General features: G+C 72.6%; 107 protein-coding genes, 1 tRNA gene and 2 pseudogenes (2 of these 110 cut by a window edge). 49 read left to right on the forward strand and 61 right to left on the reverse strand.

Features of this window, described 5'->3' with window-relative positions; translation table 11 throughout:
* The 5 genes from hemA to FQY79_RS02055 form a co-directional block, all read left to right on the forward strand.
* Positions 1-1,016, forward strand: the 3' portion of a protein-coding gene (gene hemA, locus FQY79_RS02035; protein WP_146310257.1) for a glutamyl-tRNA reductase. Its footprint begins 259 nt before the window's first position; only the last 1,016 of its 1,275 coding nucleotides appear in the window; the start codon falls outside the window, past its left edge; the stop codon is at positions 1,014-1,016.
* Complete coding sequence (prfA, locus tag FQY79_RS02040; protein ID WP_146310259.1) at positions 994-2,079, forward strand: peptide chain release factor 1; 1,086 nt, start codon at positions 994-996, stop codon at positions 2,077-2,079. Before hemA ends, prfA begins: the two co-directional genes overlap by 23 nt.
* Positions 2,080-2,081: 2 nt before the next feature.
* Positions 2,082-2,528, forward strand: coding sequence for a GNAT family N-acetyltransferase (locus tag FQY79_RS02045; RefSeq protein ID WP_146310261.1), 447 nt, complete (start codon positions 2,082-2,084; stop codon positions 2,526-2,528).
* A 34-nt stretch (positions 2,529-2,562) separates the two neighbouring features.
* Positions 2,563-3,087, forward strand: a complete 525-nt coding sequence (gene moaB / locus FQY79_RS02050) for a molybdenum cofactor biosynthesis protein B (protein WP_146310263.1) — start codon at positions 2,563-2,565, stop codon at positions 3,085-3,087.
* Positions 3,088-3,428: 341 nt separating this feature from the next.
* Positions 3,429-3,695 (forward strand): hypothetical protein, encoded by a 267-nt coding sequence (locus FQY79_RS02055; RefSeq protein WP_146310265.1) that lies wholly within the window; start codon positions 3,429-3,431, stop codon positions 3,693-3,695.
* A 19-nt stretch (positions 3,696-3,714) separates the two neighbouring features.
* Here FQY79_RS02055 and FQY79_RS02060 read toward each other — a convergent pair whose 3' ends face one another.
* Genes FQY79_RS02060 through FQY79_RS02070 form a run of 3 tightly spaced genes read right to left on the reverse strand, consistent with a single transcriptional unit; the run spans position 3,715 to position 5,887 of the window.
* Positions 3,715-3,996: an acylphosphatase gene (locus FQY79_RS02060; protein WP_146310267.1), complete on the reverse strand. Its 282-nt coding sequence runs from the start codon at positions 3,994-3,996 to the stop codon at positions 3,715-3,717.
* Positions 3,996-4,616 carry a TlpA family protein disulfide reductase gene (locus FQY79_RS02065; protein ID WP_146310269.1) on the reverse strand — a complete coding sequence of 207 codons (621 nt, stop codon included), beginning with the start codon at positions 4,614-4,616 and terminating at the stop codon, positions 3,996-3,998. The genes FQY79_RS02060 and FQY79_RS02065 overlap by 1 nt, the downstream gene beginning before the upstream one ends.
* On the reverse strand, positions 4,613-5,887 hold the full coding sequence (locus tag FQY79_RS02070; protein WP_146310271.1) for a YihY family inner membrane protein: 1,275 nt from the start codon (positions 5,885-5,887) through the stop codon (positions 4,613-4,615). The genes FQY79_RS02065 and FQY79_RS02070 overlap by 4 nt, the downstream gene beginning before the upstream one ends.
* A gap of 88 nt (positions 5,888-5,975) precedes the next feature.
* On the opposite strand from FQY79_RS02070, the gene wrbA reads away from it, so the two are divergent.
* Genes wrbA through FQY79_RS02085 form a run of 3 tightly spaced genes read left to right on the forward strand, consistent with a single transcriptional unit; the run spans position 5,976 to position 7,428 of the window.
* Positions 5,976-6,566: an NAD(P)H:quinone oxidoreductase gene (wrbA, locus tag FQY79_RS02075; RefSeq protein ID WP_146310273.1), complete on the forward strand. Its 591-nt coding sequence runs from the start codon at positions 5,976-5,978 to the stop codon at positions 6,564-6,566.
* Positions 6,566-6,904, forward strand: a complete 339-nt coding sequence (locus tag FQY79_RS02080) for a DUF2069 domain-containing protein (protein WP_146310274.1) — start codon at positions 6,566-6,568, stop codon at positions 6,902-6,904. The genes wrbA and FQY79_RS02080 overlap by 1 nt, the downstream gene beginning before the upstream one ends.
* Before the next feature lie 35 nt (positions 6,905-6,939).
* Positions 6,940-7,428, forward strand: a complete 489-nt coding sequence (locus tag FQY79_RS02085; RefSeq protein ID WP_146310276.1) for an asparaginase domain-containing protein — start codon at positions 6,940-6,942, stop codon at positions 7,426-7,428.
* Positions 7,429-7,473: 45 nt separating this feature from the next.
* On the opposite strand, the gene sufT is transcribed toward FQY79_RS02085, so the two are convergent.
* Positions 7,474-8,025, reverse strand: a complete 552-nt coding sequence (gene sufT / locus FQY79_RS02090) for a putative Fe-S cluster assembly protein SufT (protein ID WP_146310278.1) — start codon at positions 8,023-8,025, stop codon at positions 7,474-7,476.
* A 98-nt stretch (positions 8,026-8,123) separates the two neighbouring features.
* Here sufT and FQY79_RS02095 point away from each other — a divergent pair, with 98 nt between their 5' ends.
* Positions 8,124-8,534, forward strand: coding sequence for a hypothetical protein (locus tag FQY79_RS02095; RefSeq protein ID WP_146310280.1), 411 nt, complete (start codon positions 8,124-8,126; stop codon positions 8,532-8,534).
* 15 nt (positions 8,535-8,549) lie between these two features.
* Here the strand turns inward: FQY79_RS02095 and FQY79_RS02100 are convergent, their stop codons facing one another.
* A complete protein-coding gene (locus FQY79_RS02100; RefSeq protein WP_146310282.1) occupies positions 8,550-9,950 on the reverse strand; it encodes an NAD(P)(+) transhydrogenase (Re/Si-specific) subunit beta in 1,401 nt (466 codons plus the stop codon).
* Entirely contained in the window at positions 9,947-10,246 is a 300-nt protein-coding gene (locus FQY79_RS02105; protein ID WP_146310284.1) for an NAD(P) transhydrogenase subunit alpha part 2, read from the reverse strand. Before FQY79_RS02105 ends, FQY79_RS02100 begins: the two co-directional genes overlap by 4 nt.
* Before the next feature lie 212 nt (positions 10,247-10,458).
* Here FQY79_RS02105 and FQY79_RS02110 point away from each other — a divergent pair, with 212 nt between their 5' ends.
* Genes FQY79_RS02110 through FQY79_RS02120 form a run of 3 tightly spaced genes read left to right on the forward strand, consistent with a single transcriptional unit; the run spans position 10,459 to position 11,810 of the window.
* Positions 10,459-10,992: an RNA polymerase sigma factor gene (locus FQY79_RS02110; protein WP_186759689.1), complete on the forward strand. Its 534-nt coding sequence runs from the start codon at positions 10,459-10,461 to the stop codon at positions 10,990-10,992.
* Positions 10,989-11,360: a hypothetical protein gene (locus FQY79_RS02115; protein WP_146310288.1), complete on the forward strand. Its 372-nt coding sequence runs from the start codon at positions 10,989-10,991 to the stop codon at positions 11,358-11,360. The genes FQY79_RS02110 and FQY79_RS02115 overlap by 4 nt, the downstream gene beginning before the upstream one ends.
* A gap of 3 nt (positions 11,361-11,363) precedes the next feature.
* A complete protein-coding gene (locus tag FQY79_RS02120; protein WP_146310290.1) occupies positions 11,364-11,810 on the forward strand; it encodes a DUF3106 domain-containing protein in 447 nt (148 codons plus the stop codon).
* Positions 11,811-11,817: 7 nt separating this feature from the next.
* Here the strand turns inward: FQY79_RS02120 and FQY79_RS02125 are convergent, their stop codons facing one another.
* Complete coding sequence (locus FQY79_RS02125; protein WP_146310292.1) at positions 11,818-12,918, reverse strand: NAD(P) transhydrogenase subunit alpha; 1,101 nt, start codon at positions 12,916-12,918, stop codon at positions 11,818-11,820.
* A gap of 116 nt (positions 12,919-13,034) precedes the next feature.
* Entirely contained in the window at positions 13,035-15,500 is a 2,466-nt protein-coding gene (locus FQY79_RS02130; protein WP_146310294.1) for a DUF1631 family protein, read from the reverse strand.
* A gap of 27 nt (positions 15,501-15,527) precedes the next feature.
* On the opposite strand from FQY79_RS02130, the gene FQY79_RS02135 reads away from it, so the two are divergent.
* Genes FQY79_RS02135 through FQY79_RS02150 form a run of 4 tightly spaced genes read left to right on the forward strand, consistent with a single transcriptional unit; the run spans position 15,528 to position 18,453 of the window.
* Positions 15,528-16,154: a nitroreductase family protein gene (locus FQY79_RS02135; RefSeq protein ID WP_186759695.1), complete on the forward strand. Its 627-nt coding sequence runs from the start codon at positions 15,528-15,530 to the stop codon at positions 16,152-16,154.
* On the forward strand, positions 16,151-17,086 hold the full coding sequence (locus FQY79_RS02140) for a 5'-3' exonuclease (protein ID WP_246122969.1): 936 nt from the start codon (positions 16,151-16,153) through the stop codon (positions 17,084-17,086). Before FQY79_RS02135 ends, FQY79_RS02140 begins: the two co-directional genes overlap by 4 nt.
* Before the next feature lie 30 nt (positions 17,087-17,116).
* Positions 17,117-17,671, forward strand: coding sequence for an NUDIX hydrolase (locus FQY79_RS02145; protein ID WP_146310298.1), 555 nt, complete (start codon positions 17,117-17,119; stop codon positions 17,669-17,671).
* On the forward strand, positions 17,668-18,453 hold the full coding sequence (locus tag FQY79_RS02150) for an N-formylglutamate amidohydrolase (RefSeq protein ID WP_146310300.1): 786 nt from the start codon (positions 17,668-17,670) through the stop codon (positions 18,451-18,453). Before FQY79_RS02145 ends, FQY79_RS02150 begins: the two co-directional genes overlap by 4 nt.
* 23 nt (positions 18,454-18,476) lie before the next feature.
* Here FQY79_RS02150 and pip read toward each other — a convergent pair whose 3' ends face one another.
* Both pip and prmC read right to left on the reverse strand, forming a co-directional pair.
* Positions 18,477-19,418, reverse strand: a complete 942-nt coding sequence (pip, locus tag FQY79_RS02155; RefSeq protein WP_146310302.1) for a prolyl aminopeptidase — start codon at positions 19,416-19,418, stop codon at positions 18,477-18,479.
* Positions 19,419-19,469: 51 nt separating this feature from the next.
* On the reverse strand, positions 19,470-20,312 hold the full coding sequence (prmC, locus tag FQY79_RS02160; protein ID WP_146310303.1) for a peptide chain release factor N(5)-glutamine methyltransferase: 843 nt from the start codon (positions 20,310-20,312) through the stop codon (positions 19,470-19,472).
* A gap of 463 nt (positions 20,313-20,775) precedes the next feature.
* Here prmC and ahpC point away from each other — a divergent pair, with 463 nt between their 5' ends.
* From ahpC to FQY79_RS02185, 5 genes are all read left to right on the forward strand, one after another.
* Entirely contained in the window at positions 20,776-21,339 is a 564-nt protein-coding gene (ahpC, locus tag FQY79_RS02165; RefSeq protein WP_146310305.1) for an alkyl hydroperoxide reductase subunit C, read from the forward strand.
* Between the two features lie 189 nt (positions 21,340-21,528).
* Positions 21,529-23,118 carry an alkyl hydroperoxide reductase subunit F gene (gene ahpF, locus FQY79_RS02170; RefSeq protein ID WP_146310307.1) on the forward strand — a complete coding sequence of 530 codons (1,590 nt, stop codon included), beginning with the start codon at positions 21,529-21,531 and terminating at the stop codon, positions 23,116-23,118.
* 4 nt (positions 23,119-23,122) lie between these two features.
* Entirely contained in the window at positions 23,123-24,076 is a 954-nt protein-coding gene (locus tag FQY79_RS02175) for a LysR substrate-binding domain-containing protein (protein WP_146310308.1), read from the forward strand.
* Positions 24,077-24,220: 144 nt separating this feature from the next.
* Complete coding sequence (gene rnk / locus FQY79_RS02180; RefSeq protein ID WP_146310310.1) at positions 24,221-24,634, forward strand: nucleoside diphosphate kinase regulator; 414 nt, start codon at positions 24,221-24,223, stop codon at positions 24,632-24,634.
* 6 nt (positions 24,635-24,640) lie between these two features.
* Positions 24,641-25,291 carry a hypothetical protein gene (locus FQY79_RS02185; RefSeq protein ID WP_146310312.1) on the forward strand — a complete coding sequence of 217 codons (651 nt, stop codon included), beginning with the start codon at positions 24,641-24,643 and terminating at the stop codon, positions 25,289-25,291.
* Positions 25,292-25,417: 126 nt separating this feature from the next.
* On the opposite strand, the gene msrA is transcribed toward FQY79_RS02185, so the two are convergent.
* Together msrA and FQY79_RS02195 are read right to left on the reverse strand one after the other, a co-directional pair.
* Positions 25,418-26,068, reverse strand: a complete 651-nt coding sequence (msrA, locus tag FQY79_RS02190; protein WP_146310314.1) for a peptide-methionine (S)-S-oxide reductase MsrA — start codon at positions 26,066-26,068, stop codon at positions 25,418-25,420.
* A gap of 73 nt (positions 26,069-26,141) precedes the next feature.
* On the reverse strand, positions 26,142-28,268 hold the full coding sequence (locus FQY79_RS02195; protein WP_146310316.1) for a GGDEF domain-containing protein: 2,127 nt from the start codon (positions 28,266-28,268) through the stop codon (positions 26,142-26,144).
* A gap of 297 nt (positions 28,269-28,565) precedes the next feature.
* On the opposite strand from FQY79_RS02195, the gene FQY79_RS02200 reads away from it, so the two are divergent.
* The 6 genes from FQY79_RS02200 to FQY79_RS02225 all read left to right on the forward strand — a co-directional run bounded on the left by FQY79_RS02200 (position 28,566) and on the right by FQY79_RS02225 (position 33,774).
* Positions 28,566-30,323 carry a glutamine--tRNA ligase/YqeY domain fusion protein gene (locus tag FQY79_RS02200; RefSeq protein ID WP_146310317.1) on the forward strand — a complete coding sequence of 586 codons (1,758 nt, stop codon included), beginning with the start codon at positions 28,566-28,568 and terminating at the stop codon, positions 30,321-30,323.
* A gap of 3 nt (positions 30,324-30,326) precedes the next feature.
* Complete coding sequence (locus tag FQY79_RS02205; protein ID WP_146310319.1) at positions 30,327-30,698, forward strand: hypothetical protein; 372 nt, start codon at positions 30,327-30,329, stop codon at positions 30,696-30,698.
* Positions 30,698-31,276, forward strand: coding sequence for a nucleoside deaminase (locus tag FQY79_RS02210; RefSeq protein ID WP_146310321.1), 579 nt, complete (start codon positions 30,698-30,700; stop codon positions 31,274-31,276). The genes FQY79_RS02205 and FQY79_RS02210 overlap by 1 nt, the downstream gene beginning before the upstream one ends.
* 10 nt (positions 31,277-31,286) lie before the next feature.
* On the forward strand, positions 31,287-32,342 hold the full coding sequence (rlmM, locus tag FQY79_RS02215; RefSeq protein WP_146310817.1) for a 23S rRNA (cytidine(2498)-2'-O)-methyltransferase RlmM: 1,056 nt from the start codon (positions 31,287-31,289) through the stop codon (positions 32,340-32,342).
* Between the two features lie 87 nt (positions 32,343-32,429).
* Positions 32,430-32,768 (forward strand): EF-hand domain-containing protein, encoded by a 339-nt coding sequence (locus FQY79_RS15850; RefSeq protein WP_425463164.1) that lies wholly within the window; start codon positions 32,430-32,432, stop codon positions 32,766-32,768.
* A gap of 58 nt (positions 32,769-32,826) precedes the next feature.
* Positions 32,827-33,774, forward strand: a complete 948-nt coding sequence (locus FQY79_RS02225) for a DUF808 domain-containing protein (protein WP_146310323.1) — start codon at positions 32,827-32,829, stop codon at positions 33,772-33,774.
* Here FQY79_RS02225 and FQY79_RS02230 read toward each other — a convergent pair.
* Both FQY79_RS02230 and ubiH read right to left on the reverse strand, forming a co-directional pair.
* Complete coding sequence (locus tag FQY79_RS02230; RefSeq protein ID WP_146310325.1) at positions 33,771-34,949, reverse strand: FAD-dependent oxidoreductase; 1,179 nt, start codon at positions 34,947-34,949, stop codon at positions 33,771-33,773. The genes FQY79_RS02225 and FQY79_RS02230 overlap by 4 nt on opposite strands.
* Positions 34,946-36,148 carry a 2-octaprenyl-6-methoxyphenyl hydroxylase gene (gene ubiH, locus FQY79_RS02235; RefSeq protein ID WP_146310327.1) on the reverse strand — a complete coding sequence of 401 codons (1,203 nt, stop codon included), beginning with the start codon at positions 36,146-36,148 and terminating at the stop codon, positions 34,946-34,948. The genes FQY79_RS02230 and ubiH overlap by 4 nt, the downstream gene beginning before the upstream one ends.
* A gap of 84 nt (positions 36,149-36,232) precedes the next feature.
* Here ubiH and FQY79_RS02240 point away from each other — a divergent pair, with 84 nt between their 5' ends.
* The 10 genes from FQY79_RS02240 to FQY79_RS02285 all read left to right on the forward strand — a co-directional run bounded on the left by FQY79_RS02240 (position 36,233) and on the right by FQY79_RS02285 (position 45,587).
* Positions 36,233-36,829 (forward strand): hypothetical protein, encoded by a 597-nt coding sequence (locus tag FQY79_RS02240; RefSeq protein WP_146310329.1) that lies wholly within the window; start codon positions 36,233-36,235, stop codon positions 36,827-36,829.
* A 15-nt stretch (positions 36,830-36,844) separates the two neighbouring features.
* On the forward strand, positions 36,845-37,393 hold the full coding sequence (locus FQY79_RS02245) for a cob(I)yrinic acid a,c-diamide adenosyltransferase (protein ID WP_146310331.1): 549 nt from the start codon (positions 36,845-36,847) through the stop codon (positions 37,391-37,393).
* Between the two features lie 12 nt (positions 37,394-37,405).
* The gene (locus FQY79_RS02250; protein ID WP_146310821.1) at positions 37,406-38,338 is read left to right on the forward strand and encodes a histone deacetylase family protein; all 933 of its coding nucleotides are present in this window, start codon (positions 37,406-37,408) and stop codon (positions 38,336-38,338) included.
* A gap of 111 nt (positions 38,339-38,449) precedes the next feature.
* Entirely contained in the window at positions 38,450-40,870 is a 2,421-nt protein-coding gene (gene lptD / locus FQY79_RS02255) for an LPS-assembly protein LptD (protein WP_146310333.1), read from the forward strand.
* On the forward strand, positions 40,867-42,168 hold the full coding sequence (locus FQY79_RS02260; protein WP_146310335.1) for a peptidylprolyl isomerase: 1,302 nt from the start codon (positions 40,867-40,869) through the stop codon (positions 42,166-42,168). Before lptD ends, FQY79_RS02260 begins: the two co-directional genes overlap by 4 nt.
* A gap of 1 nt (position 42,169) precedes the next feature.
* Positions 42,170-43,153 (forward strand): 4-hydroxythreonine-4-phosphate dehydrogenase PdxA, encoded by a 984-nt coding sequence (pdxA, locus tag FQY79_RS02265; protein WP_146310337.1) that lies wholly within the window; start codon positions 42,170-42,172, stop codon positions 43,151-43,153.
* On the forward strand, positions 43,150-43,497 hold the full coding sequence (locus tag FQY79_RS02270; protein WP_222434230.1) for a tRNA-binding protein: 348 nt from the start codon (positions 43,150-43,152) through the stop codon (positions 43,495-43,497). Before pdxA ends, FQY79_RS02270 begins: the two co-directional genes overlap by 4 nt.
* The gene (gene rsmA, locus FQY79_RS02275) at positions 43,494-44,294 is read left to right on the forward strand and encodes a 16S rRNA (adenine(1518)-N(6)/adenine(1519)-N(6))-dimethyltransferase RsmA (RefSeq protein WP_146310339.1); all 801 of its coding nucleotides are present in this window, start codon (positions 43,494-43,496) and stop codon (positions 44,292-44,294) included. The genes FQY79_RS02270 and rsmA overlap by 4 nt, the downstream gene beginning before the upstream one ends.
* Positions 44,295-44,357: 63 nt before the next feature.
* A complete protein-coding gene (gene apaG, locus FQY79_RS02280) occupies positions 44,358-44,741 on the forward strand; it encodes a Co2+/Mg2+ efflux protein ApaG (RefSeq protein ID WP_146310341.1) in 384 nt (127 codons plus the stop codon).
* Positions 44,742-44,753: 12 nt separating this feature from the next.
* Complete coding sequence (locus tag FQY79_RS02285) at positions 44,754-45,587, forward strand: symmetrical bis(5'-nucleosyl)-tetraphosphatase (RefSeq protein ID WP_146310343.1); 834 nt, start codon at positions 44,754-44,756, stop codon at positions 45,585-45,587.
* Positions 45,588-45,591: 4 nt separating this feature from the next.
* On the opposite strand, the gene FQY79_RS02290 is transcribed toward FQY79_RS02285, so the two are convergent.
* From FQY79_RS02290 to FQY79_RS02335, 10 genes are all read right to left on the reverse strand, one after another.
* The gene (locus FQY79_RS02290) at positions 45,592-46,122 is read right to left on the reverse strand and encodes a dihydrofolate reductase (RefSeq protein WP_146310345.1); all 531 of its coding nucleotides are present in this window, start codon (positions 46,120-46,122) and stop codon (positions 45,592-45,594) included.
* Between the two features lie 4 nt (positions 46,123-46,126).
* Positions 46,127-46,921: a thymidylate synthase gene (locus FQY79_RS02295; protein ID WP_146310347.1), complete on the reverse strand. Its 795-nt coding sequence runs from the start codon at positions 46,919-46,921 to the stop codon at positions 46,127-46,129.
* Positions 46,918-47,820, reverse strand: a complete 903-nt coding sequence (lgt, locus tag FQY79_RS02300) for a prolipoprotein diacylglyceryl transferase (protein ID WP_027072985.1) — start codon at positions 47,818-47,820, stop codon at positions 46,918-46,920. Before lgt ends, FQY79_RS02295 begins: the two co-directional genes overlap by 4 nt.
* Positions 47,821-47,914: 94 nt before the next feature.
* Positions 47,915-48,652, reverse strand: a complete 738-nt coding sequence (locus FQY79_RS02305; protein ID WP_146310349.1) for a TerC family protein — start codon at positions 48,650-48,652, stop codon at positions 47,915-47,917.
* A gap of 21 nt (positions 48,653-48,673) precedes the next feature.
* Positions 48,674-49,054 carry a diacylglycerol kinase gene (locus tag FQY79_RS02310; RefSeq protein ID WP_146310825.1) on the reverse strand — a complete coding sequence of 127 codons (381 nt, stop codon included), beginning with the start codon at positions 49,052-49,054 and terminating at the stop codon, positions 48,674-48,676.
* A 412-nt stretch (positions 49,055-49,466) separates the two neighbouring features.
* Entirely contained in the window at positions 49,467-50,696 is a 1,230-nt protein-coding gene (locus FQY79_RS02315; RefSeq protein ID WP_146310351.1) for an ABC transporter permease, read from the reverse strand.
* Positions 50,693-51,391, reverse strand: coding sequence for an ABC transporter ATP-binding protein (locus FQY79_RS02320; RefSeq protein ID WP_146310353.1), 699 nt, complete (start codon positions 51,389-51,391; stop codon positions 50,693-50,695). Before FQY79_RS02320 ends, FQY79_RS02315 begins: the two co-directional genes overlap by 4 nt.
* The gene (locus FQY79_RS02325; protein ID WP_146310355.1) at positions 51,388-52,896 is read right to left on the reverse strand and encodes an efflux RND transporter periplasmic adaptor subunit; all 1,509 of its coding nucleotides are present in this window, start codon (positions 52,894-52,896) and stop codon (positions 51,388-51,390) included. Before FQY79_RS02325 ends, FQY79_RS02320 begins: the two co-directional genes overlap by 4 nt.
* Positions 52,897-52,986: 90 nt before the next feature.
* Positions 52,987-54,276 (reverse strand): sensor histidine kinase, encoded by a 1,290-nt coding sequence (locus tag FQY79_RS02330; RefSeq protein ID WP_146310357.1) that lies wholly within the window; start codon positions 54,274-54,276, stop codon positions 52,987-52,989.
* Positions 54,277-54,297: 21 nt separating this feature from the next.
* Positions 54,298-55,011 (reverse strand): response regulator transcription factor, encoded by a 714-nt coding sequence (locus FQY79_RS02335; protein ID WP_146310359.1) that lies wholly within the window; start codon positions 55,009-55,011, stop codon positions 54,298-54,300.
* A gap of 122 nt (positions 55,012-55,133) precedes the next feature.
* Between FQY79_RS02335 and FQY79_RS02340 the strand changes: the two genes are divergently transcribed.
* Positions 55,134-55,478 (forward strand): DMT family protein, encoded by a 345-nt coding sequence (locus tag FQY79_RS02340; RefSeq protein ID WP_146310361.1) that lies wholly within the window; start codon positions 55,134-55,136, stop codon positions 55,476-55,478.
* A gap of 22 nt (positions 55,479-55,500) precedes the next feature.
* Here the strand turns inward: FQY79_RS02340 and FQY79_RS02345 are convergent, their stop codons facing one another.
* The 4 genes from FQY79_RS02345 to nudE form a co-directional block, all read right to left on the reverse strand.
* Entirely contained in the window at positions 55,501-55,803 is a 303-nt protein-coding gene (locus FQY79_RS02345) for an Mpo1-like protein (protein ID WP_146310363.1), read from the reverse strand.
* A gap of 91 nt (positions 55,804-55,894) precedes the next feature.
* On the reverse strand, positions 55,895-56,713 hold the full coding sequence (gene mazG, locus FQY79_RS02350) for a nucleoside triphosphate pyrophosphohydrolase (protein ID WP_146310365.1): 819 nt from the start codon (positions 56,711-56,713) through the stop codon (positions 55,895-55,897).
* A gap of 3 nt (positions 56,714-56,716) precedes the next feature.
* Complete coding sequence (cysQ, locus tag FQY79_RS02355) at positions 56,717-57,535, reverse strand: 3'(2'),5'-bisphosphate nucleotidase CysQ (protein WP_146310367.1); 819 nt, start codon at positions 57,533-57,535, stop codon at positions 56,717-56,719.
* A complete protein-coding gene (gene nudE / locus FQY79_RS02360; RefSeq protein WP_146310369.1) occupies positions 57,532-58,089 on the reverse strand; it encodes an ADP compounds hydrolase NudE in 558 nt (185 codons plus the stop codon). Before nudE ends, cysQ begins: the two co-directional genes overlap by 4 nt.
* A gap of 38 nt (positions 58,090-58,127) precedes the next feature.
* Between nudE and FQY79_RS02365 the strand changes: the two genes are divergently transcribed.
* A complete protein-coding gene (locus FQY79_RS02365; protein ID WP_146310371.1) occupies positions 58,128-59,519 on the forward strand; it encodes an adenosylmethionine--8-amino-7-oxononanoate transaminase in 1,392 nt (463 codons plus the stop codon).
* Complete coding sequence (locus FQY79_RS02370; RefSeq protein WP_425463165.1) at positions 59,516-60,271, forward strand: 16S rRNA (uracil(1498)-N(3))-methyltransferase; 756 nt, start codon at positions 59,516-59,518, stop codon at positions 60,269-60,271. The genes FQY79_RS02365 and FQY79_RS02370 overlap by 4 nt, the downstream gene beginning before the upstream one ends.
* Positions 60,272-60,298: 27 nt before the next feature.
* Here FQY79_RS02370 and FQY79_RS02375 read toward each other — a convergent pair whose 3' ends face one another.
* From FQY79_RS02375 to FQY79_RS15855, 3 genes are read right to left on the reverse strand one after another with little or no spacing between them, the layout of a single operon-like run.
* A complete protein-coding gene (locus FQY79_RS02375) occupies positions 60,299-60,769 on the reverse strand; it encodes a chemotaxis protein CheW (RefSeq protein WP_146310373.1) in 471 nt (156 codons plus the stop codon).
* A complete protein-coding gene (locus FQY79_RS02380; protein WP_146310375.1) occupies positions 60,766-62,361 on the reverse strand; it encodes a chemotaxis protein CheB in 1,596 nt (531 codons plus the stop codon). The genes FQY79_RS02375 and FQY79_RS02380 overlap by 4 nt, the downstream gene beginning before the upstream one ends.
* Entirely contained in the window at positions 62,345-64,717 is a 2,373-nt protein-coding gene (locus tag FQY79_RS15855) for a response regulator (protein ID WP_425463172.1), read from the reverse strand. Before FQY79_RS15855 ends, FQY79_RS02380 begins: the two co-directional genes overlap by 17 nt.
* Before the next feature lie 155 nt (positions 64,718-64,872).
* Between FQY79_RS15855 and FQY79_RS15860 the strand changes: the two are divergent.
* A pseudogene (locus FQY79_RS15860) lies at positions 64,873-65,736 on the forward strand (pentapeptide repeat-containing protein); the annotation flags it as partial.
* Positions 65,737-66,142: 406 nt separating this feature from the next.
* On the opposite strand, the pseudogene FQY79_RS15865 reads toward FQY79_RS15860, so the two are convergent.
* The 5 genes and pseudogenes from FQY79_RS15865 to pilG form a co-directional block, all read right to left on the reverse strand.
* Positions 66,143-68,401 (reverse strand): annotated as a pseudogene (locus FQY79_RS15865) (FimL-related protein); the annotation flags it as partial.
* A 78-nt stretch (positions 68,402-68,479) separates the two neighbouring features.
* The gene (locus FQY79_RS02390) at positions 68,480-70,501 is read right to left on the reverse strand and encodes a methyl-accepting chemotaxis protein (protein WP_146310379.1); all 2,022 of its coding nucleotides are present in this window, start codon (positions 70,499-70,501) and stop codon (positions 68,480-68,482) included.
* A gap of 37 nt (positions 70,502-70,538) precedes the next feature.
* Entirely contained in the window at positions 70,539-71,069 is a 531-nt protein-coding gene (locus FQY79_RS02395; protein ID WP_146310829.1) for a chemotaxis protein CheW, read from the reverse strand.
* A 5-nt stretch (positions 71,070-71,074) separates the two neighbouring features.
* Complete coding sequence (locus FQY79_RS02400; protein ID WP_146310381.1) at positions 71,075-71,446, reverse strand: response regulator; 372 nt, start codon at positions 71,444-71,446, stop codon at positions 71,075-71,077.
* A gap of 14 nt (positions 71,447-71,460) precedes the next feature.
* Positions 71,461-71,862 carry a twitching motility response regulator PilG gene (gene pilG, locus FQY79_RS02405; protein WP_146310383.1) on the reverse strand — a complete coding sequence of 134 codons (402 nt, stop codon included), beginning with the start codon at positions 71,860-71,862 and terminating at the stop codon, positions 71,461-71,463.
* A gap of 184 nt (positions 71,863-72,046) precedes the next feature.
* Here pilG and gshB point away from each other — a divergent pair, with 184 nt between their 5' ends.
* Both gshB and FQY79_RS02415 read left to right on the forward strand, forming a co-directional pair.
* On the forward strand, positions 72,047-73,018 hold the full coding sequence (gene gshB, locus FQY79_RS02410) for a glutathione synthase (RefSeq protein ID WP_146310384.1): 972 nt from the start codon (positions 72,047-72,049) through the stop codon (positions 73,016-73,018).
* An 80-nt stretch (positions 73,019-73,098) separates the two neighbouring features.
* Entirely contained in the window at positions 73,099-73,977 is an 879-nt protein-coding gene (locus FQY79_RS02415; RefSeq protein WP_146310387.1) for an energy transducer TonB, read from the forward strand.
* Positions 73,978-74,023: 46 nt separating this feature from the next.
* On the opposite strand, the gene tsaB is transcribed toward FQY79_RS02415, so the two are convergent.
* Genes tsaB through mrcB form a run of 4 tightly spaced genes read right to left on the reverse strand, consistent with a single transcriptional unit; the run spans position 74,024 to position 79,803 of the window.
* Positions 74,024-74,719, reverse strand: a complete 696-nt coding sequence (gene tsaB, locus FQY79_RS02420) for a tRNA (adenosine(37)-N6)-threonylcarbamoyltransferase complex dimerization subunit type 1 TsaB (RefSeq protein WP_146310389.1) — start codon at positions 74,717-74,719, stop codon at positions 74,024-74,026.
* A gap of 49 nt (positions 74,720-74,768) precedes the next feature.
* A complete protein-coding gene (gene yoaA, locus FQY79_RS02425; protein ID WP_146310391.1) occupies positions 74,769-76,823 on the reverse strand; it encodes a DNA repair helicase YoaA in 2,055 nt (684 codons plus the stop codon).
* A 2-nt stretch (positions 76,824-76,825) separates the two neighbouring features.
* Positions 76,826-77,350: a tetratricopeptide repeat protein gene (locus tag FQY79_RS02430; RefSeq protein WP_146310393.1), complete on the reverse strand. Its 525-nt coding sequence runs from the start codon at positions 77,348-77,350 to the stop codon at positions 76,826-76,828.
* The gene (mrcB, locus tag FQY79_RS02435) at positions 77,347-79,803 is read right to left on the reverse strand and encodes a penicillin-binding protein 1B (RefSeq protein ID WP_146310395.1); all 2,457 of its coding nucleotides are present in this window, start codon (positions 79,801-79,803) and stop codon (positions 77,347-77,349) included. Before mrcB ends, FQY79_RS02430 begins: the two co-directional genes overlap by 4 nt.
* Before the next feature lie 129 nt (positions 79,804-79,932).
* Between mrcB and FQY79_RS02440 the strand changes: the two genes are divergently transcribed.
* Positions 79,933-82,038 carry a glycosyltransferase gene (locus FQY79_RS02440; RefSeq protein WP_146310397.1) on the forward strand — a complete coding sequence of 702 codons (2,106 nt, stop codon included), beginning with the start codon at positions 79,933-79,935 and terminating at the stop codon, positions 82,036-82,038.
* 37 nt (positions 82,039-82,075) lie between these two features.
* Here the strand turns inward: FQY79_RS02440 and FQY79_RS02445 are convergent, their stop codons facing one another.
* The 3 genes from FQY79_RS02445 to FQY79_RS02455 all read right to left on the reverse strand — a co-directional run bounded on the left by FQY79_RS02445 (position 82,076) and on the right by FQY79_RS02455 (position 90,132).
* Complete coding sequence (locus FQY79_RS02445; protein WP_146310399.1) at positions 82,076-83,686, reverse strand: hypothetical protein; 1,611 nt, start codon at positions 83,684-83,686, stop codon at positions 82,076-82,078.
* Positions 83,687-83,744: 58 nt separating this feature from the next.
* Positions 83,745-85,877: a RelA/SpoT family protein gene (locus FQY79_RS02450; RefSeq protein WP_146310831.1), complete on the reverse strand. Its 2,133-nt coding sequence runs from the start codon at positions 85,875-85,877 to the stop codon at positions 83,745-83,747.
* A 151-nt stretch (positions 85,878-86,028) separates the two neighbouring features.
* Entirely contained in the window at positions 86,029-90,132 is a 4,104-nt protein-coding gene (locus tag FQY79_RS02455; protein WP_146310401.1) for a DUF3418 domain-containing protein, read from the reverse strand.
* An 86-nt stretch (positions 90,133-90,218) separates the two neighbouring features.
* Between FQY79_RS02455 and FQY79_RS02460 the strand changes: the two genes are divergently transcribed.
* Both FQY79_RS02460 and recQ read left to right on the forward strand, forming a co-directional pair.
* Positions 90,219-90,833 carry a Dps family protein gene (locus tag FQY79_RS02460; RefSeq protein ID WP_146310403.1) on the forward strand — a complete coding sequence of 205 codons (615 nt, stop codon included), beginning with the start codon at positions 90,219-90,221 and terminating at the stop codon, positions 90,831-90,833.
* Positions 90,834-90,994: 161 nt separating this feature from the next.
* Complete coding sequence (gene recQ / locus FQY79_RS02465; protein WP_146310405.1) at positions 90,995-92,818, forward strand: DNA helicase RecQ; 1,824 nt, start codon at positions 90,995-90,997, stop codon at positions 92,816-92,818.
* Positions 92,819-93,068: 250 nt separating this feature from the next.
* Here the strand turns inward: recQ and FQY79_RS02470 are convergent.
* A tRNA-Lys gene (locus tag FQY79_RS02470) sits at positions 93,069-93,144 on the reverse strand.
* Positions 93,145-93,239: 95 nt separating this feature from the next.
* Between FQY79_RS02470 and FQY79_RS02475 the strand changes: the two genes are divergently transcribed.
* A complete protein-coding gene (locus FQY79_RS02475) occupies positions 93,240-93,707 on the forward strand; it encodes a group III truncated hemoglobin (protein ID WP_186759699.1) in 468 nt (155 codons plus the stop codon).
* Here FQY79_RS02475 and queC read toward each other — a convergent pair.
* The 16 genes from queC to FQY79_RS02555 form a co-directional block, all read right to left on the reverse strand.
* Positions 93,695-94,366, reverse strand: a complete 672-nt coding sequence (gene queC / locus FQY79_RS02480; protein WP_146310407.1) for a 7-cyano-7-deazaguanine synthase QueC — start codon at positions 94,364-94,366, stop codon at positions 93,695-93,697. The two genes, FQY79_RS02475 and queC, sit on opposite strands and share 13 nt — an antisense overlap.
* Before the next feature lie 72 nt (positions 94,367-94,438).
* Positions 94,439-95,116 (reverse strand): 7-carboxy-7-deazaguanine synthase QueE, encoded by a 678-nt coding sequence (gene queE / locus FQY79_RS02485; protein WP_146310409.1) that lies wholly within the window; start codon positions 95,114-95,116, stop codon positions 94,439-94,441.
* A gap of 7 nt (positions 95,117-95,123) precedes the next feature.
* Entirely contained in the window at positions 95,124-95,924 is an 801-nt protein-coding gene (ybgF, locus tag FQY79_RS02490) for a tol-pal system protein YbgF (RefSeq protein WP_146310411.1), read from the reverse strand.
* A gap of 9 nt (positions 95,925-95,933) precedes the next feature.
* Positions 95,934-96,455: a peptidoglycan-associated lipoprotein Pal gene (pal, locus tag FQY79_RS02495; RefSeq protein WP_146310413.1), complete on the reverse strand. Its 522-nt coding sequence runs from the start codon at positions 96,453-96,455 to the stop codon at positions 95,934-95,936.
* A 62-nt stretch (positions 96,456-96,517) separates the two neighbouring features.
* The gene (tolB, locus tag FQY79_RS02500; RefSeq protein ID WP_146310415.1) at positions 96,518-97,837 is read right to left on the reverse strand and encodes a Tol-Pal system beta propeller repeat protein TolB; all 1,320 of its coding nucleotides are present in this window, start codon (positions 97,835-97,837) and stop codon (positions 96,518-96,520) included.
* Between the two features lie 270 nt (positions 97,838-98,107).
* Positions 98,108-99,091 (reverse strand): TonB C-terminal domain-containing protein, encoded by a 984-nt coding sequence (locus tag FQY79_RS02505; RefSeq protein ID WP_146310417.1) that lies wholly within the window; start codon positions 99,089-99,091, stop codon positions 98,108-98,110.
* Positions 99,081-99,524: an ExbD/TolR family protein gene (locus FQY79_RS02510; RefSeq protein WP_146310419.1), complete on the reverse strand. Its 444-nt coding sequence runs from the start codon at positions 99,522-99,524 to the stop codon at positions 99,081-99,083. Before FQY79_RS02510 ends, FQY79_RS02505 begins: the two co-directional genes overlap by 11 nt.
* Positions 99,525-99,533: 9 nt before the next feature.
* Positions 99,534-100,328, reverse strand: coding sequence for a protein TolQ (tolQ, locus tag FQY79_RS02515; RefSeq protein ID WP_146310421.1), 795 nt, complete (start codon positions 100,326-100,328; stop codon positions 99,534-99,536).
* On the reverse strand, positions 100,325-100,783 hold the full coding sequence (gene ybgC / locus FQY79_RS02520) for a tol-pal system-associated acyl-CoA thioesterase (protein WP_146310423.1): 459 nt from the start codon (positions 100,781-100,783) through the stop codon (positions 100,325-100,327). The genes tolQ and ybgC overlap by 4 nt, the downstream gene beginning before the upstream one ends.
* Before the next feature lie 43 nt (positions 100,784-100,826).
* Positions 100,827-101,864, reverse strand: a complete 1,038-nt coding sequence (ruvB, locus tag FQY79_RS02525) for a Holliday junction branch migration DNA helicase RuvB (RefSeq protein WP_146310425.1) — start codon at positions 101,862-101,864, stop codon at positions 100,827-100,829.
* 118 nt (positions 101,865-101,982) lie between these two features.
* A complete protein-coding gene (locus FQY79_RS02530) occupies positions 101,983-102,633 on the reverse strand; it encodes a NapC/NirT family cytochrome c (RefSeq protein ID WP_281289277.1) in 651 nt (216 codons plus the stop codon).
* Positions 102,630-103,169 carry a nitrate reductase cytochrome c-type subunit gene (locus FQY79_RS02535; protein ID WP_146310427.1) on the reverse strand — a complete coding sequence of 180 codons (540 nt, stop codon included), beginning with the start codon at positions 103,167-103,169 and terminating at the stop codon, positions 102,630-102,632. Before FQY79_RS02535 ends, FQY79_RS02530 begins: the two co-directional genes overlap by 4 nt.
* A gap of 1 nt (position 103,170) precedes the next feature.
* The gene (gene napA, locus FQY79_RS02540; protein ID WP_146310429.1) at positions 103,171-105,672 is read right to left on the reverse strand and encodes a periplasmic nitrate reductase subunit alpha; all 2,502 of its coding nucleotides are present in this window, start codon (positions 105,670-105,672) and stop codon (positions 103,171-103,173) included.
* Positions 105,669-105,971, reverse strand: a complete 303-nt coding sequence (locus FQY79_RS02545; RefSeq protein WP_186759702.1) for a chaperone NapD — start codon at positions 105,969-105,971, stop codon at positions 105,669-105,671. Before FQY79_RS02545 ends, napA begins: the two co-directional genes overlap by 4 nt.
* Before the next feature lie 99 nt (positions 105,972-106,070).
* The gene (gene napE / locus FQY79_RS02550; protein WP_146310433.1) at positions 106,071-106,238 is read right to left on the reverse strand and encodes a periplasmic nitrate reductase, NapE protein; all 168 of its coding nucleotides are present in this window, start codon (positions 106,236-106,238) and stop codon (positions 106,071-106,073) included.
* A gap of 125 nt (positions 106,239-106,363) precedes the next feature.
* Positions 106,364-107,371 (reverse strand): LLM class flavin-dependent oxidoreductase, encoded by a 1,008-nt coding sequence (locus FQY79_RS02555; protein WP_146310435.1) that lies wholly within the window; start codon positions 107,369-107,371, stop codon positions 106,364-106,366.
* Between the two features lie 123 nt (positions 107,372-107,494).
* Between FQY79_RS02555 and FQY79_RS02560 the strand changes: the two genes are divergently transcribed.
* Positions 107,495-107,935: a hypothetical protein gene (locus tag FQY79_RS02560; protein ID WP_146310437.1), complete on the forward strand. Its 441-nt coding sequence runs from the start codon at positions 107,495-107,497 to the stop codon at positions 107,933-107,935.
* A 76-nt stretch (positions 107,936-108,011) separates the two neighbouring features.
* On the forward strand, positions 108,012-109,199 hold the full coding sequence (locus FQY79_RS02565) for a peptidoglycan-binding protein (protein ID WP_146310439.1): 1,188 nt from the start codon (positions 108,012-108,014) through the stop codon (positions 109,197-109,199).
* Between the two features lie 92 nt (positions 109,200-109,291).
* Here FQY79_RS02565 and FQY79_RS02570 read toward each other — a convergent pair whose 3' ends face one another.
* Positions 109,292-109,407 carry the 3' end of a diguanylate cyclase gene (locus FQY79_RS02570; protein ID WP_146310441.1) on the reverse strand. Its footprint extends 1,174 nt past the window's final position, so 116 of the gene's 1,290 nt are visible here — the last part of the coding sequence; the start codon falls outside the window, past its right edge; its stop codon occupies positions 109,292-109,294.

The following is a 109,407-nucleotide window of genomic DNA, read 5'->3' on the forward strand; positions in this document are numbered from 1 at the left end:
CGGGAGACGGCGCGGCGCGGCACCTGTTCCGCGTCGCCTGCGGCCTCGACTCGATGGTGCTGGGCGAGCCGCAGATCCTCGGCCAGGTCAAGCAGGCCTGGTCGATGGCGCGCGAGGCCGGCGCGCTCGGCAGCGAACTCGACCGCCTGTTCCAGCACGCCTTCGTCACCGCCAAGCGCGTGCGCACCGAAACCCGGATCGGCTCCAGCCCGGTCTCGGTGGCGTCGCTGGCGGTGCGGCTGGCGCAGGAATCGTTCGCCCGCCCGGACGACTCGGTGGCGCTGCTGGTCGGCGCCGGCGAGACCATCGAGCTGGCCGCGCGCCACCTCGCGCAGTCGCGGGTCAAGCGTCTGCTGATCGCCAACCGGACCTACCGCCACGCGCAGGACCTCGCCGAGCGCCACGGCGCGGTGGCACTGCCGCTGGAGGAACTCGAACACCATCTGTTCATGGCCGACGTGGTGTTCTCGGCCACCGCCAGCCAGATCCCGGTGCTCACCCGCGCGCAGGTCGAACGCGCGCTGTCGCTGCGCAAGCGCAAGCCGATGATGCTGATGGACCTGGCGGTGCCGCGCGACATCGAACCCGCGGTCGCCGAGCTCGAGGACGCCTACCTCTACACCGTCGACGACCTCGACCGGGTGGTCGAGCAGAACCGCCGCAGCCGCGGCGACGCCGCCCAGGAAGCGGAGACCATCGTCGACCTGCAGGTGGCGCGCTACGGCCAGGCGCTGGCGCTGGGCGCCCGCAACGAGCCGCTCAAGCGCCTGCGCGCCCATGGCGAGGCCGCGCGCGCCGAGCTGGCCGCGCGCGCGCGCCAGCAGCTGGCCCTCGGCCACGATCCGGCCGCGGTGGTCGAACAGCTCGCCCACAGCCTCACCAACCGGCTGCTGCACGTGCCCACCGCCGCCCTGCGCGACGCCGCGGCGCAAGGCAACCTCGACCTGCTGCGGGCCTTCGAGCCGCTGCTGCCCCCGCTCCAGAACCGCGACGATGCTGCCGACCCTGCGCCGTAAGCTGGAGGCGCTGGCCGACCGCCGCGACGAACTCGAACGACTGCTCGCCGATCCGGCGGTGGCGGGCGACCAGGACCGTTTCCGCGCGCTGTCGCGCGAATTCTCCCGGCTCGAGCCGCTGGCGACGGCGATGGCGGACCAGGCCCGCGCCCGCGCCGACCTCGAGGCGGCGCAGGAGATGCGCAACGACCCCGAGCTGCGCGACCTGGCCGAGGAGGAGATCGCCGCGGCTCAGGCCCGCCTGGACGCGCTCGAGGAACAGCTCATGGCGCTGCTGGTACCGCGCGATGCGCGCGACGACGGCGGCCTGTACCTGGAGATCCGCGCCGGCACCGGCGGCGACGAGGCCGCGATCTTCGCCGGCGACCTGCTGCGCATGTACACCCGCTACGCCGAGCGCCAGGGCTGGCGGGTGGAGATCGAGTCGGCCAATCCCGGCGAACACGGCGGATTCCGCGAGGTGATCGCGCGGATCGAGGGCGAAGGCGCCTACGCGCGCCTGAAGTTCGAATCCGGCACCCACCGCGTGCAGCGCGTGCCCGAGACCGAATCGCAGGGCCGGATCCACACCTCGGCCGCGACGGTAGCGATCATTCCGATCGAGGAGGAAGGCGAGCCGGTCGAGATCAACCCGACCGACCTGCGGGTCGACACCTTCCGCTCCTCCGGCGCGGGCGGCCAGCACGTCAACAAGACCGACTCGGCCGTGCGCATCACCCACCTGCCGACCGGCATCGTGGTCGAGTCGCAGACCGAGCGCAGCCAGCACGCCAACCGCGACAAGGCGATGAAGCGCCTGCGCGCCACCATCGCCGGGATGGAGGCCGAACGCCGCGCCGCCGCCACCGCCGCCAGCCGCAAGCTGCAGGTCGGCAGTGGCGACCGCAGCCAGCGCATCCGCACCTACAACTACCCCCAGGGCCGGATCACCGACCACCGCGTGGAAGGGCTGACCCTCTACGACCTGCCCAACGTGCTCGAGGGCAACATCGACCCGCTCGTCGACCGGCTCTCGCGCGAGCACCAGGCCGACACGCTCGCGCAGCTCACCCGGGACTCCTGAAGATGACCGTCACCGTGGCCCACGCCCTTCCGGCCGACCTCGACGCGCTGGCCGCACTGTTCGATGCCTACCGCCAGTTCTACGGCCAGCCGGCCGACCCCGGGGCGGCGCGCGACTGGCTGCGGCAGCGCCTGCGCTTCGGCGAGTCGCGCGCGCTGCTGGCGCGCCTGGACGGCGAGCCGGCGGGGTTCGCCCAGCTCTACCCGATGTTCTCCTCGGTACGGCTGGCGCGGGTGTGGATCCTCAACGACCTGTTCGTGCTGCCGGCGATGCGGCGCCGGGGCGTGGCCCGGCGACTGCTCGACGCGGCCGCCGGCTTCGCCCGCGAGGATGGCGCCGCCGCGATCCAGCTCGAAACCACCCGTGACAACGCCGCCGCACGGGCCACCTACCGCGCCGCCGGCTGGCACGAGGACGCGACCCAGTGGTACTCGCTGCCACTGTGCTGACCGCGCCACCGCGCGCCTGCGGTACGCTGCCGCCATGACCGCCACCCGCGACCCGATCCCGCTCGCCCTGTGCGTGCTCACCGTCTCGGACTCGCGCACGCTGGCCGAGGACGGTTCCGGCGACTACCTCGCCGCCGCGCTGCAGGCCGAAGGCCACCGGCTGGCCGAGCGCGCGCTGCTGCCCGACGACCGCTACGCCATGCGCGCGCTGGTGTCGAAATGGATCGCCGACCCGGCGGTCGACGGCATCCTGGTCACCGGCGGCACCGGCTTCACCGGACGCGACTCCACCCCCGAGGCGCTACTGCCGCTGCTGGACAAGCAGATGCCCGGCTTCGGCGAGCTGTTCCGGGCGCTGTCGTTCGAGGAGATCGGCACGTCCGCGCTGCAGTCGCGCGCCTTCGCCGGCCTCGCCAACGGCACCTTCCTGTTCGCCCTGCCCGGTTCGACCTCGGCCTGCCGCACCGCGTGGGAGCGGATCATCCGCGAGCAGCTCGACGCGCGCACCCGGCCCTGCAACCTCGCCACCCTGCGGCCGCGCCTGAACGAATCGCGCTGACGGCACGCGCCCCGCTTCACGGTGCCTGCCGCAACCGGCACCATGGCGCGCGATCCGGCCGGGAGGGCATGCCGATGCGCGCAGCCGCGCACCGCGTGCGGGGCATGGAGGCGGCAGCACCACGCACAGCGCCCCACGTGCAGGCGGCCCCGCGCGCGCGACCGCGGGGAACCGGGCCACGGCGATGGCGCCCGGCCCTGGCCCTGGCCATCGCCTGCGGTACGGCGTTCCTGGCCTTCGCCCGGGACACGCCGCCGGCCCCGCCGGACGCGCCGGGGGTCGACGTCGAGCTTGCGCCGGTGCGGGTCCTCGGCCACCGCCCGCCACCCGACCCCTTCACCTTGCGCAATCCGGTGGAGGTCGAGGACACCGTGTTCTCGCAGCGGTGGGACGAGGCGCCAAGCCTGGAGGAAGTGGGTCTGCGCGGCGGATACGTGCAGATCGCGATCAACGAGGGTCTGGGCGCGCTCGCCAGGGGCGTGCGCAAGCTGCCCGGCTGGCGGCCCCAGGGCGTGCCGGCGGAGGCCCGTCCGCCACCGCTCGATGCCGGGCAGGCCGAACGCGCGCGCGCCCTGTACGAAGGCCCCGGTGCGGCGCCCCCGCACTGACACCGTGGCCTCCCCGGGTTCAGCCGTCTTCCAGGATGTCGAACCCCGGGCCCAGTCCGGGCGCGTGCGCCGGGTCGGTACGGGCCAGGTGCGCGACCCGTGCGGTGGGCGGGCCGTCCTCGAGCCACTGCGCCAGCGCTTCGAGCGCCTGCTGCGGTCCCACCGCCAACACCTCCACCCCGCCATCGGCGAGGTTGCGCACGTGGCCGCGCAGGCCCAGGGACAGCGCCTGGGCACGGGTGGCGGCGCGGAACCCCACGCCCTGCACCCGTCCGTCGACGCGGAACCGGGCCGCGCGCATCACGCGCCCCCGGGGCCCGGGGCGGCCGAAAGCGACTCGAGCGATGGCCCTCCGCTGCTGGCGATCGCCGCCTCGATGTCCCTCGCCGTGACTGGGCCGAGGAACTGCCGGGCCACGGCGCCATCCGGCGCGATCAGGTAGGTCATCGGCAGCCCGCGCGGGGTGTCGAAATCGGCCGGCGGGTCGTACACGTCGATGATCGCGACCGGATACGCCACCGGGTGCGCCTCAAGGAACGACCGCATCGCCGGCACCTCGATCTCCTCGTAGGCCAGGCCCACCACGCTGATGTGCTCGCGCATGGTGTGCAGCGCCGAGAGTTCCGGCATCTCCTTCAGGCAGGGCGAGCACCAGGTCGCCCAGAAGTTCACGACCACCCATTCCCCGCGGTGCTCGGCCAGGTCGTAGCGGCCACCGTCGATGGTGGCCACCTCCAGGGTGGGCAGGTCCGGCCGCGCCGGCTCCTCCTCCGCGGCATCCGGGGCATCCTCCTCCTGCACCGCCACCGCCGGCGCGCCGGGCTGCGCCGCGCCGGCCTGGTCCTCGGCCGGCGTGGGGGCCTGGCGGCACGCGGCCAGCAGCAGCAGGGTGGACACGATGGCGAGAATCCTCGGGTTCATGCTGTTTCACCTGAGCGGGGGTAGAGGTCGGCCACGTTGCGCTTGAGCAGGTCGCGCAGCGGCAGGCGCAGTTCGTCGAGCGCGGCCACCGCGTCGGCGCCCAGCGGATCGTCCCGGCACGGCAGCCAGGCCTCCGAGACCGGGATGCGCAACCCGGACGCTTCGTAGAGGTCGGCCAGGCTGAGGGTATCCAGATCGCGCGCCAGCAGCCACTGGCCATCCTCGGCGCGCTTGAGCAAGTCGATCCCCGCCAGCTGGGCGAGGAAGCCCTTGAGCTGGGAATCGGTGAGCATCGGCTCAATGTCGAGGATCTCCTCGGTATGCAGCCCGCGCCCCTGGCGCCGCGCCTGCACGAAGCGGCCCAGCAGCCGCAGCAGCCCGTACAGCTCGAAGCCTTCGGGCAGCCGCATCGCCGCCGGCTGGTAGCGGAACGCCGATACCGCCGAGGCGAACGACGCCCCCAGCAGCACCGACACCCAGCCCAGGTAGATCCAGATCATCAGGATCGGCAGCGCCGCCAGCGCGCCGTAGATGCGCTGGTAGGTGGTGAACGTGCCCAGGTACACGCCCAGGCCCCACTTCACGATCTCGAGCAGCACGGTCGCGATCAGCGCGCCGGCGAAGGCGTGGCGCAGCGCTACCGTGCGGTGCGGAACCACCCGGTACAGCGCCGTGATGAGCAGCAGTTCGATCAGCACCGGCGCCGCCCGCAGGGCGAACCCCGACAGCACCCTGCCCTCGCTGGTGGAGAACACCGGCAGCGCGAACAGCCACGCCGACAGCGCCAGCGAGGCCGCGGCCAGCATCGCGCCCAGGGTGAGCACGGTCCAGTACACCAGGAACCGCCCCAGCCGCGGCCGCGACGACGGCACCCGCCAGATCTGGTTGAAGGTGGCCTCGATGCTGTTGAGGGTGATCAGCAGCGAAACGATCAGGCCGATCGCGCCCGCCACGGTGATCGTGGTCGCATCGCCCACCAGGCGCAGCAGGGTTTCCTTGACCGCACTGGCCGCGCTGGGCACGAAGTTGGAGAAGATGTACTCGGTGAGCTGGTCGCGCCATTCGCCGAACACCGGGAACGCCGACAGCACGCCCAGCACCACGATCGCCAGCGGCACCAGGGCGAAGATCGTGGTGTAGGCCAGCGCCGCGGCGGCCTGGAACAGGCGGTCGTCGAGGAAGCGGCGGGCGAGGAAGCGGGCGAAGGTGCCGGCCCGCTCGCGATCGCGGATCCGTTCCATCCACAGGTTGAGCGTCGCCAGCGGCTGCATCGCCCGCAGCGTAGCAAAGCGCCGCCGCCGGCGCGGTGAGCTGGCCCGCAAAGCCTGTCAGAATGTCCTCCGGTCGACGGAGGCTGGCATGCCCGACATCCTGGTCCTGTACTACAGCCGCAACGGTTCGGTGGCGCAGCTCGCGCGCCAGGTGGCGCGCGGCATCGGCGAGGTGCCGGGCATGAACGCGCGCCTGCGCACCGTGCCGCCGGTGGCCCCGGTGACCCGCGTGGCCGAGCCGCCGGTGCCCGGATCGGGCGCGCCCTACGTCGAGCGCGCCGACCTGGAGGAATGCGCCGGCCTGCTGCTGGGCAGCCCCACCCGGTTCGGCAACATGGCGGCGCCGCTCAAGCACTTCCTCGACGGGCTGGGCGCCGAATGGGCCAGCGGCACCCTGGTCGGCAAGCCCGCCGGCGTGTTCACCTCCACCGCCAGCATGCACGGCGGCCAGGAATCGACCCTGCTGAGCATGATGCTGCCGCTGCTGCACCACGGCTGCGTGGTCGCCGGCATCCCCTTCACCGAGCCGCGGCTGTCCTCCACGCGCGGCGGCGGCACCCCGTACGGCGCCAGCCACGTGGCCGGCCCCGGCGACGACCCCGAACCGAGCGAGGACGAGGCGGTGCTGGCACGCGCGCTCGGCCGCCGCATCGCCGGGCTGGCGGCGAGGCTGGGCTGATGCTGGAGGGTCCGCACCGGACGACGCTGGTCGCGCTGCTGGCCGCGCTCGCGGTCCTGTACCTGGCCTGGTTCGCCGGCGACCGGCACTTCCTGGCCGCGCTGCTGGTGTTCGTGCTGCCGATCGCCCTGCTGCTGGCCGCGGTCACCGCGGGCAGCGCCAGGGCCGCCTTCTGGGCCGGCGTGCTGGGCCTGCTGCTGTTCTGCCACGCGGTGATGATCGCGTGGGCCGAACCCGCGCAGCGGGCCTTCGCGTTGGCCGCCACCGCGCTCTCGGTCGGGCTGGTGTTCACCGCCAGCTGGCCGGGCCTGCGCGCGCGGTTCGCCCGCAGGCGCTGACGCGTCCTGCCCGCGCCCCCTATTGGAGCATCGTGATGGAAGAACTGTTGATCGTCACCACCGGTGGCACCATCGACAAGACCTACTTCGACGACAAGTCCGACTTCCAGGTCGGCGACCCGCAGATCGGGCGCATGCTCTCGGAACTGGACGTCGCCTTCCGCTTCCGGGTGATCCCGATCCTGCGCAAGGACTCGCTGCACCTGGACGACGACGACCGCGAACTGGTGCGGGCCACGATCGCGGCCCAGCCCACGCGCCACGTGCTGGTGACCCACGGCACCGACACCATGGTGGAAACGGCCAGGGTGCTGGCGACGCTGGCCGACCGCACCATCGTCCTGACCGGCGCGCTGAGCCCGGCGCGCTTCCGCGGCTCGGACGCCGAGTTCAACATCGGCACCGCGGTCGGCGCGGTGCAGAGCCTGCCGCCCGGGACCTACATCGCCATGAACGGCCGGGTCTGGGACCCGGCGCGGGTGCGCAAGAACGTCGAGGCGAACCGCTTCGAGGCGATCGACTAGGGGCGCGGCGGCCTGCCGCGCCGGCGCCCGGTGCCGCCTGCCCGCTTACAGCATCCCGGTTTCCAGGCGCGCGGCCTCGGACATCATGCTCTGGTTCCACGGCGGGTCGAATACCAGCTCGACGTCGGCCTCGGCGATCGTCGGGATCATCTCCAGCTTGCTGCGTACGTCGTCGACCAGGATCTCGCCCATGCCGCAACCGGGCGCGGTCAGGGTCATCTTCACCTCGACCATCCGCTTGCCCTCGCCCAGCGGACGCAGCACGGCCTCGTAGATCAGGCCAAGGTCGACCACGTTGATCGGGATCTCGGGGTCGAAGCAGGTGCGCAGCTGCTTCCACACCAGTTGCTCGACCGCGGCGTCATCGGCGTCGTCGGGCAGGCTCAGCGGCTCGGGCGGCTCCTTGCCGATCGCGTCGCCGTCCTTGCCGGCGATGCGGAACAGGTTGCCCTCCACGAACACGGTCCAGCTGCCGCCCAGGGCCTGGGTGATGTAGCCGACGCTGCCGGCGGGCAGGGTCACGGACTCGCCCTGCGGGACCAGGACGGCCTCGCAGTCGCGCTCGAAGCGCACCGGTTCGCTGCTGCGTGAATACATGTGCGATGGATGGGGGCCCATGGGCCGCGGGGCAAGGCCGTCATTGTATCGCCGCGACCCGGCTATCCTGTGCGGCCTTCCGCAACGCAGCCTCCCGCATGCCGCCACCACGCAACGCCTGGTCCGCCTTCGCTCTGGGATGGCTGCTCCTGGGCAGCCTCGGCGTGGCGGCCGCATGGGTCCTGCTCGCGATGGCGCTCAACGCGCAGTGCAGCTGGATGGCGCTGGTCGCGGCCGTGGACGCGGCCCTGATCGTGCGCCTGCTGCGGCTGCGCCCCGGCGCGGCGCGGGCCCTGGCGGGGCTGCTGTCGACCGCGCTGGCGGTGGCCGCGGCGAACTGGGCGCTGGTGGCCGCGTGGCTGGGCGGCCACATGGGCCTGCTGCCGTGGGAGTCGATGCTCAAGCTCGGCAACGGGTTGGCCTGGCTGCTGGTGCGCCTGTCCAACGGCCCGACCGACCTGGCCTGGATCGCGGCCGGGCTGGTCGTGGCCGCGATCGCCTCGCGCTGACCCGCGGCGGCGGGCTCAATGCCCGCCGTCGAGCGCCTTGAGTTCGCTCACCAGCGCGTTGGCCATCGCCGCGCCGTCGCCGTAGAGCATGCGGGTGTTGTCGGCGTAGAACAGCGCGTTCTCGATCCCGGCGAAGCCGGTCCCCTTGCCGCGCTTGATCACGATGACGTTCTTCGAGTTCACCACGTCGAGGATCGGCATGCCGTAGATCGGGCTCGCCGGGTCGGTCTTCGCCACGGGGTTGACCACGTCGTTGGCGCCGATCACCAGCGAGACGTCGGTATTGGCGAACTCGGGGTTGATGTCGTCCATGTCCGCGATCAGGTCGTAGGGCACGCCGGCCTCGGCCAGCAGCACGTTCATGTGCCCGGGCATGCGACCGGCCACCGGGTGGATCGCGAACTTCACCTTGACCCCGCGCTCGACCAGGCGCTGGGCCAGCTCCCAGATCTTGTGCTGGGCCTGGGCCACGGCCATGCCATAACCGGGCACGATCACCACCCGCTCGGCGAAGGCCATCATCGCCGCCACGTCCGCGGCCTCGATCGGCTTCTGCGAGCCGGTGATCTCGGCCGCTTCCGCCCCCGCGCCGCCGAAGTTCGAGAACAGCACGCTGCGGATCGAACGGTTCATGGCCTTGGCCATCAGCCGGGTCAGCAGCATGCCGGCCGCGCCCACCATCATGCCGGCGATGATCAGCGCCTCGTTGCCGAGCACGTAGCCCTCGAACGCCACGGCCAGGCCGGTGAAGGCGTTGTAGAGCGAGATCACCACCGGCATGTCGGCACCGCCGATCGGCAGCGTCATCAGCACGCCCAGCGCCAGCGCGGCGACGAAGAAGGCCACCACCCAGTGCATCCCCAGCGACCAGCCCGCCAGCACCGCCAGCGCCACCGTGCCCAGCGCCACCAGGGCGTTGAACGCCTGCATGCCGGGGAACACGTAGCGCTTGTCCATGCGCCCGTCGAGCTTGGCCCAGGCGATGATCGAACCCGACAGCGCCACCGAGCCGATCAGCGCGCCCAGCAGTGCCAGCACCAGCGGCACCGGGCCCGCCGCGACCCCGGTCGAGGACCACCGCAGCAGCTCCACCGCCCCGATCGCCGCCGCCGAACCGCCACCCAGGCCGTTGTACAGGGCGACCATCTGCGGCATGTCGGTGATCGCGACCCGCTTGCCGGACACCCAGGCGACCACAGTGCCCAGCGCGGTCGCGGCAAGGATCAGCGGGATGTTGTGCAACTCGGGCAGGAAGAACGTGGCCAAGGTCGCGATCACCATGCCGAGCCCGGCCCAGCGGATGCCGCTGCGCGCGGTCAGCGGCGAGGCCATGCGCTGCAGGCCGAGCAGGAACAGGGTCGCCGCCACCAGGTAGCTGGTGCCCACCACCAGGGTCAGGACCTGCGCGCCGCTCATGCCCCGGGCTCCTGCTTCTTCGAGGGCTTGAACATCTCGAGCATGCGCTCGGTGACCACGTAACCGCCGGCGGCATTGCCCGCGCCCATCAGCACCGCGGCGAAGCCGATCGCCTTCTCCAGGGGGGTGTCGGCGTGGCCGAGCACCACGATCGCGCCGATCAGCACGATGCCGTGGATGAAGTTGCTGCCCGACATCAGCGGCGTGTGCAGGATCACCGGCACCCGGGAAATGATCACGTGCCCGGCGATCGCCGCCAGCATGAAGATGTACAAGGCCACGAACCCGTCCGTCATCCCCCACTCCCGGCTGTGTGCTCCGCCGCGCATCATAACCGGGGCTGAACCGCGACAGGAGCGGTCAACCGCCCCCGCGGCGGCGCGTTGACTCCCGGGACACAGGGTTTCCGTTGCAACTTCGAATGGATGGCGGACGGCAGATGGGACAGGCGCGCGCGGGCCTGGCGGGGTCCACGGTGGCGGCAGCGGTTAGGCTGGCGCCCGTGGAGATGCACGACCCCGCCCGCGAGACCCCGGCGACGCTGGAACAGTTCCTGGCGGCGGTGTCCGCCCGCGCCTTCCGTTTCGCCGAACTTGGCCTGCGCCACCGCGAGGATGCGCTCGACGCGGTGCAGGACGCGATGGCGAAGATGCTCGCCTACCGCGACCGGCCGCCCGGGGAATGGACTCCGCTGTTCTGGGCGGTGCTGCGCAGCCGGATCATCGACCTGCAGCGCCGGCGCAGCTTCCGCCTGAAGTGGCTAAGCGACGCGCGCGACGAGGATGGCGGCGAGATCGACTGGGCCGACGAGTCCACGCCCGACCCGGCGCGCGCGCACGACGGCCGCGAGGCCTGGGCCCGCCTGGCCGGCGCCCTGCGCGAACTGCCGGCGCGGCAGCGCGAGGCGTTCACCCTGCGGGTGCTGGAGGACATGGACGTGGAAACCACCGCGAAGATCATGGGCTGCAGCGAGGGCTCGGTGAAGACCCACCTGTTCCGCGCCCGCGAGGCCCTGCAGAAGCAACTGGAGGAATTCCGATGAACATCGACGACACGGGCCGCTTCGACCTGGCCGCGCGCCGGGCCTACGCCGACGCGCAGGCCCGGGTGTCGGCCGGCACCATGGCGCAGCTGCATCGTCGTCGTCACGCCGTCCTGTCCGCGCCGGCGCGGACACGCTGGCGGCTGCCGGCCGCGGCCTTCGCTTCGCTGCTGGTCCTGGGCGCGGGGCTGGGCATCGGCCTGCGCTGGGCCGGCGACGCGCCGCCCCCTCCGCCCGTCGCGCAGGCCACGGTGCCCGCCGCGGCGACCGATCCCGGCATCGAGGCGGTGCTCGACGACCTCGACCAGAACCCCGAGTTCTACGTCTGGCTCGCCTCGCGCGATGCCGACCTGCTCGCGATGGAGTAAGCCATGTCCGCCCGCGTCTCCGCCCGCACCCGTCTCCTGGCCCTGTTGCTCGCCCTCGCCCCGCTGGGCGCGATGGCGCAATCGCAAGGGGCCGCGCCTGCGCTGCTGCCCGAATGGGACGGCCTCACCGAGCAGCAGCGGGAACTGCTGCTGGCGCCGGTGCGCCAGCGCTGGAACGCCAGCCCGCCCGAGAAGCGCCAGCACATGCTCGAACACGCCCGGCGCTGGCAGTCGATGACGCCCGAGCAGCGCGAGCACGCACGCCACGGCATGCGCCGCTGGCACGACATGCCGCCGGAGAAGCGACGCCAGGCGCGGGCCCTGTTCGATCACATCCGTGGCCTGCCGGAGGCCGAGCGCAAGGCGATGCTCGAGCGCTGGAAGACGATGACCGCGGCGGAACGCAAGGCCTGGGTGGACGCGCATCCGCCCCGCGACCCGGCGGACTGACGCGGCGTCAGGCCGGCGCCGCCGCGCGCTCGGGCCAGACGGTCTTCGCCAGCAGTTCGTCGTCCCAGTCGAACGCCAGGCCGTCCTCGCGCAGCAACAGCGAGACGAAGTTGTAGAGGTTGCGGGCGAACATCTCGCTGGCGTGCAGCGCGCCCATGCTGGCCAGGTCGACGGGGCCGGCCACGACCACGCCGTTGCCGGTCTCGAAGGTCTCACCGCGGCGGGTGAGTTCGCAGTTGCCGCCGGTCTCGGCGGCCAGGTCCACGATCACGCTGCCCGGCTTCATCCCGTCCACCATCGCCGCGCTGATGATCTTCGGCGCAGGTCGTCCGGGCACCGCGGCCGTGCTGACGATCGCGTCGATCCCCTTGAGGTGCTCGGCCAGCCGCTGCTGCTGCAGCGCCCGCTCCTCGTCGGTGAGCGGGCGCGCGTAGCCGCCCTCGCCCGCGGCGCTCACGCCCAGGTCGAGGAACTTGCCGCCAAGCGACTCGATCTGTTCGCGCGTTTCCGGGCGCACGTCGAAGCACTCGACCTGCGCGCCCAGGCGCCGCGCCGTCGCGACCGCCTGCAGGCCGGCCACGCCCGCGCCCACCACCAGCACCTTCGACGGGCGGATGGTGCCGGCGGCCGTGGTCAGCATCGGGAAGAAGCGCGGCGCCAGCTGGGCCGCGATCAGCACCGCCTTGTAGCCGGCCATGCCGGCCTGGGAACTGAGGATGTCCATGGCCTGGGCGCGGGTGGTGCGCGGCAGGCGCTCGAGCGGGAAGGCGACAACACCGCGTTCGCGGATCGCCGCGGCACGCGCCTCGTCGGCCTGCGGGTGCAGGGCGCCGACCAGCACCGCGCCCTGCTTCATCGTCGCGATCGCCGCCGCGGGCGGTGACTGCACGCACAGGACCACGTCGGCCCCGGACAGCACGTCGCCGTCGACCAGTTCGGCACCGGCATCGGCGTAGGCCTGGTCCGGGAAGCGCGCCAGCGCGCCCAGCCCCCGCTGGGCGTGGACGACGGCACCGGCCGCCACCAGCTTTTTCGCGGTTTCCGGCGTGAGCGCGACGCGACGCTCGCCCGGCGCGCTCTCGCGCGCCACTCCAATGATCACCGCCATGCATCCCTCCCCCGCGACTGTCCGCGCCATCGTAGCGAATCGGCATGGACCGCGCGACGCGCGGCGGCGTCCGCGAAGGGTTCGATTGATACCGTTCCCGCGCTGCCGGCGGGCGCTCAGGCGGTGCCGGTCCCGAGAGCCTGGTCCTGCGCCGGCGAGAGGTCTTGCGAGGTGGCGTTGATCCGCTGCCACAGCTGCTTCATCGCCTCGTCGAACGGCGAATCCACCGACCGCACCTGGGCCCGGCCCTGGGCGACCATCACCGCCAGCTCCTCCGGCGAGACCACCAGCTTGCGGATGCCGCGGCGGTTGACGATCAGGAAGCGGCCGGTCAGCGGACTGATCCAGGCGATCCGGCCGGCGCTCTCATGGCCGTCCTCGTCCACCAGGCGCAGGCCCTGCCCCACCCGCAGGCGGCGCATGCGCGCCGCGATCGCGGGGTCGAACACCAGCTGTGCGCTGCCGCCGGCCACCCGCAGCACGCCGTCTTCCTCGTCGGCCGGCTCTTCCTGTTGCGGCTGGTGCACGGTGCGCGGGGTGTCGGGCAAGGCCAGCGCGGAGATGATGCGGGCCATCGCGTCGCGCGCCGAACCCGCCTCCATGCCGCAGCTGGCGTAGCACTCGCCTAGCGGCACCTGCAGTGCGAGCAGCTGGCCGGCGACCACCGCGCCGCGCACTTCGGCGGCGTCGGCGTCCACCTGCACCATCGCATCGCCCAGGTTGATTGCCGACAGGTGGCGCGGCGAATCCGGCCCGTCGCGCAGCCAGGTCTGGGTGAGGTAGTGGCGCCAGTGGCGGTCGAGGAAATGGGCGACGGCCGCGGTCAGCGGCCGGCCGGACAGGCGCGAGGCGACCAGGTCGGCGGCGCTGCGGCGGGCCTGCTGCAGCCGCTCGCGGCCGTGGATCGCCTCGGCGGCGCGCTTCTCCGTAAGCTCGGCGCGACGGCGCTGCTGGTCCAGATGGTCGCGCAGCTCGGCCGCGGCCAGTTCGAAGATCGCCTGGTCCTCGCCGTACTCGCCCACCACCCGGTCCACCGCGTGGCCGGCCTGGTTGAGGGTCTCCTGGTCCTGCGGCGTCTTGCCCTCGTTGCCGTCACAGGCTTCGGTGACCGCGTCGAGCAGCCGCCGCGCCGGATGGCTGCGGCGATTGAACAGCGAGTCGTCGGTGAGCGCCACCTTCAGGTACGGCACCACGAGCTTGCCGTAGAGCTGGCGCGCGTGGCCGACCAGGTCGTTGGCATCGAACAGCGACTGGAACAGGATGCCGATCAGGTCGATCGCATCCTCCTCGTCGCTGCTGAAGCGGGTGTTGGCCGGGTCGAAGCCGATCTGGCGCACGCCGCTGAGCAGGGCATGGCGGATCACCTCGGCGAGCGGGCGCCCGTCCTCGCCGGCCAGGACCTTCTCGAACGGTTCGGGATCGTCGCCCTGCAGCAGCGAGGCGAGGTTGAGCAGTTCGGCGGTGCCGAGTACGTGCGCACCCTGCGCATCGGCCTCGGGCGCCACCATGCCGCGCGACCGGTCCGCCGCCTCCTGCGCGCCGGCGCGGTTGCGCTCCCGCCAGGCGCGCAGCTGGTCGCGAACCAGGTCGCGGTAGCGCAGCGGCCGGCCGGCGGCCAGGGCCTCGGCCACCGCTTCGTCGCGCGGCAGGCCCGGCGTGCTGGTGCCCCCCGCCCCGCCCGCCGGCGACGCGGGGGAGGCGTGCCTGCCCTCGTCCGCGGCCGCGCCGTCAGCGCCCGGGCCCGTGCCGCCGTGCCCGCCCGCCTCCGCATGGCCGCCGCGACGGGCATGGCCCGCGCCACCACCGCCACCCTCGCCCAGGTGCGGCACGACCCCGCCATCGGGCACCCAGCCCTCCTGCTGGTCGTGGGGCTGCGCGGCGGCCGGACGGCCGCGCACCGGCTGCCGCCGCGCCTCGGGGGCGACGCCGGAGAACGAGGCCTTGTCGAGGATCGCATTGGCCTTCTCGTACAGTTCGCCCAGCACCTTGGGCAGGCGCTTGTCGAACTGCTGGAAGACCATCGTGCGCAGCCCGGCGGTGAGGTCTTCCGGCCCGAACAGCGAGACGAAAGCATTGACCGCCACTTCCGGGCGCAGCGGGTTGGGCCGCCTGCGCTCGACGCCGAGCGCCGCCGACAGCTGCCGCAGGCGCTCGTCGAGCTGCGCGAGCGGATGCAGGAACTGGTGGTCCAGCAGTTCGGTGATCTGCTGTCCGGCCAGGTGGACCTCCAGCTCGGATTCCGACATCAGGGTCAGCGAGCGCTCGCGCTGCTCGGGCGCCTCGACGGCCTGCTCCCAGCGCTCGAACTCCGCCTCGATGGCCTCGCGGAACCGGGTGGCGAGCTCCAGCGCGCGATGGCTCAGGGCCATCACCGCGACCCGGTCTTCCTGCACGGCGACGTAGTCGTGCCCGGCCAGCGCCGCCAGCCGCACCTGCTCCTCGATGCCGCTCCAGAACCCCGACAGCACGCCTCCGAGCTCGGTCACGGCCTCGTGGCGGAGCGCTTCGAGGACACGCCCGGGGGCGTGCAGGGAACCTGCGCGGCCCGGCGGGAAACCTGTCGGAACGGCACGAAGTGTCATTTTGGGGGGACAATGCACTTTCTACGCATGACATCATTCTGCCTAAGCGACGCCACGTCTGTGACTGCATCCGCAAATACCTCCTCATCCGCCCCGTTTCCCCTGGATTCGCGCCGTTCCGTGCCCGCCCGGCTGCTCGGGGAGCCCGGCCCGGACGAGGCCGGGCTGCTGCGGCTGCTGCAATCGGCGGTGCGGGTCCCCGACCACGGCAAGCGGGTTCCGTTCAGGTTCGTGCGCATCGCCGGCCCCGTACGCGAGCGTATGGGGGAGGCGCTCGCGGCGATCGCGCTGCGGCGCGATCCCGGCGCCAGCCAGGCGGTGCTGGACAAGGAGCGGCAGCGCTTCTGCCACGCGCCGGTGGTGGTGGCGGTGGTCGCGGTGCTCGATCCGCTCGACCGGCAGATCCCGGAACAGGAGCGCCTGCTCAGCGCCGGCTGCACCTGCTTCGCCCTGCTCCAGGCCGCGCAGTCGATGGGCTTCGGCGCCAGCTGGCTCACCGGCTGGCCGGCCTACGATCCCGAGGTTCACGCGCTGCTGGGGATGTCCGCCCACGAGCGGGTCGCCGGTTTCGTCCACATCGGCACTCCGACCGCGGAGGTGCCCGAGCGCGACCGGCCCGACCCGCGCGCGCTGCTGACCGACCTGGTGCTGTGAACGCGGTCGCGGGTCCGCCGGGGGCCGGCGTGCCGCTGTACCTGGTCGACGCCAGCCTCTACGTGTTCCGCGCCTGGCACTCGATGCCGGACGAGTTCCGCGACGTCGATGGCCAGCCCTGCAACGCGGTCCAGGGCTTCGCCCGCTTCCTGCTCGAACTGCTCGAGCGCGAGCGCCCGCGCCACATCGCCGTGGCCTTCGACGAGGCGCTCGACAGCTGCTTCCGCAATGCCCTGTATCCCGACTACAAGGCCAACCGTCCGCCCGCGCCCGAGGAGCTGCGGCGCCAGTTCGCGCACTGCAAGGCACTCTCGGCCGCGCTCGGGCTCAACGTGCTCGCGCACGACCGCTACGAGGCCGACGACCTGATCGGCAGCGCACTGCACCTGGCCCGCGCCCACGGCCACCGCGGCGTGATCGTGTCGGCGGACAAGGACCTGTCACAGCTGCTCGACGGCCATGACGAGCAGTGGGACTTCGCCCGCGGACAGCGTTGGCGCGCGGCCGACGTGCGCACGCGCCACGGAGTGCATGCGCACCAGATCGCCGACTACCTGGCGCTGTGCGGGGACGCGATCGACAACATCCCCGGGGTGCCCGGGATCGGCGCCAAGACCGCGTCGGTGCTGCTGTCGCACTTCGGCAGCCTCGATGCGCTGCTGGCGCGGGTGGACGAGGTGGCGTTCCTGCGCTTTCGCGGCGCGGCGCAGGCAGCGGCGCGGCTGCGCCAGCACCGCGAGCGGGCGTTGCTCTACCGGCAGCTGACGACGATCTCGCTGGAGGCTCCGCTGGGCGCGGCGGCGCCGCGGTTCGCGCGCGCCGGGGCCGATGCCGCGGCGCTGGCCGACCTGTGCACCCGGCTGCGGTTCGGGCCGCTCACCCGGCGCCGGCTGTACGCCGCCGCCGGGCTGGGCGAACCGCCGCTGTCCTGAGCTCGCGCCGGCGCGGGGTACCATCGCGGCATGGAGACGCAACCCGAACCGACCGAAGTCCTGCACGAGGGACGCTGGCTGCGCCTGGTCCGGCGCGGCACCTGGGAATCGTGCGAACGCACCCATCACGGCGACGGGCTCGCGGTGCAGATCATCGCGGTCACTCCGGGCGACGAGGTGCTGTTCGTCGAACAGCCGCGCGCGGCGGTGGGCAAGCGCACGATCGAGATGCCGGCCGGCCTGGTCGGCGACGGCGACGGCGAGGACACGCTGGAGTCGGCCGCGCGGCGCGAACTGGTCGAGGAAACCGGCTGGGAACCCGGCCGGGTGGAGGTGCTGGCGGTGGGCTGCACCACCCCGGGGATGAGCAACGAGCGCATCGCGCTGGTGCGGGCGCTGGACCTGCGCAAGGTCGGCGACGGTGGCGGCGTGGGCGTCGAATCGATCACCGTGCACGCGGTGCCGCGCGCGCAGGCGCCGGCGTGGCTGCTGCAGAAGCAGCGCGAGGGCTTCGCGCTCGACCTCAAGGTCTGGGCGGGGCTGTGGATGATCGACCACGAACCCGACGGCCGGCGACGCGCATGACCACGACACCGCACGCGCCCCTGCTCTCGCCGGGCGACCCCGCGCCGGTGACCGTGCTGCGCGGTGACGGCGCCTCGCCGTTCCTGCTGATCGCCGACCACGCCGGCAACGCGGTGCCGGCCGCGCTCGGCCGGCTGGGCCTGCCGCAATCCGAATTAGAGCGCCACATCGGCTGGGACATCGGCATCGCCGGCACCACCGCACGGCTCTCGGAAAGGCTCGATGCCTGCGCCATCATGCAGGCGTATTCGCGGCTGGTGATCGACTGCAACCGGCCGCTCGCATCGCCGGGCTCGATCGCCGAGCGCAGCGACGGCACCGAAGTGCCGGGCAATCTCGGGCTCGATGCGCGACAGCGGCGGCAGCGTGTCGACGAAATCTTCTCGCCCTACCACGCGCGCATCGCGGCCGAGCTCGACCGCCGCGCCGCCGCCGGCCGCCCCACCATCCTGGTGGCCATGCACAGCTTCACCCCGTCGATGGCCGGGCGCGACCGGCCCTGGCACGCAGGCGTGCTCTACCAGCGCGACGCGCGCTTCGCCCACGCCCTGCTCGAGGCGCTGCGCGGCGAGGGCGACCTGGTGGTCGGCGACAACGAGCCCTACCGGGTAAGCGACGCGACCGACTACGCGATCCCGGTCCACGCCGAGCGCCGCGGCCTGGCGCACGTCGAGCTCGAGATCCGCCAGGACCTGATCGCCGACGCCGCCGGCCAGCAGGCCTGGGCCGAGCGCCTGGCGCGGCTGTTCACCGCGCTGCAGCCGCGCTTCGCCGGCGCCTGAGGCGCCACGGCCAGGCGCCCGCGCTACGCGAACGCGTCGGTCGCCCGCACCAGCGCGTCGACGTTCTCGGCCTCGAACGCCGAATGGCCGGAGGTCGGCGTGATCACCAGTTCGGCCTTGGGCCAGGCCTGGTGCAGGTCCCAGGCGTTTTGCACCGGGCAGATCACGTCGTAGCGGCCGTGCACGATCACGCCGGGGATGCCGGCGATCCGGTAGGCGTCGCGCAGCAGTTGGTCGTCGACTTCGAAGAAGCCCTTGTGGGTGAAGTAGTGGTTCTCGATCCGGGCGAAGGCCAGGGCGAAACGCGGGTCCTCGTGGCTGTCCACGAAGTCCGGGTCGATGTGCAGGAACGAGGTCGCGGCCTCCCACACGCTCCAGGCGCGGGCGGCGGCCAGGCGGGTGGCCTCGTCGTCGGACGTCAGGCGGTGGTGGTAGGCGGCGACCAGGTCGTGGCGCTCGTCCTCGGGGATCGCCGCGAGGTACTGCTGCCAGGCCTCCGGGAACAGGCGCGAGGCGCCTTCCTGGTAGAACCACTGCAGCTCCCAGTGACGCAGCATGAAGATGCCGCGCAGCACCAGTTCGGTCACGCGCAGCGGGTGCGACTGGGCATAGGCCAGGGCCAGGGTCGAGCCCCAGGAGCCGCCGAACACCTGCCAGCGCTCAATGCCCAAGTGTTCGCGCAGCGCCTCGATGTCGGCGACCAGGTGCCAAGTGGTGTTGTCGACGAGGTCGGCGTGCGGGGTCGAGCGCCCGGCGCCACGCTGGTCGAACAGCACGATGCGGTACTTCGACGGGTCGTGGAAGCGGCGCATCTTCGCGTTGCAGCCGCCGCCGGGGCCGCCATGCAGCAGCACCACCGGCTTGCCCTTCGGGTTGCCGCACTGCTCGTAATACAGCGCGTGGCGTGCGTCGACCGGCAGCATGCCGCTGTCGAAGGGCTCGATCTCTGGATACAGCGTGCGCATGGGCCCGCCCCTGGCTGGAGTTGCGCACAGTCTAGCGAGTGCGCGGGGGCCTCAGCCGGGCAAGTGGCCCATGCCGACCCGGTCGCGGCCCTCCAGGTCGCGCGCGGTCGCCACCGCGTCGAACCCCGCATCGCGCAGCAGCGCGCGCACCGCCGGGCCCTGGTCGTGGCCGTGCTCGAGCAGCAGCCAGCCGCCCGGATGCAGGTGTGCCGGGGCCGCCCGGACGATGCTGCGGATCGCATCGAGCCCGTCCGGCCCGGACGCGAGCGCGATCGGGGGTTCGTGGCGCAGGTCGCCCTGGCCCAGGTGCGGGTCGCCCTCGGCGACGTAGGGCGGGTTGCTGGCGACCAGGTGATAGCGCCGCCTCGCCAGCGGCTCGAACCAGTGGCCGTGGTGGAAGGCGACGTTGGCCAGGCCCGCGGCGGCCGCGTTGGCGCGGGCCACGGCCAGCGCGGCGTCGCTGGCGTCGACCGCGTCCACCCGCGCCCGGGGCCGCTCGATTGCCAGCGCCAAGGCAATCGCGCCGCTGCCGGTGCCCAGGTCGGCCAGCGCCAGCGGCGCGTCGCAAGGCAGGCGGTCGAGCGCCAGTTCCACCAGCCGCTCGGTCTCGGGCCGCGGGATCAGGGTGGCGGGGCCAACCGCCAGGTCCAGGCTCCAGAAACCCTGGCGGCCGCGCAGGTAGGCCACCGGCTCCCCCGCCCGCCTGCGCGCGACCAGGTCAGCGAAGCGCCGCCGGGCGGCCGGGTCGACCGGATCCCGGTCGTGCGCGTACAGCCAGGCGCGGTCGCGGCCCAGCGCATGGGCGAGCAACAGTTGCGCGTCGGCGGGGTCGAGCTGCGCCGATGCCTGGTCGAGCAGCGCGCGTACGGTGGGAATCGGGTCGCTTCGCGTCATCGCGACATGGTAGGCGGGCGCCGCTGTCCGTGGATGGAGCCGGCCGCGTCCACGGTCCGCCATCCGCCGCATCCGGACGGCACCGGCGGGAAAAAACGAGGCGGCCACGGGGCCGCCTTGAAGATTCCGTACCGCGTGTGGGAGGGAGGAACCGGATACGGAACTCGGCCACGGGCGCCACGCGCCGCTGCGGCCCTGCACTGCCCCGGGGGTCGGGCCCCCTTGCGGAACCCTCTCGCCCCGGACAACGGTGCATGGACTGAATATGCTGCAGCGCAAAAACGATTGCAAGCGTTCCGGGCGACGGAATCATGCGGTTCTGGCGCCGAATTGATCGATTTTGTCTATTGATTGTATAATTTTATTCGATTTCAACAATCAATAGGTCTTCCCTATCATTTCCCTGTCGATCCGCCGCGCTGTGGATCGAGACCGTCCCCCCAACCCTAACTAGAGGTACTGCATGTCCCTGATCAACACCCAGGTCCAGCCGTTCAAGGCCACCGCGTTCCACAACGGCGAGTTCGTCGAAGTCACCGACGCCAGCCTCAAGGGCAAGTGGTCGGTCCTGATCTTCATGCCCGCCGCCTTCACCTTCAACTGCCCGACCGAGGTCGAGGACGCCGCCGAGCATTACGCCGAGTTCCAGAAGCTGGGCGCCGAGGTGTACATCGTCACCACCGACACCCACTTCTCGCACAAGGTCTGGCACGAGACCTCGGCGGCGGTGGGTAAGGCCCAGTTCCCGCTGGTCGGCGACCCGACCCACCAGCTGACCCGCGCCTTCGGCGTGCACATCGAGGAAGAAGGCCTGGCCCTGCGCGGCACCTTCATCATCAACCCCGAGGGCGTGATCAAGACCGTCGAGATCCACGACAACGCGATCGCCCGCGACGTCAGCGAGACCCTGCGCAAGCTCAAGGCCGCCCAGTACGTCGCCGCCAACCCGAACGAGGTCTGCCCGGCCAAGTGGAAGGAAGGCGAGAAGACCCTGAAGCCGTCGCTGGACCTGGTCGGCAAGATCTGACCGCATCCGGGTTCCGCGCCCGGACCTTGATGCACCCCGCCCCGTGCCGTCCCCGCGACGGCGCGGGAGCGGATCGGAGCCGATGCCGGCCCAGCCAGCGGCCGGGCCCCCTCCCCCTCCCACCCGGCCACCCGCCAGCCGGCGTCGGTTCCGATCCGCTCCCGCAATCCTCTCCCCCAAGGAGTTGACGTGCTCGACAACGATCTCAAGGCCCAGCTCAAGGGCTATCTCGAACGCCTGCGCCGCCCGGTCGTGATCACCGCCTCGGTGGACGACGGCGACAAGTCGCGCGAGATGCTCGAGCTGCTCGAGGACATCCGCAGCCAGTCCGACCTGGTCACCGTCGAGGTACGCCCGGACGACGACGAGCGCAAGCCGTCCTTCGCCCTGTCCTCGCCCGGCCACGACATTTCCCTGCGCTTCGCCGGCCTGCCGATGGGCCATGAGTTCACTTCGCTGGTCCTGGCCCTGCTGCAGGTCGGCGGGCACCCGCCCAAGGCCACTCCCGAGGTGCTGGAGCAGGCGCGCGCGCTGCCCGGGCGCTACCACTTCGAAACCTATTACTCGCTCAGCTGCCAGAACTGCCCGGACGTGGTCCAGGCGTTGAACCTGCTGGCGGTGCTCAACCCCAACGTCTCGCACGTGGCGATCGACGGCGCCCTGTTCCAGGACGAGGTCGAGGCCCGCCAGGTGATGTCGGTGCCGTCGGTCTTCCTCAACGGCGAACCCTTCGACCAGGGCCGCATGGGCCTGGAGCAGATCCTGGCCAGGCTCGACACCGGCGCCGCGCAGCGCGAGGCCGAGAAGATCGCGGCCAAGGATCCGTTCGACGTGCTGGTGGTCGGCGGCGGCCCTGCCGGCGCGGCCGCCGCGGTGTACGCCGCGCGCAAGGGCATCCGCACCGGCGTGGCGGCCGAGCGCTTCGGCGGCCAGGTGCTCGACACCATGTCGATCGAGAATTTCATCTCGGTGCCGCATACCGAAGGCCCCAGGCTGGCCGCCCAGCTCGAGCAGCACGTGCGCGAGTACGACGTGGACGTGATGAACCTGCAGCGCGCCACCCGGCTGGTGCCGGCCGGCGACGACGGCCTGCTGACCGTGGAACTGGAGAACGGCGCCGCGCTGCGCGCGAAGACGGTCGTGCTGTCCACCGGCGCGCGCTGGCGGCAGATGGGCGTGCCCGGCGAGGACCAGTACCGCAACAAGGGCGTGGCCTACTGCCCGCACTGCGACGGCCCACTGTTCAAGGGCAAGCGGGTGGCGGTGATCGGCGGCGGCAACTCCGGCGTGGAGGCCGCGATCGACCTGGCCGGCATCGTCGGGCACGTGACCCTGCTCGAGTTCGACGACCGGCTGCGCGCCGACGAAGTGCTGCAGCGCAAGCTGCGCAGCCTGCCGAACGTGGCCATCATCACCAGCGCCCAGACCACCGAGGTGCTCGGGGACGGGCAGAAGGTGACCGGGCTGGTCTACAAGGACCGGGTCGGCGGCGACAGCCATCGCGTGGAACTGGAGGGCGTGTTCGTGCAGATCGGCCTGCTGCCCAACACCGAATGGCTCAAGGGCACGGTCGAGCTGAGCCCGCGCGGCGAGATCGTGGTCGACGAGCGCGGCCAGACCAGCGTGCCGGGCGTGTTCGCCGCCGGCGACTGCACCACGGTGCCGTACAAGCAGATCGTGATCGCCATGGGCGAGGGCTCGAAGGCCGCGCTGGCCGCGTTCGACCATCTCGTCCGGACCTCGGCGCCCGCGCCGCAGGTCGAGGCACACGTGGCCTGATCCGATGAACCTGCGCGACCTGCGCTACCTGATCGCGGTTGCCGAGCACCGGCATTTCGGGCGCGCGGCGGCCGCGAGCTTCGTCAGCCAGCCAACCCTGTCCACCCAGCTGCGCAAACTGGAGGACGAGCTCGGCGTGTCGCTGATCGAGCGCGCGCCGCGCAAGGTGATGCTGACCCCGATCGGCGCGGAGATGGTCGAGCGCGCCCGGCGCGTGGTGGCGGAGGTCGAGCAGATGAAGGAGGCCGCGCGCCGCAGCCAGCGGCCCGAGGCCGGGACCGTGCGCCTGGGCATCTTCCCCACCCTGGGGCCGTACCTGCTGCCGCACGTCGTGCCCGGCATCCGCGCCCGTTTCCCCGACCTGCAGCTGCTACTGGTCGAGGAGAAGAGCGACGAATTGCTGGCGCGGCTGCGCGACGGCCGCCTGGACGCGGCGATCCTTGCCCTGCCCGTGCACGACGAGCAGCTCGAGCACGCGTTCCTGTTCGAGGAGCCGTTCGTGCTGGCGGTGCCCGAGCACCATCCACTCGCCGCCCGCCCGGCGCTGGCGGTCGACGACCTGGCCAACGAGGACCTGCTGCTGCTCGAGGACGGCCACTGCCTGCGCCAGCAGACCCTGGACGTGTGCCAGCTCGCCGGCGCGCACGAGCGCGGCGAGTTCCGGGCCACCAGCCTGGAAACGCTGCGCCAGATGGTGGCCGCCAACGTCGGCATCACCCTGCTGCCGGCGCTGGCGGTCCAGCCGCCGGTCGCGCACCCGCCGGGCATCCGCCTGCTGCCCTTCGACCAGTCCCGGCCCAGCCGCCGGATCGCGCTGTTCTGGCGCCGCAGTTCGGCCATGTCCGGTTTCCTGGCCCGGCTGGCGGACGCCTTCCGGGCGTTGCCGCCGGAACTGCTCGCCGCGCCGGGCGGGGCGGCGGACCGGCCTCGTCCCGCCGCCCCGCCCGACATGCTCTGAACCAGGGCCGGGGCCCCTCTTGAAGGCCGGCCCGCGTAGCGCTACGGTAATCCCACCAGAGCGGGCGACGCGCGGGACGCGCCGTCCGTTTTTCTTTTGGGCGCCGCCGGCATGCCGGTCGCCCGCGTATGGAGCACACACGCCATGACTGCACCGTCCACCGGAGGCCTGCCGCCGCCGATCGTCGTCTCCCGCCGCGACGCCGCGCGCCTGGAGGCGCTGATCGACTCCCCGCGCTGGCAGAACGACGCGACCGCCGAGGCCCTGCTCGGTGAGCTCACGCGTGCGGAAATCGTCGACGAGGCCGACATGCCCTCGGACGTGGTGGGCATGAACACGCGCGTGGAGTGCATCGACGAGAACACCGGCGAGCGGCACGAACTCACCCTGGTGTTCCCGAACGAGGCCGACGCCGGGGCCGCGAAGGTCTCGGTGTTCGCGCCCGTGGGCAGTGCGCTGCTCGGGCTGTCGGTGGGCCAGTCGATCGACTGGCCCACGCCCCAGGGCCGAGTGCTGCGCCTGCGCGTCACCGGGGTCACCCGGGCCGACGCGGACTGAGGAAGCATGGGGCGCAAGCTGGCGCTGGCCCTGCTCCTGGCCGGCGCGATCGGCTGGTGGTTCTCGCCCCTGTCGCCCCGCACTCCCGATCCTCCGGCCCCCGCCTCCGGCGCACCCGCCTCCTGTCCAATGCCTCCCGGCACCGATCCGGCCGACGGGCCGCTGCAGACCGCCGCGCCCGCCCAGCTGGCGCCGTTCCGGCTCGAACCGGGCACCCTGGTGCCGCTGGCGGGGGTCCGTCTCAGCGCGCGGGTGCTCTCGCGCGAGGACTACTCGACCGGGCGCGAGGCCCGCTTCTCGCCCACCGACCTGGCCCTGGGCTGGGGACCGATGGGCGAGGACGCGGTGCTGTCGCGGCTGCGCATCCGCCAGTCGGCACGCTGGTACCACTACCGCTGGTCCGGCGATCCGCCGATCCCGCGTCGGGAGATCGCGCGCAACAGCGCCAACATGCACATGATCCCGGCCGATGCCGCGGTCGCGCGCACGTTGCGCCGCGTGCGCGCCGATGACCGGGTCCGGATCCGCGGCTGGCTGGTCCAGGCCGAGGCGGCGGACGGCTGGCGCTGGCGCAGCTCGCTCAGCCGCGAGGACACCGGGAACGGCGCCTGCGAGCTGGTCTACGTGTGCGCGATCGAGATCGTGGCCGCGCAATAGGGCCTGCGGCGCGGAACGGCGGCCGCGTCGCGCGAACGCGGTTCCCGCGCGCGCCGGGCGGCGCAGCCCGCGCGGCGCACCCGCGCGCCGGCAGGCCCGCCCGCGACGGCCGTGCTCGAGGCGCCGCTACGCGCCCAGGCCGATCGGGCAGGACACCCCGGTGCCGCCCAGCCCGCAGTAACCGTCGGGGTTCTTGGCCAGGTACTGCTGGTGCTCGTCCTCGGCGTAATAGAACGGCGGCGCGGACGCCCGGATCTCGGTGGTGATGGCCCCGTAGCCGGCCGCGTCCAGCCTCGCCTGGTAGGCATCGCGGCTGGCCAGCGCGAGCGCGTGCTGCTCGTCGTCGTAGCAGAAGATCGCCGAGCGGTACTGGGTGCCGATGTCGTTGCCCTGGCGCATGCCCTGGGTTGGATCGTGGTTCTCCCAGAACGTCGCCAGCAGGGTCTCGAACGACACCCGCGCCGGGTCGTACACGACCAGCACCACCTCGGCGTGCCCGGTCTGGCCGCTGCACACTTCGCGGTAGGTCGGGTTGGGCGTGTGGCCGCCCGCGTAACCGGCGGCGGTGGTCACCACCCCGGGCATGGTCCAGAACCTGCGCTCCACGCCCCAGAAGCAGCCCATGCCGAACTGGATCCGCGCCAGCCCCTCGAAGCGGTCGCGCATCGGCGTGCCGAGGACGAAGTGGCGGTTGTGCAGCGGCATCTCCTCCGCACGGCCGGGCAGGGCCTCGCCCGGCCGTGGCAGCCGCTGCTTCCAGGCACCGATTCCGATCATGGCCTTGCTCCGCGTGGACCCGGGTCCATTCTGGGGCCGCGCCGTGCCACTTCAAACACCGCGCGCCGGGCGCCTAGCGGAACACTGCGGGCGCCACCTGCACGCAATTGCGCCCGGCGGCCTTGGCCGCGTAGAGCGCGCGGTCGGCGCGTGCGAGCGTTGCCTCCGGGCCTTCCTCGTGCTCGAGCCGGGTCGCCACTCCCACGCTGACGGTGAGCCGGAGCAGGACGCCACCGCATTCGGGGCGCAGCGATTCGACCTCCATGCGCAGCTGTTCGGCGACCGCACGCGCGGCCGCCCCGCCGCGCCCGGGCAGGATCACGATGAACTCCTCGCCGCCGTAGCGCCCGAACAGGTCGCCCTCCTGCAGGGAGGCGCGCAGGGCACGCGCGACCTCGCGCAGGCAGGCGTCGCCGCAGGCGTGGCCGAAGCGGTCGTTGATCGACTTGAAGTGGTCCAGGTCGATGAACAGCACCGAGACCGGCTGCCCGCTGCGCGCGGCCTCGGCGAAGGTGCGCGTGAGCCAGTGGTCGATGGTGCGGCGGTTGAAGCTGCCGGTCAGCGCGTCGAGCTCGGCCGAACGCCGCAGCTGGACCGCGGCCATCGCCTGGTCCAGGTGCAGCAGCGCCTGGCGGGCGAAATCGCCCGCCAGCGACAGCTCCTCGGTGGCGAAGCCGTCGGCGCCGCGGCGCTGCAGCAGCACCGCGCCCCAGGCCGGCGCCCGGATCGGCAGCGGCACCACCGCCTCGATCGCCACCACCGAAGGCTGGCCCACCTCGGTCACCGGCTGCTGCAGGGCGATGCCGTTGGCCGCCTGGCGGCGCAGCGCCAGCTGCCGGCGCCCGAGCTGGGCGCGCACCGCGTCGGTGTCGCCCACCGGGTCCACCAGCAGCACGTCCTGGCCGTGGAGCCCCTGGGCCACGACCACGCAGCGCTCGGCCGGAAGCAGCGGCCGCAGGCGGTCGAGCAGCAGCCGGAACGCCGACCACGGAAGGTCCTCCGGCGGCAGCGTGCGCAGGCGCAGCTGCAGTTCCGACACCAGTTCCGAGCGCGCCGCCTCGCGCTGCATCCGGCGCTCGGTGTCTGCGCGGGCGAGCAGTTCGCGGTCGCGCTGGCGGCGATATTCGGCGATCCGCCCGACCAGGCCCACCGCCAGGATCGCCACCCCCGCCACGATCGCCAGCTGGTAGCCGTAGCGCACCAGCACGCCCTCCACCTGGTGCCCGCGCGCGGACAGTTCGAGCAGGATCACGCCCGCCAGCGCCAGCACCGCCAGCGCGGCCAACGGCAGCGCCATCAGCGTGCGCCGCCGCGCGGCGTCGACCAGCAACGCCAGCCCCAGCACCAGCGCCAGGCCGAACGGCACGACCTGCACCTGCGCCAGCGTCCGCGCCAGCTGCGGCACGTTCAACAGGCACAGGGCCACCAGGCCCACCAGCGCCAGCGAGACCCCGTCCACCAGCCCCTTCCAGCGCACCCGCTCGCGATCCATCCCTGCGTACTGGAGCAGCATCTGCAGCCAGGCGGCACACAGCAGCATCACCAGCGCGACCACGCCCTGGCTGCGCCAGAACGCGAACATGCGCAGCCCCGGCACCTGGTAGAGGTGGCCATTGACCGCCGAGAGCGCCAGCAGCGCCACCACGGTGAACCCGAACAGCGCCAGGAACAGCCGGTCGCGCGCGGCCGAGTACAGCGCCAGCGCCAGCAGACCGATGGTGAACAGGCTGGCGTAGATCGTGGCGCTGGCCGCGACCGCGTAATGCTCCAGGTCCATCGCGTCGGCCGCATCCATCACCTGGGGCCGCAGCGCCCGCGGCGCATCGCCGGTGCTGTGCAGTTCGAGCTCGACCGGACCGGCCCAGGACGCCGGCAGGTCGAACACAAAGCTGCCGGGGAACACGCCCGCCTCGCCAGGCTCGAAGAAGCGTTCCACCGGGCTGCGCCAGTCGCCCGACTGCAGCCAGACCGCATCCACCGCCTCGCGCTCCAGGCGCACCACCCAGCGCGCCTCCCCGTCGGCCGGGGGCAGTTCGAAGCGCAGCAGGGCGGCGGCGTGCCGGGTCGCGGGCAGGCCCTCCGGGCGCGGCGCGTCCTGCAGCGGAACGACCGCCACGGGCACGCGGCGGCCGTCCGGGACCACGCCGGCCATGGCCGCGGCGACCAGCCCGAGCAGCAGCACCAGGCAGATCGCGATCAATCCCTCGTGGCGTCCGCCCGGGGCATTGCGCTGGCTGCTCAGGGTCGTTCCTCCGGGGTCGATGCCGCCCCTCGCCGCCCGTGGCGCACGGCCGGCGCAGCGCGGGCGCCAGCTGCCTGCCGGCGACGGGGCGGACTGGGGTATCCCTGTCGTCCTGGATGGGTGTTTAGCAAGGGTCGTGCCGACTATTGGCGACAGCGGTCACATTACCAAGGATAAAGGAGGCACGGCAGGGCCCGGGCCGCCGTTCCCCGGGCCCTCGGCTACACTGGTCCGCCTGCTCCCCCGACACGCGTCATGAATCAGCCAGACCCGGCCCCCGCCCCCGCCGCGCCGGCCGCCGAGACCGCGCGCAACGACTTCATCCGCCAGATCGTCCGCGAGGACCTGGCCAGCGGCAAGCACACCGCGATCCGCACCCGGTTCCCGCCGGAGCCCAACGGCTACCTGCACATCGGCCACGCCAAGGCGATCTGCCTGGATTTCGGCATCGCCGAGGAGTTCGGCGGCACCTGCAACCTGCGCTTCGACGACACCAACCCGGCCAAGGAAGACCCCGCCTTCGTCCGCGCGATCCAGGAGGACGTGCGCTGGCTGGGCTTCCAGTGGGCCGAGCTGCGCCACGCCTCCGACTACTTCGAGGTCTTCTACCTAGCCGCCGAGAAGCTGATCCGCCAGGGCGATGCCTTCGTCTGCGACCTGAGCCCCGAGGAGGTGCGCCAGTACCGGGGCACGCTGACCGAACCTGGTCGCAATTCGCCCTTCCGCGACAGGTCGGTGGAGGAGAACCTGGACCTGTTCCGTCGCATGCGCGCCGGCGAGTTCCCCGACGGCGCGCGCACCCTGCGGGCCAGGATCGACATGGCCAGCGGCAACATCAACATGCGCGACCCGGCCCTGTACCGGATCAAGCACATGCCGCACCCGATCGCCGGCGACGGCTGGTGCATCTACCCGATGTACGACATCGCCCACGCCCTGGGCGACGCGATCGAGGGCATCACCCATTCGCTGTGCACCCTGGAGTTCGAGGACCACCGCCCGCTGTACGACTGGTGCGTGGACAAGGTGGACCTGGCCGGCAACCCCGAACTGCTGGAGCCGCTGCGCCGGAAGGGGTATCCGATCGTGGCCGCCAAGCCGCGGCAGATCGAGTTCTCGCGACTGAACATCAACTACGCGGTGATGAGCAAGCGCAAGCTGACCCAGCTGGTCGCCGAGGGCCTGGTGGATGGCTGGGACGACCCGCGCATGTACACCCTGCAGGGCCTGCGCCGGCGCGGCTACACCCCTTCGGCGCTGCGCCTGTTCGTCGACCGGATCGGAGTGAGCAAGCAGAACTCGGTGATCGACTTCTCGGTGCTCGAGGGCGCGCTGCGCGAGGACCTGGACACGGCCGCGCCGCGCCGCATGGCGGTAATCGAGCCGCTGAGGCTGGTGCTGGCCAACCTGCCCGAGGGGCACGAGGAAACGCTCGTCTTCGCCAACCATCCCAAGGACGAATCATTCGGCAGCCGCCAGGTCCCGTTCTCGCGCGAGCTGTGGATCGAGCGCGACGATTTCGCCGAGGTCCCGCCCAAGGGCTGGAAGCGGCTGGTGCCCGGGGGCGAGGCGCGCCTGCGCGGGGCCGGCATCGTCCGCGTCGACGAGGTCGTCAAGGACGCCGACGGCGGCATCGTGGAACTGCGCGGCTGGCTCGACCCCGAGTCGCGTCCCGGCATGGAAGGTGCCAACCGCAAGGTCAAGGGCACGATCCACTGGGTCAGCGCGCCGCACGCGGTGGCGGCGGAGATCCGCCTCTACGACCGCCTGTTCTCGGTCCCGGACCCGGACGACGAGAGCGGCGGCAAGACCTACCGCGACTACATCAACCCCGACTCGCGACGCACCGTGCGCGGCTACGTCGAGCCGGCCGCGGCCTCCGCCGCGCCGGAACAGTCGTTCCAGTTCGAGCGCCTGGGCTACTTCGTCGCCGACCGCCACGACCACCGACCCGAGCGGCCGGTGTTCAACCGCAGCGTGTCGCTGCGCGACACCTGGGCGGCGAAGGCCTGAGCGATGTCGCCGCGTACCGCCCTCGCCGCGCTGTGCCTGGCCCTGCTGGCCTGCGCCTGCACGCCGGGCGGGCCCGCGGCCTCGGCCCGCGCCCCGACCCCGGCGCAGGCGCCGGCGGCGGTGGACGCCGGTGCGCTGGCGATCGACCGCAGCTGCCGCGTTGCCGCCGACTGCGAAGTGAAGAACGTGGGCAACTGCTGCGGCTACGCACCGGCCTGCGTGAACCGCGACGCGGTCCCCGACCCCGACGCGGTGCGCGCCCGATGCGCGCGCTCGGGGATGGCCTCGATCTGCGGATGGCAGGAGATCCAGGCCTGCGACTGCGTCCAGGGACGCTGCGAGGCCGTGACCGGCCCGCCCATGAGGGAGCGCTGATGCTGCCGACCACCGTCCAGCTCGACCTGCCCGAGTGGGCCCACGGGATCATCGATCCGGCGCGCACCTGGCCCGGGGACGAGGCCAAGGTGCGGCTGGCCATCGACCTGTCCAGGCGCAACATCGAGGCGTACAGCGGCGGGCCGTTCGGAGCGGCGGTCTTCGACGCCGACACCGACCGGGTGGTGGCCATCGGCGTCAACCGGGTGTTGCCGCAGCACTGCTCGGTGGCACACGCCGAGACCATGGCGCTGATGCTGGCGCAGCGGCACCTGGGGCGCGCCCGGCTCAATCGCGACCCCGACGGCAACCGGGTGGGGCGCTACGTGCTCGCCACCTCCGCCCAGCCGTGCTGCCAGTGCTACGGCGCCATCGTGTGGGCCGGGATCGACCGCCTGCTCATCGGCGCCCGCTCGGCGGACGTGGAGGCGCTCACCGAGTTCGACGAGGGGCCGCTGCCGGCCGACTGGCCGGGAGAGCTCGAGCGGCGCGGCATCGAGGTGGCGCGCGACATCGCGCGCGATGCCGCCTGCGAGGTCCTCGGCGCCTACGGCAGTTCCGGTGCGCGCCATTACTGAAGCCGCGGCGGTGGACGGCCTGCTGTGCTGGTGCCGGGCCGGCTTCGAACCGGACCTGGCCGCCGAACTCACCGAACGCGCCGCCCAGGCCGGGCTCCATGGGCACGCGCGCGCCAACCGCGGCGACGGCTACGTGCTGTTCATCGGCGACCCGCGGCTCGACGGAGCCCTGCCATGCAACCGGCTGGTGTTCGCGCGCCAGTCGCTGCGGCTGCTCGCCGAACTGCGCGGGCTCGACCCGCGTGACCGGGCCACGCCGATCGTGGAGGCGGTCGCGGCCCTGCGGCCGGACGCCGGCTACGGCGCGCTGCTGGTGGAGCATCCCGACTCCGACGCGGGCAAGCCGTTGTCCGCGCTCGCGCGCAGCTTCGGCAACGCCCTGCGTCCCGCCCTGCGCCGGCATGGCCTGCTCGCGGCGCAGGAGCGGCCGTCGGCACTGCGCCTGCACGTGTGCTTCGTGGCCGGCGACCACGTGCTGCTGGCCGAATCCGATCCCGCGCGTTCGGCGCCATGGCCGATGGGCGTGCCGCGGCTGCGGCTGCACCGCGACGCACCCTCGCGCTCGGCGCTGAAGCTGGAGGAAGCGCTGCTGGTCCTGCTCGACGAGGCGCAGCGACGCGAGCACCTGCGCCCCGGGATGCGGGCCGCGGACCTGGGCGCCGCGCCCGGCGGCTGGACCTGGGTGCTGGTGCGCCATGGCCTGCACGTGACCGCGATCGACAACGGTCCGCTGCGCCCGCACCTGTTCGACTCCGGACTGGTCGAGCACCTGCGCGCCGACGGCTTCCGCTGGCAGCCGCCGCGGCCGCTGGACTGGATGGTCTGCGACATGGTGGAGCAGCCCTCGCGCGTGGCCCGGCGCATGGGCCAATGGCTGCGCGAGGGCTGGTGCCGGCACACGATCTTCAACCTCAAGCTGCCGATGAAGAAGCGCTGGCTGGAGACGCAGCGCAGCCTGGCGATGTTCGAGGAGCAAGCCGGGATCCCGCTGGCGGTGCGCGCGCGCCAGCTCTACCACGACCGCGAGGAGATCACGGTCCAGGCGAGCCCGCGGGCCACCGCCTGAACGGCGGCCGGCCCGGGCATCACGCTTGACGGGCGTTTCATCGCCGGGCGCCGAGCATGGCGTCGATCCCGCGACAGGAGCCGGACGATGGACACCCGCGACCTCCACCGCGCCACCGTACTGGCGCTCCTCGCCGGCCTCGCGCTCGTCGCGCCGGCCGTCGCCATGGCCCAGGACGCGACCGTCGCCGACCCGCGCCGGGCCGACGCCGCCAGCGTCCACCCGGTGGCGCCCGACGTCACCCTGCGCACCCGCGTCGCCGACCCGGCACTGCTGCAGGCCAGCCGCCGATTCGACGCGCTCGACGCCAACGGCGATGGCCTGCTGGACCGGAGCGATGCCGATCCGGCTTCCTTCGATCGCCTGGACGGCGACCACGACGGCCGCCTCGACCGCGACGAGTACACGGCACAGGCGCGCCGCTGACGCCAACGGCCGACGGCCGCGGCCCTACAATCGGCCCATCCACCCGCCCGGACCCTCCATGGCTTCCAGCCTCCTCGTCCTGCTCGACGACATCGCCACGATCCTCGACGACGTGGCGGCCATGACCAAGGTGGCGGCGAAGAAGACCGCGGGCGTGCTGGGCGACGATCTCGCGCTCAACGCCGAGCAGGTCAGCGGCGTGCGCGCCGCGCGCGAGTTGCCCGTGGTCTGGGCAGTGGCGAAGGGCTCGATGGTCAACAAGGCGATCCTGGTCCCGGCGGCGCTGGCGGTCAGTGCCTTCCTGCCATGGGCGGTCACCCCGCTGCTCATGGCCGGCGGCCTGTTCCTGTGCTACGAGGGCGTGGAGAAGGTGTGGCACAAGTTCTTCGCGCGCGAGCAGGAGGCGGCCCACCACGCCGCGCACCTGCGCGCGCTGGCCGCCTCCGACGCCGAGTTGCTGGCGCAGGAAAAGGGCAAGGTGAAGGGTGCGATCCGCACCGACTTCATCCTGTCGGCGGAGATCATCGTCATCTCGCTCGGCACCGTGGCCGGCAAAACGTTCCCGGTCCAGCTCGGCGTCCTGTCGGGGATCGCCGTGCTGATGACCGTGGGCGTGTACGGTCTGGTCGCAGGCATCGTGAAGCTCGACGACGCCGGCCTGTACCTCGCCCGCGCCACCGGCGGCGCCGCCCGCGCGGTCGGCACCGCCATCCTGCGCGCCGCGCCGTGGCTGATGAAGGGGCTGGCGGTCGCGGGGACCGCGGCCATGTTCCTGGTCGGCGGCGGTATCCTGGTGCACGGCTTCCACGCGCTCTCGGCATGGGTCGACGACCAGGCGCTCGATGCCGCGGCCGTCCCGGGGATCGGCGTGGTGCTCGGCGCGCTCACGCCCATGCTGCTCAACGCCCTGGCCGGCATCGTGGCCGGCGCCGTGGCGGTCGGGTGCGTGGCCGCATACCGGCGCCTGCGCGGCGACGATCCGCCGCCGGCGCCCGGGCCCGCCTAGGCGCCCGCCGCGCGGCGCCAGAACAGCGCCACCAGCGGCGGCACCCGGCCGGCCAGGCCGAGCGCCGGTCCGCGCAGCAGGGTCGGCAGCGGCGCGTCGTTGGAGAACAGCAGGTTCAGCCCCTCGAAGGCGTACGCGGCCACCGCGCTGTCGCTGCGCCTGGCGCGCGCCCAGCGCGCCAGGCGGTGCGGCGCGTCCCAGGCCACGCCCCGGCCGCGCGCCCGGGCGACCTGGTCGCGCAGCGCGGCCACGTCGCGCAGGCCGAGGTTCACCCCCTGCCCCGCCAGCGGGTGGACCGCGTGCGCGGCATCGCCCACCACCAGCACCCGGCCCGCGTACTGGCGATCGCTCAGCTGGCGCCGCAGCGGGAACCCGGCACGGCGGCCGAGCGGCCGTACCTCGCCGAGGCGGGCGCCGGACGCGGTGGTGAGCGCGTCGGCGAACGCGTCGTCGTCCAGGGCGAGGATCCGCGTCGCCTCGTCCGCGGGCAGGGTCCAGACGATCGAGCAGGCGCCGTCCACCCAGGGCAACAGCGCCAGCGGGCCGGTCGGCAGGAAGCGCTGCCAGGCGGTGTCCTGGTGCGGCGACGCGGTACGCACGTACCCGACCACGCCCTGCTGGCCGTAATCGTGGACGGCGGCGCCGATCCCCGCCATGCGCCGCAGCGGCGAGGCGGCGCCATCGGCGGCGACCACGATCCTGGCCGCCACCGCGGTCCCGTCCTCCAGCCGCAGCACGGCCGCCTCGGCGCCCTGTTCGAGCGCCTCCACCCGGGCCGGGCACGACACCTGCACCCCGGCACGCTCGAGCGCCCGCCACAGCATGTCCACCAGCAGGCGGTTCTCGACGATCCAGCCCAGCCCGGGACGCGCCAACGCGTCGGCGTCGAACACGATCGGCTCGCCGCCGGCCGCGTCCCAGACCTCCATGCGCCGGTACGGCTGGGCACGAGCGGCGCGTACCGCGTCCCACACCTCCAGCGAGTCGAGCAGGGCCACGTTGTCGGGGGCGAGCGCATACACGCGCAGGTCCGGGTCGCCCGCCGACCAGGCCGGCAACCGCGCGGCGTCGAGCAGGCGCACGTCCAGCCCCTCCCGGGCCAGCGCCAGCGCGCAGGCCGCGCCCACCGCGCCGCCGCCGACCACGGCCACGTCGTGTGGAACGCGCCGCCTCATGCGGGGCCTCCGCGGCACAGCGCCGGCACGTCGCCGCGGTAGCCCATCGCGCCACCGGCAAGTAATGCCTGCAGCGACGGCACCCGGTCCAGCGCCAACAGCCCCAGGCTGCGCAGCGGACGCAGCAGCGGCGCGGGATTGGCGGTGAGCCGCGCCAGCCCGTCGGAGAACGCCAGCGTGCGCTCGCGGTCGGGCGCGCGGCGCGCGGCGTAGGCCTCGAGCAGCGCGTCGTCGCCGGGGTCGGGCGCGTCGGCCACCAGTTCGGCCAGGGCCAGGGCGTCGCGCAGGCCGAGGTTGAATCCCTGCGCGCCGATCGGGTGGATGGTCTGCGCGGCGTTGCCGACCAGGACCGCGCGCGCGGCGGTGGTCCGCCGCGCCACCACCCGCTGCAGCGGATAGCGGCTGCGCGGCCCGGCCTCGAGGAAGCGGCCCACGCGCCAGCCGAACGCGTCCTGGACCCGGGCCAGGAAAGCGTGGTCCGGCATCGCGTCCACCGCGTCGGCCTGGTCCGCGGCGACCCCGTGCACCAGGCCCCAGGCGCCATCGCCGCGCGGCAGCAGCGCGGTCGGGCCCTCGTCGCCGAGGCGCTCCCAGGCGGTGCCGGCGGGCGCACGCGCGGTGCGCAGGCGGGCCACGAACAGGTGCTGGCGGTAGTCGTGGACCTCGGTCGCGATGCCCAGGGCCTGCCGCACCCGACTCGTGGTCCCGTCGGCGGCGACCACCAGGCGCGCGCGCAGGCCGCGCTCGCCGTCGGCATCCGCCACGCGTACCTCGCGCACGCCGCCAGCGACCTGGCCCACGCCGGTGACCCGCGCGCGCAGGCGCCGCAGGTGCGAGGTCGCCGCCAGCGCATCCTCGAGCGCGTGCCCGAGGTCGCGCGCCACCACCACCAGGCCGAAGCGATCGCGCCCGTAGTCGCGCGCGTCCAGCAGCACCCGCCCGAAGTCGCCGCGGCGGCTTGCGTGGATGCGGCCGATCTCGCCCGCGGGGGCCCGCAGCCGCGCCACCACCCCCAGCCGGGTCAGCGCGTTGACCGTGGTCTCGGCCAGGCTCAGGTTGCGCTGGTCGAAGACCTCCGGCAGCGGCGAGGGTGCGGCCTCCACCAGGGTCGCGGGCACGCCGGCGCGGTCGAGCGCCAGCGCCAGGCTGGCCCCCACCAGCCCGCCGCCCACGATCAGTACCTGGTGGGTGCCGTCCATCGCACCATGATAGCGGCGGGCGCCGCCCGGCAGCGTCCGCTAGAATGGAACTTTCCCCGCAGTCCGCCCGGAGTCCGATCCATCATGAGCACCGCCGCCAGCCGCGCCGCGATCCTCACCCTGCTTGCCGCCGTGATGGTGGCCACGCGCCTGCATCATTTCGGCGCGGTGCCGGACGCATCCTGGGCGATGTTCTTCATCGGCGGCTTCTACCTGCAGCGCTGGACCCGCTGGGCGTTCCCGCTGCTCGCGGCGCTGGCCGTGTTCGTGGACTGGCTGGTGATCCGCGGCCAGGGCCTGGACTTCTGGACCCACTATTGCGTGTCGCCCGGCTACTGGGCGCTGCTGCCGGCGCACCTGGCGATGTGGAGCGGCGGCTGGTGGCTGCAGCGCGCCACCGGCGGCCGCGTGCAGTGGCGCAGCGCCGGCCTGCTGCTGACCAGCGTGGTGGTGGCCGCGGCGACCTGCCACCTGCTCGCCCAGGGCGGTTTCTACTGGCTCGCCGACGCGGTCGCCGAGCCGACCCTGGCCGGCTGGTGGAAGAACTACACCGACTGGCTGCCGGCCTACGTGCGCGTGAGCGCCATGTACGTGGGCATCGCCGCCGCCGCGCACGTCGCCCTCGCCCGGCTGTGGCCGGCGCAGGCGGCGGCGCTGGCGGACGCCCGCGGGCAGGACTGAGCCCCGGCCCCTGCCATGGGCAACCGGCTGTCGAGGATCTACACCCGGACCGGCGACGACGGCAGCACCGGGCTGGGCGATGGCAGCCGGGTCCCCAAGGATTCGCCGCGGGTGGAGGCCTACGGTACGGTCGACGAGGCCAACTCGAGCATCGGCCTGCTGCTCGCCGCACCGGTGCCGGACGACGTGCGCGAGCTGCTCACGACGATCCAGCACCAGCTGTTCGACCTCGGCGGTGAACTGTGCATCCCCGGCCACGCCGCGATCCAGGACGCCGACGTCGACCGCCTGGAAGCCCGCCTGGACCATTACAACGCGTCGCTGCCGCCACTGAAGGACTTCATCCTGCCCGCGGGCGGCGAAGCGGCCGCCCGCTGCCATGTCGCGCGCACCGTGGTGCGCCGCGCCGAGCGCGCGACCGTGGCGCTCTCGCGCCTGGAGCCGGTGCGGCCGCAGGCGATCCGCTACCTCAACCGCCTGTCGGACCTGCTGTTCGTGCTCGCCCGCGTGCTCGCCCGCCACGACGGCCACGGCGAGGTGCTCTGGCAACACCAGCGGCGCTAGGCCATGGCCCGCGTGCTCGGCTACACCCATCCGGCCTGCCTGGACCACGACACGGGCCTGGAACATCCCGAGTGCGCGGAACGGCTGGGCGCGGTACTGGAGGCGGTGCACGACGCGTTCCCCGGCCTGGAATGGATCGAAGCCCCGCGCGCGACCCGCGGCCAGCTGCTGCGGGTGCACGACGAGCGCCTGCTGGCCGCGGTGCTCAGTCCACCGCCGCAGGGAATCGTCCACCTCGACCCCGACACCGTGCTCTCGCCCGGCTCCCCGGAGGCGGCGCTGCGCGCGGCCGGCGCCGGCATCGCCGCCACCGACGCGGTGATGCACGGCGAAACCGACGCCGCGTTCTGCGCGGTGCGCCCGCCCGGCCACCACGCCACGGCCGACGCCCCGATGGGCTTCTGCCTGTTCAACAACATCGCGGTCGCCGCCGCGCACGCGCTCGAGCGTTTCGGCCTGGGGCGGGTGGCGATCGTGGATTTCGACGTCCACCACGGCAACGGCACCCAGGCGATCTTCGAGCAGGACCCGCGGGTGCTGTACCTGAGTACCCACCAGGCCGGCATCTATCCCTGGTCGGGCGCAGGCAACGAACGCGGCGCCGGCAACATCGTCAACCTGCCGCTGCCTGCCGGCGCCGACGGCGAAACGGTGCGGCGGGCCTGGCGCGAACAGCTGCTGCCGGCGCTGCAGGCGTTCGAGCCGCAGCTGGTGATGGTCTCGGCGGGCTTCGACGGCGACCGGCGCGACCCGCTGGCGCAGTTCGCGCTCGGACCGGCGGACTTCGGCTGGCTGACCTCGGAGCTCGTGCGCGAGGCGGCGCGCCATGCGCAGGGCCGGATCGTGTCGATGCTCGAGGGCGGCTACCACCTGCAGGCACTCGCCGAAGGCGCGGTGGCCCACGTCGCCGCGCTGGTGGAGGGCGATGCCGCGGGCGGCCGGTGAAGGTTCCGCCGGCAACCCTTCCCGGCGCATGAACCGCAGCCGGCATCTGCATTGCTGCTGCACGGGGGTTGCGGCAAGCTAGCGGCCTTTCCGCAACCGGGATCGCGTCGCGTGCGTCCAACATTCCGCCTGCTGCCCCTGCCGATCTGCATCGCACTGTCGCTGGCGGCGCACGCGGACGACGACATGCCCGTCGACTGGTCGATGTGCCCGCTGGAGGACGCGGTTCCGCTGTTCCCGGACGCCCAGCCCCCGGTCGGCGACATCGCCGACCGCGACAGCCTGCCCACCGACATCCAGGGCGACCAGACCGTCGGCGTGGACGGCGGCATCTTCAACGTCACCGGCAACGTCACCCTGCGCCGCGGCGACCAGTTCCTGGGCACCGACAGCATCGAGTACTCGCAGGAGACCGGCACCTACACCGCCACCGGCAACGTTCGCTACCAGGACTCGGGGATGCGGGTGGTCGCCGAGCGCCTGGAAGGCGACCAGAACAACGATTCGCACCGCATCGACAACGTCCGCTACCAGCTCACCGAGCGCCGCGGCAACGGCGGCGCGGAACGGATCGAGATGCAGGACTCGCGCGGCCGGATGTTCGAGTCCACCTACTCGACCTGCCCGCCGAGCCAGCGCTGGTGGGAACTGCGCGCGCATCGCATCGACGTGGACACCGACGAGGGCACCGGCGTGGCGCGCAGCGCCACCCTGCGCATCGGCAAGGTGCCGGTGCTGTACGTGCCCTGGCTGGCGTTCCCGATCGACGACCGCCGTCGCACCGGCCTGCTCTACCCCAATATCGGCCTGTCCAGCCGCAACGGCTTCGACTACGCCCAGCCGGTCTACTTCAACCTCGCGCCGAACTACGACCTGACCCTGGAACCGCGCTGGATGAGCCGCCGCGGCCTGCAGCTGGGGACCGAGTTCCGCTATCTCTACCGCGGCGGCCGCGGCACCCTCGACCTGCAGCTCCTGCCCTCGGACGACCTGACCTGGCGCGAACGCGAGCGCGAGATCGTCGACGTGCCGATTGGCGAGAACCGCCGCGAGGACGACCGCGGCATGTTCCGCTATTCCGGCTACCACCGGTTCAACCGCAACTGGAACGCGCGGGCGCGCGTGTACTGGCTCAGCGACCCGCGCTGGATCGAGGACGCGAGCAGCAGCGTCGAGGGGGCCTCGGTCTCCTCGCTGCGGAGCACGGTCGGGCTCCATGGCCGCGGCCGCTACTGGAACGCGCTGATCGAGGGCGATTACCGGCACCTGGCCGACTACACCATTGCCGAGTCGCGCCTGCCGTACAACCGCCTGCCGCGCGCCTACTTCGGCTGGGAACAGCCGTTCGGCCGCTGGCTCGTGGCCGGGCTGGACACCGAGGCCGCCCGCTTCACCCACATCGCCAATGAAACCCTCGCCGACGGCAGCCAGACCCGGCCCGGCGGCAGCCGGTTGCTGGCCAAGCCGTGGGTGAGCATGCCGGTCGAGGGCGCGAGCTGGTTCGTCCGCCCCACCCTGGCCTTCCGCCACGTGCAGTACCGGCTCGACGACGCGCTCGCCCGGAACCTCGCCCCCGCCAGCGGCGCGCCCGACGACTCGCCCTCGGCCAGCCACCCGATCGCCTCGCTCGATGCCGGCCTGTTCTTCGACCGCAACACGCGCTTCCGCGGCGGGGAGTACCTGCACACGCTCGAGCCGCGGGTGTTCTACCTCAACGCGCCCTACCGCGACCAGGACCACATGCCGCGGTTCGACACCCGGCCGATGACCTTCAGCTGGGGCCAGCTGTTCCGCGACAACCGCTACTCGGGCGGCGACCGCCAGGGCGACGCCAACCAGCTGACCACGGCCCTGACCACGCGCCTGATCCGCGAGTCGGACGGACGCGAGAAGCTGTCGGCGAGCATCGGCCAGATCCGCTACTTCGAGGACGCCCGGGTCACCCTGGACAACGAGGCGCCGATCCGCAAGGGCGAGTCGGCCTGGGTGGTCGACGCCAACTACGCGATCAACGACCGCTGGACGGTCGGGGCCTCCTACCAGTGGAACCCGGCCACCCGCCGCGAGGACCTGGCCACCATCCGCACCCGCTACCTGGTGGGCGACGAAGGCATCGTCAACTTCGCCTACCGCTACCGCCGCAACGTTTTGCGCCAGACCGACCTGCTCGAGCAGGTGGACCTGTCGTTCCTGTACCCGATCAACCCCAGCTGGTCGGTGGTCGGCCGCTACTACTACTCGCTGCAGCACAACCAGGTGCTCGAAGGCATCGCCGGTGTGCAGTGGGAAAGCTGCTGCGTGGCCGCCCGGCTGGTGGCCCGCCGCTACCTGCGCAACACCCGCGGCGAGATGAACGACTCGATCCAGCTCGAGATCGAACTCAAGGGCCTTGGCTCGGCCGGGCCCGACAACCGGGGCCGCCTGCGCCGTGCTATCCTCGGCTACCACCGCGACGACCTCTATCTCGTCCCGCCGTCGGAGCTGCAAAGCAGCGTGGACGACGACCCGCCCGCAGACGACTTCCTGCCATGAAGACCCGCATCGCCCTCCTGTGCGCCGCACTGCTGTTCGCGGCTTCCGCCCTCGCGCAACAGGTCCAGCCGCTGGAGCGGATCGCCGCGGTCGTGGACGAGGACGTGATCCTGCAGAGCGAACTCGACCGCGCCGTCGCCAACATCCTCGCCCAGTACGCCGACCGTCGGCACCAGCTCCCGCCGCGCCAGGTGCTCGAGCGCCAGGTGCTCGAGCGCCTGATCCTGATGAAGCTGCAGACCGCGCGCGCGGCCGAGACCGGGGTGCGCGTGGGCGATGCCGAGGTCGATGCCGCGATCAGCGCGATCGCCCAGCAGAACAACCTTTCGCCCGACCAGCTGCGCCAGCAGCTCGCACGCGAGGGCATGTCGATCGAGGACTTCCGCGCCTCGCTGCGCGACGAGATCCTGATCCAGCGCCTGCGCCAGCGCTTCGCCCAGAGCCGGATCAGCGTCAGCGACGCCGAGGTCGACGCCGCCCTGGCCGCCCGCGCCGGCGCGGCCCAGTACCACCTCGCGCACATCCTCGTGGCCCTGCCCGAGGGCGCGACGCCCGAACAGATCGCGATTGGCCAGCAGAAGATCGACGGCATCAAGAGCCTGCTCGACCGTGGCGAGATGGACTTCGCCGCCGCCGCGGTGCGCTACTCCGACAGCCCCAACGCGCTCGAAGGCGGCAACCTGGGCTGGCGGACCCTGGACGAGGTGCCGGTGGCCTTCGCCAACGCGATCCGCTCGATGTCGCCGGGCGAGGTGATCGGGCCGATCCGCGGCCCCAGCGGGTTCCAGCTGCTGCAGCTGGTCGACGTGCGCGAGAGCGCCGGGGCCGGTCCCACGGTGACCCAGTACAACGCCCGCCACATCCTGGTGCGTCCGGCCGAAGGCCCCGCGGGCGACAGCGAGGCCCGGGCGCGGATCGAAACGCTGCGCGCCCGCATCGCCGGCGGTGCCGATTTCCAGGCGGTGGCGCAGGAAAGTTCCGATGACACCCTGAGCCGCGAGGACGGCGGCGACCTGGGCTGGTTCACCGAGGACGAGTTCGGCCCCGAGTTCGGCGGCCAGGTCGCGGCGCTGGAGGACGGCCAGGTCTCGGCGCCGTTCCGGACCCAGGCCGGCTGGCACATCGTCCAGCGCGTGGGCAGCCGCCAGGCCAGCGTCGACGACGAGAACCGGCGCGCCCAGGTGCGCGAGTCGATCGGCCAGCGCAAGCTCGAGGACGAGTGGGACCGCTACCTGCGCGAAATGCGCGGCGAGGCCTACGTCGACATCCGCATCGGCAACACCGCCGCCGGGGGCTGACATGGCGCGTCCGCGCCTGGCGCTGGTCCCGGGCGAACCGGCCGGCGTGGGGCCGGAGCTGTGCGTGCGTGCGGCCCAGCGCACCTGGAACGCCGACCTCGTGGCCTATGGCGACGGCCGCAGCCTGCTCGACGCCTCCGACCGCCTCGGCCTGCCGCTGCAGCTGGTGCCGCCGGACACCGCCCACGTGGCTCCGGGCCAGCTGCGCCTGGTCGAAATCGCCAACGCGGCCAGCTGCCGGCCCGGCACGCCCGACCCGCGCAACGCGGCGGCCGTGATCGCGGCGCTCTCGCGCGCCGCCGACGACTGCCTGGCCGGCTGCTGCCAGGGCCTGGTCACCGGCCCCGTGCACAAGGCCACCATCAACCTCGGCGGCATCGCCTATACCGGCACCACCGAGCTGCTCGCCGCGCACGCCGGCTGCGAGGTGGTGATGATGCTGGCCAACGACATCGTCCGCGTCGCCCTGGCCACCACCCACCTGCCGCTGCGCGCGGTGGCCGACGCGATCACCGCGGACGGGCTCGAACGCACGCTGCGGATCCTTGGGGCGGCGATGCGCACCGGGTTCGGCATCGACACGCCGCGGATCGCGGTGCTCGGCCTCAATCCCCACGCCGGCGAGGCCGGCCACCTGGGTCGCGAGGAGATCGAGGTGATCGAACCGGTGCTCGCACGCCTGCGCGGCGAGGGCATGCGCCTGGACGGGCCGCTGCCGGCCGACACCGCGTTCCTGCCCGCGCGCCTGCGCGGGGTCGACGCGGTGCTGGCGATGTATCACGACCAGGGCCTGCCGGTGCTCAAGTACAGCGGCTTCGAGCAGGCGGTGAACCTGACCCTTGGCCTGCCCTACCCGCGGGTGGCGGTCGACCACGGCACCGCGCTGGACCTGGCCGGCACCGGCCGCGCCGATCCATCGAGCCTGTTCGCCGCCATTTCGACCTGCACCCGGCTCGCCGCGGGCCGGAAGGAGCGACGCCCGTGACCGATGCAGCGCCCATCACCTGGGACGACTTCATGCGCGTGGACCTGCGCGTGGGCCGGATCGTCTCGGCGCGCGTGTTCGAACAGGCGCGCAAGCCGGCCTACGTGCTCGAGGTCGATTTCGGCCCCGAGATCGGCGTGCGCAAGTCCAGCGCCCAGATCACTGCCCTGTACACGCCCGAGGAACTGGTCGGACGGCTGGTGGTGGGCGTGGTCAACTTCCCGCCCAGGCAGATCGGCCCCCTGATGTCGCAGTGCCTGGTCACCGGCTTCCACGACGAGGCCGGCCGGGTCGCGCTGTGCGTGCCCGACCGCGAGGTGCCCCTCGGGACGCGGCTGCTGTGAGCGGGTTCACCCGCCCGGCCAAGAAGTCGCTCGGCCAGCACTTCCTGCACGAGCGCGGCGTGGTCGAGAAGATCATCCTCGCCGTCGACCCGAAGCCCGGCGACCGCCTGGTCGAGATCGGCCCGGGCCAGGGCGCGATGACCTTCCCCCTGCTCGACCGCCACGGCCGCCTGACCGCGATCGAGTTCGACCGCGACCTGCTCGAACCGCTGGCGGCGGCCGCACGCGCCCACGGCGAACTGGAGCTGATCCACTCCGACGTGCTCGACGTCGATTTCACCGCACTCGCCGGCGGCACGCCGCTGCGGCTGGTCGGCAACCTGCCCTACAACCTGTCCTCGCCGATCCTGTTCCACGCGCTCGATCACGCCGCCGCGATCCACGACATGCACTTCATGCTGCAGAAGGAAGTGGTCGACCGCATGGCCGCCGGCCCCGGCGGCAAGACCTACGGCCGGCTGAGCGTGATGCTCCAGGCCTGGTGCGAGGTGACCGCGCTGTTCACCGTGGGCCCGGGCGCCTTCCGGCCGCCGCCCAGGGTCGACTCGGCGGTGGTGCGCCTGGTCCCCCGCCCCCGCGCCAGCGTCGGCATCGCCGACCCGGCGGGCTTCGCCGCGATCGTCCGCGACGCCTTCGGCCAGCGGCGCAAGACCCTGCGCAACGCCCTGGCCCGGTGCTGCGACGAGGCCGCGATCCGGGCCGCGGGACTTGATCCCCAGGCCCGGGCCGAACAGGTTCCCGTGGCCGGCTTCGTCCGCCTGGCCAACGTGGCCGCAGCGGCCGACCCGCCCGGGTGACGGGAAACGGCGTTCCGGGGCGCGGGATGGCCGTGTTCACGGCCGGGCGAATACACTGCCCGCATGAACGAGACTGCCGACTACAGCCTTGAGATCCAGATCGCGACCCAGTTCCTGGACGAGGAGTCAGCGCCCGAGGACGACCGCTACGTGTTCGCCTACACGATCCGGATCCGCAACCTGGGGCGGCTGCCCGCGCAGCTGGTGGCCCGGCACTGGGTGATCACCGACGCCAACGGCCGGGTCGAGGAAGTGCATGGCGACGGCGTGGTGGGGGAACAGCCCCGGCTGGAACCGGGCGAGCAGTTCGTCTACACCTCCGGCGCCACCCTGCCGACCGCGGTCGGCACCATGGAAGGCAGCTACGACATGCTCGGCGACGACGGCACCCGGTTCGATGCTCCCATCCCGCCGTTCACGCTCGCCGCGCCGCGCACGCTCCACTGACGGGGCGCGGGCATGGCCGTCTGGGCGATCGGCGATCTGCAGGGCTGCTACGGCGCCACGCGCCGCCTGCTGGACGCGATCGCCTTCGACCCGGCGTGCGACCGGCTGTGGTTCTGCGGCGACCTGGTGAACCGCGGCGGCGAATCGCTCGAGACCCTGCGCCTGGTGCATTCGCTGCGTGCACACGCGGTGACCGTGCTGGGCAACCACGACCTGTCGCTGCTGGCGATTGCCCAGCGCACCGAGGCCGAGCAGCGCAAGGTCAATCCCGACTTGCAGCGCGTGCTGTTCGCCGAAGACCGCGACGAACTGCTCGGCTGGCTGCAGCGGCAGCCGCTGGTGTACACCGACCGCCAGCTGGGCTGGCTGATGGTCCATGCGGGCCTGGCGCCGAAATGGACCACCCGGGCGGCCGAGCAGCACGCGCGCGAGGTCGAGCGCAAGCTCGCCGGCAGCGGCGCGCAGAAGCTGCTGCGCAACATGTACGGCGACCATCCCGCGTGGTCGCCGCGCCTGGCCGGTACCGACCGCGACCGCGCGATCATCAACGTGTTCACGCGCATGCGCTATTGCTCCCCGCGCGGGCGCATCGCCTTCGAGGAGAAGGGGCCGCCCGGCACCCAGGCGCCGGGGCTGTACCCGTGGTTCGAGGTCCCTGGCCGGGTGGAGCGCGACCTCAAGATCGTCTGCGGACACTGGTCCTCGCTGGGCCTGTTCATCGGCCTGGGGATCCACGCGCTCGACACCGGCGCGGTCTGGGGCGGCCCGCTCACCGCGCTGCAGCTCGACGCCGGCGAACTGCGGATCGTGCAGGTGCCGGGCCGGGAAGCGCCGGGCAAGGCCTGATGGATCAGCCCGTTCCCGGGGCCACGTGCGCCGGCGCCGCGGGATCGCGCACCCACTCCACGAACGCGAACGCGAAGGCGTGCCGGTCGTCGGCCGGATGCGGCTCGCGGGAGACTTCACGCCACCCCGCGCCCGGATCGGGGAAGAACGCATCGGCCCCTTCGACGCGGGTATCGATGAGGGTGGCAAGCAGGCGCGTGGCCCGCGGCAGGGCCAGCGCGTAGACCTCGGCGCCACCGATCACGCACAGCTCGTCCGCGCCGCTGGATCGCGCGGCGTCCAGCGCCTGCCCCAGCGAGGCCACCGGCTGCATTCCCTCGACCGGGGAACGCCCGCCGCGGGTGAGCACCAGGTTGCGCCGTCCGGGCAACGCGCGGCCGATCGACTCGGCGGTCCGGCGCCCCATCAGCACCGGCTTGCCCAGGGTCAGCGCCCTGAACCGCTTCAGGTCGTCGGGCAGGTGCCAGGGCAGCGCGTTGCCGCGGCCGATGGCGCGGGCGCGGTCGTGGGCCACGATCAGGGTGATGCGCGGCATGCGCTCACACCGCCACCGGCGCGCGGATCGCCGGGTGCGGTTCGTAGCCGTCGATCGCGATGTCCTCGAAGCGGAAGTCGAAGATCTCGCGCACCTCCGGGTTCAGGCGCAGCGCGGGCAGCGGGCGCGGGTCGCGCGAAAGCTGCTCGCGCGCCTGCTCGAAGTGGTTCGAGTACAGGTGCGCGTCGCCGAGGGTGTGGACGAAGTCGCCCACGCCCAGCCCCGTCACCTGCGCCACCATGTGGGTCAGCAACGCGTAGCTGGCGATGTTGAACGGCACCCCGAGGAAGATGTCGCCGCTGCGCTGGTAGAGCTGGCAGCTCAGCCGGCCATCGGCGACGTAGAACTGGAACATCGTGTGGCACGGCATCAGCGCCATCTCCGGCAGGTCGGCCACGTTCCAGGCACTGACCACGAGCCGGCGCGAATCGGGATTGCGCCTGATCTCCTCGACCACCCAGCGGATCTGGTCGATCTCGCTGCCGTCGGCGGCGGCCCAGCGCCGCCACTGCTTGCCGTACACCGGGCCGAGTTCGCCATGCCCGTCGGCCCACTCGTCCCAGATCGTGACCTTGTTGTCGCGGAGGTAGGCGATGTTGGTCTCGCCCTTCAGGAACCACAGCAGTTCGTGGATGATCGATCGCAGGTGCAGCTTCTTGGTGGTGACCAGCGGGAAGCCTTCGCGCAGGTCGAAACGCATCTGCCAGCCGAACACGCTGCGGGTGCCGGTGCCGGTCCGGTCGGACTTTTCCGTGCCATGCTCGAGCACGTGGCGCAGGAGGTCGAGGTACTGCCTCATGCCGCGCCTCCGGCCGCCGTCGGCTGCAGGGTCGGCGAACGGTGCGAGCGCCAGAGCAGGTACGCGCCGAGTGCGACCAGCGGCAGCGACAGCAGTTGGCCCATGGTCAGCCAGCCGAACGCGATGTAGCCGATGTCGGCGTCGGGCACGCGCACGAATTCCACCGCGAAGCGGAACACCCCGTAGAGCAGCGCGAACAGGCCGCTGAGCGCGTAACGCGGGCGCGGCCGGGACGAGTACCACCACAGCACGATGAACATCACCAGGCCCTCGAGGAAGGCCTGGTAGAGCTGCGAGGGATGGCGCGCGAACGCATCCAGCGCGCCGGCGGCGAACTCGGCCTGGAGCTGCTCGGCGCTGCGGCCGGCGAGCTGCGGGTCGGTGGGAAACACCACGCCCCATCCGGCCTGGGTGTACTTGCCCCACAGCTCGGCACCGATGTAGTTGCCGATCCGGCCGAAGCCCAGTCCCGGCGGCACCAGCGGCGCCACGAAGTCCATCACGTCGAAGAAATGCAGGCGCTGCCGCCGCGCCCAGATCCACGCCCCGACCAGCACGCCCAGCAGGCCGCCGTGGAAGCTCATCCCGCCGTCCCAGACCCGGACGATCATCAGCGGCTCGCGCAGGAACTCGGGCAGCGCGTAGAACAGCACGTAGCCGATGCGTCCGCCGAGCACGACGCCCAGCATCCCGTAGAACAGCAGGTCGCCGAAGCCGTTGGCGTCGACGCCGGGCAGCCGCCCGGCCGCGATCCGCCGCCGTCCCAGCCACCACGCGGTCGCGAACGCCAGCAGGTACATGATCCCGTACCAGTGGATCGCGGGCTGGAACGTGCGCCCGAACAGCTCGAACGCGGGGAACTGGATCGCGATGGGATCGATCTGGTGCAGGTGGATCATGGAGCGTCGCGTTCCTCTGCCGCCGGCCGTTCCCTATTGTGCCCGAGCCATGGCCGGCCCGCGCGCCCGCGCTGGACCGGCCTCGCCGCCCGCGTCAGTAGGCCTCGCCACGCAGCCGCGCGTTGCGCTTGGCCCACAGGTTGAGCACCTCCACCAGCACCGAGAAGCCCATCGAGCCGTAGATGTAGCCCTTCGGGATGTGCACGTCGAAGCCCTCGAGCAGCAGGTAGGCGCCGATCAGCACGATGAAGGCCAGGGCCAGCATCTTGACCGTGGGGTTGGCGTCGATGAACTGGCCGAGCGGGCGCGCGGCGAGCAGCATCACCGAGACCGCGACCAGGATCGCCGCCACCATCACCGGCACGTACTCGCCGGCCATGCCCACGGCGGCGATCACCGAATCGAGCGAGAACACGATGTCGATCACCGCGATCTGCGCGATCACGCCGCCGAACGACGCTGCCGCCTTGGCCGGCACCGACGCGTCGTGCTCGGACCCGCCCACCAGTTCGCGGATCTCCAGCGCGCCCTTCACCAGCAGGAACACGCCGCCCAGGATCAGCACCAGGTCGCGCACCGAAATGCCCTGCCCGAGCACCATGAACAGGTCGGTAGTCAGGCTGGCCAGCCAGGCCAGGGTCAGCAGCAGCAGGATCCGGGTGATGCAGGCGACGGCGATGCCGAACTTACGCGCGAACTCGCGCCGCTCGGCGGGGAGCTTGCTGACGGCGATCGAGATGAACACCAGATTGTCGATGCCCAGCACGATCTCGATCGTGCTCAGGGTCAACAGCAGGATCCACACCTGCGGATCGCTCAACATCGCCATCATCTTGGGGTTTCCTTCAGTTCACTACAGCCAGCGCGGGACCAACACCAGTCCCCACACCAGCACTACGTTCAACATGGTCACGAACACCGCGGCCGAGCCCATGTCCTTGGCCCGCCCCGACAGCTCGTGGTGTTCGGATCCGAAGCGCTCGATCACCGCCTCGATGGCGGAATTGAGCAGTTCCACCGCCAGCACCAGCAGGCAGCTTCCCAGCAGCAGCGCGCGCTCGATGCCGTCCTGCCCGAGCCACAGCGCCGCGGGCGCCAGCACGACGAGCAGGTAGACCTCGAGCCGGAACGATGACTCGTGCAGCCAAGCCGCGCGCAGGCCCTGGAGCGACCACACCGCCGCCTTCAGGATGCGCGAGGGACGGCGCGGCAGGTGCCCGGTTTCGTCCGCCATCATCCGGCCCGGTTGTACGGGCCGGAGCCCGTGTCCCCGGCAGCGCCGGGAAGGATCATCGTCTGGGTCGGCAGCATGCCGCGTGAAAGGACGCGGCCGATCGCCGCAACCGCGTAATTTTGCCACATGCGGCGCCCGGTCCGGGGCGCCGCCCGTCCCGTTCCTGGATCCCGCGGGCATCGCCGGACACGCTGGTTCCGGCGACCGCAAACGCCCCCCGGAAGCCAGCCAGCGGCGCTGCAGGCGGCGTCCAGGCGCCACGCGCGCCCGGCCGCGACCCGGCCCACGCCGGCGCTCCTGCGGCCATGGCGGTCCGCAGATGGCCCGCGGACAAAAGAGCCCGGCCGCCGCGTGGCGCGCATCCACGCGCGCGCCGGATGGCGCGCCGGGTCCCTCTCCCGGCGGCGGCCGGCTACTGCTGGCGCAGGGCCTCGATCGGATCGAGCTGGCTGGCCTTGCGCGCCGGGTAGTAGCCGAAGAACAGGCCGGTCGCGATCGAGAACCCGGCCGCCAGCGCGATCACCCGGCCGTTGAGCTGCACCGGCAGGTCGCTGTTGAACTGCCCCACCAGCAGCGCGCCGCCGATGCCGATCAGGATCCCGAGCAGGCCACCGCCGAGCGACAGCAGCATCGCCTCGGCCAGGAACTGGCGACGGATGTCCGACGGCCCGGCGCCCACCGCCATGCGCAGGCCGATCTCGCGGATCCGCTCGGTCACCGAGACCAGCATGATGTTCATGATCCCGATGCCGCCGACGATCAGCGAGATCGTCGCCACCGCGCCCAGCAGCCACGACATCAGCCGCGTGGTGGCGGTGCGGGTGGCCACGATCTCGGACATGTTGCGCACCCGGAAATCGTCCTCGGCGCCCGGCGCGATGCGGTGCCGCTGGCGCAGCAGCGATTCGATCTCGCCCTGCACGTAGCCCAGGTCGTCGGGATCGTCCACCGCCAGCGAGATCTCCATCACCGCGCCCGGCGGCATGCCCATCGCGCCCATCAGCCGGCGCCGCGCGGTCTCCAGCGGCACCATCACGATCTCGTCCTGGTCGCGGCCCCAGCTGCTCTGGCCCTTGGGCGCGAGCGTGCCGACCACGGTCAGCGGCACCCTGCCGATGCGGATGGTCTCGCCGATTCCGCTCTCGTCGCCGAACAGCTCGCGGCGGATGGTCTCGCCGATCAGCGCCACCTTGTCGTCGCCGGCCTCCTCGAAGCCGACGCCCTCGGCGACGCTCCAGCCGTTGATCACCAGGTAGTCCGGATCCACGCCCTGCCAGCTGCTGTTCCAGTTGCGCTCGGCGTACACCACCTGGGAACTGCCCCGCAGCGAGCCGGAGATGTACTGCACCTCGGGGATCTCGCTGCGGATCGCGTCCACGTCGCCCTGGGTGAGGGTGTAGAAGCTGCTCGCCGCCATGCGGACGCCGCCGCTGGCGCGTGCCACGTTGGGCGAGATGTCGAGGCGCTGCGAGCCGAGGCCGGCGACCATCTTGTCGATCTCGGCCTGGGTGCCCTGGCCGACCGACACCATCACGATCACCGAGGCGATGCCGATGATCACGCCCAGCGAGGTGAGCGCGCTGCGCATCCAGTTGCCGCGCAGCGCGAACAGCGCGGTGCGCAGCACGTCGGCGAAGTTCATGGCCGGCCCTCCTCGTGCAGCTGGCCGTCGCGCATCACACAGGTGCGGTCGGCGTGGGCGGCGACCTCGGGGTCGTGGGTGATCAGCACCACCGTGTGGCCCTCGTCGCGCAGGCGCTTGAACAGGGCGAGGATCTCCTCGCCGGTCTTCGAGTCGAGCGCGCCGGTGGGTTCGTCCGCAAGCAGGATCGGCGGCCGGTTGATCAGCGCGCGGGCGATCGCCACGCGCTGCTGCTGGCCGCCCGACAGCTCGTTCGGGCGATGGTGGGCGCGTTCGGACAGGCCCACCGCCGCCAGCGCCTCGCGCGCCAGCCGGCGGCGCTCGGCCGGCGGCACCCGCGCGTAGCCCAGCGGCATCGCCACGTTGTCCTCGGCGGACATCCGCGGCAGCAGGTGGAAGCCCTGGAACACGAACCCGATCTTCTCGCGCCGCAGGATGGCCAGCTCCTCGCGGTCCAGGGTGGCGACGTCGACGCCGTCGCACAGGTACTGGCCGGACGTGGGCCGGTCGAGACAGCCGATCATGTTCATCAGCGTGGACTTGCCCGATCCCGACGGCCCCATGATCGCCACGAACTCGCCCGGATCGATGCGCAGGTCGACCCCGGCCAGGGCCACGACCTCGGCCTCGCTGCCTTCGGCGTAGACCTTGCGCAGGCCGCGGGTCTCGATGACCGGAACGATGCCCTCGCTCATCGACGCGCGCGCTCGCCGGTGATGATCTCGTCGCCGGCCTCGACCGGGCCGCTGATCTCGGTGCTGGTGCCGTCGCTGGCGCCCACGCGCACCTGGACCGCCTCGCGCTGGCCGTTCCTGAGCCGGTAGATGGTGGCGCGGGTGGCGCTGAGCGAGGACGCCAGCGCCGCGTCCCAGGCCTTGCGCTGCGATTCGTCCAGCAGGCGGGTGAAGTCGGCGAAGTTCTCCTTCATCCGCTCCAGCATCCGCTGGCGGATCTGGGCCTGGACGTTGGCCGGGGGCGTGCCCCCGCCCACCACCATCATCCCCGGCGGCGGGCCGCCCGGGCCGCGCGACTGGCCCTGGCCCGCGCCCTGGCGCATCGCCTCGGCGCGCTTGCGCTGGGCCTCCAGCGCGGCGTCGAACGCGGCGCGCTGCCCGGCATCGAGATCCAGCCCGTCGGCGATCCGGCGCAGGTCCTCGAGCATGCCGGCGCCGCCGCGTCCCGCCGCCGCGGCTGGCGCAGGCGCGTCGCCGACCGGCTTGTAGCGCAGCGCCGCGTTGGACACCTTCAGCACGTCCTTGCGGTTGCTGACCTCGATCTCGGCATTGACGGTGAGCCCCGGCAGCAGGGTGCCGTCGCTGTTGTCCACGCTGACCACGACCGGATACGTCACCACGTTGTTGGTGGTGGTCGCGGCCAGGCGCACCTGGTCGACCACGCCGCGGAACTGCCGGTCCGGGAAGGCGTCGGCGGTGAAGGTCACCTGCTGGCCGGCCTGGACCTGGCCGATGTCGGCCTCGTCCACCGCCAGTTCGATCCTCATCTTCGACAGGTCCTCGGCGATGGTGAACAGTTCCGGTGCCTGCAGGCTGGCGGCGACCGTCTGGCCGGGCTCGATGCTGCGGGTCAGGACCACGCCGTCCACCGGCGACCGGATCACGGTGCGGTCGAGGTTCACGCGCGTGGTCTGGGTCGAGGCGGTCTGTTGCCGGATCTGGGCCTGCGCCGAGGCCACCTGGGCCCTGGCCTGCTCGAGCGCGGCGCGCGCCAGGTCCACGTCGCTGCGGGCGACCAGCTGGCGTTCGACCAGCTCGGCCTTGCGGCGATAGTCCAGTTCGGCGTTGCGCAGGGTGGCCTGGGCCTGTTCGAGCTGGGCCCGGGCACTGGCGATCTGGGCATTGCCCTGCTCGATCTGCGCCTCGTAGGTCGACGGATCGATCCGGGCCAGCACCTGGCCGCTGGTGACCCGGTCGTTGAAGTCCACCAGCACCTGGGTCACCTGGCCGGAGATCTGGCTGCCGACCGTCACCGTCGAGGTGGCGCTGAGCGTGCCGGTGGCGGAGATCGCCACCCGGATGTCGCCGCGCTCCACGGCGACGGTGCGCCACGCCGATTCGGCGCCCTCGCTCCGTGCGCCGCGCCACCACGCGAACGCCGCGGCGGCCACTGCGACGACGGCGACCGCCGCCACCAGGGCACGGGGAAACGGCCGCTTGCTGCGGCGGGACGGGGCTTGGCGCATGCTCGGGGATCCTGGGACGTGGGGCATCTGGACAGGCTAACGCCCCGGCCGGCCGGAGGTTGACCGGAGGCGCCCGCGCACCAGGGCGGCTCAGGCCGCCGGCGTGGGCGCGAACCGCAGGGTCGCGGCGGTGCCCTGCCCCGGCTCGCTGTCGAGCAGCAGTTCCCAGCCGAAGCGCCGCGCCAGGCGGCTGGCGATGGTCAAGCCGAACCCCTTGCCGAGCGGGCTGAACGCGTCCGCGCGGTAGAACGGTTCGAACACGTGGCGCAGGGTATCGGGCGACATGCCGATGCCGGTATCGGCCACGGTGACCGCGTCGGGCTCGATCCGCACGTCGATGTTGCCGCGCTCGGTGAAGTGGCAGGCGTTGACCAGCAGCTTGCGCAGCACCACGCCGAGCACCGCGGGCGGGGCGAACATGCGCGGCGAGGCCTCGCCCGACACCGCCAGGGCCACCGGCTTGTCGCCCAGCAGCGGCCGCGCCTTCTCCACTTCCTCCAGGACCACGTCGCGGACCTCGAATTCTTCGCTCACCGGCGCGATGCCGCCTTCCCGGGCCAGGATCAGGAAGGCGTCGATCACCGCCTCCATGTCGCGCGCGGCGCGCTGGATGCGTTCGAGCGACCTGCGCCCGTACGCGGACAGGTCCGGGTCAGACAGCAGCATGTCGCTGGCCACGCGGATCACCGTCAACGGGGTGCGCAGCTCGTGGCTGGCGTCGCGGGTGAAGTCGCGTTCGCGCTGGACGAAGTCGGCCACGCGCCCGGCCAGCCCGTGGAGGGCGTGCGAGAGCGCGCGCACCTCGCGGCTGGGCTCCTCCACGAACCCCGACACCACCAGTGGCGCGGTGAGGTCGCCGTGGCTGGGGTCCCAGCGCGCCACCTCCTCGGCCAGGCGGTTGACCGGCAGCACCATCCGGCGCGACTTGCGATAGGTCAGGGTGGTGATCACCACCGCCGCCAGCAGGCCGACGAGGATCATCGCCGCCGCGGAAGCCATCATCAGCTGGTCGAGTGTGTCGGTGCGCAGCACCAGGTAGAGCTCGCCTTCGGGCCGGCGGTCCACCAGCACCGCACGGTGGGCGCGGTAGTCGTAGCTCACCCCGCCCGCGAGCGACTCGACTTCGGGCGGGACCGGCACGTCCCGTCCGGCGGGCCGGTAGTGGCCATCCAGGGTGCGGGTGCGCGGCAAGGGCGGCCGCGGCGCGTCGGCCGCCACCCGCTCCCAGAACGCCTCGGCCTCCACCAGCAGCCGCTGCTGGACGATGGCGTCGCGGGTGAACAGGGTCAGCACGCTGACCCCGAACACCACCGCCAGCACCAGGAGCAGCCCCTGGACGACGAACGCGTAGCGGATCTTGCGCGGAAGGCCCTGCGGCACGGGAACGTTGCTCCGCCGGCCTCAGGCCGGCGACTGGTCGATGTCCGCGATCCGGTAACCGGCGCTCTGCACCGTGTGCAGCAGCGGCTTGCCGAACGGCTTGTCGATGATCTTGCGCAGGTTGTACAGATGGCTGCGCAGGGTATCGGAATCCGGCAGCCCGTTGCCCCAGATCTCGCGCTCGATCTCCTGGCGGTTGACCACGCGTGGCGACTCGCGCATCAGGATGGTGAGCAGCTTCATCCCGATCGGCGAGAGCTGCAGCTCGGTGCCGCTGCGCGTGGCGCGCATGCTGGCCGGGTCGAGCACCAGGTCGGCGACCTTGAGCACCTCCGAACCGACCTGGCGGCGCTCGCGCCGGATCAGCGCGCGCAGCCGGGCCTCCAGCTCCTGGATCGCGAACGGCTTGGTCAGGTAGTCGTCGGCGCCCGAGGACAGGCCGGTGAGCTTCTCGTCCAGGGTGTCGCGGGCGGTCAGCATCAGCACCGGGGTGGACTTGCGGGCCTCGGCCCGCAGCCGCTTGCAGACTTCCACGCCATCCAGGCGCGGCAGCATCAGGTCCAGCACGATCACATCGTAGGTGTTCTCCACCGCCAGGCGGTAGCCGTCCAGCCCGTCGGCGGCATAGTCGACCTCGAAGCCGCGGCCTTCAAGGTACTCGCCCACCATTTCCGAAATGTTGCGGTTGTCCTCGACGATCAGGACCAACCCACCTGTTTCCTGCGCTGCTCGCATAACGGTTCCTCGAAGGGGTCTTCAGCTTTGTGAAAGGTGCCAGTTCCGCTGTACAAGCGCCGTGAAGATGTCCCATTGTCCCCACCCCGCTCCACCGATGCCCTGTCCCCGGACCCGCCTGCATGCCCGCCCTCGACCGCCTCTACCCCGTCCTGCTCCTGGTCGCCTCCAACGTGTTCATGACCTTCGCCTGGTACGGCCACCTGAAGTACCGGTCCGCGCCCCTGCCGGGGGTGATCCTGGCCAGCTGGGGCATCGCCTTCTTCGAGTACTGCCTGATGGTGCCGGCCAACCGCCTCGGCGCCGCGTTCTATTCCGCGCCCCAGCTCAAGGGCATGCAGGAGGTGATCACCCTGCTGGTGTTCGCCGGCTTCTCGGCCTGGTACCTGGGCCAGCCGCTGAAGTGGAACCACTGGGCCGGCTTCGGCCTGATCGCCGTGGCCGCCTGGCTGATCTTCCTCGACTAGCGCAGTCGGGCGGCGCGCGCGCTCAGAACGGGATCCGGCCGGTGAGGATGTCGCGGAACATCACCCAGTCGCCGGCGAAGGAGTAGAACGGGTGGCGGAAGGTGGCGGGCCGGTTCTTCTCGAAGAAGAAGTGGCCGATCCAGGCCAGCGCATAGCCGGCCACCAGCGCCGCCAGCAGCCACCACGCGTTGCGCTGCGCGATCGCCAGGGCCACGAAGACCAGGGCCGCGCAGCTGCCGGTGAAATGCAGGCGGCGCGAGGTGCGGTTGGCGTGCTCGGACAGGTAGAACGGGTAGAACTCGCGGAAGCTGGCGAAACGGCGCATGTCGATCCTCCGGCGCGCGGCATGGACCCGGGGCGATCATGGCGCCGGCGCCGCCGGCGGGCAACCGGCCCCGGGCGACGCGCCAGGCGCGTCAGGCCTCGCGCTTGGCGCGCTCCCAGTAGCGCTCCTGCGCCGCGAGCGTCAGCTCCTCCAGGCGCACCCCGTCGGCCGCGGCCATCGCCTCCATGGCGCGGAAGCGGCGCTCGAACTTGTGGTTGGCGCCGCGCAGCGCGGCGCCGACGTCCACCTGCGCGTGCCGGGCCAGGTTGGCGGCGACGAACAGCAGGTCGCCCAGTTCTTCCTGCAGGCGCCCGCGGACGGCCGGGTCGCCGGGCGCGGCCTCGGCGGCGTGGAACTCGGCCCGCACTTCCTCCAGTTCCTCCGCCAGCTTGGCGATCACCGGCGCCGGCCCGGGCCAGTCGAAGCCGACCCGGGCGGCGCGCGCCTGCAGCTTCACCGCCCGCTGCCACTCCGGCAGCCCGCGCGGGATCCCGGCCAGTGCCGAGTCGTCGGTGTCGCCGGCGGCCTCGCGTTCGGCCCGCTTGATGGCGTCCCAGCTGGCGGTCTGCGCCCGCGCGTCTTCCACCCGGGCGTTGCCGAACACGTGCGGGTGCCGGCGTACCATCTTGTCGCAGATCGCCGCGACCACGTCCTCAAAGGCGAACGCGCCCTGCTCCTCGGCCATGCGCGCGTGGAAGACGACCTGCAGCAGCAGGTCGCCCAGTTCGTCCTTCAGCGCCGCAAGGTCGCCGCGGTCGATCGCGTCGGCCACCTCGTAAGCCTCCTCGATCGTGTACGGCGCGATGCTGGCGAAGTCCTGCTCCAGGTCCCAGGGACAGCCGCCCTCGGGATCGCGCAGGCGCGCCATGATCGCAAGCAGTCGGGCGATGCCGCGGTCTCCGCCAGGCACGGGTCAGCCGGCCTCCGGTCCCAGCCAGTCGCGCCACGGCAGCGCCGGGTCGCCCAGGGCGATGAAGTCGCCATTGAGCAGGGTGTCGCGCTGGTTGTAGCGGAACGGGCGGCCGCGCGGGTCGAGCAGCGCGCCGCCTGCGGCCTCCAGGATCGCCTGGCCGGCCGCCGTATCCCATTCGCTGGTCGGGCCGAAGCGCGGATAGACGTCCATCCCGCCTTCGGCGATGCGGCAGAACTTCAGCGACGAGCCCAGCCCCACCGTTTCCGTCGCGCCCATGCGGGCCATCAGGGCGGTGGTGCGCGGCCCCAGGTGCGAGCGGCTCGCGGCCACCCGCAGCGGCGACAGCGCCGGGCGGCGCACGTGCAGCGCGCGCTCGCCATCGCCGTCGCGGCGGAACGCGCCGTGGCCCGGCGCCCCGTGCCACAGCACCCCGGTCACCGGTGCCTGGATCACGCCGAATACCGCCACCCCGTTCTCGACCAGGGCGATGTTGACGGTGAACTCGCCGTTGCGCTTGACGAACTCGCGCGTGCCATCAAGCGGGTCCACCACCCACAGCCGGTGCCAGCGCCGGCGGGTGGCGACGTCGACCAGGTGCGCCGATTCCTCCGACAGCACCGGGATATCCGGCGTCAGCCGCCCGAGCCCGGCGACGATCCCGCGGTGGGCGGCGAGGTCGGCGTCGGTGAGCGGGCTGTCGTCGCCCTTGCTCACGACTTCGAAGTCGCGCTCGTACACCTCCAGGATCGCGGCGGCGGCGTCCTGCGCGATCGCCAGCACGTCCTCGCGCAGCGATTGCAGGGTGGCGGCGTCGATCATGTCGCGTTCCGCTCGCGCCGCAGGAACTCGCGCGCCGCGAACAGCGCCGCGATCGAGCGCCCCTCGGAGAAATCCTCGCGCAGCGCCAGCTCGCCGATCGCCTCCAGCGGCCAGGGCACGACCTCGAGCTCCTCGGGTTCATCGCCCGGCAGGCGCTCGGGGTAGAGGTCTCGCGCCAGGACCACGGTGGTTTCGTGGCTCATGTACACCGGCGCCAGGGTCACGGTCCGCACCACGTCGAGCCTGCGGGCGCCGTAGCCGGCCTCCTCCTTGAGTTCGCGGTCAGCCGCCTGGAGCGCGGTCTCGCCCGCGTCCACCCGGCCCTTGACCAGCCCCAGCTCGTAGCGGTGCAGGCCCGCGGCGTACTCGCGCACCAGCAGCACGGTGTGCGCGTCGAGCAGCGGCACCACGGCGACCGCGCCGTGGCCGCGGCCGCGCAGGCGCTCGAACTGGCGCCGCTCGCCGTTGCTGAACTCCAGGTCCAGCCGCTCGAGGCGATAGGGGCCGGCGTCGTGCTCGGTGATGCCGTGGATCGTGGGCAGGCGGCGCGTCACGGCGCCGCCCCGGCCTGGCCACGGGCGATAATGGAGGAATGTCGACTCACGATGGCGCCATTCTAGACGAGGCCGCGCGCTGGCGGTCGCGCGACCTCGCGGTGCTCTGGCACCCCTGCACCCAGATGCGCGAGCACCCGGACGTGCTGCCGCTGCTGCCGGTCGCGCGCGGCGAAGGCGCCTGGCTGGTCGGCCACGACGGACGCCGCACCCTGGACGCGGTGAGCAGCTGGTGGACCAACCTCCACGGCCACGCCGAACCCCGCATCGCCGCGGCCCTCGCCCGCCAGGCGGCCACGCTCGAACAGGTGATCCTGGCCGGCTGCTCGCACCCGCCGGCGGTGGAGCTGGCCGAGCGCCTGCTCGCCATCGCCCCCCGCCAGCCGGGACGGCCCCCACTTTCGAAGGTCTTCTACGCCGACAACGGCTCGGCGGGGGTCGAGGTGGCGCTGAAGATGGCCTTCCACTGGTTCCGCAACCGCGGCGACGAGCCGCGCCGGACCCGGTTCGTCGCGCTGCAGAACGGCTACCACGGCGAGACCCTCGGCGCGCTCTCGGTCACCGATGTCCCGCTCTACCGCCGCACCTACGCGCCACTGCTGCTGGAGCCGGTGTTCGCGCCCTCGCCGGACGCCTGGCTGGCACCGGCCGGCCAGAGCGCCGAGGGTTTCGCCGAGGATGCCGCCGACGCCCTCGCCCACCTGCTCGACGAGCACGCCGGCGAGGTCTGCGCGATCGTGCTCGAACCGCTGGTGCAGTGCGCCGGCGGGATGCGCATGCACCACCCGGCCTACCTGCGCCGGGTGCGCGAGCTGTGCGACGTGCACGGCATCTTCCTGATCGCCGACGAGATCGCGGTCGGCTTCGGCCGCACCGGCACGATGTTCGCCTGCGAGCAGGCCGGCATCCAGCCCGACCTGATGTGCCTGTCCAAGGGCCTGACCGGCGGCTTCCTGCCGCTGGCCGCGGTGCTGGCGACCGATGCGATCTACGAGGGATTCCTCGACGACTCGCGCGAGCGCGCCTTCCTGCATTCGCACAGCTACACCGGCAACCCGCTGGCCTGCGCCGCGGCGCTGGCCTCGCTCGACATCTTCGAGGCCGACGGCGTGCTCGAACGCAACCGGGCCACCGCCGCGCGCATGGGCGGACTCGCGCACGAAATCGCGGCCCTGCCGCACGTGGTCGAAGCGCGGCAGTGCGGGATGATCGTGGCCTTCGAACTCGCCCCGGACGGGCGCCGCGGCACGCGCTTCGACCCTGCACGCCAGGTGGGCCTGCGCGCCTACCGCGCCGCGCTCGAACGCGGCGTGCTGCTGCGCCCGCTCGGCGAGGTGCTGTACTGGATGCCGCCCTACTGCATCGACGCGGCGCAGCTCGACCTGCTCGCCAACGTCACCGCGCACGCGATCCGCGAGGCGACCACGTGAGCCGCCAGGTCCGCGCCTGGGTGGACCTGTCGCTCGCGCCCGGCGCGCGCTTGACGCTCCCGGATTCCGCCGCCGCGCACCTGGTGCGCGTGCTGCGCCTGCGCGAGGGCGACGGCTGCGTGCTGTTCAACGGCGACGGCCACGACTACGCGGCGCGCATCGTCGAGGCCGGCAAGCGTTCGACCGTGATCGAGGTGCTGGACGCGACGCCGGTGGACAACGAGTCGCCGCTGCGCGTCACCCTGGTCCAGGGCATCGCCCGCGGCGAGAAGATGGACCTGGTGCTGCAGAAGGCCACCGAGCTGGGGGTGGACCGGATCGTGCCGGTCAACTCCGAGCGCAGCGAGGTGAAGCTCGACGGCGAACGCCTGGAGCGGCGCGTCGCGCACTGGCGCGCGGTCCTCGCCTCGGCGTGCGAACAGTGCGGCCGCGCGCGGCTGCCGCGGCTCGACGCGCCGGTCGCCCTTGCGTCGGTCGGCGGGCTGCTCGATCCCGGCGGGCTGCGGCTCACCCTCGATCCGCAGGGCGCCCACGCCCTGCCCGGGCTTGCGCCGCGCCTGCCCGCGGACGGCAGCGGCACGGTCGTGGTCGCAGTCGGCCCCGAGGGAGGCTGGGCGCCGCGCGACCGCGACCGCCTGCAGGCGGCCGGCTTCGAAGGCCTGCGGCTGGGGCCACGGGTGCTGCGCACGGAAACCGCCGGACTCGCCGCGATCGCGGCCCTGCAGGCGCTGTACGGCGACCTGCGCGCCTGAGCCGGCACGCCGGCGCGGTGCCCGGGATCAGGCGGCGAGCGCCTGCCGCAGCGACAGTTCGATACCGTCGATGTCGGGGATGACCGCGGGCTCGTCGTTGAACACGACCACGGCGCGCACGCCGGCCCGACCCTGCAGGTCCTCGTCGTCCAGCGCCTGCAGCCGCTCGCGCGACACCGTGACCAGGCGCGGGAAGCCGCGGCTGAGCAGGGCGAAGTACGGCATGGTGGGCTGGCCGCCCAGGGTCTTGAGCACCACCACCTTGTGGCCAAGGCCGCCGACCTCGGCCTCGTGGCCGATCAGCGGCGCGAAGGCCACCAGTGGCAGGCGCCAGCCGCGCCAGCGGATGGTTCCGAGCAGCCAGCCGGGTGCCGACTCCACCGGCTCGGGGTCGGCGTAGGAGAGCACCTCGGAGATCGTGGCGTTGGGCAGCAGCAGCCGGGCGGCCTCGGTCTGGATCAGGACGGCGCGGATGTCGCTCGGGGTGGGCGTGGTCATGGCTGCAGCAATCCGTTCGAATCGGTGGCCGGGACGGCGTCCGGCGGCGGCCAGCGTTGCAGGAGCCGCGCCGCCATCCCGGCCGGGGCGTCGTGGCCGGCGCCCGCGGCGATCGCCGCCTGCGCACCGGCCGGGTCGTAGCAGCCTTCGTCCGGCGTCTGCGCCAGAAGCAGGCCCTCGTTCCACTCCGGGCCGCCCACGGCGGGCACCAGGGCGGGATCGGCGCCGCTGAGGAACAGCACCGCGCTGTCGTGCGGCGGCAGGACCGCGGCATCGAAGGCGACCGAGGCGTCGAACTGCCAGCCGCCGCGCTGGCGCAGGCCGATGCCCGGCGGCACGAAGTACACCTGCCCCGGCCGCACCTCGTGCCCGTCCTCGGCCACGCTCACCGGGGCTTGGGTGGCGCGGGACATCTGCTTGACCAGGCGGTCGTAGCGGCCACCGTCGAGCGCCAGCCGCACCAGTACCGGGCGCGCGAATCCGGCCGGGATGCCGGCCAGCAGCTGGCGCACCGCGTCGGGTCCGCCGAGGCCGGCCTCGATCACCACCGCGCCGCGCAGGGGACCATGCCCGTAGCTGTCGGGATCGGCCAGCGACAGGCCCGCGCCAAGGCTGTCCAGGTCGACCGCCGGGACGGCCGCGGCCGCCGCGCCCGGCGCTGGCGCGGGCGCCGGCGGAGCGTCGTCGTCGGCCAGGCTCAGGCTGCCGAAGTCCACCGTCGGCGCAGGCGCCGCCCCGGCAGGCTCTGCCGGCGGCGCCGCGACCGCCGGAGGCCCGTCCACGTCCGGGGCTTCGTCGGCGGCCTGCCGCAGCTGCGCGGCCAGGAATTCCTCGATCCCGGCAACCGCTTCGGCCGCCTGTCCCGCGCGCTGGAACCGCTCCGGGTCGAAGGCCAGTTCGTCCTCGCCCGTGCCGTCGCCAGCGGCGTCCAGCGACGGCTGGGCGATGCCCGCCGCCGGGTCGTCCTGCGCCTGCGCGCTGGCCGGGTCCGGCGCATCGGCCGGGGTCGCGTCGCCCTCGTCCACGCTCCAGTGCGACACTCCGGCGGGCGGCGCCTCCCCGATCCCGGGGAACCCGCCCGCGGGGCCGTCGGACACGCTGTCGCGGGGGACCCCCTCGGCCCGCTCCTGGGCCTCACCGGTGACCGCCGCGATCGCCTGGTCGTAATCGACCCTGCCGGCGGTGGACGGCAACGGTCCCGGCGTAGGCAGGAGCACCTCGTCGGGCTCGGCACCTGCCGGCAGCACGTCGTCGTGGCGGTGCAGCTTGGCCGACAGGTGACGCAGCCAGCGCGCAGCGTCCCAGCCGGTACGCTGCGCGGCCTGCTCGGCTTCCTCGAAGATCACCATGTAGGCGGGATCGGCGAGCACGTCGGCATGCCGTTCGATCGCGTCCTCGATCGTCGGATCGAGCGCGACCAGGATCGCTTCCGGCATCGCCTGGCGCACCTCGTCGGGACCGGCCTGCATCGGGTCGGCCACCAGCACCACCTCGGCGCCGGCCTCGGCCAGCGCCTGGCTGATCCTGTCGCAGGCCTCGCCCGCGCGTGCCAGCAGCGCGACCCGCGGCGTGGCCTCAGTCCCCGCGGCCATGCCCGATCCTCAGCAGTTCGTGGACGTTGCGCATCAGCTCCGGCTCCTGGTACGGCTTGCCCAGGTAGCGGTCCACACCCAGGTCGAACGCGCGCTGGCGGTGCTTCTCGCCGGTGCGCGAGGTGATCATCATGATCAGCACGTCGCGCAGGCGCGGGTCCGCCTTCATGTGCTTGGCCAGTTCGTAGCCGTCCATGCGCGGCATCTCGATGTCGAGCAGCATCAGGTCGGGCACGCGCTCGTCCATCCGCTCCAGCGCGTCGAGCCCGTCCTTGGCCGTGACCACCTCGAAGTTGTGGCGTTCGAGCACGCGGCCGGTGACCTTGCGCATCGTCACCGAGTCGTCGACCACCATCACCAGCGGCACCTTGCGCTGCTCGACCACCGGCGCCGGCGCCGCCTCGCGCGGCAGCACCGCGTGGCGGCGCACCAGCGGCGCGACGTCGAGGATCACCACGACGCTGCCGTCGCCCATGATCGTCGCACCGAAGATGCCGGGGATCGAGGCGACCTGCGGGCCGACCGGCTTCACCACGATCTCGCGGCTGCCGATGATCGCGTCCACCGCCACCGCGGCGCGCAGTTCGCCCGAGCGCACCAGCAGCAGCGGCATCTGCAGGTGGCCTTCGGCCTTGGCCGGGCCCTGGCCGACCAGCAGGCCGAGGTCGTGCAGCGCGTAGTCCTCGCCGCCGTAGGCGTAGGCGCCGCCCCCAGCCAGGCGCCCGCGCTCGATGCGGCCGACGCCGCGGACCGAGGCGATCGGCACCGCGAAGCGGGTGTCGCCGATGCGCACGAACACCGCCTGGGTCAGCGCCAGCGTCTGCGGCAGGCGCAGGGTGAAGGTGGTGCCCTGGCCCGGGCGGGTCGTGATATCGAGCGAACCGCCGAGCTGGCGCACCTCGCTGGCGACCACGTCCATGCCCACGCCGCGGCCGGCCAGGCGGCTGACCTCGCCGGCGGTGGAGAAGCCCGGCTCGAAGATCAGCGCGTCCATGTCGCTGTCGGTGAGCGTGGCCCCCGGCCGGACCAGGCCACGTTCCTCGGCGCGGCGGCGGATCGCGGCGCGGTCCAGGCCGGCGCCGTCGTCGCCCACCTCCAGCACCACTTCCGACCCCTCGCGGCGCACCGCGATGCGGACCGTGCCCTCCTCGCCCTTGCCGGCCCTGCGGCGCTGGTCGGGCGATTCGATGCCGTGCGCGACCGAGTTGCGCAGCATGTGCTCGAGCGGTGCGGTCATGCGCTCGAGCACGTTGCGGTCGAGCTCGCCCTGGCTGCCTTCCAGCTTGAGCTGGACCTGCTTGCCGGTCTCCTGCGCCGACTGGCGCAGCACCCGGCGCAGGCGCGGCACCAGCGCGTCGAACGGCACCATGCGCGTGCGCATGAGGCCTTCCTGCAGGTCGGAGCTCACCCGCGACTGCTGCAGCAGCAGGGTTTCGTACTGGCGCGTGAGGTCGTCCAGGGTCTGCTGCAGGCTGGTCATGTCGGCCGCCGACTCGCCCAGCGCGCGCGAGAGCTGCTGCAGGGTCGAGAAGCGGTCGAGCTCCAGCGGATCGAAGGTGACGTCGTCGCTGTCGCCCTCGCGCTGATAGCGCGCGATGATCTGGGCTTCGGTCTCGATCTCGAGGCGGCGCAGCTGGTCGCGCAGGCGCGCGTTGGTCTGCTCCATCTCGTTCATCGCCGCGCGGAACGCGCCCAGCTGCTGCTCCAGGCGGGCGCGGTAGATCGCCACCTCGCCGGCGTAATTGACCAGCCGGTCGAGCAGGTCGGCGCGGATGCGGACCTGTTCCTGCGGCGCGCGGATCGTGGTGTCCTCCTCCGCCGGCAGCTCGGCCAGCGGAGTCGACAGCGGCGCCAGCTCCGGCCTGGCCGGCTCGGGCGCGGCGGCTTCGCCTTCCTCGCCCGCGTCCAGCAGCGGGCGGCCGCGGGCCAGCGCGTTGAAGGCGTCGACCAGGGCATGCGGCATGGCGACCGCGCGGCGCTCGCCGACCCGCGTCACCATCGCGTGCAGGCGGTCGAACCCGCCCTCGAGGAGGCCGATGCCGGTGCGATCGAGCTCGCAGCGCTGCTCGACCACCGCCTCCAGCAGCGACTCCATGGCGTGGCCCAGTTCGCCGATGCTGAACACGCCGGCCATGCGGGCGCCGCCCTTGATGGTGTGCAGGTTGCGCTGCAGGCCGATCAGCGATTCGCGCGAATCCGCATCCTGGCGCAGCTGGGCGAGCAGGCCGTCGGAGTGGTCGAGCAGGTCCCCGGCCTCCTCGACGAAGATGTCGAGCAGTTCTTCGTCCAGGCGCGAGGTATCCAGCGCCTCGTCCGGATCCTCGGCCGTGAGCACGCGCGCCAGCAGCGCCGCCACCGCGGTATCCGCGGACGTGGCACCGGCGGCAATGCCGGTGTCCGCCTCTTCCGCGGGCGCATCCTCGCCAGGTCCGGGCTGGACGGCTTCGTCCTGCTCCCCTTCGAGGCGTTCGGCTTCGAGGCGTTCGGCTTCGAGGCGTTCGGCTTCGAGGCGTTCGGCTTCGAGGCGTTCGGCTTCGAGACGTTCGGCTTCGAGACGTTCGGCTTCGAGACGTTCGGCTTCGAGACGTTCGGCTTCGAGGCGTTCGGCTTCGAGGCGTTCGGCTTCGAGGCGTTCGGCTTCGAGGCGTTCGGCTTCGAGGCGTTCGGCTTCGAGGCGTTCGGCTTCGAGGCGTTCGGCTTCGAGACGCTCGGCTTCGAGACGCTCGGCTTCGAGGCGTTCGGCTTCGAGGCGTTCGGCTTCGAGGCGTTCGGCTTCGAGACGTTCGGCTTCGAGACGTTCGGCTTCGAGACGTTCGGCTTCGAGGCGCTCGGCTTCGAGGCGTTCGGCTTCGAGGCGTTCGGCTTCGAGACGTTCGGCTTCGAGACGTTCGGCTTCGAGGCGTTCGGCTTCGAGGCGTTCGGCTTCGAGGCGTTCGGTTTCGAGGCGCTCCGCTTCGCCTGCCCCGGCTTCGACCTGCGCCGGCTCGCCGCCGGCATCGTCCGCGCCCGCGTCCGGTCCGATCGCGGTCCCGGCCAGGTCCGCATATCCGCCCATGTCGATCGCGACGAGGGCGGGTACCCCGCTCTCCGGCGGCTGAGCTTCGGGGATCGCAGGCGCCCCCTCCATCGCCTCCGCGTCCACCAGCGCGGCCAGGCCGCTGGACACTTCCGGCAGGCTGTCGCGCAACGCGCCCAGCCGCTGGGCCAGCGCGTCCTGCGATGCCAGCAGCGGCGAGGGCTGCTTCAGCGTCTCCACGGTGGCGCGGACCACCGCCGCCAGATCGGCGATCGCCTCCACGCCCTCGGGGCTCGCGCTGGCGCCGGCGGCCAGCAGTCGCCGCGCGTAGTGCTCGGCCGGCGACAGCACGGTGTTGATGACCGGCACCTCGGTCATCGCGAACGCGCCATTCATGGTGTGCAGCGCCCGCAGCAGCGGATCGCTGCCGGCGGCATCGCCTGCACGCGCGGCGGCCACCCAGGCGTCCACCGTCTGCAGGTGGCCGTTGACCTCGGCGTCGAGGATCTCCAGCAGCAAGGGGTCGATCTTGGCCGGGACCGCGTCGAGCGGCTCGCCCGCCTCGGCCAGCGGGACCGGTTCGCCCTGGACCGGTGCATCGCCGGCCATCGCGGCGGGGGCGTCGGCCAGCGCGACCGGCTCCGGCGGCATGATGTCCTCGCCCCCCGCGATGCGGTCGGCAGCCTCTTCCAGCGGGGCGAGGTCGGTTGCCAGGCCGCGCTCGCCGCGCAATGCCGCCTGCAGTTCCGGCAGCGTGTAAAAGGCGCGGTCGACCATCGCGATCACCGCCTCGCTCGGCGGGCGCGACCCGTCGAGCACGCGGTTGAGCATGTTCTCGATCTTCCAGCTGAACTCGCCGAGCATGCGCGCACCGACCAGGCGGCCACTGCCCTTGAGCGTGTGGAACACGCGCCGGATCGGCCGCAGCCGCTCCATGTCGTCCGGCTTGGTGCGCCAGTGCGGCAGCAGCGAATCGAGGTTGTCGATCTCCTCGGCGAACTCCTCGAGGAAGACCTCGCGGATCTCCTCGTCGATCTCCTCGCCCACGGTCTCGAATCCGCCGACCACCGGCCCGGCCGGGGCGGCCGGCACGGGAGCGGGGGCGGGCTCGGCCTCGTGCGACGGTGCCGCGGTGGCGGGCGCCTGGGCGATGGCGGGCGCTTCGACCGCCGCGGCCGGTTCGTCGTCTCCGCCCACGGGAACGCCGGTTGCGGCGGGAGCGACGGGGCCGGCCGCCTCGCCGGCCTGCGTGGCCGGGACGGCCGGCGCGACACCCGCCGACACAGTCGCGGGCGGCGGCGCGGCGGCCGGCGCCTGCACCGGCTCGGGTAGCGGCCAGTAGCCCAGCGCCTCGAGGCTGTTGCGGGCGATGTCCAGGATCTCGTCGCGGTTGCCGCGCTGGTCGCGCAGGGCCTCGAGGTAGTACTCGAGGCTGGCGAGCGCATCGGCCAGCGTGTCGAGCTGGCGGCCGTTGGGCACGCGCTGGCGCGCGATCAGCTCGTTCTCCGTGTAGCGGCCGACCGCCACCAGGTAGTCCGCCGCCAGCGTGAGTTCCATCATCCGCAGGGCGCCCGAGACCTCATGCAGCAGGCGCGGCACCTCGGACAGCTGCTCGTGCTGCCAGCTGGTCTCGACGAAGGCGACCAGCGCCTGGCGCGCCTGGACAAAGTTGGCGATCGCTTCGCGGACGATGGTGTCCACGACCTGGCGGGTCTCGCCGGCGAACAGTTCGTTGTCGGCGGTACGGCCCTGCTCGCCGGCGCCGAGCCTGGCGACCTGGTCGTCCAGCGTGGCGTCGACGTAGAGCAGCGCCCCGGCGACGTCGAGCAGCGCATCCTCGTTGGCAGCAACGCTGCCGTCGAGGATGGCGTACATGGCGTCGCGCTGCTGCTGCACCACCTTGCGCGCCACGCCCAGGCCGAGCATGCCCAGGGTGTCGGCGACCCGGCCGAGCGTCTCGGCATGCGGCTGCAGCGCGGCCAGGTCGGTCGAACCGGTGCGCAGGTGCAGGTCGAGCGCGTCCTTGACGTGCAGCAGGTCGTCCTTCACCGCGGCCGACACGGTGTCGAGCAGCGCGCGGTTGCGGCCGCTGATGCTGCCGCGCGCGTGCTCCAGCTCGGACTGGGTGGGCAACGCCGCGTCCAGCTCGAACACGCGCCGCAGCTCCTGCAGCGCCGGATGGCCGCCGTCTTCGGCGTGGGCGACATGGTAGAGCAGCTGGCGGGTGGGCTCCTGCGCCGCCTCGCCCCGCACCTCGGCGAAGCCGTCGTGGTCCTGCAGGCCGTGGCGGGCCTCGCGCTCGACCCCGGCGAAAACCTTGCGCAGCGCGGCGGTCGGCGCCAGTGCGCCGTCGGCGATCGCGCGCGCCACGTTCGAGGCCACCCACAGCATCCGCCGCACAGGCACCTGGCGCACGTGCGGCAGCAATGCATCGATGGCCGGGGCCAACGGCGCCAGCGCCGTGCCCGGGCCGTCGTCCTGCCAGCCCGCGAGCGCGCGCTGCAGCGCCTCGAGCAGCGGCTGGCTGTCGTCGTTGGACGCGGGCGCCAGGCCTTCGGTCACCGCCCCCGGGAGCGGCCGCTCCAGGTCGGGCGAGAACAGTACGCTCTCGCTCAGCCCGCTCTCGCCACGGGTGGCGCGCAGCTCGTTGAGCAGCGGCAGCAGCACGATCGGGATGTCGCGGTGTCCGCTCTGCAGGCGCTCGAGGTAGTCGGGCAGCAGCACGATGCCGCGCAGCAGTGCGGCGCAGGCGGCATCGCGGTCGGCGATGGCGCCGCCGTGCAGCGCCAGCGCGACCTGCTCCATCTCCTCGGCTACCATCGCCGGGGCGTACAGCTCGACCATGCGCAGGGTGCCCTGCACCTGGTGCAGGTAGCCGGCGCACAGCCGCATCCGGGCCACGTCGGACTGGTCCTCGACGTAGTCCTCGAGCTCGGCCTTGGCCAGGCGCAGGGTCTCGTCGAGCTCGGGCTTGATCCAGCCGAGCGCGGTGTGTTCGAGTGCTTCGCGCAGCGCGGTCGTCATGGGCTACCCCCACGGGTGCCGGCATGCGTGCGCCTGCGTCGGTACGTGGTGGCGTTCATCCGGTCCACTCGTCCGCGCTCAGGCCGGCAGCTTGAAGTCGGCGACCGAACGGCGCAGGTTGGCGGCCAGTTGCGCCAGGTTCCCAATCGACTGCGCGGTCTGGTTCGCGCCCTGCGAGGTCTGCGCGGTAATCGACTGGATCGTGTTCATCGTCGCGGTGATGTCGCTGGCCGCCTCGGACTGCTGCTTGGCCGCGCTGGAGATCCCGAGAATCAGGTTCGCCAGGTTGCTCGACACGTTCTCGATCTCGCCCAGCGCGGTTCCCGCGTCCTCGGCCAGGCGGGCGCCGGCCACCACCTCGGAGGTGGTCTGCTCCATCGAGCTCACCGCCTCGTTGGTGTCAGACTGAATCGTCTGCACCAGGGTCTCGATCCGCTTGGTCGCGTTGGACGCGCGTTCGGCGAGTCGCTGCACTTCGTCGGCCACCACCGCGAAGCCGCGGCCCGCCTCGCCCGCCGATGCCGCCTGGATGGCCGCGTTCAGCGCGAGGATGTTGGTCTGCTCGGAGATGTCGTTGATCAGTTCGACGATCGAGCCGATCTCCTGCGAGCTTTCGCCCAGGCGCTTGATGCGCTTGGAGGTTTCCTGGATCTGGTCGCGGATCGAGTCCATGCCGGCGATCGTCTCGCGCACCACGCCCGCGCCCTTGGTCGCGATCTGCACCGAGCGCTGCGCCACGTCGGCCGACTCGGCGGAGTTGCGCGACACCTGGTCAATGCTCTGCGCGATTTCGGTGATCCGGTTCGACGCCGAGGTGATCTCCTGGGCCTGGTGCTCGGCGGCCTCGGCCAGGTGCATGGCCGTGGCCTGGGTCTCCTGGGCGCTGGAGGCCACCTGCACCGAGGTCTCGTTGATCGTGCCCACCAGCTCGCGCAGGTTCTCGACCGCGAAGTTGATCGAGTCGGCGATCGCGCCGGTCATGTCCTCGGTGACGGTCGCCCGCACCGTGAGGTCGTTCTCCGCGAGCGCGCCGATCTCGTCCAGCAGGCGCATGATCGCCTCCTGGTTGCGGTTGTTGAGCTCCATCGTGTCTTCGTAGCGCTTGCGCTGGGCGCGGTTGAGCGACCAGAGCAGGCCGGCGACCGAGAGCAGCGCGAGCAGGCCGCTGACGATGCTGATCCAGACGTTGCCCAGCACGCTGGTGTCCTTGAGCGAACCGAACGCGGTGAGGGCGGCGAACAGCGACTGGCTGTCGGCCAGCAACTGGTCGGAACCGGCGGTCAGGCTGGCCGACGCGGCCTGGGCCTGGAACAGCGCCGGGGCGCTGGCGATGATCGCGTCCAGGTCGGTCTTCATCCCGGCCCAGCGTTCAGCGGCCTGGTTCAGCGCCGCGATCGCGCCACCGTTGGTCAGGGCCTGCACGTTGAGGTCCTGGTCGCCTTCGCGCAGGCCCTCGAGCACCTGCTCGAACACGCCCACGTCGCGCGCCAGCGCGTCGCCGGCGATCGCCGCCACCGGACCGCCGGCCTGGATCTCGGCCACGCGGCGGGCCATGTTGCCGGCGAGCACGTTCTGGCGCAGGGCGATGTAGACCTGCGAGGCCGGGGAACCGCTCGAGGACATCGCGCGCACCAGTTCGTCGAGCTGCGCCTGCAGCTGCGGCACCGCCTGGGTGAAGCTGCCGGCGTTGGCGGCGAAGCCGCTCACCGCCTGCTCGCTGGCGGCGATCTGCTCGGCGCTGGCGGCCAGCGGCGTCCAGGTCTCGGTCACGGTGCGGATCGGGCCGGCCACGCCGGCGGTATCGCCGAAGTTGGCGTTGAGCTGCTGGATAGCGCCGTCGATCTCGGCCTTGGTCTGGCGGAACGCGGCGAACGCCCCGGCGTCGCCGGCCACCGCTTCCCGGCCCTGGTTGGCCAGGCGCTGCGAGTTCACCTGCAGGCTCGAGGCGGCGGTGCTGGCGCCGCCCAGCCGGGCCGCCTTCCACCCGGCGTACCCGGTGTTGGCGCCGAAGACCACGAGCGTGGTGACCAGCGCCGCGATCCAGAAGTTGCTTCCCAGGCCGCGCCCCTTGCCGGCGATCGTGTCGACTACTGTGCTCATGGTCCTTCCCCTGCCCTGCTTTGTGCGGTCGCGGCCCTCAGGCCGCCGCTTGTCTGAATTCCGGCGTGCGCGCCAGCCTGGCCAGGCTGAACACGCCCCACGTGTGGTCGGCGAGCCGGTAGGCCCGCTCGACGAAATGCGCGTAGCGGCCCCGCGCGAACGCTGCGGGGTCCACCTGTTGGCCCTCCTGGAAGCTGCGCTGGCCGAACAGCTCGTCGATGGTGACCGCGACGTCGCCGTCGGGCTGGCGCACGATCAGCACCCGCTGGGTCTCGTGCAGCACGGTGCGCTCGCCCTCGAGGAACTGCTTGAGGTCCACGATCGGCAGCAGGTTGCCGCGCACGTTGCCCACGCCGAGCATCCACGACTGCGCCCCCGGCACCGGCGTGATCGGCGGCAGCGGCAGGATCTCCACCACTTCGTTGAACGCCGACGCGAGGCGGTAGTCGCCGATGCGATAGCCCACGCCGCGCCACAGGCCCGGCGCGTCGAACTGCTCGGGTACGCCGGCAACGTGCGCGAGGCTGCGCTGCTCGTAGTCGAGCAGCATCGCGAACGGGTCGCGCACCGCGTTCATCCCGCCGCTTCCAGCAGGCGATCGATCTCGCCCAGCAGGACGTCTTCCTTCGGCGGCTTGACCAGGTAGCCCTTGGCCCCCTGGCGCATGCCCCAGGCCTGGTCGGTCTCCATGCCCTTGGTGCTGACGATCAGCACCGGGATGTCCTTGGTCTCGGCGTCGCGGCCCAGTGCGCGCGTGGCCTGGAATCCGTTCATGCCCGGCAGCACGACATCCATCAGCACCAGGTGCGGCTTCTCGCGCCTGCACAGCTCGATGCCGTCCTCGGCGTTGCTCGACGCCAGCACCTCGTGGCCGTGCCGTTCAAGCAGCTGGGTCAGCACCGCGGTGTCGGTCGGAGAGTCCTCGATGATCAGGATGCGGGCCATGGCGGTTCCCCCTTTCACGCCTTGACATGGGTACGGATCGCGTCGAGGAGTTCCTCGCGCGTGAATGGCTTGGTGACGTACTGCTCGGAGCCGACGATGCGGCCACGCGCCTTGTCGAACAGACCGTCCTTGGACGACAGCATGATGACCGGCGTGTTCTTGAACAGCTGGTTGTTCTTGATCAGGGCGCAGGTCTGGTAGCCGTCCAGGCGCGGCATCATGATGTCGACGAAGATGATCTGCGGCTTCTGGTCGGCGATCTTGGCCAGCGCCTCGAAGCCGTCGACGGCGGTCACCACGTCGGCGCCCTCGCGCTTGAGCAGGGTTTCCGCGGTGCGCCGGATGGTCTTCGAGTCGTCGATCACCATCACCCGCAGGCCATCGAGGCTGGCAGCGCGGCTGTCGTCTTGCGTCATTACTTGGTTCCCCCAGCGCGCGCAGCGGGTCCGGTGCCCGTGACGCCGCGATCACCGTATATTCCAGCCTCGCGTGGGACTGTCAAGCATCCCTGAAGAAGATTGCGCAAGTGGTGGCCCTGACGGGCGAAAGCGGCGAACGCCACCTGCTAACATTTGTCACAAGTTGCCGCTGGTGGGTCACATGTCCCTGAACGTCGTGGTGGTGATGGATCCGATCGACGCGATCAGGATCGCCAAGGATTCCACCTTTGCCATGCTGCTGGAGGCGCAGCGACGGGGCCATGCCCTGCATTACGTGATGCCGGGCGGACTGGGCATGGACCACGGCCGCGCGCAGGCGCTGATGGCGCCGCTTCGCGTGCGCGACGATCCTTCCGGCTGGTTCGAACTGGGAACTGCGTCACAACGCGCGCTGGGCCCGGGCGACCTGGTGCTGATGCGCAAGGATCCGCCGGTGGATCCGGACTTCATCCACGACACGCTGATTCTGGACGTCGCCCGGCGCCAGGGGGCGCAGGTCGTGAACGATCCGCGGGGGCTGCGCGACCTGAACGAGAAGCTCGCTGCGCTACGGTTCCCGGAATGCTGCCCGCCGACCGTGGTCTCGCGCGACGCGGCCACGCTCAAGGCATTCGTGGCGCGCGAGGGCCAGGCGGTGCTCAAGCCGCTAGACGGCATGGGCGGGCGCTCGATCTTCCGCGCCGGCGCGGGCGATCCCAATCTCAACGTCATCCTGGAAACGCTGACCTCCGGCGGCCGCCACCTGGCCATGGCCCAGCGCTACCTGCCGGAGATCGTGGACGGCGACAAGCGCATCCTGCTGATCGACGGCGAACCGGTGGACTACTGCCTGGCGCGAATCCCGCAGGGCGACGAGTTCCGCGGCAACCTCGCCGCCGGCGGCCGCGGCGAGGGCCGGCCGCTGACCGATCGCGACCGCTGGATCGCCGCCCAGGTGGGGCCGGAGATGCGGCGCCTGGGAATGCGCTTCGTGGGCCTGGACGTGATCGGCGACTGGCTGACCGAGGTCAACGTCACCAGCCCGACCTGCATCCGGGAACTGGACGCGCAGTTCGGGCTCAACATCGCCGGGATGCTGTTCGACGCGCTCGAGCGCGAGGCGGCGCCGTCAGTGCAGGAGGCCGTGCGCTGATGCCCCGCTGCCGCGCGCGCCATGCCCGCGACGCGGGCCGCGCCCGCCGCGGCCGGCGCTGAAGGCCCGCCTCGCCGCCCATGTCCAGCGTCGCCTTACCGCCAGGGCCCCGCATCGGCGAACGCGAACGCCTCGGCGCCACCCTGGTGCTGTCGCTGCTGCTGCACGGGTTGCTGGTGCTGGGCGTCGGGTTCGCGGTCGAAGGCGCCGCGCCGCTGGCGCCCACGCTCGACGTGATCATCACCGAAGCCACCAGCCCGCTCACCCGGGCCCAGGCCGACTTCCTGGCCCAGGCCTCCAACCAGGGCGGCGGCGAGCACGAGCGCAGCAACCGGCCGCGCGACGACCAGGCCGGACGCTCGCTCCAGGCCGAGCCGGGGGTGGCACCGATCGAGGTGCGCGCGCAGTCGCCGGCCGAACAGTCGCCGCCGCAGGCCCGGGTGGTGGCCAGTCACCGCGGCGCGGAAGCCCTGCCCCTGCCCGACGAGCGCCCCGAGTCGGAGCCCAGTCCGCTGCCGCGCGGCGAGTACAAGGTCGAACGCGACCTGGCGATGGCCCGGCTGGCGGCCGAGATCCACCTGCGCTCGGAGCGCTACGCCAAGCGGCCCAAGCGCAAGTTCGTCTCGGCCAGCACCCAGGAATGGGCCTACGCGGCCTACCTGCGCAACTGGGTCGACCGGGTGCAGCGCGTCGGCAATCTCAACTACCCGGACGAAGCGCGACGGCGCCGGCTGGCGGGCGAGCTGGTGATCAGCGTGGCGATCCGGCGCGACGGCTCGGTCGAACGCGCCGACATCATCCGCTCCAGCGGCATCCGCCTGCTCGACGACGCGGCGCTGCGGATCGCGAAGCTGGCCGAACCCTACCCGCCGCTGCCCCGGACCGAGGAGGAGATCGACATCCTCCACGTCACCCGCACCTGGCAGTTCCTGCCGGGCGGCGCCCTGGTCGACGACTGAAGGCGGCGCGCACCACGGCCGCGTCGCCCGCCGCCGTCGAGGCCGCTCAGCCGCGCGACGCGCGCAGGGCCTGCTGCTGGGCCAGGGTCAGGGCGACGTTGTCGCGCAGGTAGGCCGGCTCGAGCCGCTCCGGGGCCACGACCTCGCCCCGCTCCAGCGCCAGCGCGCCCAGGTGGGCCACGTCCGCGGCCCGCGGCAATGCCTGCGCCTCCACCGAGGCCAGCACCGCGTCCAGTCGCCGCTGCAGGAGTCCTTCGGCCGCCGCGAAACCGGTGCCGACCGCGTACCAGGGGCCATCGCCCGGCACCTCCACCGCCTCCGGCCGCGCCACGCATTCCCGGCCCAGGGCCACGACCCGGCCCTGCGCCACTTCGAACCGCCCCAGGTAGACCTCGCCCATGCGCGCGTCGATCGCCGCCAGCACCCGCCCGTCCGGCGCGCCCGCGGCCAGCGCCGCCAGGGTCGACACCGGCACCACCGGCAGGTCCAGCGCCAGCGCGATCCCCTGGGCCAGCCCCACGGCCAGGCGCACGCCGGTGAAGGCGCCCGGACCGCGGCCGACCGCGATCGCGTCGAGCTGGCTGCGCGCCAGGCCCGCCTCGGCCAGCAGCGCCTCGGCCCAGGGCAGGGCCAGGCGGGCGTGGCGCCGGGGTGCGATCTCGAAGCGCTCGTGCACCCGGCCATCGGCCAGCACGGCGACGGAGCAGGCTTCGGTGGCGGTCTCGAAGGCGAGCAGGTTCATCGCGACATGGTAGCGGTGCGGCCGCCCGCCGCCACGCGACCGCCGGCGTTCAAGGCGGGGCGCCGGCGGCGCCGGCCACGCCGGCACGGCCGAAAAAGGCTTCGGCATCGGCGCACTCGCGCGTGGTCGGGAACGGCGGAAGCGAATCCAGGAACACCGCTCCGTAGGACTTGCGGGTCAGCCGCGGGTCGCACAGCACCAGCACGCCGCGGTCGGACTCGCTGCGGATCAGCCGGCCCACGCCCTGCTTGAGCGCGATCACCGCCTGCGGCAGCTGCTCGTCGCGGAACGGGTTGCCCCCGGCGCGGCGGATGGCATCGAGCCGCGCCTGGAACACAGGGTCGTCGGGCGCGGCGAACGGCAGCTTGTCGATCACCACCACGCTCAGCGCCTCGCCGGCCACGTCCACCCCCTCGCGGAAGCTGGCCGCGCCCAGCAGCACGCCGTTGCCCGACTCGCGGAAGCGCTGCAGCAGCACGTGGCGCGGCGCCTCGCCCTGCACGAAGAGCGGCCATTCGTCCGCCTCGCGCAGCAGGTCGGCCGCCTCGCGCAGCGCGCGGTGCGAGGCGAACAGGATGAAGGCGCGTCCGGCCGAGGCACGCAGCACCGGACGCACCGCATCGACCACAGCCCAGGTGTAGTCGCGGTCGGAGGGTTCGGGCATGCGCGTGGGCAGGTAGCACAGCGCCTGCCGCGACCAGTCGAAGGGGCTGGGCACCAGCAGCGTGGTCGGCGCATCCAGGCCGAGCCGGGTGGCGATGTGGTCGAAGCCCGCGCCCACCGACAGCGTGGCCGAGGTGAACACCCAGGCCGCGCGCGACTGCTCGCGATGGGCACGCAGCGGGCCGGAGACGTCCAGCGGCGTGCGCTGCAGGCGGAACCCGCGCGGCGACAGTTCATACCAGCGCACTTCGTCGCCGTGCATCCCGCCGGTGGCGTCGCCAGCCGGGTCGGCCTGCGGGTGGGCACCGTCGATGGCCCCGGCCGCATCGTCCCCGTCCCCGTCGCCGTGCCAGCGGGCCAGGCGCGAGGCGAGCTCGCGGGCGCGCGCATGGCAGGCATCGATGCCCGGGGAGGACTCGCGCAGCGGGCCGAGCGCGTCGCGCAGCGTCGCCACCGCGCGCGCCAGCGTGTCCAGGCCCTTGCCCAGCTCGCGCGATTGCAGCGCGCGTGCGCGGGTCCCGCGCAGCGGCAACCCGTCCATCGCCGCGCGCAGCGCGCGGGTGGCGTGTTCGAGTTCGCGCGCGGGTCCCTGCACGATCGACAGCGCCCCGGGCACCTCGGCGCACTCGCCCAGCGCATCGCGCGCCAGCTCCACCAGCGGCCGCGCCGACAGCGCCTCGCCGAAGAACTGCGCCGCCAGTTCCGGCAGCTGGTGCGCCTCGTCGACCACGAACGCCTGCGCGCCGGGCAGGATCTCGCCGAAGCCTTCCTGCTTGAGTGCGAGGTCGGCCAGCAGCAGGTGGTGGTTCACCACCACCAGGTCGGCCGACTGCGCCCGCTGCCTGGCCTGGACCACGAAGCACTCGCCCCAGAACGGGCACTCGCTGCCCAGGCAGTTGTCCGCGGTCGAGGTGACCATCGGCAGCAGCGGCGAGTCTTCCGGCAGCGCCTCGATCTCCGCGAGGTCGCCCATCCGGGTGCGCCCGCTCCAGGCGACGATGCGCTGGAACTGGCCGACCTGCTCGCGCGCGGTGAAGCGCGGCTCGCCCTTGGCGCGCTCGAGCCGGTAGCGGCACAGGTAATTGGCGCGGCCCTTGAGCAGCGCGGTGGCCAGGCCGGTGCCCAGCGCGTCGCGCACCCGCGGCAGGTCGCGGTGGTAGAGCTGGTCCTGCAGCGCACGGGTGCCGGTGGAGACGATCGCCTTGAGTCCGGACAGCAGCAGCGGCACCAGGTAGGCGAAGGTCTTGCCGGTGCCGGTGCCGGCCTCGGCCAGCAGGGTGTCGCGCGCTTGCAGCGCGTCGGCGACGGCCGCGGCCAGGCGTTGCTGCGACGGGCGCGCGACGAACGCGGGGATGCGCCCGGCGAGCCGCCCATCGGCGGCCAGGGCCTCGATGCTGCGTGCGGCGAGCGCGCTGCGTCCGGGGGGTCCGTCGCCCGGCATCGTCAGTAGCGTTCGGGGCCGGCCACGCGGCAACCCTCGACCTGGCGCGCGGCCGAGGCCGCGCCCTCGGCGTCGCCGGCGACCAGGCGCACCTGTTCGATCGTGGCCCAGTGCCGGCGGCACAGCGGGCCGACCTGCGCGCCCAGGGCGAAGGCGCGCTCGGCCAGGGCGCCGGCGTGCTCGAAGTCGCGCTGCAGGAGCGCGGCCTCGGCCCGCTCCTGCAGCAGCGCCGGGTCGTCGGGGGTGATGTCCAGCGCACGATCGAGCGCGGCGGCCGCCGCGTCGTAGTCACCCGCGGCGCGCGCCGCGCGGGCCTGCTCGCGCAGATCCTCGACCATCGGGTCACGCAGCGGCATCACCGCCAGCTCGCCCTCGCCGTCGCCGGCGGCGGCCTCGATCGCAGCCACCATCTGCAGCGGACTGGCGCCGGTCAGCGGGGCCGGCCCCCGTTCGCCCGGCCCGCCGGCGCAGGCGGCCAGCAGCAGGGACAGGATCGCGACGGCGGCAAGGCGGGACGACAGGGTCATTGCACGGGCTCGCTGGTGGGTGGAGGCGGCGGGGGCGGGGGCGCGGGCGGCGGCTCGGCCTGCGGCTGGCGCCGGCCCAGGCCGAACCAGCTGCGCCAGCCGCGGTCGGGCGACTGGCCCTGGCCGGCCCCGGGCATCGCGCCTTCGTCCGCCGGGTCGGGCGCCATGAACGAGGCGCAGGGCACGTACGGCGGCGCGAACCCGGACACGAAGGCGAAACGGCGCGCACCGGGGCACTCGGCGTCGGTGGCGTTGGACTGCAGCACCCACTGCCAGTCCAGCCCTTGCCCGCCGACCCGCAGCGGCGCGCTCGGCAGCCGCGAGAACAGCCGCGACCACACCCGCATCGCGCCGGTAGCGCCGTACAGGCCGGTCTGTTCGTTCTGGTCGTTGCCGACCCAGACCACGGCCAGGTGGTCGCCGGTCCAGCCGGCGAACCAGCTGTCGCGCCCGTCGTTGCTGGTGCCGGTCTTGCCGGCGGCGTTGAGCCGGCCGAGGCCGTCGTTGACCAGCTGGCGGCCGGTGCCCGACACCACCGCCTGCTGCAGCGCCAGGGTCACCAGGCGCGCGGCGATCGCGTCGCCCTCGGTGGCCGGCGCCGGCGCCTTGTCGTAGCGCCGGACCGCGCGCCCCTCCGGGTCCAGCACGCCGCGCACCGCATGCAGCGGCTGGATCTCGCCGCCTGAGGCGAGGAACTGGTAGAGCTGCGCCATCGCGTACGGGCTCTGGTCCATCGCGCCCAGGATCAGCGCCGGATTCGGCCGGGCCTCGACCCCGGCCAGGGTGCGCACCAGGTCGGCCAGGCGCCGCGGGTCGACCTGCATCCCGATGCGCACCGTGGCCTGGTTGTACGAGCGCGCCAGTGCGTCGATCAGGCGCACCGTGCCGTGGCTGCGGCCGTCGGAGTTGCCCGGGCTCCAGCGCCGCCCGTTCTCCAGCGTGACCGTCACCGGCGAATCGTCCACCCAGGTGGCCAGCGACCAGTCGCGCGGGCTGGCCAGCGCCAGCAGGTAGACGAAGGGCTTGAGCAACGACCCCACCGGACGCTGCGCCTCGACCGCGCGGTTGAAGCCGTGCACCGCCGGCCGGCGGCTGCCGACCACCGCCAGCACCTCGCCACCGTGCACGTCGGTCACCACCATCCCCGCCTCCAGCGGCGGACGCTTGCCGGTCTGCAGGTCCTCGAGCGTGCGCACCACCGCGGCCTCGGCGTATGCCTGGGCCGAGGGCGACATCGCCGTCATCACGCTCAGCCCGGCGCCCTGCAGCGCGTCCGCGGGATAGTCGCGCGCGAGCTGCCGGCGCACCAGGTCGACGTAGGCCGGGAAGCGGTTGGCGGCGATGCTCCCGGGGGTGCGGGTGATCCCGAGCGGGGCCTGGAGCGCGCGGTCGTACTCGGCCTGGTCGATCAGCCCGGTCTGGAGCATGTTCGCCAACACGAAGTCGCGTCGCGCCTTGGCCCGCTCCGGATGCCGGCGCGGGTCGTAGTACGAAGGCCCGCGGACCATGCCGACCAGCAGCGCGACGTGCTCGGTGTCCAGATCCTCAAGCCGGCGTGCGAACCAGAACTCCGCGCCCGCCGCCACGCCGTGGATCGCCTGCGCGCCGCGCTGGCCCAGGTAGACCTGGTTGAGATAGGCCTCGAGGATGGTGTTCTTGTCGAAGCGCGCCTCCATCAGCAGCGCGTACAGGATCTCGTTGAACTTGCGGCTCCAGGTCTGCTCGCGGCCGATGCCCAGCAGCCCGCTGCGCGCCAGCTGCTGGGTCAGCGTGCTCGCCCCCTGGCGCTTCTCGCCCGAGCGCAGGTTGACCCACGCCGCGCGCGCCATGCCGCTGAGGTCGATGCCGAAGTGGTGGGCGAAGTCGCGGTCCTCGACCGCCTGCAGGGTGTCGGTGAGCAGCGGCGGCACGTCGGCCGCGCGCACCAGCCGGCGTTCCTCCTGCTTCTGGCCGTAGAGGGTGGCGATGCGGGCGGCGTCCAGGCGCGCGGACTTGACCTCGCGGTCGCCGGCCAGGTCCTTGAGGCTGCGCACGCGGCCGCCGGAGAGCGTGGCCTGGATCCGGCTCGGGCCGACCACGCCGTCGACATCACGGAAGCCGCGACTGGAAATCGTCCAGCGCCCGTCCTCCTGCCGGTAGGTGCCGGGGCGTACGCCGTCGCCCTCGTGGTAGGCGGCGGCCTCCAGCTCGATCTTCAGCGTTTGCGCATCCATCGCCTGGCCCGGCGCCAGCCGCAACGGACGCGCGTAGACGCGGGTGGGCACCTGCCAGCGCAGCTCGCCGAAACGTTCGCTGAGCTGGTGGTTGAGGTACAGCGCGTACGGCACCAGGAACCCGATGCCCAGCCCCACCAGCGCCAGCGCCCACGTCACCAGCCGCCGCCGCCAGTCGCTGCGGGCCGGGGAGTCGGGGCTGTGGTCGTGGTCGTCTTCGTCGTATTCGATACGGGCCATGCCTGCCGGAGCCTGCACCGGAAGCGGGCCGCGGGATGCGACAATCGGCGCGATGCGCAGTCTATCCCACCCCTCCGGGCGCCGGCCGCGTGCGCCGGCCCCGCGGTCAGCTGGAGTTGCCCGGCCGCGATGGCGCTGACCGACGAACTGCAACTGCTGCTGGCGCGAGCGACCGGGCTGGCCCGGCGCGGCGTGGCGAGCCTGCGCACGCGCGGCCTGAAGCACACGCTCGAGCGCGCGCGGCTGCAGTTCGCGCCGCGCGCCCGCCCTGCCCCGCGGCCGCTGCTGCAGGCCGATACCCGGCCGTTCGCGCCGTTCGCGGTCCCGTGCGCCGACGCGCCGCTGGCGAGCATCGTGGTCCCGGTGCACGGCCAGTGGCGGCATACCCTGGGCTGCCTGCGCGCGATCGCGGCGCATCCGCCGGCCTGCCCCGTGGAGGTGGTAGTGGTGGACGACGCCTCGCCGGACGACACCGCCACGCACCTAGCGCAGGTCGAAGGCCTGGTGGTGGTCCGCCGCGCCACCAACGGCGGTTTCATCGCCGCCTGCAACGACGGCGCGGCGCGCGCCCGCGGCCAGTACCTGGTGTTCCTCAACAACGACACCGTGCCGCAGCCGGGCTGGCTCGACGCCCTGCTCGACACGTTCAGCACCCATCCCGACACCGGCCTGGCGGGCGCCCAGCTGCTGTATCCCGACGGCCGGCTGCAGGAAGCGGGCGGACTGGTGTTCCGCGACGGCAGCGCCTGGAACTACGGCCGCTTCGAGTCGCCCGACGATCCGCGCTTTTCCTATGTGCGCGCCACCGACTACGTGTCCGGCGCCGCCGCCGCGATCCCGCGTGCGCTGTTCGAGCGCATCGGTGGATTCGACCGCCGCTACGCGCCGGCCTACTACGAGGACACCGACCTGGCCTTCGCCGTGCGCGAGGCCGGCCATGCGGTGCGCTACCAGCCGGCCGCGCGGGTGCTGCACGACGAGGGCACGACCGCGGGTTCCGATCCCGCGTCCGGAGTCAAGGCCTGGCAGGCGCGCAACCGCGCCGTGTTCGCCGCGCACCGCGCGCAGGCCCTGGCCGCGCTGCCCGGACCGGGGCCGACGCCTTCGCCGGCCACGCTGCACCGGCGGCAGCGCCAGGTGCTGGTGATCGACGGCGCCACGCCCCGGCCCGACCACGATTCGGCCTCGCTGCGGCTGGTGAACCTGATGCGGCTGCTGCAGGCCGAGGGCGCGCACGTGGTGTTCCTGCCCGCCGACCTCGCCCACGCCGGCCGCCACACCGCCGCCCTGCAGGCGCTGGGCATCGAAGCCTGGTACGCACCGTTCGCCGGGCGCCTGTCGCGCTGGCTGCGCGAGCACGGACCGCGCTTCGACGCGGTCATGGTCAGCCGCCACTACGTGCTGCGCGAGCTGCTGCCGCTGCTGCGCCGGCATGCGCCGGCGGCACGCATCGTATTCGACAGCGTCGACCTGCACTTCGTGCGCGAGCGCCGGACCGCGCGGCTGGCCGGCGACGAGGTGCTCGCACGCAGCGCCGAGGCCACGCGCGTGCGCGAGCTGGAGATGGTCCGCGCCAGCGACGCCACCGTCGTGGTCAGTGGCGAGGAGGCGGCGCTGCTCGCGCGCGAAGTGCCAGGCGCCCAGGTGGAGGTGCTGTCCAACGTGCACGAGGTGGCCGGCCCCGGGCTGCCGTTCGAACGGCGCGGCGACCTCGTGTTCGTGGGCGGCTTCCGCCACCCGCCGAACGTGGATGCGGCGCGCTGGTTCTGCCGCGAGGTGTTCCCGCGCGTGCGCGAGCGCCTGTCCGCGGTGCGCTTCCACTGCATCGGCGAGGGCCCGCCGGACGAGATCGCGCGCCTGGATGGCCGCGACGGCATCCGGGTCCACGGCCACGTGCCCGACCTCGCGCCCTACATGGACGGCTGCCGGGTGGCAGTGGCGCCGCTACGGGTGGGCGCCGGGGTGAAGGGCAAGATCAACCTGAGCATGGCCCACGGCCAGCCGGTGGTCGCGACCACGCTGGCGGCCGAAGGCATGCACCTGTGCGACGGCCACGACGTGCTGCTGGCCGACGACGCGGAGGCGTTCGCCGACGCCGTCGTGCGCCTGTACCAGGACCGGGCGCTGTGGCAGGCGCTGGCGGCCAACGGCCTGGAGAGCGTGCGCCGGCACTTCTCCGCCGAGGCGGCGCGCCCCGCCCTGCGGCGGCTGTTCTTCGCCGAGGCGGCGCGCTGAACCGCGCGCGGGTCGCGCGCGTCGCGACGCCCGGCGCTCAGTCCGGCACGCGCCCGCCCGCGACCCGCAGCCGCCGCTCGAACGCGTCCAGCCCCGGCGCGGTCCGGTCCAGCCCGCGGGCCGATTCCAGCGCCGCGGCCGCGGCCGCCACCTGCCCGCCCTGCAGGCGCTCGTCGCCGATCGCCAGCCAGCGCTGCGCCAGCCGGCGGCGGGCAGCGCCCAGCGAAGCGCCGTCCTCGCCCAGCGCCTCGCGCGCGTCCAGGCAGCGCCGGGCGCGGGCGAGGTCGTTGGCACTGAGGTGGCGATCGAAGCAGGCCCGTGCCGAAGGCAGCAGCCGCGCCACCGCCTGGCGCACCTGCGCGTCGCGCGGCGCGATCGCCTGGGCCGCACGCAACAGGTCGAAGGCGCTGTCCCCGGGCGGGGTCAGCAGGTCGCCGCGTGCCTCCGCCTCGGCCGCCCGGCGCAGCAGCACCGGGACCTGGCGCGGGTCGCCGGCGCCCGCGCCGGGGGCCTGCAGGCGGGCATGGCGCCGGCGCGAACGCTCGACCGCCGCTTCGGCAGCCGCCACCACCGTCGCATCGGGAGCCAGTTCCCGCGCCCGCGCCAGGGTCGCGGCGGCCTGGTCGAAGCGGAAGTCCGCGGCCTCCCGTTGCCCCCGCGCCGCCAGCGCCGCCGCCGCGCGCCCGAGGCCGGCGCGGGCCGAGGCGTCTTCGGGGTCGTCGCGCAGCAACCGCTGCCAGATGGCGGCCGCGGCCTCGACCCGTCCGCCCGCCAGTTCGGCGTCGGCGCGGCGGCGCAGCGCGTCGAGTTCCTCGACCAGGCGGGCCTCGGCCTCGGGCAGGTCGACATGTCCGGGGTCGTAGCCGCGCGCGGCGGCGATCGCCGCGGCGGCCGCCTGCAGTTCGCCCGCGCGCAGGTCCTCGCGCGCCTGGCCCAGCAGCGTGGCGAGCGCCTCGTCGCGGCCACGCAAGGCGTCGGCATGGTCGGGCGCGAGTTCGAGCACGCGCGCGTACAGCGGCAACGCCGCCTCGGCATCGCCGTGCAGGCGGCCGGCGGCGTGGGCCCGGGTGGCGCGCGCCACCAGTCCCTCCAGTCCGGCCCGGCCCGCCTCGCGCTCGCGCAGGCGCTCGGCCAGCGCATCGGCGCGGGCGCGCGGGATCGACAGCTCACGCGCCAGCTGGAGCATCGCATGCGCCTCCTCGAACCGGTCCGCGGCGAGCGCGACCGCGGCCTGCTCCAGCGCCGCCTCGGCCACCCGCGCCAGCCCCTCGCGTGGGCCGGGCTGGTCGGGGTCGATCGCCTGCGCGGCCTCGAACAGCTCGCGCGCGCCGCTGCCGTCGGCGGCGCTGAGGTGGCCGCGCGCCAACGCGGCCTCGGCCTGTCCGGCCAGGGCGTGGACGCGCGCCTGCGGCCACAGCCGGTCCCCCAGCGGGCCACGCAGCAGCACCGCCGCGGCGAGCAGCAACCCCAGCCCGACGGCGCCCAGCAGCCAGCCGCGCGTCCCGTCGCCGGACCGCTGGACGCGATGCGCCGGGCGCGCCACGCGCAGTGCGTCCAGGTCGCCGAGCACGGGCTCGCGCCGGCCGTCCGACCGGGCGTGATTCACGGTCGAGTTGCGATCCGGGGCCACGCGGGACAGCTTACGCACGGCGACTGAATGCGTCCGTGATCGTGCCGGCCGCGCGCCGCCTGGCCCCGGCCCGGACTCATTCGCGCCGGGCGTGCTCCACCCCGGGCAGGGCGTCGAGCCGCGCCAGCACCCGCGACAGCTGGTCGTAGCCGTCGACCCGCAACTGCAGCCGCAACCGCACCCGGCCGTGGCGGCCGGCGTCGCTGCGGATCGAGGCCACGTGCGCGTCCTCCTGCGCGATCACGTTGCTCACGTCCTTGAGCAGGTGCCGCCGGTCGACCGCGTCCACCACCGCCGTGGCCTCGTGCAGCCCGTCCTGGCGCCCCCACGAGACCGGCAACACCCGCTGCGGCTGGGCCGCGGACAGGCGCAGGAACGCGGCGCAGTCGGGCCGGTGCACGCTCACTCCGCGGCCGCGGGTGAGGTAGCCGGAGATGGCCTCGCCCGGCAACGGGTGGCAGCAGCGGGCGAGCTGCACCACCAGGTTGTCCACGCCCAGCACGCTCACGCCCGGGCCGCCGGCCTTGGGCGCACGCCGCCGCGGCAGCACGGTGGCCGGTTCCGGGGCCTGCGCCGGGGCGGAGCGCGCGCGCTCGTGCTCCTGCAGCGCGCGGCCGACCTGGTGTGGCCCCACGTCGCCCAGCGCCACCAGCACCAGCAGCTCGTCGACGCTGGCGACGTTGAACTTCGGCAGCACCGGTTCGAGGTCGGCCTGCAGCAGGCCCATGCGCCGCAGCTCGCGGTCGAGCATCTCGCGCCCGGCCTGCAGGTTGCGCTCGCGGTCGAGCTTGTGGAACCAGGTCCGCACCTTCTCCCGCGCGCGCGGGCTGGCGAGGAAGCCGTTGGCCGCCACCAGCCAGTCGCGCCTGGGTTCGGGTTCCTTGGCGGTGAGGATCTCGACCCGGTCGCCGCTGCGCAGCTTGTGGTCGAGCGGCACGATGCGGCCGTCGACCTTCGCCCCGCGGCAGCGGTGCCCGACCATGGTGTGCACGTGGTAGGCGAAGTCGAGCGGCGTGGACCCGCGCGGCAGGTCGACCACCTCGCCAGCCGGGGTCAGCACGTAGATGCGGTCCTCGACCAGCTCGGTGTCGAAGCCACCGGCGAGCGCCTCGCCCTCGCCCTCGCCGTGCGCCTCGAGCAGGCGCCGCATCCATTCGATCTTGCGTTCGAGCGCGGCGTTGCCGGAGCTCGAACGCTGCGAAGGGCCGCGTCCGGCGTAGGAGTCCTCCTTGTAGCGCCAGTGCGCGGCCACGCCGAGCTCGGCCTGCTCGTGCATTTCCCGGGTGCGGATCTGCACCTCCAGGGTCTTGCCCTCGGGGCCGATCACCGCGGTGTGCAGCGAGCGGTAGTCGTTGTGCTTGGGCCGGGCGATGTAGTCGTCGAACTCGCCCGGCACCGGCACCCACAGCGCGTGCACCACGCCCAGCACGGCGTAGCAGGCCGGGATGTCGTCGACCAGCACCCGCACCGCGCGCAGGTCGTAGAGCTCGCCGATCGGCACGTCCTTCTTCCGCATCTTCTTCCAGATGCTGTAGATGTGCTTCGGCCGGCCGGCAATCTCGGCCTCGATGCCCTGCGCGCGCAGGGCCTCGCCGAGTTCGCGCGTGACCTGGGCGATGTAGCGCTCGCGGCCGGCGCGCTTGTCGTCGAGCAGCGAGGCGATGCGGCGGTAGGTCTCCGGCTCGAGGTGGCGGAAGGCCAGGTCCTCGAGCTCCCACTTGAGCTGCCAGATGCCCAGGCGATTGGCCAGCGGGGCGTGGATGTCGCGGGTCAGGCGCGCCAGCGCCATCCGCTCCTCCTCGGGCAGCGCGCCGGCGTGGCGCATCCGCGCCAGCTGGCGCGCGAGCAGGATCGGCACCACCCGCAGGTCGCGCACGATCGCCAGCAGCAGCCGGCGCAGCCCCTCGGTATTGCCCGCGGCCGGACGCTCGGCATGCAGGCTCCAGACCTGGTTGGCCGCGCGCTGACCTTCGAGCAGGACCGCCACCGCGGAATGCGCGGCGGGCAGCGTTGCGGCGGCCGCCGCCGCCAGGTCCGGCAGGTCGAACAGCAGCGCGGCGGCCAGGGAGTCGCCGTCGGCGTCGAGCAACGACAGCAGCGACAGGGTGTCGGCCAGCTGCGCCGGCGCGGCCGGGGTGCAGCGGGCCGGGTCCAGTGTCGCTGCCGCGGCCCGCAGCACCTCGCGCAGCGCCGGCGCCACGTGGCGCATGGCGGGCAGGTCGAGCCAGTGGTCGAGGCCGAGTTCGGCGTTCACGCGCGGCTTCCGTTGGCGGACGGGGACACGGTAACGGGATGGCGTCGCCCGGAACAGGGATCAAGCTGCGTCGCAGCATCCCACGCGGTGGACAACGGTCCCGCCCTCAGCCGGCCCCCTGCAGCGCCAGCGCGGCGATCCGCGCCGCCAGCTTCTTCGCCGTGGGCGCACCGCGCATGGACAGTTCCTGCGCATAGGTCGCCACCCGCACCTCTTCCAGGTCCCGGCGCAGCGCCTGGCGCTCGCGCGGGGTGCCGGCGCCCGCGGCCTCGGCCGCGACCAGCGCGTCGACCAGCGGCTTGAGTTCGAGCATGCGCTGCTGGTCGCGCAGCGGATCGCGCTGGGCGCGTTCGGCGCGGGTGGCCAGCGCGCGCAGCCAGCGCGGATAGGCCTCGAGCGCCTGCGCCGCTTCCTCACGCAGGAAGCCCGGGTACGCGAGCGAGGCCAGGTGCGCCTGCATGTCGTCGAGGTTGCCCCGGGCCCAGCCGACCAGCCGCGATTCGAGCCGCGCGCGGACCTGCGCCACCAGCTCGAGGATTACCTCGGCCTGCTGCAGCCGGCGCATGGCCTCGCCGAACAGGGCGCGGCCGGCCGAGTCGCGGCGCGTGGCGAAGGCGTCGGGATCGCGGATCTCCTCCAGCCCGTCGGCCAGCAGCGCCTCCAGCGCGCCGTCCACCAGGTCCTCCCGCAGGCGGTCGCCCCCGCCGCCGCGCTTGCGTTCCCCGCCGGCCTCGATCGCGGCGTACAGCAGGGCGGTCTTCGGCTGCACCGGAAGCTGCCGTCGCGCCTGCCGGATGCGGTCCTGCAGCGCGATCCGCAGCAGGCGCCGCACGCCTTCGGGATGCAGCCGCACCGCCTGCGCCGGGTCTGCATGCACCGCCAGCGACGCACTGTCGCCGTCGTCCTGCAGCGCCGGGTACGCGGGCACGCCACCGGCACCGGGCACCGAGAGCGGGATCGGTTCGCCCGGGAACTCGCGCAGGCCGGTGCGCGCCAGGCCTTCCGCGGCCCGCGACGCGAACGCGCGGGCGGCACGCTCTCCAAAGCGCGCGCGCAGTTCTTCGAGGTCGCGCGACTCGGCCAGCACCCGCGGCTCGCCACGGCCGCGCACTTCGACCAGGCGCAGGTTGGCGCGCAGGTGCGGATCCAACGCCGACACGTCGAAGTCGGTCGCGGCCACCGCCACGCCGGTCATGCGCTGCAGGAAGCGCGCCAGCGACGGGGCGAAAGCGTCGGGCTCGTCGCGGCCGTGGGCCTGGGCGAAGGCGGCGGCGAAATCCGGCGCCGGCACGAAGTTGCGGCGCAGCGCCTTGGGCAGGGTCCGGATCAGCGCCACGGCCTTGTCGGCGACGAAGCCCGGCGCCAGCCACGACAGCCGCGCGGGGTCGAGCGCGTTGAGCAGGTGCAGCGGCACCGACACGGTCATGCCGTCGTCCGGCGCGCCGGGTTCGAAGCGGTAGCTGACCGCCAGCCGCGCATCGCCGATCGGGATGAAGGCAGGGAAGCGCGCTGCGTCGGTGCCCTCGCCCACCAGCAGGTCGTCGCGGGTCCATTCCAGCGCCTGCCGCTGCGCGGCATCGGCCTTCGCGTACCAGGCGTCGAGCGTGCGCGCCTCGACGATGTGCGACGGGATCCGGTCGGCATACCACTGCCGCATCCAGTCCTCGTCCACGACCAGGCCGACCCGGCGCTGCTTGGCCTCCTCCTCGCGCGCGGCCTCCAGCGTGGCGAGGTTGCGGGCCAGGAACGGCGCACGCAGGTTGACTTCGCCGGCAACCAGGCCGTCGGCAAGGAACAGCTGGCGCGCGTCCTGCGGATACAGCCGGCCGTAATCCACCGGCCGCTTCGGCGCCAGCACCAGGCCGAACAGGCTGACCTGCTCGCTGCCCAGCACCCGCCCCTGCGAGCGCGACCAGCGCGGATCGTGGTGGCGGTGCGCCAGCAGGTGCGGCAGTTCGGCGATCGCCCAGTCGGGCTCGATCGCGGCGTTGGTGATCGCCCACACCTTCTCGGTGTCGAGCAGGGTGGCGGTGAGCACCCACGGCGGCGGCTTGCGCGCGAGCGTGGAGCCCGGGAACAGCTGGAAACGGCGCCCGCGCGGCCCTTCGTACACGCCGCGCTCGCCGAGGTGGCCGATGTGCGTGGGCAGGCCGGCGATCAGGGCCCGGTGCAGCGGTGCGTAGAGATGGGGCGCGAGGGCGTCGCCCGCGTCGGCCGGAACGGATGCCGGTTTGCGCGGCTCCGCGGGCGGCGGCGGCTCGGCCTGGCCTGCCCACAGTTCCGCACACTGCAGCTTGAGCTGGCGGTGCAGCTCGCGCCATTCGCGCATGCGCAGGAAACCGAGGAAGTTGCGTTCGCACCACTTGCGCAGCTGGGACTGGGTCAGCTCGGAGTGCGCCGCGTCGTAGGCGTCCCACAGCCGCAGGATGCCGACGAACTCGGACCTGGGGTCGGAGAACTGCGCGTGCGCGGCGTCGGCGGCGGCGCGCTGGTCGGCCGGGCGCTCGCGCGGGTCCTGGATGCCGAGGAACGACGCGATCGCCAGCATCTCGCGCAGGCAGCCGTGGCTGCGCGCGGCGACCAGCATCCGCGCCAGCTTCACGTCCACCGGCAGCCGGGCCATGGTCCGGCCCAGCGGGGTCAACGCGCGCCGTTCGTCCACCGCGCCCAGCTCCGACAGCTGCTGCCAGCCGTCGGCGATCGCGCGCGGGTCGGGCGGATCGATGAACGGGAAGTCGGCGATCACGTCGCCCTGCGCGGCCCCGTCGCGTTCGCCGCCCTTGCGCCCGCGGCGCCTGCCTCCGGCCGGCCCGGCCTCGCCCAGGCCCAGCGCGAGCATGCGCAGGATCACGCCGGCCAACGCGGCGCGCCGGATCTCCGGATCGGTGTAGGCCGGGCGCGACAGGAAGTCGGCTTCCGAATACAGGCGAATGCACGTGCCCGGCGCCACGCGCCCGCAGCGGCCCTTGCGCTGGTCGGCGCTGGCCTGCGAGATGGCCTCGATGTGTAGCCGGTCCAGCTTCTGCCGCGGACTGTAGCGCTTGACCCGGGCCAGGCCGGGATCGACCACGTAGTGGATGCGCGGCACCGTCAGCGAGGTCTCGGCGACGTTGGTCGCCAGCACGATGCGCCGCTGCGGGCCGGGGTTGAACACCCGGTCCTGGTCCCTCGCCGACAGCCGCGCGTACAGCGGCACCACCTCGGTATGGCGGTAGCGGCGCTTCTCCAGCGCCTGGTGCGCGTCGCGGATCTCGCGCTCGCCGGGCAGGAACACCAGTACGTCGCCGGTGCCGCGCTCGGCCATGATCTCGTCGCAGGCGGCCACGATGCCGTCGAGCACGCCCAGGCCCGGCGCCTCCGCCCGGCTCCGTGCGCGCCCGCCACCGGACGGCGGCGGCGCCTCGTCGGCCTCCCCCTCGCCCAGCGGGCGGTAGCGCACCTCGACCGGATAGCCGCGGCCCTCGACCTCGACCACCGGCGCCCCGCCGAAGTGCCCGGCGAAGCGCTCGGTGTCGATCGTGGCCGAGGTCACCACCAGCTTGAGGTCCGGCCGCCGCGGCAGCAGGCGCTTGAGGTAGCCGAGCAGGAAGTCGATGTTGAGGCTGCGCTCGTGCGCCTCGTCGACGATGATCGTGTCGTAGCGCGAGAGCCAGCGGTCCGAGGCGATCTCCGCCAGCAGGATGCCGTCGGTCATGAACTTGACCGCGGTGTGTTCGCCGACGCTGTCGTTGAAGCGGACCTGGAAGCCGACCGCCCCGCCCAGCGGCACCTGCAGCTCCTCGGCCACGCGCCGCGCCACCGCGCGCGCGGCGATCCGGCGCGGCTGGGTGCAGCCGATCATCCCGGCCGCGCCGCGTCCTGCCTGCAGGCACAGCTTGGGCAGCTGGGTGGTCTTGCCCGACCCGGTCTCGCCGGCCACCACCAGCACCTGGTGGCGACGCAGCAGTTCGACGATGCGGTCGGCATGCGCGGCGATCGGCAGGTCGGGAGCGACGGAGGCCGCCGGCAGCCGGGCGGCGGCCGCGTCCCGGGCATCGACCGAGGCCTGCAGCGCCGCCGCGAACGCCTCGCGCGCCGGGCCCGAGGCGGGCGCCGCCTTCCAGCGCGACCACAGCCCCAGCAGCCGCCCGCGGTCGCGCGTGCACGCCGCGTCGATCGCGCGCCGCGCCCGGTTTAACGCAGTCGTCGCGCCGGCATCCCTAGACTCCATCAGGCCCTTCGATGCCGGCGACCGCCGGTCGTCGCCTCAGCCACATTGGCGTATTGTCTCCAAAAACCATCACCACGAGGTTCCCCATGGCCAAGGCCACCACCAGCAAGTCCACCAAGGGTTCCACCGGCAAGGCCGCGAAGGCCCCGGCCAAGTCCGCCGACGGCAAGGGCGCCAAGGGCGGCAGCGTGGTGCCCACCGCCTCCCCCGCCTCCGGCGAGGGCCAGGCCATCGACATCGGCATCTCCGCGCAGGACCGCAGGAAGATCGCCACCGAGCTGTCGAAGTTCCTGGCCGACGCCTACACGCTCTACCTCAAGACCCACAACTTCCACTGGAACGTGACCGGGCCGATGTTCAACGCCCTGCACGTCATGTTCGAGGAGCAGTACACCGAGCAGTGGAACGCGCTCGACGAGATCGCCGAGCGCATCCGCGCCCTGGGCTTCAACGCCCCTGGCTCCTACGCCGAGTTCATCAAGCTCACCTCGATCCGCGAGGAGCCCGGTGCCACCGAGGCGCCCGACTGGCGCGAGATGGTGCGCCAGCTGGTGGTCGGCAACGAAGCCGTGTGCCGCAGCGCGCGCCGGGCCATCGACGTGGCCGACGACGGCGACGACGAGCCCACCGAGGACCTGCTGATCCAGCGCCTGCAGACCCACGAGAAGTACGCCTGGATGCTGCGCTCGCTGCTGCAGTGATCGGCCTCGTGCGCCCCGCCCCCGGCGGCGCCGGGGCGCGGGCGCGGCGCACCTGAACACGGCGCGCCGCAACACGCGGCATCCCGCCGCCGCGACCGCCCGACCCCGCGACGGGTGGATGTCCCACCCTGCCGCCGCGGCGGCGCCGGTATCCTTGGCGGATGGAGTCCCAGCCTGAAGTCCTGCTCGAACGCGTGTTCGGGCACCATGCGTTCCGCGGCGCGCAGGGCGAGATCGTGCGCCACGTCGCGGCCGGGCACGACGCGCTCGTGCTCATGCCCACCGGCGGCGGCAAGTCGCTGTGCTACCAGCTGCCGGCACTGCTGCGCGAGGGCACGGCGATCGTGGTCTCGCCGCTGATCGCGCTGATGCAGGACCAGGTCGAGGCGCTGCGCCAGCTGGGCGTGCGGGCGGCCTGCCTCAACTCCAGCCTCGAGGCGATGGAAGCCCAGGAGGTCGAGCGCCAGCTCGTTGCCGGCGGCCTCGACCTGCTCTACGTCGCGCCCGAACGCCTGCTCACTCCGCGCTTCCTGTCCCTGCTCGACCGCTCGCGCCTGGCCCTGTTCGCGATCGACGAGGCCCACTGCGTGTCGCAGTGGGGCCACGACTTCCGCCCCGAGTACCGCGAACTCACCGTACTCCACGAACGCTGGCCGCAGGTCCCGAGGATCGCGCTCACCGCTACCGCCGACCCGCCCACCCAGCGCGAGATCGCCGAGCGCCTGCAGCTGCAGGACGCGCGCCGCTTCGTCACCTCGTTCGATCGCCCGAACATCCGTTACACCGTGGTGCACAAGGACGACGCCCGGCGCCAGCTGCTGGACTTCCTCGCCGGCCACCGCGGCCAGGCCGGGATCGTCTACTGCCTGTCGCGGCGCAAGGTCGAGGAATTCGCGCAGTTCCTGGCCGCGCATGGCATCGACGCCCTGCCCTACCACGCGGGCATGGACGCGGCCACGCGCGCGGCCAACCAGCGCCGCTTCCTGCGCGGGGACGGGGTGGTGATGGTGGCCACGATCGCCTTCGGCATGGGCATCGACAAGCCGGACGTGCGCTTCGTCGCCCACCTCGACCTGCCCAAGTCGATCGAGGGCTATTACCAGGAAACCGGCCGCGCCGGCCGCGACGGCGAACCGTCCGAGGCCTGGATGTGCTACGGCCTGGGCGACCTGGTGCTGCTGCGGCAGATGATCGAGCAGTCCGAGGCCGGGCCCGAGCGCAAGCGGCTCGAACACCGCAAGCTCGACGCCCTGGTCGGCTACTGCGAAACCATGCGCTGCCGCCGCCAGGTGCTGCTGGGCAGCTTCGGCGAGGCGCATCCCGGCGCCTGCGGCAACTGCGACAACTGCCTCTCGCCGCCCGAGTCCTGGGACGGCACCGAGGCCGCGCGCAAGGCGCTGAGCTGCGTCTACCGCACCGGCCAGCGTTTCGGTGCCGCGCACCTGATCGACGTGCTGCGCGGCGGCCGGACCACGCGCATCCAGCAGTTCGGCCACGACCGCCTGAGCGTGTACGGCATCGGCGCCGACCTCGACGCCCGCGAATGGCGCGGCGTGTTCCGCCAGCTGGTGGCCTCGGGCCTGCTCGACGTCGATGCCGAGGGCCATGGCGGGCTGCGCCTGACCGCCGCCAGCCGCCCGGTGTTGCGCGGCGAGCAGCCGGTGCCGCTGCGCAAGCTGCCCAACCGGCGCGAGCGCGGACGTTCGGCCGCGCGCACGCCCGCGGTGGCCGTCGACCTCTCGCCCGGGGAGCTGCGCGTGTTCGAGGCCCTGCGCGAGCTGCGCGCGCGGCTCGCGCGCGAACAGGGCGTCCCGGCGTATGTGGTGTTCCATGACGCCACCCTGCGCGCCATCGCCCGCCAGCGCCCGCGCGACCTGGGCGAACTGGCGCACGTGGAAGGCATCGGCGCCGCCAAGCTCGAACGCTACGGCGACCAGGTCATGGACACGCTGCGCGAGGTCGACGACGCGCTGGCGGACCCGTAACCCCGGGGCCCTCGCCGGGCCAGGCGACGGAACGCAATGCCGGCGGCCGCGGTGGATTCGAACCGCGCCGCGCGGTCCACCCGCCTCATGCACATGGAACGCGCCGCGACGCGCGACGCACGGCCCGTGGCGGCGAAGCGGGTGCTGGTGGGCCGTGATGGATTCGAACCGCGCCGCGCGGACCTTTCGCCTCTCCGCCATCAAGCGCGCCGCAGCGCGCGACGAACTCGGGCTGCGACGGAATCTAGGCTGGTGGGCCGTGATGGATTCGAACCATCGACCAGCGGATTAAAAGTCCGATGCTCTACCAACTGAGCTAACGGCCCGTCAGCCCGCGCATTATAAGGCAGGGCCCGAGGGCCGCCGGTCGCGACTGACCTGGGTCAAGGCCAGGCGCGTCGCGGCTGCGTAGACTGGCGCCATGGTCGATCCCCACCCCACGCCCGGCGCGCAGGCCGACCCTCCCGACGAGGCCGCGATCTCACGCCTGGTCCACGCCTTCTACGGCCGCGCGCGCCTGGATCCGCTGCTCGGCCCGGTATTCGAGGCCGCGGTGCACGACTGGCCGGCGCACATGGACACCCTGGTGCGGTTCTGGTCTTCGGTACTGCTGCGCACCGGGACGTATCGCGGCAACCCGATGGCGGCGCACCAGCCGCTGCGCCTGGACGAGGAGCACTTCGCCCGCTGGCTGGAGCTGTGGCATGCGACCGCCCACGAGCTGCTGCCGGCGGCCCAGGCGGGGCACGTGTCGGACATCGCCCAGCGCATCGGGCGCTCGCTGCGGATCGGCCTGGGCATCGACCCGCTGCGGGCCGAACGGCGCGCAGCGGGCGGGCCGGACTGCCACCACCACCCGCACGGGGGCAGCGAAGGTCAGTCCACGTAGCGGGTCGGGTCGGGCACCCCGGCCGCGGCGAAGCCGTCTGCGCGCAGGCGGCAGGCATCACAACGGCCGCAGGCGCGGCCGGAGGCATCGGCGCGGTAGCACGAAACGGTGTCGGCGAAGTCCACGCCCAGGCGCAGGCCCTCGCGCACGATGTCTGCCTTGCCCAGGTGCAGCAGTGGGGCGTGCACGCGGATGCCGGCGCCTTCCACGCCCGCCTTCGTGGCCACGCTGGCCAGCCGCTCGAAGGCTTCGATGAACTCCGGCCGGCAGTCGGGATAGCCCGAATAGTCGACCGCGTTGACGCCGCAGAACAGGTCGTGGGCCCCCAGCACCTCGGCCCAGCCGAGGGCGAGCGAGAGCATGATCGTGTTGCGCGCCGGCACGTAGGTGACCGGGATGCCCGCCCCACCGGCCTCCGGGACCTCGATATGTTCGTCGGTCAGGGCCGACCCGCCGAACGCGCCGAGATCGACCTGGACGGTCTTGTGCGCCACCGCACCCAGCTGCCGGGCCACGCGGTCGGCGGCCTCCAGTTCGGAGGTGTGGCGCTGGCCGTAGCGCACGCTCAGCGCGTGCACGGCGAACCCCCGTTCGCGCGCGATCGCCAGGACCACGGCCGAATCCATGCCACCGGACACCAGGACGACTGCGTTCTTCATGCGGTTCGGGGATCCTGGGACATGGGCCAAAGCGGGCGCGGGCGAGGCCGGGAGCTGGCGGCCCGGCCGCCCTCAGCGGCCCGGCTCATCGTTCCACAGCAACTTGTGCAGCTGCACCTGGAACCGCACCGGCAGGCGGTCGGCGACGATCCAGTCGGCCAGCTCGGTCGGCGGGAGTTCGGCCTTGCTGGGCGAGAACAGCACCTCGCAGCGCGCGTGCAGCGCGTGCCGGTGCACCAGTTCGCGCGCCCATTCGTAGTCGGCACGGCCGCACAGCACGAACTTGACCTGGTCGTGCGGGGTGAGCAGCGGCAGGTTCTCCCAGCGGTTGCGCCGCTCCTCGCCGGAGCCGGGGGTCTTGATGTCGAGCACGCGCGAGACCCGGGGGTCGACCGCGGCGACGTCGATCGCGCCCGACGTCTCCAGCGAGACCGCATGGCCCGCGTCGCACAGGCGCGAGAGCAGCGCCAGGCAGCGCTTCTGCGCCAGCGGCTCGCCGCCGGTCACGCACACATGGCGCACGCCGTGGCGGGCCACCTCGGCCACGATCGCGTCGAGGTCCCACCACTCGCCCCCGTGGAAGGCATAGGCGGTGTCGCAGTAGCGGCAGCGCAGCGGACAGCCGGTCAGGCGGACGAAGACCGTGGGCCAGCCGGCGTCGCGCGCCTCGCCCTGCAGCGACAGGAAGATCTCGGTGATGCGGAGCCGGTCCGCCGGGGCGACGGCCGGGCCGGGCGCGACGGCGTCCACGGCGGTCTCAGCGCGTGGCGCGCGCGAGCTGGATCGCGTGCAGGCGATCCTCGGCGGTGCGCGCCGCGTCGGTGCCGGGGAAGCGCTCGGCTACCTGCGCCAGCGTGGACTCGGCGCCATCCAGGTCGCGCAGCCCGTACTGCGACAGGCCGATCTTGAGCAGCGCGCCCGGGGCCTTGTCGTGGGTCGGATAGCGCTCGACCAGGACCTCGAACTGCTCGCGCGCCATCTCGTAGTTCTGGGTGACGTAGTAGCTCTCGCCGAGCCAGTACCGGGCATTGGGCGCGTACACGCCCTCCGGGTAGGCCTGCAGGAAGGCCAGGAACAGGTCGGCCGAGGCGACGTAGTCGCCGGACTTGAGCGCGTCGAACGCCTGCTCGTATGCGGAGCGTTCGTCGGCGGCGTTGGCCAGCAGACCGGGATCGCCATGCACCCGCGGCGCGGCCTCGTCGCGTGCCGGCTGTGCGGGCGTCTGCGGCGCGGCGGCGCCGACCGTACCCTCGCCCGGCGCGGCGGGCATCCCGCCCTCCAGGCGGTTGAGCCGCCCGTCCAGGTCCAGGTACTGGGTGCGGCTGCTGGCGCGCAGCTGCTCGTTCTGCTGCTGCAGTTCCTCCACCAGCGCGCGCAGGGCCTGCACCTCGGCCCGCAGCTCGGACACCTGGTTGAGCAGGTCCATGCTCACCCGGTTGTCCGCGGCCCGCTGCTCGAGCAGCGCCACGCGGTCGGCCAGGCTCATGCGCTGGGCGGATGCGGGCGCGGCGGCCACGAGGGCCGCCGCGAACGCGATTGCAACGATCAGGACACGCATCCGGGTCGATTACCGTGCGGTGTAGACGATCTCGACGCGACGGTTGCGGGCCCAGCAGTCCTCGTTGGACTCGGTGCAGGTCGGGCGCTCTTCGCCATAGCTGACCACGGTCAGCTGGCCGGCGGAGCCGCCGTTGGCCTGCAGGGCCGAGGACACCGAGTTGCCGCGGCGCTCGCCGAGGCCCAGGTTGTACTCGCGGCTGCCGCGCTCGTCGGCGTGGCCTTCCAGGGTGATGCGCGCCGACGGGCGGTCGCGCAGGTACTTGGCGTGGCAGGCCATCTGCGCCTGGAACTCCGAACGCACGTTGTCCCGGTCAAGGTCGAAGTACACCGTGCGCTGGCGCAGGCACGCGTCGCGGTCCAGGTCCTCGGGGCCGTAGACGCCCGACGGGGCCGGGGCGGTGTCGGTCACGGGCTGCGCGGGCGGTTCCGGCGGGGCGTCCTTGACCTTCTTCGAACAGGCGGCTGCAGCGACGCACATCATGGCGATGAGCAGGGCCTTGCCGAGCACGGCGGGCTTGTTGGTCTTCATTTCTCGTCGATCCTCAGGCGTAGACACGGGTTCAGGTTGATTGACTGTGCGTGCAGAAAATGTCAGCGCTGGTCCCGATACGGGCCCCACGCCGGCTCCCGGACATCGCCGTCCGCAAGGACAAGGCGCTGGCGAACGCGGCCGTCAGCCGAGACAGCATACAGGACGCCCCTGCGGCCTTCACGCGCCGCGTACAGCAGCATGCTGGCGTTGGGGGCGAAGCTCGGGGATTCGTCCAGCGAGCCCGGGGAGAGGGTCGTCCAGCGCGGGGTGCCCAGGCTGCGGTCCATGACCGCGATCCGGTAGGTATTGCCGGCGCCCTGGGCCACGGCGATCTTCTGCCCGTCCCAGGACACGTCGGGGTCGGCGTTGTAGGCGCCCTCGAAGGTCACCCGGCTGGCGGCGCCGCCGGTGGCGGGCGCCTGGTAGACCTGCGGCCGGCCGCCGCGGTCGGAGGTGAAGTAGATGCTGTTGCCGTCCGGGCTCCACACCGGGGCGGTGTCGATCCCGAACTGGTTGGTGATCCGGGTCAGGGCCTTGGTGGCCAGGTCCATCACGTAGATCTCGGGGTTGCCGCTGCGCGAGAGCGTCAGCGCCAGCTTGCGGCCGTCGGGCGAGAACGCCGGGCCGCTGTTGATGCCGCGGAAGCTGGAGACCAGTTCGCGGCTGCCGGTGGCGATGTCCTGGATGTAGATCGCGGAGTTGCCGCGCTCGAAGCTCACGTAGGCCAGCTTGCGGCCGTCGGGGCTCCAGGCCGGCGACAGCAGCGGCTCGTTCGAGCGCACCACGGTCTGCGGGTTGTAGCCGTCGGAGTCGGCCACCATCAGCGCGTAGCGGGCGCCCTGTCCCGCGCCGGTGGCGGTGACGTAGGCGATCCGGGTCCAGAACGCGCCGCGGATGCCGAGGATCTTCTCGTAGATCGCGTCGGCCATCTGGTGGGCGACGTCGCGCAGCGCGCTGGCGCGCGCGGTCATCGCCAGGCCCAGCAGGCGCTCCTGCTTGGCGACGTCGAACAGCTCGTACTCCACCCGGTAGCTGCCCTCGGCCGCGTCGACCACCCGGCCGACCACGAGGAAGTCCTGGCGCAGCGCGCGCCAGGCCGGGTAGTCGACCTCGGCGCCGGTGGTGGGCCGCGCCATCATGTCCGCCTCGGGCAGGGTCCGGAACTGGCCGGACCGCTCCAGGTCGGCGCGCACCACCGCGGCCACGTCGGTGGGCGGCGGGCTGCCCGAGCCCTGGTAGGGCATGGGCACCACGGCGATCGGCAGCGCGGAGGCGTTGCCGCCGATGATGTCGATTTCCAGGCCCTGCTGCTGCGCGGCGGCGGCGAAGGGCAGCAGCAGCGCGAACACGGCGAACAGACAGCGTTTGGCGAAGGTCATCAGGGGATCCTGGACGTTTGCATGGAGGCGGCGGACAGCTTGGCCCGAATCGCGGCGGGAAGATGAACGGAAGATGGATTCATGAATGCACCTGCCCTCCCCGGTCTCGCGACGCGGGCCGTAGGAGCGGCTTCAGCCGCGACCACGGCGCGCTTTGCCGCGTGCGTCCCGTTGGGCGGGCCGCCGGTCGCGCCTGAAGCCGCTCCTACAGGGGGAGCAGGCGGCGATGCAACGGTAGCGGCCGCGGCGTGAAGCCGGGGCGAGCGGCGCTCAGCGGTCCTGGGCCTGGAAGTTGAGCGTCAGGGTGCGCTGGAACACTGCCTCGAAACCGGCGTAGGGCAGCGGCTGGGCCTTGAGCACCGCGGCCTCCACCGAGCGCCGGCCGAGCTCGTCGTAGGGGCAGGACGGATCCACCTCGGCCGAGACCACCTCGCCGCCGGGGATCTGCCGGATCACGATCCGGCAGCGCTGGCCGATCGGCACCGTGTCGGGCCGGGTCCAGTTGCGCAGGATCGCCTCCTGGATCGCGGCGGCGTAGCGCGCGGCCAGGCCGGTATCCACGCCCTGGTTGCCGGGCGGCGGCGGCGGCCCGGCCGGAGTGGCCGGCGGCTGCGCGGCCTGGCGTTCGCGGGCGGCGATCTGCTCCAGGCGCTGCTGTGCCAGGCGCTGCTCGCGCTCGAGGCGCTCGCGCTCGGCGCGGATCTTCTCCAGCTGCTGCTGGGCGAGCCGGCGCTTCTCCTCGGCCTCGCGCTGGCGCTCGCGCTCGGTCAGGTCGATCTGCTCCTGGCGGCGGCGCTCCTCCTGCTCGCGCTCGACCCGCGCACGTTCGGCCTCGGCGTCGCGGCGCACTTCCTCCTGGTCGACCGGTGCCGGATCCGGCACCCGCTCCTGCGGCGCCGGGCTGCGCTCGACGGGCGCGTCCTGCGGAGAGGGCTCGGGCAAGGGCTGCGGCGGCGGAGCCACGTCCTCGAGCACGGGTTCGGGCAGGGGCGGCGGCGGCTCGGGTTCGGGCAGCGGGACCGGTTCGGCGCGCAGGGCCTCGACCGCCGCCTGCCGGTCGGCATCGGACACCTCCAGCACCGCGTCGATCGACGGCGCGCCGGCGACGCTGATGCGGTCCGGATCCCAGGTCAGCAGCGGCGAGAGCAGCAACACCGCCAGCAGCCCGAGATGCAGCGCGACCGCCCAGGCAACCGCGCGGCCCAGGCCCTCGTCCCGTGCGAACGTGCGGCGCTCGGTCGCTTCAGCGTGCATTGGCCCTGCTGTCGGTCCACAGGCTGACGTTGGTGACCCTGGCCCGCCGCAGCACGTCCATCGCGTCGATCACGCGCTGGTACGGCGCGTCGCCGTCGGCGGCCACCATCACCCGGAAGTCCGCGCCCTGCTGCTCCCGGACCGGAGCGAGCATGGCCTCCATCCGGGCCGCGTCCACCTCGCGCGGGCTGTCGTCGCCCGGCAGCTTCAGGCCCAGGCGCCCGTCGGGATAGGCGACCACGATCACCGGCTCCTCACGGTCCTGTGTGGCGCGCGCGGTGGAGGACGGCAGCTTCACGTCCACGCTCAGGGTCAGCAGCGGCGCGGTCACCATGAAGATGACCAGCAGCACGAGCATCACGTCGATGTAGGGAACGACGTTGATCTCGGATTTCAGCTTGCGCCGCCTGCGGTGGATGATGTGTCCGGCCATCGGCGCCGCCTACTCGATCGAGCCCTGGCGCTGCAGGATGGTGCTGAACTCCTCGGCGAAGCTCTCGTAGCGCACCGCCAACCGCTCCACCCGGGTGGTGTAGCGGTTGTAGGCCCACACCGCCGGGATCGCCACGAACAGGCCGATCGCGGTCGCGAACAGCGCCTCGGAGATGCCCGGCGCCACCGCGGCGATGCCGGTCTGCTCGCCGCTGTTGAGCATGTCGTGCATGGTCACCATGATCCCGAACACGGTGCCCACGAGGCCGACGTAGGGGGCGGTCGAACCGATGTTGGCCAGCAGCTCGAGGTTGCGCTCGAGCTGGTCGACCTCGCGCGAATAGCTCACCCGCATCGCCCGCTGCGCGCCCTCGAGCTGGGCGCGCGCGTCGAAGCCGCGCTTCTCGCGCAGGCGCGCGAACTCGCGGAAACCCGCCTCGAAGATCGCCTCCAGGCCGCTGACCCGGCGGTTGCGGTCGGTGGCGGCCGAATAAAGCTTGCCCAGGTCGGCGCCGGACCAGAACCGGTTCTCGAAGTCGTCGGCCTCGCGGTCGGCCTCGCGGTAGACGCGCGCCTTGCGGAAGATGATCACCCAGCTGATCAGCGAGCCGGCCAGCAGCAGCAGCACGATCAGCTGCACCGGCAGGCTGGCCTTGACCATCAGGTCGATGTAGTTGATGCCCTCGTGGGCGGTGGTGGCCGCGGCGGCCGCGGCCGCATCGGCGAGCTGGGCCGTTTCCGCCGCGGCCTCCTCGGGCAGGGGTTCGACCTGGGCGGCCTGCAGCAGCATCGCGAGGGGGATCATTCTTGTTCGGCTCCGGGTTCCACGAGTCGGTTCAGTTCCTGGTGCAGCGCCGGGGGGATCGCGCGCGGCCGGAAGGTGGCCGCCTCCAGCGCCGCGCATCGCACCTCGGCATCCAGCAGCAGCTCCTCTCCGCGCAGGATGGACTGCGCGAACACGATGCTCGCGTGCCGGCAGCGGCGCAGCGACACCGTCACCTGCAGCAGGTCGTCCAGCCTGGCCGGCTTGCGGAAATCGATCCGCATCGCCCGCACCGCGAACACCAGGCCATGGTCCAGACGCAGCGCGTCCTGCCCGTATCCCAGGGCGCGCACCCATTCGCTGCGGGCGCGCTCGAGGAACGCGAGGTACTGCGCGTGGTAGACCACGCCACCGGCATCGGTATCTTCCCAGTACACCCTTGTCGGGAGGCTGAACGTCCGGGGAACGCGAACGGGGTCGGAGGTCGCGTGGGTCAAGGTCTTCCTCTGGGGTCGGGCGCCGCGACGGGGGCGGCGGAGATCAGAACAGCGGGCCGGTGTCGCCGGCCAGTTCCTGGTCGCGCCTGGGCTTGAGGCCGAGGTGGCGCCAGGCCTTGACCGTGGCCATGCGCCCGCGCGCGGTCCGCACCAGGAAGCCCTGCTGGATCAGGTAGGGCTCGATCACGTCCTCGAGCGTCCCGCGCTCCTCACTCAGGGCCGCGGCCAGCGAGTCCACGCCCACCGGGCCGCCGTCGAAGTTCTCGATGATCAGGTTGAGCAGGCGCCGGTCGAGCTCGTCGAAGCCCTCCGGGTCGACCTTGAGCATCTTCATCGCCGCGTCCGCGACGTCGCGGTCGATGCGGCCGCCGGCGCGGACCTGGGCGTAGTCGCGCACCCGGCGCAGCAGGCGGTTGGCGATGCGCGGGGTGCCGCGCGAGCGCCTGGCGATCTCGGCCGCGCCCTCCTCGGCGCAGTCCACGCCCAGGATCGCCGCGGCGCGGCGCACGATCCGGGTCAGCTCGGCGGCGCTGTAGAACTCCAGCCGCTGGACGATGCCGAAGCGGTCGCGCAGCGGCGCGGTGAGCAGGCCGGCGCGGGTGGTAGCGCCGATCAGGGTGAATGGCGGCAGGTCGATCTTGATCGAGCGCGCGGCCGGGCCCTCGCCGATCATGATGTCGAGCTGGAAATCCTCCATCGCCGGATACAGCACCTCCTCGACCACGGGCGAGAGGCGGTGGATCTCGTCGATGAACAGCACATCGTGCGGTTGCAGGTTGGTGAGCAGCGCAGCCAGGTCGCCGGCCTTCTCGATCACCGGTCCGGAGGTGATGCGCAGGCTCACCCCCAGCTCGTTGGCGATCACGTGGCTGAGCGTGGTCTTGCCCAGGCCCGGCGGGCCGAAGATCAGGACGTGGTCGAGCGCCTCGCCGCGGTGGCGGGCGGCCTCGATGTACAGCGCCATCTGCTCCCGCACCGGCTCCTGACCGAGGTACTCGTCGAGCCGTTTGGGGCGGATGCTGGCCTCGATGGCCTCGTCCTCGCGGGTGGCGGCGGCGCCGATGATGCGTTGCTGCTCCATCGCGCTATGGTCGCACGGCCGCACCCCCGGTGCACCGTCCGGACGTGGCCGGCGGCGCTGGTCGCGGCCTGGCGGGCGCGTCGCGCCGGCGCCCGGTCGCCGGCGGCCAGGGCGCCGGCTACCGGGGCGGCGGGCTCGCCGACGGCGCCGCGGGCGCGGCCTGCACGCCCTGGGGGATGCCGGCCATGTGCGGCAGGCGGTGGGCGATGCCCTTGTGGCAGTCGATGCAGGTCGCCTGCCCGGTCGCCAGGAAGGTGCGGTGGATGCGGGCCGCCCGGCTCGCCTGCCGGGTCAGGTCCATCGAGTCGTAGTCGTGGCAGTTGCGGCACTCGAGCGAATCGTTGGCCTTGAGCCGGGTCCACTCGTGGGTGGCCAGCACCAGGCGCTGGTCGAGGAACTTCTCGCGGGTGTCGATGGTGCCGAAGATCTTGCCCCAGACCTCCTTGGAGGCCTGCATCTTGCGCGCGATCTTGTCGGTCCAGTCGTGCGGCACGTGGCAGTCCGGGCAGGTGGCGCGCACGCCGGAACGGTTGCTGTAGTGGATCGTGGTCTTGAGTTCCTCGAACACGTTGTCGCGCATCTCGTGGCAGGAGACGCAGAACCGCTCGGTGTTGGTCGCCTCCAGCGCGGTATTGAAGCCGCCCCAGAACACGATCCCGGCGAGGAACCCGCCCAGGGTGAGGAAGCCCAGGCTCAGGTGCCGCGCCGGCGCGTTGAACTGCCGCCAGAAGCCGCGCGCCACGCCGGCCAGGCGGCGCAGCGGCCTCACTGCCGCCCCCGCTCCGCGCGCGCGGCGCGTTCGGCCCGGAGCAGAGTGTCGATGTCCTCGAACCGGTTGTCGACCAGGGGAGCGGCGTCGGCCTGGACCACGTGGCACTGCACGCAGAAGTAGCGCCGCGGCGAGATCTCGGCCAGGAACTGGTCGTTGCGGTCCATGTAGTGGGTGACGCTGACCTCGGGCGCCTGGAACTGGGCCGCGTTGCTGCGTGCGTGGCAGAGCATGCAGCGGTTGGAATTGAGGTCGACCTGGTAACCGTCGATGCTGTGCGGGATGGTCGGCGGCTGCATCGGGTAGGCGCGGCCGCGGCGCCGGTCGAAGTTCTCCACCGCGGCCATCGGCAGCGGCGTGATCTCGGCGGTGATCGGCACGTGGCGCCGCAGCGGGTCGATGTCCTGCGACGGATTGCCGCGCGCGCCCACCTCGGGCGCCGGGGCGACCACCCGGGGGCGCGGCTCGCGGTCGCCGCAGCCGGCGAGCACGGCGGCGAGGACCAGGATCGACGGGGCCAGGATGTTCGCGCGCATGTCAGGCCCCTCCCACCGCGGCCACCCGGACCGCGCACTTCTTGAAGTCGGTCTGCTTGGAGATCGGGTCGGTCGCGTCCAGGGTGACCTTGTTGATCAGCTGCGCGGCGTCGAACCAGGGCACGAACACCACGCCGCGCGGCATCCGGTTGCGGCCCCGGGTCTCGACCCGGGTCCGCATCGCGCCGCGCCGCGACGCCACGGTGACCTCGTCGCCACGCTTGAGGCCGCGCGCGCGGGCATCGTCGGGGTGCATGAACACCACCGCCGAGGGGAAGGCGCGGTACAGCTCGGGGATGCGCATGGTCATCGAGCCCGAGTGCCAGTGCTCCAGCACCCGGCCGGTGACCAGCCACAGGTCGTACTCCTCGTCGGGCGATTCGGCCGGCGGTTCGTAGGGCAGCGCCCAGATCACCGCGCGGCCGTCCGGGTTGCCGTAGAACTCGAAGCCCTTGCCCGGCTTGACGTAGGGGTCGCTGCCCTCGCGGTAGCGCCAGCGCGTCTCCTTGCCGTCCACCACCGGCCAGCGCAGGCCGCGCTCCTGATGGTAACGGTCGAAGGGCGCCAGGTCGTGGCCGTGGCCGCGGCCGAACTCGGCGTATTCCTCGAACAGGCCCTTCTGCACGTAGAAGCCGAAGGCCGCCGATTCGTGGTTGGCGTAGCCCTGCTCGATCTCGTCCACGCCGAAGGCGTCGACCTTGCCGTTGCGGTACAGCACCTCGAACAGGGTCTTGCCGCGGAACTGCGGGTTCGCCGCCAGGATCTCCTCCGGCCAGCATTCGTCGGTGGTGAAGCGCTTGGAGAACTCCATCAGCTGCCACAGGTCCGAGCGGGCCTCGCCGGGCGCGTCCACCAGCTGGTGCCAGAAGTGGGTGCGGCGCTCGGCGTTGCCGTACGCGCCTTCCTTCTCCACCCACATCGCCGAGGGCAGGATCAGGTCCGCCGCCTGGCAGGTCACGGTCGGATAGGCGTCGGACACCACGATGAAGTTGTCCGGATTGCGGTAGCCGGGGTAACCCTCCTCGAGGATGTTGGCCGCCGCCTGCATGTTGTTGTTGACCTGGACCCAATAGGCGTTGAGCTTGCCGTCCTTCAACGCCCGGTTCTGCTCGACCGCGTGGTAGCCGATCTCGGCCTTGATGATCCCGTGCGGGATCTTCCAGATCTCCTCGGCATGGCGGCGGTGCTCGGGGTTGGTGACCACCATGTCCGCCGGCAGGCGGTGGCTGAAGGTGCCGACCTCGCGCGCGGTGCCGCAGGCCGATGGCTGCCCGGTGAGCGAGAACGGGCTGTTGCCGGGGGTGGCGATCTTGCCGGTCAGCAGGTGGATGTTGTAGACCATGTTGTTGGCCCACGTGCCGCGCGTGTGCTGGTTGAAGCCCATGGTCCAGAACGACATCACCTTGACCTTCGGGTCGGCGTAGAGTTCGGCCAGCTTCTCCAGCCAGCCCCGCTCCACCCCGGTCATTTCCACCGCGCGCTCGAGCGTGTACGGCGCGACGAAGCGCGCGAACTCGTCGAAGTCGATCGGCGTGCCGCCATTGGCGTCGTCGGCGTTCTTCGCCGCCACCTGCAGCGGGTGCTCGGGGCGCAGGCCGTAGCCGATGTCGTCGTTGCCGCGCTTGAAGGTGGTGTGCCTGTCGACGAAATCCCGATTGACGTTGCCGGACTGGATGATGTGGTTGGCGATGTAGTTCAGGATCACCAGGTCGGTCTGGGGCCTGAACACCATCGGGATGTCGGCCAGGTCGAAGCTGCGGTGCTCGAAGGTCGAGAGCACCGCCACCCGCACGTGCGGGTTCGACAGCCTGCGGTCGGTGACCCGGGTCCACAGGATCGGGTGCATCTCGGCCATGTTCGACCCCCACAGCACGAACGCGTCCGCGGCCTCGATGTCGTCGTAGCAGCCCATCGGCTCGTCCATGCCGAAGGTGCGCATGAAGCCCGTGACCGCCGAGGCCATGCAGTGGCGCGCGTTGGGATCGATGTGGTTGCTGCGGAAGCCGGCCTTCATCAGCTTGTTGGCCGCGTAGCCCTCCCACACCGTCCACTGGCCGGAGCCGAACATGCCGATCCCGTCGCCGCCCTTGGCCTTGAGCACGGCCTTGAACTTCTGCGCCATCACGTCGAAGGCTTCCTCCCAGGTGACCGGGGTGAAGTCGCCGTCCTTGGCGAACACGCCGTTCCTCTTGCGCAGCAGCGGCGTGGTCAGCCGGTCGGCGCCGTAGAGCACCTTCGACAGGAAATAGCCCTTGACGCAGTTGAGGCCGCGATTGACCTCGGCCAGCACGTCGCCGTGGGTGGCCACCACGCGGCCGTTGTGGACCGCGACGTTGATGCCGCAGCCGGTGCCGCAGTAGCGGCACGGGGCCTTGCTCCACTTGAGCTGGCCATCGCCCTCGACCACCGCGTCGGCGACCTGTGCCGGCAGCGGCAGACCGGCGGCAAGGGCCGCGCTGGCGATGGCGCTGTTGCGGATGAAGTCGCGACGGCTGGTGCTCATCCCGGGGGCTCCTGCGTGGGCGCGGCGGCCTGCGCGGACCGCGCGGGCGGCTGCGTTTCGATGTGGTGGTACACCAGGTTGACGGCATGGACGCCCGGGACCGCCTCGATCAGGCCGATGCTGTCCATCAACGCGGCGGTGCTGTCGCACTCCTGCAGCAACACGCTGCGGGTGGCGTCCTGCAGGGCGAGTTCGAGTCCACTTGCGGCGGCGACGGCCTCGGCCAGCGCGGGGGCGGCAGCCTGGCTGTGGCGCACCACCAGGCTGGCCACGTGCCATTCGCGCGCAGTTTCAGCCACGCCACTCCCTCCCGTCCGGCCATGCCGCCCGACGCCGCACCGCAGGCATGGGCCGGGCGTCCGGGAACAACACGGGTGGGGCCGTCGCGGGCATGGCGGTCACCCGGCCGGTGGGCCCGGCGGGCCGGCGAACATCTGGTAGACCCAGACGGCGAAGCCGTATCCGCCCACGATCATCACCGACAGCAGCGGAAACAGGACCACGGTGATGAACAGGAACAGGAGCAGTTCCCGTCGCTTCCCGCGCTGGCCGGTACCCGTGTCCAAACCACGCCGCTCCTGGCAGGGGCTGGCCCTAGCCTACCCTTCCCCGCACCCGAGTCCAAGCGCCGGCGCGACGCAGCCCGCCCCCGGTTGCGCAGGGCGCGGTCCGGCCGCCGGGCGAGGCGGCGTCAGTCCCGGCGGAAGGCGCGCGCGGCGAGTTCGAACGAGTACAGGCGCGCCTGGTGGTCGAAGATGTTCGCGGTGAGCATGAGCTCGTCGGGGCGATGACGCGCGGCGAACTCCGCGATGCCCTCGCGCACGTCCCTGGCGTCGCCCACCACCGAGCAGGCCAGGGCCTGTTCCACCATCGCCTTCTCCTGCGGGGTCCAGAACGCCTCGATGTCGTCGATGGGGGGCGGGATCAGCCCGGGCATGCCGCGGCGCAGGCGCACGAAGCTCTGCTGCTGGGTCGTGAACAGCCTCTGCGCCTCGGCGCGGGTGTCGGCCGCGACCACGTTGAGCGCGAGCATCGCATACGGCGCGCGCAGCCGCTTCGAGGGCTTGAAGTCGCGGTGGTACAGGGCCAGCGCCTCGGTCATCGCCGCCGGCGCGAAGTGCGAGGCGAACGCGTACGGCAATCCCAGCGCCGCCGCGAGCTGGGCCCCGAACAGGCTTGAGCCCAGGATCCACACCGGCACGTCGAGGCCGGCCCCCGGCACCGCCTGCACCGGCTGGCCGGGCTGGACCGGCTCGAAGTAGCGCAGCAGCTCCATCACGTCGGACGGGAACGCCTCGGCGCCGGAGTAGTAGCGGCGCAGGGCGCGGGTGGTGGCCTGGTCGGTGCCCGGCGCGCGGCCCAGGCCCAGGTCGATGCGGCCCGGATACAGCGAAGCCAGGGTGCCGAACTGCTCGGCCACCTGCAGCGGCGCGTGGTTGGGCAGCATCACCCCGCCCGCGCCCACCCGGATCGCGGAGGTCCCGCCGCCGATGTGGCCGATCAGCACCGCCGTGGCGGCGCTGGCGATGCCCGGCATGTTGTGGTGCTCGGCCAGCCAGAAGCGGGTGTAGCCCAGCCGTTCGGCGTGGCGGGCGAGGTCGAGCGAATTGGCGAAGGCCTCGGCCGGCGTGCTGCCCTCGGTGACGGGCGCCAGGTCGAGCAGGGAGTACGGGATCGCGGGGGCGGGATGGTTCGGCATGGCCCTGAGGTGGGGACGGGCGTGGCGGGTTTCCATGGTGGCGCGCAATCGTCGTGGACACCACGGCTGCATCACGCGTCGGGATGTGCTAGAAAGCCGCCATCAGCTCAGGAGGAGCGCAGCATGAGATGGATATCGGGCATTGCCTCGCTTTTGGTCGTGCTGCTGGGTCCAGCGGCTCAGGTGGCGAGCGCCAGCGAGCCGGTTTCGACCCGCCCGACAGGCCTGGACGGCACAGCACCCACATCGGCCGAAGTTGCAGGGTACCCGGTCGAATTGCATGGCACCTGGCTGCCGCCCGATATCAGTTGCGCCACGCTGGACGCCGCGGGCAGCGATGCGCTGGTCGTGATCGAGGGCGGGCGGCTCCTCGGATACGAGGACACCCACTTCATCAGGAGCGTCGACAGGCTTGCCGATGTTCCTGCAGCATGGTTGATCAGGTCGGCGTTGAGCCTGGGCGGCGACACGCCCGACGATTCGGACAACGTCTTCGTCCTGACCGGCAACGAACTCGTCATCGCCGGCGACGGCAGTGCGACTGTCTACAGGAAGTGCCGATAGGGAGCCGACCGTGCAGGATGCACCTCGAACCTACCGAATCAGCCAGTTGGGTCGCCCTGACGTGCGGCAGGTCCAGTTGAACGAAGACGTCGACTCGCTCGAGGGCCTCGTGACCCACCATCCGGGGGCCAACAGGCGCATCCGGATGGAAGATGGCGTGATCCAGGGTGCCGAGAACCCACACCGGCGCTCGCATGCGTTCATTGGCGGCGACTTCGAAGAGATCATCGATTCGCGTGTCGACAAGTACGGCAGTCTCGATCGCGACCAGGTACTGCTGGTCAAGGACTTCATCCTTGAGGATCCCTCGCCCGCCCGGGGCAAGTCCGCTCGCTCCGTTGGGGTGCCTTCGCCGGTGGACGGTTACATCAGTCGGATCAGTGCCGCTGCCGGCATGGTGGAGATCTCGGACCATGCCGACGGTCGCGTGCTCGCGCGAGTCAGGCACATGAGCGACCTCCGGGTACAGGTCGGACAATCGGTGGCTTACGGGCAGACGCTGGGCGTACAGGACAATCTCGGCCTGGGACTTCGCAGCGGCCAGGCGGTCCACGTCCACATGGAAGTCGACACGCGGCTGTATCGCGAATACGCGAACTATCTCGCCGATCTGGCCAGCGGCAGGCTGCCGGTGCAGGACGCCCTGCGGAACGGCGTCCGTCCGCAGGTCGCGCTCGACGACGGCACCTTCCGCCTCGGCGAATCGCATCCGCGCATCGCCGGCCTGCAGCGGGTCATGCATGGCGAGGGCTATCGCGCGGCGGATGGCGGGCCGCTCGACCGCGACGGCGTCTACCGTCCGTCGATGCAGGGGGCGCTGCTGGACTTCCAGCGCGCGCACGGGATTCCGCAGACCGGCGACATCGACCCGGCCACGCTGCGCTTCGCGCCCGGACCGCGCCGGCGCGATCGCGACCTCGCCGACCGCTTCGAACCCGGGCGTCCGATGCCGCGCGAGGCGGGCCCGGCCACCGCACCCGGCCATCCCGACCATCCGGACCACCGCGGCCTGCTGCCGCCGGAGGCGGACCCGCCGGTGAACCGCAAGGGCACGGTCCCCGCGACGGGTGGAATGCTCGACCGGGTGCTCCCGGCGCTGGAGCAGCGCGACCCGGACGCGATCACGCGCGCCCTCTCCGATCTCGCCCGCTCGGACGGGATGCAGGCGTGGCTGGAGCGCGGACGCACGGCGCTGGACCTGCAGCAGCCGCCCGCCGCCGACAGCGCCCATGCGCGCACACCCGAGCCCCTCTTCCGCGGCTGAGGATCGTCCTGTCAGACCGCCAGGCCAGTCGCCTGCCACAACAGCAACGACCAGGCTGATCCCCGGACGCCCCGGCCCGGGATCGCGACCATCTACCCCGCCGCCACCACCCTGTTGCGGCCACCGGCCTTGGCGAGGTAGAGGCGCCGGTCGGCATCGGCCAGGAGCCGGTGCAGGTCGTCGTTCGCGCCGGCCGTGCGTACCCCGA

The sequence above is a fragment of the Luteimonas wenzhouensis genome, assembly GCF_007859305.1.
In the GTDB taxonomy this organism is placed as follows: domain Bacteria; phylum Pseudomonadota; class Gammaproteobacteria; order Xanthomonadales; family Xanthomonadaceae; genus Luteimonas; species Luteimonas wenzhouensis.

What these genes read in the sequence shown, in the direction of transcription:
- prfA (WP_146310259.1), top strand. Translation starts at nt 994, where the DNA reads ATGCTGCCGACCCTGCGCCGTAAGCTGGAGGCGCTGGCCGACCGCCGC.
- FQY79_RS02045 (WP_146310261.1), top strand. Translation starts at nt 2,082, where the DNA reads ATGACCGTCACCGTGGCCCACGCCCTTCCGGCCGACCTCGACGCGCTG.
- moaB (WP_146310263.1), top strand. Translation starts at nt 2,563, where the DNA reads ATGACCGCCACCCGCGACCCGATCCCGCTCGCCCTGTGCGTGCTCACC.
- FQY79_RS02060 (WP_146310267.1), bottom strand. Translation starts at nt 3,996, where the DNA reads ATGCGCGCGGCCCGGTTCCGCGTCGACGGACGGGTGCAGGGCGTGGGG.
- FQY79_RS02065 (WP_146310269.1), bottom strand. Translation starts at nt 4,616, where the DNA reads ATGAACCCGAGGATTCTCGCCATCGTGTCCACCCTGCTGCTGCTGGCC.
- FQY79_RS02070 (WP_146310271.1), bottom strand. Translation starts at nt 5,887, where the DNA reads ATGCAGCCGCTGGCGACGCTCAACCTGTGGATGGAACGGATCCGCGAT.
- wrbA (WP_146310273.1), top strand. Translation starts at nt 5,976, where the DNA reads ATGCCCGACATCCTGGTCCTGTACTACAGCCGCAACGGTTCGGTGGCG.
- FQY79_RS02080 (WP_146310274.1), top strand. Translation starts at nt 6,566, where the DNA reads ATGCTGGAGGGTCCGCACCGGACGACGCTGGTCGCGCTGCTGGCCGCG.
- FQY79_RS02085 (WP_146310276.1), top strand. Translation starts at nt 6,940, where the DNA reads ATGGAAGAACTGTTGATCGTCACCACCGGTGGCACCATCGACAAGACC.
- sufT (WP_146310278.1), bottom strand. Translation starts at nt 8,025, where the DNA reads ATGTATTCACGCAGCAGCGAACCGGTGCGCTTCGAGCGCGACTGCGAG.
- FQY79_RS02095 (WP_146310280.1), top strand. Translation starts at nt 8,124, where the DNA reads ATGCCGCCACCACGCAACGCCTGGTCCGCCTTCGCTCTGGGATGGCTG.
- FQY79_RS02100 (WP_146310282.1), bottom strand. Translation starts at nt 9,950, where the DNA reads ATGAGCGGCGCGCAGGTCCTGACCCTGGTGGTGGGCACCAGCTACCTG.
- FQY79_RS02105 (WP_146310284.1), bottom strand. Translation starts at nt 10,246, where the DNA reads ATGACGGACGGGTTCGTGGCCTTGTACATCTTCATGCTGGCGGCGATC.
- FQY79_RS02110 (WP_186759689.1), top strand. Translation starts at nt 10,459, where the DNA reads ATGCACGACCCCGCCCGCGAGACCCCGGCGACGCTGGAACAGTTCCTG.
- FQY79_RS02115 (WP_146310288.1), top strand. Translation starts at nt 10,989, where the DNA reads ATGAACATCGACGACACGGGCCGCTTCGACCTGGCCGCGCGCCGGGCC.
- FQY79_RS02120 (WP_146310290.1), top strand. Translation starts at nt 11,364, where the DNA reads ATGTCCGCCCGCGTCTCCGCCCGCACCCGTCTCCTGGCCCTGTTGCTC.
- FQY79_RS02125 (WP_146310292.1), bottom strand. Translation starts at nt 12,918, where the DNA reads ATGGCGGTGATCATTGGAGTGGCGCGCGAGAGCGCGCCGGGCGAGCGT.
- FQY79_RS02130 (WP_146310294.1), bottom strand. Translation starts at nt 15,500, where the DNA reads ATGACACTTCGTGCCGTTCCGACAGGTTTCCCGCCGGGCCGCGCAGGT.
- FQY79_RS02135 (WP_186759695.1), top strand. Translation starts at nt 15,528, where the DNA reads ATGACATCATTCTGCCTAAGCGACGCCACGTCTGTGACTGCATCCGCA.
- FQY79_RS02145 (WP_146310298.1), top strand. Translation starts at nt 17,117, where the DNA reads ATGGAGACGCAACCCGAACCGACCGAAGTCCTGCACGAGGGACGCTGG.
- FQY79_RS02150 (WP_146310300.1), top strand. Translation starts at nt 17,668, where the DNA reads ATGACCACGACACCGCACGCGCCCCTGCTCTCGCCGGGCGACCCCGCG.
- pip (WP_146310302.1), bottom strand. Translation starts at nt 19,418, where the DNA reads ATGCGCACGCTGTATCCAGAGATCGAGCCCTTCGACAGCGGCATGCTG.
- prmC (WP_146310303.1), bottom strand. Translation starts at nt 20,312, where the DNA reads ATGACGCGAAGCGACCCGATTCCCACCGTACGCGCGCTGCTCGACCAG.
- ahpC (WP_146310305.1), top strand. Translation starts at nt 20,776, where the DNA reads ATGTCCCTGATCAACACCCAGGTCCAGCCGTTCAAGGCCACCGCGTTC.
- FQY79_RS02175 (WP_146310308.1), top strand. Translation starts at nt 23,123, where the DNA reads ATGAACCTGCGCGACCTGCGCTACCTGATCGCGGTTGCCGAGCACCGG.
- rnk (WP_146310310.1), top strand. Translation starts at nt 24,221, where the DNA reads ATGACTGCACCGTCCACCGGAGGCCTGCCGCCGCCGATCGTCGTCTCC.
- FQY79_RS02185 (WP_146310312.1), top strand. Translation starts at nt 24,641, where the DNA reads ATGGGGCGCAAGCTGGCGCTGGCCCTGCTCCTGGCCGGCGCGATCGGC.
- msrA (WP_146310314.1), bottom strand. Translation starts at nt 26,068, where the DNA reads ATGATCGGAATCGGTGCCTGGAAGCAGCGGCTGCCACGGCCGGGCGAG.
- FQY79_RS02200 (WP_146310317.1), top strand. Translation starts at nt 28,566, where the DNA reads ATGAATCAGCCAGACCCGGCCCCCGCCCCCGCCGCGCCGGCCGCCGAG.
- FQY79_RS02205 (WP_146310319.1), top strand. Translation starts at nt 30,327, where the DNA reads ATGTCGCCGCGTACCGCCCTCGCCGCGCTGTGCCTGGCCCTGCTGGCC.
- FQY79_RS02210 (WP_146310321.1), top strand. Translation starts at nt 30,698, where the DNA reads ATGCTGCCGACCACCGTCCAGCTCGACCTGCCCGAGTGGGCCCACGGG.
- FQY79_RS15850 (WP_425463164.1), top strand. Translation starts at nt 32,430, where the DNA reads ATGGACACCCGCGACCTCCACCGCGCCACCGTACTGGCGCTCCTCGCC.
- FQY79_RS02225 (WP_146310323.1), top strand. Translation starts at nt 32,827, where the DNA reads ATGGCTTCCAGCCTCCTCGTCCTGCTCGACGACATCGCCACGATCCTC.
- FQY79_RS02230 (WP_146310325.1), bottom strand. Translation starts at nt 34,949, where the DNA reads ATGAGGCGGCGCGTTCCACACGACGTGGCCGTGGTCGGCGGCGGCGCG.
- ubiH (WP_146310327.1), bottom strand. Translation starts at nt 36,148, where the DNA reads ATGGACGGCACCCACCAGGTACTGATCGTGGGCGGCGGGCTGGTGGGG.
- FQY79_RS02240 (WP_146310329.1), top strand. Translation starts at nt 36,233, where the DNA reads ATGAGCACCGCCGCCAGCCGCGCCGCGATCCTCACCCTGCTTGCCGCC.
- FQY79_RS02245 (WP_146310331.1), top strand. Translation starts at nt 36,845, where the DNA reads ATGGGCAACCGGCTGTCGAGGATCTACACCCGGACCGGCGACGACGGC.
- FQY79_RS02260 (WP_146310335.1), top strand. Translation starts at nt 40,867, where the DNA reads ATGAAGACCCGCATCGCCCTCCTGTGCGCCGCACTGCTGTTCGCGGCT.
- pdxA (WP_146310337.1), top strand. Translation starts at nt 42,170, where the DNA reads ATGGCGCGTCCGCGCCTGGCGCTGGTCCCGGGCGAACCGGCCGGCGTG.
- apaG (WP_146310341.1), top strand. Translation starts at nt 44,358, where the DNA reads ATGAACGAGACTGCCGACTACAGCCTTGAGATCCAGATCGCGACCCAG.
- FQY79_RS02285 (WP_146310343.1), top strand. Translation starts at nt 44,754, where the DNA reads ATGGCCGTCTGGGCGATCGGCGATCTGCAGGGCTGCTACGGCGCCACG.
- FQY79_RS02290 (WP_146310345.1), bottom strand. Translation starts at nt 46,122, where the DNA reads ATGCCGCGCATCACCCTGATCGTGGCCCACGACCGCGCCCGCGCCATC.
- FQY79_RS02295 (WP_146310347.1), bottom strand. Translation starts at nt 46,921, where the DNA reads ATGAGGCAGTACCTCGACCTCCTGCGCCACGTGCTCGAGCATGGCACG.
- lgt (WP_027072985.1), bottom strand. Translation starts at nt 47,820, where the DNA reads ATGATCCACCTGCACCAGATCGATCCCATCGCGATCCAGTTCCCCGCG.
- FQY79_RS02305 (WP_146310349.1), bottom strand. Translation starts at nt 48,652, where the DNA reads ATGATGGCGATGTTGAGCGATCCGCAGGTGTGGATCCTGCTGTTGACC.
- FQY79_RS02310 (WP_146310825.1), bottom strand. Translation starts at nt 49,054, where the DNA reads ATGGCGGACGAAACCGGGCACCTGCCGCGCCGTCCCTCGCGCATCCTG.
- FQY79_RS02315 (WP_146310351.1), bottom strand. Translation starts at nt 50,696, where the DNA reads ATGAACTTCGCCGACGTGCTGCGCACCGCGCTGTTCGCGCTGCGCGGC.
- FQY79_RS02320 (WP_146310353.1), bottom strand. Translation starts at nt 51,391, where the DNA reads ATGAGCGAGGGCATCGTTCCGGTCATCGAGACCCGCGGCCTGCGCAAG.
- FQY79_RS02325 (WP_146310355.1), bottom strand. Translation starts at nt 52,896, where the DNA reads ATGCGCCAAGCCCCGTCCCGCCGCAGCAAGCGGCCGTTTCCCCGTGCC.
- FQY79_RS02335 (WP_146310359.1), bottom strand. Translation starts at nt 55,011, where the DNA reads ATGCGAGCAGCGCAGGAAACAGGTGGGTTGGTCCTGATCGTCGAGGAC.
- FQY79_RS02340 (WP_146310361.1), top strand. Translation starts at nt 55,134, where the DNA reads ATGCCCGCCCTCGACCGCCTCTACCCCGTCCTGCTCCTGGTCGCCTCC.
- FQY79_RS02345 (WP_146310363.1), bottom strand. Translation starts at nt 55,803, where the DNA reads ATGCGCCGTTTCGCCAGCTTCCGCGAGTTCTACCCGTTCTACCTGTCC.
- cysQ (WP_146310367.1), bottom strand. Translation starts at nt 57,535, where the DNA reads ATGATCGACGCCGCCACCCTGCAATCGCTGCGCGAGGACGTGCTGGCG.
- FQY79_RS02365 (WP_146310371.1), top strand. Translation starts at nt 58,128, where the DNA reads ATGTCGACTCACGATGGCGCCATTCTAGACGAGGCCGCGCGCTGGCGG.
- FQY79_RS02375 (WP_146310373.1), bottom strand. Translation starts at nt 60,769, where the DNA reads ATGACCACGCCCACCCCGAGCGACATCCGCGCCGTCCTGATCCAGACC.
- FQY79_RS02380 (WP_146310375.1), bottom strand. Translation starts at nt 62,361, where the DNA reads ATGGCCGCGGGGACTGAGGCCACGCCGCGGGTCGCGCTGCTGGCACGC.
- FQY79_RS02390 (WP_146310379.1), bottom strand. Translation starts at nt 70,501, where the DNA reads ATGAGCACAGTAGTCGACACGATCGCCGGCAAGGGGCGCGGCCTGGGA.
- FQY79_RS02400 (WP_146310381.1), bottom strand. Translation starts at nt 71,446, where the DNA reads ATGGCCCGCATCCTGATCATCGAGGACTCTCCGACCGACACCGCGGTG.
- pilG (WP_146310383.1), bottom strand. Translation starts at nt 71,862, where the DNA reads ATGACGCAAGACGACAGCCGCGCTGCCAGCCTCGATGGCCTGCGGGTG.
- gshB (WP_146310384.1), top strand. Translation starts at nt 72,047, where the DNA reads ATGTCCCTGAACGTCGTGGTGGTGATGGATCCGATCGACGCGATCAGG.
- FQY79_RS02415 (WP_146310387.1), top strand. Translation starts at nt 73,099, where the DNA reads ATGTCCAGCGTCGCCTTACCGCCAGGGCCCCGCATCGGCGAACGCGAA.
- tsaB (WP_146310389.1), bottom strand. Translation starts at nt 74,719, where the DNA reads ATGAACCTGCTCGCCTTCGAGACCGCCACCGAAGCCTGCTCCGTCGCC.
- yoaA (WP_146310391.1), bottom strand. Translation starts at nt 76,823, where the DNA reads ATGCCGGGCGACGGACCCCCCGGACGCAGCGCGCTCGCCGCACGCAGC.
- FQY79_RS02430 (WP_146310393.1), bottom strand. Translation starts at nt 77,350, where the DNA reads ATGACCCTGTCGTCCCGCCTTGCCGCCGTCGCGATCCTGTCCCTGCTG.
- mrcB (WP_146310395.1), bottom strand. Translation starts at nt 79,803, where the DNA reads ATGGCCCGTATCGAATACGACGAAGACGACCACGACCACAGCCCCGAC.
- FQY79_RS02440 (WP_146310397.1), top strand. Translation starts at nt 79,933, where the DNA reads ATGGCGCTGACCGACGAACTGCAACTGCTGCTGGCGCGAGCGACCGGG.
- FQY79_RS02450 (WP_146310831.1), bottom strand. Translation starts at nt 85,877, where the DNA reads ATGCGCCACGTGGCGCCGGCGCTGCGCGAGGTGCTGCGGGCCGCGGCA.
- FQY79_RS02455 (WP_146310401.1), bottom strand. Translation starts at nt 90,132, where the DNA reads ATGGAGTCTAGGGATGCCGGCGCGACGACTGCGTTAAACCGGGCGCGG.
- FQY79_RS02460 (WP_146310403.1), top strand. Translation starts at nt 90,219, where the DNA reads ATGGCCAAGGCCACCACCAGCAAGTCCACCAAGGGTTCCACCGGCAAG.
- recQ (WP_146310405.1), top strand. Translation starts at nt 90,995, where the DNA reads ATGGAGTCCCAGCCTGAAGTCCTGCTCGAACGCGTGTTCGGGCACCAT.
- FQY79_RS02475 (WP_186759699.1), top strand. Translation starts at nt 93,240, where the DNA reads ATGGTCGATCCCCACCCCACGCCCGGCGCGCAGGCCGACCCTCCCGAC.
- queC (WP_146310407.1), bottom strand. Translation starts at nt 94,366, where the DNA reads ATGAAGAACGCAGTCGTCCTGGTGTCCGGTGGCATGGATTCGGCCGTG.
- ybgF (WP_146310411.1), bottom strand. Translation starts at nt 95,924, where the DNA reads ATGCGTGTCCTGATCGTTGCAATCGCGTTCGCGGCGGCCCTCGTGGCC.
- pal (WP_146310413.1), bottom strand. Translation starts at nt 96,455, where the DNA reads ATGAAGACCAACAAGCCCGCCGTGCTCGGCAAGGCCCTGCTCATCGCC.
- tolB (WP_146310415.1), bottom strand. Translation starts at nt 97,837, where the DNA reads ATGACCTTCGCCAAACGCTGTCTGTTCGCCGTGTTCGCGCTGCTGCTG.
- FQY79_RS02505 (WP_146310417.1), bottom strand. Translation starts at nt 99,091, where the DNA reads ATGCACGCTGAAGCGACCGAGCGCCGCACGTTCGCACGGGACGAGGGC.
- FQY79_RS02510 (WP_146310419.1), bottom strand. Translation starts at nt 99,524, where the DNA reads ATGGCCGGACACATCATCCACCGCAGGCGGCGCAAGCTGAAATCCGAG.
- tolQ (WP_146310421.1), bottom strand. Translation starts at nt 100,328, where the DNA reads ATGATCCCCCTCGCGATGCTGCTGCAGGCCGCCCAGGTCGAACCCCTG.
- ruvB (WP_146310425.1), bottom strand. Translation starts at nt 101,864, where the DNA reads ATGGAGCAGCAACGCATCATCGGCGCCGCCGCCACCCGCGAGGACGAG.
- FQY79_RS02535 (WP_146310427.1), bottom strand. Translation starts at nt 103,169, where the DNA reads ATGCGCGCGAACATCCTGGCCCCGTCGATCCTGGTCCTCGCCGCCGTG.
- napA (WP_146310429.1), bottom strand. Translation starts at nt 105,672, where the DNA reads ATGAGCACCAGCCGTCGCGACTTCATCCGCAACAGCGCCATCGCCAGC.
- FQY79_RS02555 (WP_146310435.1), bottom strand. Translation starts at nt 107,371, where the DNA reads ATGCCGAACCATCCCGCCCCCGCGATCCCGTACTCCCTGCTCGACCTG.
- FQY79_RS02560 (WP_146310437.1), top strand. Translation starts at nt 107,495, where the DNA reads ATGAGATGGATATCGGGCATTGCCTCGCTTTTGGTCGTGCTGCTGGGT.